This is a genomic window from Salmonella sp. SAL00672 (genome assembly GCF_046552175.1).
Taxonomy (GTDB): Bacteria; Pseudomonadota; Gammaproteobacteria; order Enterobacterales; family Enterobacteriaceae; genus Salmonella; species Salmonella enterica.
The window spans coordinates 115,343-217,057 of sequence record NZ_JBGDUQ010000007.1 but is presented as its reverse complement, the minus strand read 5'-3'; the positions used below and the strand labels follow the sequence as shown (position 1 = coordinate 217,057).

Below are 101,715 nucleotides of genomic sequence, written 5' to 3'. Positions count from 1 at the left end.
GGTCGTTAGCTCAGTTGGTAGAGCAGTTGACTTTTAATCAATTGGTCGCAGGTTCGAATCCTGCACGACCCACCAATGTAAAAAAGCGCCCTAAAGGCGCTTTTTTGCTATCTGCGATATGGAAGATTCGAACCTGTCGCAGGTTCGGGTCTTGCCTGATGCGCTGCGCTTATCAGGCCTACAGACGACACCGCACACGTAGGCCGGATAAGACGTTAATCGCCATCCGGCACAGACGACACCGCACGCGTAGGCCGGATAAGACGTTAGTCGCCATCCGGCACAGACAGCACCGCACACGTAGGCCGGATAAGACGTTAGTCGCCATCCGGCACAGACATCATACCGTCAACGCCGCCACCAGTTTCTCCAGTGCTGGCGTTGCCTGCTGCTGGTCATACACAATATACAAATCCGCCGGAATACGTTCCTCTAACGGACGGAACACCACACCCGGCCAGCTCATTTGCGCATAGCCATCAGCCATCAACGTAATCCCGATCCCCATACTGATCATCGCCAACACCGTTTGCGGCTCAACCACTTCCCGAATAATCATTGGCGAAAAGCCTGCCTGTTGGCATACACGTTGTAAAAATTCCCAATCAGAATGTACGGAAGGCAATGTAACAAAATATTCATTGCGCAACGCCGCCAGCGGCACAGAATCTCTGGATGCCAGATCGTGATCTTCCGGAACTGCAACCATGAATGCAGATTCATGCAAACGTATGCTGGTAAAACCGACTGCTGGTTCGATAGCCATACGCCAGATCCCTGCATCAAGTTCCCGACGCTCTAACAACGCCATTTGCATACCTGGAGACTTTTCGCGAAAAAGTACTTCAACATTGGGATTTACTTTCAAAAAGTGACGCATCGCAGGACGCATTCTTCCCCACAGCGCCGTACCAACCACACCCAGTTCAATGCGCCCCGCTTCACCGCGACCAATCTGCTCCACTCGCGCCAGCGCCTGATTTGCACTGGCTAACAAGCGACGTGACTCCTCCATTAAAACTTTCCCGGCATGGGTTAATGCAACGCTGCGGGAATGACGAATAAACAGCAATGTACCCAGTTGCTGTTCAAGTTCTTTGATATGGATACTCAAGGGAGGTTGTGACATATTTAACCGGGCAGCAGCCCGGCCAAAATGCAATTCTTCTGCAACAGCGAGGAAATAACGTAATAGCTTTAGATCAATACGATGGGCTCGTTCCATCACTATCGCACTCCAGGAATAAGGGATAACGTCTGGAATTTACCATATTACCTAGTAAAAAATAGATTTAACGACAAGATACCCAATATACATAAATACAATAGATAAAACCCCGGGTAAAACATTTGGTGCAGGAATAGGTATACGGCATAAAGTAAAAAATGCGCCAATACCAAATCCAATACCGGAGGAGAGAATAATTTCTTTCATACTGTGTCCTTGTTCATAAAAATGGACTGGCGAACATCCTCTCGCCAGTCAAATAAAATTAATGTGCTAATGATTTGGTCGACAGTTTTTCTGGATGGTGCTGATATTTAAAGAACAATGCAAAAATAACGGCCAATGCCAGAGCGTAGGCGGCAAAGACCAGCCAGATGGTTTGCCAATCTTTTACGCCATCAATAGAAAAATAATCCACGGCCATACCGCTTAAAAGAGACCCAATCCACGCCCCCACGCCGTTAACCATGGTCATAAACAACCCCTGCGCGCTGGCGCGAATACTTGAGTCCACCTCCTGCTCTACAAATACTGACCCTGAGATGTTGAAGAAATCAAATGCGCAGCCATAAACAATCATCGACAGCAGCAGTAGCACAAAGCCAAACGGGGATGGATCGCCAAAGGCAAAGAAGCCGAAACGCAGCGTCCACGCCAGCATACTCATCAGCATTACCGTTTTAATACCAAAGCGTTTAAGGAAGAACGGAATGGTGAGGATAAAGCCCACTTCCGCCATCTGCGAAACTGAAAGCAAGATAGAGGGATACTTCACCACAAAGCTGTCGGCAAACTCAGGATTACGGGCAAAATCATGCAGGAACGGATTACCGAAGACATTGGTAATTTGCAGCACCGCCCCCAACATCATCGCAAACAAAAAGAAGATTGCCATGCGTGGATTTTTAAACAGAACAAAAGCATCCAGTCCGAGCTTACTGGCAAGCGTGGTGTTCGCCTTCTTCTCGGCTACCGGAATTTTCGGTAACGTCAGCGCATACAGGGCCAGCAATAACGATGCGCCAGAAGCGATGTATAATTGCGCACTGCTCAGTTCCAGCCCCATCAGGCTCACCGTCCACATCGCAACAATAAAACCTATTGTGCCGAAAACGCGCACAGGCGGAAATGACGTTACCGGATCCTGACCTGCTTTCGCCAGACAGGAGTACGAAACGCTATTGGATAATGCAATCGTTGGCATATACGCCATCGCATTAACCAACATCACCCAGAACATCGTCTGGGGATCGGTAACGGTGGTGGCGTATAATAACGCCCCCGCGCAAACCAGATGGCAAAGCATATAGGCTCGCTCAGCGCGCAGCCATTTATCAGCAATGATCCCCATAATGCCCGGCATGATAATCGCTGCCAGTCCTTTTGAGCTGTAGACCATACCGACATTCGCGCCGGTAAAATCCAGAGTGTTGATCATGTAAGAGCCCAGGGTAACCAGCCAGCTCCCCCAGATAAAATATTGCAAGAACGACATGACTTTTAAGCGGGACGTAATACCCATTTTTTATTCCTTGCCGTGAGATAAAGCCCCAATACGGGGCCGTAGTCATTGTGTTTAGGCCAGCTTACGTAAAAAGCCGCAAATCAGATTGATAAAGTTCTGCCGGGAAAGTTCAGCCGCCGCCAGCGTTTGCGCATGGGAGAGTTTTACATCGCCCAGCCCTTCCGCCAGATTGGTGATCGCTGAGACGGCAACAACTTTGAGGCCACAATGACGTGCGCTAATCACCTCAGGGACAACGGACATTCCGACCACATCGCCGCCAATAATCTGCATCATGCGGATTTCTGCCGCCGTTTCGAAGTTCGGACCCGGATAAGAAACAAATACGCCTTCAGTGAGGGGGAATCCCTCCTCTGCCGCAACGGACTGAAGCATGGCGCGATAATCTGCGTCATAAGCATTAGCCAGCGAGAAGAAGCGATCGCCATAACGATCATCGTTTGGCCCCACCATCGGCGTACCGGTCATCGTATTAATGTGATCGCTAAGCGCAACCAGGCTACCCGGCCCCACTTCCGGACGCAGAGATCCTGCCGCATTGGTGCAGAACAACACTTCACAGCCCAGTAATTTCAACGTGCGAATGGCATCGGTCATCACCGCCATTCCACGCCCTTCATAAAAATGTCCGCGACCTTTCATACAGGCCACCGGAACACCCGCCAGATGGCCGAGCACCAGTTCACCAGCATGGCCGTGTACGGTGCTGACGGGAAATCCCGGCAATTTCTCGTAAGAAATGGCTACCGCATCTTCGATTTGATCCGCCAGAGCACCCAACCCGGAGCCTAAAATAAACGCGACTCGCGGGGTAAATGCCGGTTTATGTGCATGAATAATATCAATACAATACTCAGGATTATGAGAAAAAAGAGCGTGAGGCATAAGTTTCCTTGTTCTATCGGATTTAATTTGACTCCTTTTTATAACGACCATCGCCCCTTGCTGACCAATACACTTTTCACGTGTCATCAATAGCCATTTAATATCGATAGATTTAGATCGCTTCTGTATTAATACAGAGGGAAAACAGTATTGGTTTTTGCTTGCAATTCATATTAACAATATGCCGCTTTCATATTTATAAATTGCCTCTTTTTAATTAACCCATTAATAATTATCGGCATAGGGAAATATGCTATGAAAAAAATTCTTACTCTGACACTTTCTTCTTTACTCATTATTCCCGCACTCACCCATGCGGAATTTAAAGGCGGGTTCGCCGATATCGGCCTCCATTACCTCGACTGGACATCAGACACCACGGAAAAAACCAGTAAAAAATCCCATAAAGATGATTTTGGGTACCTGGAACTGGAAGGCGGAGCGAATTTTAGCTGGGGAGAAATGTACGGGTTCTTCGACTGGGAAAATTTTTACAATGGCCGCCACGCTAAACCAGGCAGCGAACAGCGTTACACCTTTAAAAATACCAACCGTATTTATCTGGGCGATACAGGATTAAACCTCTATCTCCATGCCTACGGGACGTACGGTTCACCTCATCGCGCTAATTTCCATGATGACATGTTTCTCTATGGTTTAGGCTATAACTTCACAGGTAACGGTTACTGGTTTAAACCCTTCTTTGCCAAACGTTATACCGATCAGACCTACTACACAGGCGATAATGGTTATGTATTAGGTTGGGTGGCCGGCTATAGCTTCTCGTTGGGTAGTGAGAAATTCAGCGTAACGAACTGGAATGAGTATGAGTTTGACCGCGATGCGTCCTACGCTGCGGGCAATGGCGGGAAAGATGGCATTAATGGCGCAGTAGCGCTGTGGTGGAATGCGACTCCTCACCTGACCGCAGGAGTACAATATCGTTACGCTGATAATAAGTTAGGAGAATCCTTCCTGCAGGATGGCATTATTTATTCCATCAAATACCTGTTTTAACACACAGCCCTGTCAAAAATGGCAGGGCAAGACCGCACCTCACACACGGACAGATAGATATTTATAGCTGATACAGCGGATCTTTCGCCCTCGCGGCGGTTAATTCGCTGGCCTGAGTACGCACCACGTCCCACAACGCCTGCGCCGCCGTGGAGAGCGATCGGTTTTTTCGCCGCGCCAGCATGAGCTGCCTTTCAACTACGGGCGTCAGCCGTTTAACCTGTAAGTGGCTGCCCTGCGGGAGCGGTAACGCCAGCGCGGGCAGCACGCTGATGCCGATTCCCGCTTCCACCATTGGAAAAAGCGTGGCCGGGTGACCAATCTCCTGAACAATATTGGCATCAATCGAAAAATGGGCCAGCGCCGCATCAATCAGCGGTCGACTGCCGGAAGCATAATCCTGTAGGACCAGCGACGCCTGTTTAAGATCATGCCAGCTTACCCATTCCTGATGCGCCAGCGGATGATCCTGGCGACACAACAGTAAAAAAGGCTCTGATAAGATGGCTTCACACTGTAAATCCACCGCTGCGCCGGGATCGATAACGATGCCAAAATCCACTTCACCCTGGCGGATGCTCTCCAGCACCCACTGCTGCGGACGATCGTGCAATACAAAATCAATAGCGGGATAAAGTGAATTACTTTGGGCAATGCATTGCGGAATAAGATGCGCAGAAATGGTTTGGCTCGCGGCAACGCGCACGGTGCCGGTTAATTGTGTCCCTACTCTGCCTGCATCGCGCAGTATGCTGTTCAGTTCATCAAGCACCCGCTCCAGACGCGTCGCCAGTTGTTGCCCCGCCTCGGTCAGCACCACCTCACGCGTAGTGCGATCCAGCAGTCTGACGCCGGTTTGCCGCTCCAGCTCTTTTACGCTATGACTGACCGCAGACTGGCTCAGTCCAATCCTGTCCCCTGCCCGACTGAAACTTTTGGCCTGGGCGACGGTAATAAAAATACGCAGTTGACGCAGTGAATAGTTCATCGACTAGATTCATATATAGATGCAATAAATCAATTTTATTTCTCAAAGCGAAAAACGCAAAATAGCTGCACCGACTTTCAGGAGTTTTTATGAAACTTTTTCGTATCCTTGACCCTTTCACGCTGACACTTATCACCGTGGTACTACTGGCCTCTTTTTTCCCGGCGGAAGGTGGCTTTGTGCCTGTCGTTGAAGGCATTACGACAGCGGCTATCGCTCTGCTGTTTTTTATGCATGGCGCGAAGCTTTCGCGTGAAGCGATCATCGCTGGCGGCAGCCACTGGCGGTTGCATCTGTGGGTCATGTGCAGCACTTTTGTGCTCTTTCCTGTCCTCGGCGTACTGTTTGCCTGGTGGGCGCCTGTCAATGTCGACCCTATGCTCTACAGCGGCTTTCTGTATCTGTGTATTTTGCCCGCCACCGTGCAGTCTGCGATTGCGTTTACTTCACTCGCGGGCGGTAACGTCGCGGCCGCGGTGTGCTCAGCGTCTGCGTCCAGCCTGCTGGGCATTTTCCTGTCGCCGCTGCTGGTCGGTCTGGTAATGAATATTCATGGCGCGCAGGGCAGTCTGGAAGAGGTGGGCAAAATTATGCTGCAACTGCTGCTGCCTTTTGTGCTGGGACACCTGTCTCGCCCGTGGATCGGCAATTGGGTCGCGCGCAACAAAAAGTGGATCGCGAAAACGGATCAGACCTCTATTCTGTTGGTGGTCTACTCGGCGTTCAGCGAAGCGGTGGTCAACGGCATCTGGCACAAAGTCGGCTGGGGATCGCTGCTGTTTATCGTCGTGGTCAGCCTCATACTGCTGGCGATCGTCATCGCCATTAACGTCTTTGTCGCCCGTAAATGCGGCTTCAATAAAGCCGACGAAATCACTATTGTCTTCTGCGGTTCGAAAAAAAGCCTGGCCAACGGGATCCCGATGGCCAATATTCTGTTTCCGACGTCAGTGCTGGGTATGATGGTATTACCGCTGATGATCTTCCACCAGATCCAACTGATGGTCTGCGCAGGGCTGGCGCGGCGCTACAAACGCCAGACCGAGAAGTTACAGGCGCAGCAGGAAAGCCGCGCCGCGAAAGCTTAAAGCGGGCGTTTCAGGGGCTGTACCAGTTGCGTCAGCCCCTCGGTTTTAATCAGCAGCGTGATTTGCATCAACTCCCCTAGTTTACCCGCCGGAAATTGATCTTTACGGGCAAACCACAGCAAATACTCTTCCGGAAGGTCGATCAATCGACGTCCCTGATATTTGCCAAAGGGCATCACGGTGTTGGCGATTTCAACCAGCTGCTCTTTTTCCATCTCAGGCACCCAGTAAGCGGATCATTTCCGCTTCATCAATCACGGTAATACCCAGTTCCTGCGCTTTGGCCAGTTTGGAGCCCGCCGCTTCACCGGCAATCACCAGATCGGTTTTCTTCGATACGCTGCCTGCCACTTTCGCGCCCAGCGCCGCTAAACGCGCTTTAGCGTCATCGCGGGACATCTGGCTCAGGCTACCGGTTAGTACCACGGTTTTACCGGCAAACGGGCTATCGATCTCTTGCACATTAATGACTACCGGCGCGGGCCAGTGAACCCCTTCCGCCAGTAGCTGCCCAATCACGTCACGATTGCTCTCTTCGGCAAAAAAGTTAAAGACGTGCGTAGCGACCACAATCCCCACGTCGGGTACTTTCTGCAACTCGTCAATGGTAGCGGTCTGCAGCGCCTCCAGCGTGCCGAAATAAGCCGCCAGCCCCGCCGCCGTCGCTTCACCCACTTCACGGATGCCCAGCGCATAGAGAAAACGCGCAAAAGTCGTCGCTTTGGCTTTTTCCAGCGCGTTTACAACATTTTGCGCGGACTTTGGCCCCATTCGGTCCAGGCCGGTCAGTTTACCCGCCGTCAGACGGAACAGATCCGCTGGCGTATGGACATACTCCCTTTCCACCAGTTGGTCGATGATCTTATCGCCCATCCCGTCTACATCCATCGCCCGGCGCGACACAAAATGTTTCAGCGACTCTTTACGCTGCGCGCCGCAAATCAGCCCGCCGGTACAACGGGTAACGGCTTCGCCTTCAACGCGCTCTACGTCCGATCCGCACACCGGACAGTGCGTTGGAAACACAATCGGACGCGTCTCTTCAGGGCGTTCGGACAGAACCACGTTGACCACCTGAGGGATCACATCTCCTGCCCGACGGATAACCACCTTATCGCCAATGCGCAAGCCAAGTCGCTCAATTTCATCGGCATTATGCAACGTGGCATTGCTGACCAGCACACCAGCCACCTGAACCGGTTCCAGACGCGCCACCGGCGTAATCGCCCCGGTGCGCCCGACCTGAAACTCAACATCGCGCACAAAAGTCATCTGCTCCTGAGCAGGAAATTTAAACGCCACCGCCCAGCGCGGCGCGCGGGCCACAAAGCCCAGCTGTTCCTGCAAAGCCAGCGAGTTGACCTTAATCACCACGCCGTCGATATCAAAACCGAGCGTGGGGCGATCTTTTTCGACGTTGTGATAAAAATCCAGTACCGCCTGGGGAGAATCGCACAGCGTCACGCGATCGCTGACCGGTAACCCCCACGCTTTAAATTGCAGCAAACGTCCCAGATGCGTATCCGGCAACTCGCCGCCTTCCAGAATACCGACGCCGTAGCAGAAAAATGTTAGCGGTCGCTTCGCCGTAATACGCGGATCGAGCTGACGCAGCGAGCCCGCCGCCGCGTTACGCGGGTTAGCAAACACTTTGCCGCCAGTGCGGCGCGCGTCTTCATTGATCTTTTCAAACCCGGCCTGCGGTAAAAATACCTCTCCGCGAACTTCAAGACGCGCCGGAATGTTATCGCCGTGCAGCTTTAACGGAATGGCGCGAATCGTGCGCACGTTTGAAGTGATATCTTCACCGGTGGTGCCGTCGCCACGCGTCGCAGCGCTCACCAGTACGCCGTTTTCATACAGAATGCTGACCGCCAGGCCATCCAGTTTTAGCTCGCAGCACCAGATGACATTTTCCGTGCTTTTTAGACGATCCTGCACTCGCTTGTTAAACGCCAGGAAGCTTTCTTCATCAAATACGTTATCGAGCGACAGCATCGGTACTTCATGGCGAATCTGGTTGAATGCCGTCAGCGGCGCCGCGCCAACGCGCTGCGTGGGCGAATCCGGCGTGATAAGGTCCGGACGTTGCGCCTCCAGCTCTCGCAGTTCCCGCATCAGGCGGTCATATTCGGCGTCGGGAATCTCTGGCGCATCCATCACATGATACAGATATTCATGATGGCGAAGCGTGGTTCGCAGTTCTGTCAGTTGTTGTTCGATTGGTTCCATATCACACCATCAATGATAAAAAACCCCCGACAGGCGGGGGTTACGTTAAAAATGTCACACCTGCGTTAACCTCAGGCGTTAGCGTCCATCACCTCGCGGATGCGGTCCTGATATTCGCGCAGTTTCTGCGGCGTCATCATCCGACGCTGGTCATCCAGCACGACGCCACCGACCTCATCAGCGATATGCTGCGCGGATTGCAGCATCAGCTTGAAGTTCTGCAGCGCATCGCCGTAAGACGGTACCTGCATAAAGATAGTGACGCCAGGCGTAGTGAAGTCCGTCATTTCAGGATCGAACGTTCCCGGATTGACCATATTCGCGAGACTGAACAAGGCCGGGCCGCTGCCGTCCGGGCTCAAATGACGATGGAAAATATTCATATCGCCAAATTTAAAGCCTGACTGCTGAATACTGTTCAGTAACACTTCACCATTAAGCTCGCTGCCATGATGGGCCGCGACGTTCATAATGATGACCGCCTCTTTACGCTGCGGTTTTTCCACAACCGGCGCTTCTTCCACTACCGGTTCCGCCTCAACCACAGGTTCCGCAGGCTGGAAGGTTTGCGCTGATGGCGGCGGCGCGGGCTGCGCAACAGGCTGCGGCGCTTGCGACGGCGGTGCAGGCTGCTGTTGCGGCGGCTGTACCGGCGGCACAGATGGCTGAACCTGCTGAGGCTGCGGCGCAGGTTGGACCGGTTGCTGAACCGGCTGTTGCATCGGCGCTTGCGGCTGCGGCGGCGCCGCTGGACGCGGTTGCGCAGACGCATAAGGCGGCTGGTACTGGTGTTGCGGCGACTGACGAGGGGCATCATGCTCCTGCGACTGGCCGGGGGCATGATTTACGCGGTGAACACGAACTTCACCCACGCCTTCGTCTTCTTCGACATCGTCGTCATACGAGTCGTCGTCGCGTTTCGATTTCATGCGTTTTAGTGGACGATCGCGGAACATAGAAGATCGTTCTTTACGGCTGGTCCAGAAACCATGTACCAGTAAAGCGATTATGGCGATCGCGCCAACAATGATTAATATCAGACGCAAATCCTGCATCATTATATTCTCTGTTGTTCTAACACCTTGCCACCACGGCAAACATTTACTCACTAAGAGTATTTGCCGATTACGTCAAGTGCAAGTGTACTGTTGGCTTTCGCAGCATAAAGATGAAGGAAAATGTGCTTTTTGCTGTTTTTTCGAACATTTCCGAACTATCCACCGTCTGATAACCGGGTAAGATATCCCACGTTTACCCAGGGCTTTAAGAAAAAGGAGTATGTCCTGAATATGGTTTCATCATCCACAACCGTACCACGTAGCGGCGTCTATTATTTCTCGCAAGGATGGAAGTTAGTCACCCTACCGGGAATCCGCCGCTTTGTTATTTTACCTTTGCTGGTCAATATTGTGCTGATGGGCGGCGCATTTTGGTGGCTGTTTACCCAGCTTGACGCCTGGATACCTTCGTTGATGAGTCATGTGCCGGACTGGCTGCAATGGCTGAGCTATCTGCTGTGGCCGATTGCGGTTATCTCTGTTCTACTGGTCTTTGGCTATTTTTTCTCTACTCTCGCCAACTGGATCGCCGCGCCGTTTAACGGCCTTTTAGCCGAACAGCTTGAGGCGCGGTTAACCGGCGCCACGCCGCCAGATACCGGCATACTCGGCATCATGAAAGATGTACCGCGCATTATGAAACGTGAATGGCAAAAGCTGGCGTGGTATCTGCCGCGCGCTATTGTGCTGCTGGTTCTCTATTTTATTCCTGGCATTGGCCAAACCATCGCGCCGGTACTGTGGTTTTTGTTCAGCGCCTGGATGCTGGCGATCCAGTATTGCGACTACCCGTTCGATAACCACAAAGTGCCGTTTAAAACGATGCGCGCCGCGTTGCGCACGCAGAAGGTGGCGAATATGCAATTTGGCGCGCTCACCAGCCTCTTTACGATGATTCCGGTGCTTAACCTTTTCATTATGCCTGTCGCCGTCTGTGGCGCGACGGCAATGTGGGTTGATTGCTGGCGTGCTAAGCACGCGTTATGGAAATAACGTAAAAATGTATAAATAAGAGATGGCTTAGAGCCTATCCCACCAGGCGTTATTGGCGCAGCCAGTTTGGACACGGACAGCGCGCAAAAACCGGAGCGTACACGTAGTACGTGAGGATTTTGAGCACTGCCCAGGTCCAAAATGGCAAGTAAAATAGCCCTAATGGGATAAGCTCTTATGCTGTCTCTTATTCCATACTGATAACCATTATTCCCCATCAGCATATAGATATGCGAAATCCTTACTTCCCCATATCTGGCTGGAAGGTATGCTGGGAAGGTATCCCAATTTCATACAGTTAAGGACAGGCCATGAGTAAGATTTATGAAGATAACTCGCTGACTATCGGTCATACGCCGCTGGTTCGACTGAACCGTATCGGTAATGGACGCATTCTGGCGAAGGTGGAGTCGCGCAACCCGAGCTTCAGCGTCAAGTGCCGTATCGGCGCCAATATGATTTGGGATGCCGAAAAGCGTGGCGTACTGAAACCTGGCGTGGAACTGGTCGAGCCGACCAGCGGCAACACCGGTATTGCGCTGGCGTATGTCGCCGCCGCGCGCGGTTACAAACTCACCCTGACCATGCCGGAAACCATGAGCATTGAACGCCGCAAGCTACTCAAAGCATTAGGCGCGAATCTGGTGCTGACCGAAGGGGCGAAAGGGATGAAAGGCGCTATTCAGAAAGCCGAAGAAATTGTCGCCAGCGATCCGCAAAAATATCTCCTGCTCCAGCAGTTCAGCAACCCTGCCAACCCGGAAATCCATGAAAAAACCACCGGCCCGGAAATCTGGGAAGACACCGATGGTCAGGTGGATGTGTTTATCTCCGGCGTCGGCACTGGCGGTACGTTAACCGGCGTCACGCGTTATATCAAAGGGACGAAGGGTAAAACCGATCTTATCACCGTTGCGGTAGAACCCACTGACTCCCCGGTTATCGCCCAGGCGCTGGCTGGTGAAGAGATCAAACCGGGCCCGCATAAAATTCAGGGTATCGGCGCAGGCTTCATCCCGGGCAACCTGGATCTGAAACTGATTGATAAAGTGGTTGGCATCACCAATGAAGAAGCCATTTCTACCGCGCGCCGTCTGATGGAAGAGGAAGGTATTCTGGCAGGAATTTCTTCCGGCGCCGCGGTTGCTGCAGCGCTTAAGCTGCAGGAAGATGAAAGCTTTACCAATAAGAATATTGTGGTTATCCTACCCTCATCAGGTGAGCGTTATCTGAGCACCGCGTTGTTCGCCGATCTCTTTACTGAGAAAGAACTGCAACAGTGATGCCAGCATGTTAAAAACGCGTAAAAAAGCACCTTTTTGGGTGCTTTTTTGTGGCCTGCTTCAAACTTTCACCTCACCTGGCATTGATTCACCCTGCCGGAACTGGTATTTAACCAGACTAATTATTTTGATGCGCGAAATTAATCGTTACAGGAAAAGCGTTAGCTGAATCGATTTTATGATTTGGTTCAACTCTTCCTTTCGCGGCATAATGTTTAATGACGAGCGAAACGTCAGCGGCCATAAGTTGCCAGCAACGGATTGCGTAGAACACCTTTTGTGTCGCGTCCCGTTTACGCCGGCGCTAACAATACAGGCTAAAGTTGAGCCGCCAGGCTAGACTTTAGTTCCACAACACTAAACCTATAAGTTGGGGAAATACAATGTTCCAGCAAGAAGTTACCATTACCGCTCCGAACGGTCTGCACACCCGCCCTGCTGCTCAGTTTGTTAAAGAAGCAAAAGGCTTCACTTCTGAGATTACTGTGACTTCCAACGGCAAAAGCGCCAGCGCGAAAAGCCTGTTTAAACTGCAGACTCTGGGCCTGACTCAAGGCACCGTCGTCACCATCTCCGCAGAAGGTGAAGATGAGCAGAAAGCGGTTGAACATCTGGTCAAACTGATGGCGGAACTCGAGTAAGTTTTTTTCCGGGTTCTTTTAAAAATCAGTCACAAGTAAGGTAGGGTTATGATTTCAGGCATTTTAGCATCCCCGGGTATCGCTTTCGGCAAAGCACTGCTGCTGAAAGAAGACGAAATCGTCATTGACCGGAAAAAAATTTCTGCCGACAAGGTTGATCAGGAAGTTGAACGTTTTCTGAGCGGTCGTGCCAAGGCATCTGCGCAACTGGAAGCGATCAAGACAAAAGCTGGTGAAACGTTCGGTGAAGAAAAAGAAGCCATCTTTGAAGGGCATATTATGCTGCTCGAAGATGAGGAGCTGGAGCAGGAAATCATAGCCCTGATTAAAGATAAGCACATGACGGCTGACGCAGCCGCGCATGAAGTTATCGAAGGTCAGGCCACTGCCCTGGAAGAACTGGATGACGAATACCTGAAAGAGCGTGCGGCTGACGTACGTGATATTGGTAAGCGCCTGCTGCGCAACATCCTGGGTCTGGCCATTATCGATCTGAGCGCGATTCAGGAAGAAGTTATCCTGGTTGCCGCTGACCTGACGCCGTCAGAAACTGCACAGCTGAACCTGCAGAAAGTGCTGGGCTTCATCACCGACGCGGGCGGACGCACGTCTCATACCTCCATCATGGCGCGTTCTCTGGAACTGCCAGCGATCGTAGGTACCGGTAGCGTCACCGCTCAGGTGAAAAACGGCGACTATCTGATTCTGGATGCCGTAAACAACCAGGTTTACGTCAACCCGACCAACGATGTTATTGAGCAACTGCGCGCCGTCCAGGAGCAGGTTGCGACCGAGAAAGCGGAACTCGCAAAACTGAAAGATCTGCCGGCAATCACGCTGGATGGACATCAGGTCGAAGTTTGCGCCAACATCGGTACCGTTCGTGACGTTGAAGGCGCTGAGCGCAACGGCGCGGAAGGCGTTGGTCTGTATCGTACTGAATTCCTGTTCATGGATCGCGACGCGCTGCCGACGGAAGAAGAGCAGTTTGCCGCCTATAAAGCGGTCGCTGAAGCGTGCGGCTCGCAGGCGGTTATCGTCCGTACCATGGACATTGGCGGCGACAAAGAGCTGCCGTACATGAACTTCCCGAAAGAAGAGAACCCGTTCCTGGGCTGGCGCGCCGTGCGTATCGCCATGGATCGCAAAGAGATCCTGCGTGACCAGGTTCGCGCGATTCTGCGTGCCTCCGCTTTCGGTAAATTGCGCATTATGTTCCCGATGATCATCTCTGTTGAAGAAGTTCGCGCGCTGCGCAAAGAGATTGAAATCTACAAACAGGAACTGCGTGACGAAGGTAAAGCATTTGACGAAAGCATTGAGATTGGCGTGATGGTGGAAACACCGGCTGCGGCGACAATTGCGCGTCATTTAGCCAAAGAAGTTGATTTCTTTAGTATCGGCACCAATGATTTAACGCAGTACACCCTGGCAGTTGACCGTGGTAATGATATGATTTCACACCTTTACCAGCCAATGTCACCGTCCGTACTGAACTTGATCAAGCAAGTTATTGATGCTTCTCATGCAGAAGGTAAATGGACTGGCATGTGTGGTGAGCTTGCAGGCGACGAACGTGCTACACTTCTGTTGCTGGGGATGGGTCTGGACGAATTCTCTATGAGCGCCATTTCTATCCCGCGCATTAAGAAGATTATCCGTAACACGAACTTCGAAGATGCGAAGGTGTTAGCAGAGCAGGCTCTTGCTCAACCGACAACGGACGAGTTAATGACGCTGGTTAACAAGTTCATTGAAGAAAAAACAATCTGCTAATCCACGAGATGCGGCCCAATTTACTGCTTAGGAGAAGATCATGGGTTTGTTCGATAAACTAAAATCTCTGGTTTCTGATGATAAGAAAGACACCGGAACTATTGAGATTGTTGCCCCGCTCTCTGGCGAGATCGTCAACATCGAAGACGTGCCGGATGTAGTTTTTGCTGAAAAAATCGTTGGTGATGGCATCGCTATCAAACCAACCGGTAACAAAATGGTCGCCCCTGTTGACGGCACCATCGGCAAAATCTTTGAAACCAACCATGCGTTCTCTATCGAATCCGATAGCGGCATTGAGCTGTTCGTTCACTTCGGTATCGACACCGTTGAGCTGAAAGGCGAAGGCTTCAAGCGTATTGCTGAAGAAGGTCAGCGCGTGAAAGTTGGCGATCCGGTCATCGAGTTCGATCTGCCGTTGCTGGAAGAAAAAGCCAAGTCTACCCTGACTCCGGTTGTTATCTCCAACATGGATGAAATCAAAGAACTGATCAAACTGTCCGGTAGCGTGACCGTGGGTGAAACTCCGGTTATCCGCATTAAGAAGTAATTCTTGCCGCAGTGAAGAATGGCGCCTTTGGGCGCCATTTTTTTTGCCTGTACTTGCGCCGCCATCCGGCGGTGGTGCGGCGCACTGCCTGATGGCGCTACGCTTATCAGGCCTACAAGGTTGCGAACATTTCAGCGCCAATCCACGGGTTACAACTGCGAGGTCACCGGGCGAAAGCACTTCTCGCGCATCAGGATCTTCATCCCATCCGGGCCACTCTCCAGCATCCTGCGTTCGGAATCGGACACTTGCAACTCGCACTGATAGCCGCCAGTGATGCCAAACATCGCCCGCGCTACGCAAATATCTTCCAGCGCGTCCAGCCCGCTCGTTTCAAAATGCCCCACGATACGTCCCTGCTGGCGAACCACCAGCCGATAACTCTTCATCGCGCCTCCCCTGCCGGCGGCAGAATTAACTCATCACAGCCACACTGCTGTGTCCAGGTCATCACCTCCAGCACGCGCTGCGCCGCATCTTTTGCCGCGGTCGTCAGTTTTTTCCCCTGCACAACACCGCTGACCAGCTCGGCGCAGAAGAGATCTCCCGTCCCTTTTAATTCCGTCGCCACCCGCGGATGGGCAAAGACCTCCACGACCTGCGCAGTAACGACCGCAACCGTTATGGTCTCCAAAGATTCGCCCGGCGCGCTGGTGATAACCACCCATTTCAGCGTATCGGAAAGCAGCGATTGCGCCGCCGCCACCGCCTCTTCCAGCGTGCGGCACGGTTTACCACTCAGCATCTCCAGCTCAAATACGTTCGGCGTTAGCCCCTGCGCCTGCGGCAACAAATATGTGCGATAAGCCTGCGGAATTTCCGCCTGCACATACATTCCACTGTCGGTATCGCCAATGACCGGATCGACAAGAATACACACCTCCGGATGCGAAGCCCGGATCGCCATTAGCCACTTCGACAGCAAGACAATTTGGTCTGCGCTGCCCATGTAACCGGTGGTAATCGCTTTTAATTCACGTAACGCATCGCGCTCATTCAACGCCGTAAGGTAGCCTGCAAACCACTCGGCGGGAATAATGCCGCCATAAAAGGTTTTATAGTGCGGCGTATTGCTGAACAGCACCGTCGGGACCGCCGTCACGCGTAGTCCCTGCGCTTTAATGGCCGGAACAGCGATACTGTTGCCTACGCTGCCGTACACGACCTGTGACTGGACGGCGACGATATCGGTCTGTAACGCCCGATGGTTGTCGTCGAAGAGCACTGACTGAATATCACTCTCTTGTCCCATAAAATTTTCCTCTCGCTGGACAGCAGGCTACCGCCTCATTATCATTGTCATATGCTAAAATTCATTTTGTCATAGGTCAATAATGATCGACGGAAAAACCGCTAACGAAATTTTTGACAGTATCCGTCAACACATTATCGCCGGCACGTTACGGGCGGAGGATTCGCTCCCGCCGGTACGGGAGCTGGCAAGCGAATTAAAGGTGAACCGCAATACCGTCGCAGCGGCGTATAAACGGCTGATAACGGCGGGACTGGCGCAAAGTTTAGGCCGCAATGGGACGGTGATTAAAGGCAGTCCGTCTCCCGTAGCGCTGGAAGGCGGCGATCCGCATACGCCTCTGCACGACCTTTCCGGCGGCAATCCCGATCCGCAGCGTCTGCCTGACCTTAGCCGTTATTTTGCCCGTCTCAGCCGCACGCCGCATCTCTACGGCGATGCGCCCGTTTCCCCTGAACTACACGCCTGGGCGGCGCGCTGGCTACGGGATGCCACCCCCGTCGCAGGCGAAATTGATATCACCAGCGGAGCTATCGACGCCATTGAAAGACTGCTTTGCGCGCATCTGCTGCCGGGCGACAGCGTCGCGGTGGAAGATCCCTGTTTTTTAAGCAGTATCAATATGCTGCGCTATGCCGGTTTTAGCGCCAGCCCGGTCAGTGTGGATAGCGAAGGAATGCAGCCTGAAAAGCTGGAACAGGCGCTAAACCAGGGCGCGCGGGCAGTGATCTTAACGCCGCGCGCACACAACCCTACCGGCTGTAGCCTGAGCGCTCGCCGTGCCGCTGCGCTGCAAAATATACTGGCGCGTTACCCTCAGGTAGTGGTCATTATCGACGATCACTTCGCCCTGCTTTCTTCGTCGCCCTGGCAGCCGGTTATTGCGCAGACAACGCAACACTGGGCGGTGATACGCTCCGTTTCCAAAGCCCTCGGCCCCGATTTACGTCTTGCTATTATCGCCAGCGACAGCGCGACCTCGGCAAAACTTCGGCTGCGGCTAAATGCCGGTAGTCAGTGGGTCAGCCATCTGTTACAGGATCTGGTCTACGCCTGCCTGACCGACCCTGAGTATCAGCACAGGCTGACGCAAACGCGGCTGTTTTACGCCGTCCGGCAACAAAAACTGGCCCGCGCCCTACAGCAATATGGCATCGCCATTTCTCCCGGCGACGGCGTGAATGCCTGGCTCCCACTGGACACCCATAGCCAGGCTACCGCGTTTACGCTGGCAAAATCCGGCTGGCTGGTACGTGAGGGAGAAGCCTTTGGCGTAAGCGCGCCGTCTCACGGTCTACGTATCACGCTGTCGACATTAAATGACAGCGAGATCAACACGCTGGCGGCTGATGTCCATCAGGCGCTAAATCGCTAACAGGAGAAAATAACGTGCGAGTTCATTTTGTTGTCCATGAGTCGTTTGAATCCGCTGGCGCTTATCTGAAATGGGCTGAAGATCGCGGTTATACCATTTCATGGTCGCGCGTCTATGCCGGAGAAGCGCTACCGCCCAATGCCGATGAGTTCGATATGCTCGTGGTATTTGGCGGTCCGCAGTCGCCGCGCACCACCCGCGAAGAGTGCCCGTACTTTGACTCTCGCGCCGAACAGCACTTAATTAATCAGGCGATTACGGCCCGGCGAATGGTTATCGGCATTTGTCTTGGTTCGCAGCTCATTGGCGAGGCGCTGGGCGCCGCGGTGTGCCAAAGTCCGGAAAAAGAGATTGGTCACTACCCTATTACGCTCACTGAAGCCGGTCTGCGGCATCCGCTTATCACCCACTTTGGCTCCCCGTTAACCGTCGGCCACTGGCACAACGATATGCCAGGACTCACCGATCAGGCGACCGTGCTGGCCGAAAGCGAAGGCTGTCCACGTCAGATAGTGCAGTACGGCAATTTTGTCTACGGTTTCCAGTGCCATATGGAATTTACCGTCGAGGCGGTTGAAGGATTAATCCAACATTCGCAGCAGGAGCTGGCCGACGCGCAAGGGAAGCGTTTTATCCGCTCGGTTGCCGAAATGCGCGCATGGAATTACCAGCAAATGAATGAAAAGCTGTGGCGTTTTCTGGATGAATTCACGCTGGCGCACTCACAAAAATAACCCCACCAGGAGTGCAACTTATTACCCGGCTAACGGTCTGAGGTGCAGTGATTATCGCATGAAAAAGGATTTTACCATGAAGAAAATTGTCTGCGCCGTCGTTGCGCTCCTGCTGACCCTACCCGCCTGGGCGAAGCTAAACGCCCACGAAGAAGCGCGCATTAACGCCATGCTGAATGCGCTGGCGCAGAAAAAGGATCTGACATTCGTTCGTAACGGTGATGCGCATAACTGCGAGGAAGCCGTATCGCACCTGCGCTTAAAACTGGGTAACACGCGCAATCGTATCGACACCGCCGAACAGTTTATCGATAAAGTCGCGTCGTCGTCGTCCATCACCGGAAAGCCCTATATCGTTAAAATTCCCGGTAAAAGCGATGAAAACGCGCAGCCTTATTTACATGCGCTTATTGCGGAAACGGATAAGAATGTTGAGTAAGAAAAAATCATAATGCCAGGCGTGTTACTGTGGTTTTTTAAAGGCGTTATCGCGCTTCTGTTAGCGTTTGCTGTAGGGTTAATCGTTTACTATTATCTGGAAATTCGTCCCATAGCCTAGACCGCATTACAGAGCGCCTCTTTCTGGTTGTCCGAATCGCCGCAGACGCGTTTTTTGCGCCGCGCTGCGGCCAAAATACATCCCAAATCTTATACTGCCAGATTGCTCTATACCCAAGCTGGCGTGGATGGGCATTTCAGGACCGCGATCTGGGTGTTCTGGTTGGACAGCCTGTACCGCGACGACGAGCTGTATGCCATGATGCTGGCGCAAGCGTATTATGGCCGGGATTCGCAGGGTAACGCGGTTTACGGTACGAAAAATGCGGCGTTAACGTTATTTCACGTACCAGTGACAGAGATGGCCTGCCAGCAACAAGTACAACTGATTTATATGTTTAAAGCGCCGTCACTTTACCGGCCTGGTTCAGCCAGGCTGGTAGAAAGCAGCAAGCATTACATGACGCTTTGCCAGGAACAAATACAACAATAAGAACAACAGACGAGCTTTTATTATAAAAGGCGGCGGTAATGCGCTGGCGCACATAGAAAATCGGCAGGATATTCCCGCTTGTCAAAGGCGCCGTTGCCTGTGTTTATCCCAATCAGCTGAACCCATTAGTTTAAATCCCTGCTCCCTGGCTGAAATGCTCTTCACCAAACACGCCGGTCGAAAGGTAACGGTCGCCGCGATCGCAGATGATCGCCACCACTATCGCGCCGGGCGTGGCTCGTGCGACGCGTAACGCGCCCGCTACCGCGCCGCCGGAACTCACGCCGCAGAAAATGCCTTCACGAACGGCCAGTTCACGCATGGTGTTTTCGGCATCATTCTGATGAATATCCAGCACCTCATCTACCAGCGAGGCGTTAAAAATGCCCGGCATATATTCCGCAGGCCAGCGTCGAATGCCCGGAATACTGCTGCCCTCTTCCGGCTGTAGGCCAACGATGGTGACCGGTTTTTCCTGCTCGCGCAGAAAACGCGACACGCCGGTAATGGTGCCGGTCGTGCCCATGCTGGAGACAAAATGGGTGATGCGACCTGACGTTTGCCGCCAGATTTCCGGGCCGGTGGTCGTGTAGTGGGCGTAGGGATTATCAGGATTATTAAACTGATCGAGCAGTTTGCCCTCGCCTCGTTCAGACATAGCGAGCGCTAAATCGCGCGCCCCTTCCATTCCCTGCTTTTTAGTGACCAGAATCAGTTCCGCGCCATAGGCCCGCATTGCCGCCCGACGCTCCTGACTCATGTTGTCTGGCATCAACAGCTTCATGCGATAACCTTTCAGCGCGGCGATCATCGCCAGCGCAATGCCAGTGTTGCCGCTGGTCGCTTCAATCAGGACATCGCCCGGTTTAATTTCCCCGCGCTTTTCCGCCTCGACAATCATCGATAGCGCCGCGCGATCTTTCACCGATCCTGCCGGATTATTGCCTTCCAGCTTGACCCAGATTTCACTGCCGTTATCCGGCCCCAGACGTTGTAATTTGACCAGCGGCGTATTGCCGATGGTTTGTTCTAATGTATTCACGTTTTCAGCTCGTAAAAAAGCCCGGTATGCGTAGCGCCACCGGGCGATAACTATACAAATTAACCTATCAGGCCGATTGCGCCAGAGCAAGTTCCTCTTCACGCGTTTCAATACGCTGGTCGCCGTTATACAGACGCGCTTTTTGCAGTCCAACAAACAAACGCTCGCCGCGAACCGGAACATCCTCACCCGCCATCACCACCGTCAGCGGATCGTGATACCACCCCAGCGGCTGTACCACTAACTGTGTATAGTGACCTTTCGGGCTGGCCTCAATGACCTGTACTGGTAGCGGAGAATCCAGGCTGGTGCGGCGGCTAATATCCACCTCCCACGGACGCAGGAACAGATCGACCGGCCCCTGGTACGCGGGCGTATAACCCAGCGGCCAGCGATGCGCGCCAACGTGAAACTGCCCACCGCGGACGGTGCCTGTCAGGCGGTTCACCTCGCCCATAAACTCCAGTACGAAGCGGGTTGCCGGTTCACGCCACACCCGATCCGGCGCATCAGCCTGTTCGATATTGCCCTGACTCATCACCACCACCCGATCCGCCACTTCCGTCGCTTCTTCCTGATCGTGGGTGACAAAGACGCTGGTGAATTTCAGTTCTTCATGTAGCTGGCGCAACCAGCGACGTAACTCTTTACGTACCTGGGCATCCAGCGCGCCAAACGGTTCATCCAGCAGTAGAATTTGCGGTTCCACGGCAAGCGCGCGCGCCAGCGCCACGCGCTGTTTTTGTCCGCCGGAAAGCTGGGCGGGGAAGCGATCCGCGAGGTGCGCCAGTTGCACCATCTCCAGCAATTGCGTCACTTTCGTTTTAATCGCCGCCGCAGTTGGGCGGTCGCGTCGCGGCAGCACCGTCAGGCCAAAAGCGATGTTGTCAAACACCGTCATATGGCGAAACAGCGCATAGTGCTGAAACACAAAACCGACTTTACGCTCACGCGCGTGCAGGCGGCTAACGTCCGTACCGTGGAAACGAATATGCCCGCTGGACTGATGCTCCAGCCCGGCAATAATGCGCAGCAGCGTCGTTTTGCCGGAACCAGACGGCCCCAACAAGGCAACCATCTGGCCGGAAGGAATATCCAGCGAGATATCATTCAGTACCTGAGTGCGACCAAACGATTTCTTAATTCTGGCGATCTCAATGCTCATGATTTTCCTCCTGTTGCGCGCGTTTTTCCTGATTCTCCAGACGCCATTGCAACATGCTCTTCAAAAACAGGGTAATAATCGCCATTAGCGTCAACAATGCGGCGGCGGTAAAGGAGCCGACGGTGTTGTAGTCCTGCTCCAGTAATTCAATCTGTAACGGTAGCGATAACGTTTCGCCGCGAATCGAGCCGGACACCACCGACACCGCGCCAAACTCGCCAATCGCGCGGGCGTTGGTTAACACCACGCCGTAGAGTAGCGCCCAGCGAATATTCGGCAATGTCACGCGGCGAAACATTTGCCAGCCGGATGCGCCCAGTAAAATCGCCGCCTCATCTTCCTGACTGCCCTGGCTGAGCATCACTGGCACCAGTTCGCGCACCACAAACGGACAGGTGACAAAAATAGTGACCAGTACCATCCCCGGCCAGGAGAACATCATTTGCAAATTATGCTCATCCAGCCAGCCGCCCAACGGGCCGTTGGAGCCATAAAACAACAGATAGACCAGACCGGCCACCACCGGCGAGACGGCAAAGGGAATATCCAGCAGGGTCAGCAATAGCTGACGTCCGGGGAAGTTAAAGCGCGTCACCAGCCACGCCAGCAGAATGCCGAACACCAGATTCACCGGCACTGCGATCAAGGCAATCAACACCGTCAGCCAGATGGCGTGCAGCATGTCCGGATCGGCCAGATTTTGCAGTACCGGCATTAACCCTTTGCTGAACGCCTGCACGAAGATGTAAATCATCGGCACCAGCAGGATAAACGCCGAAACCAGCATCCCGACGCCAATCAAAAACCATTTTCCCCAGTTAATGCGGGGGACGTCGTATCGCTTCAATTGAGTCACTTCCGCCATTAATGACCTACCACACGTCGACCAAAGCGACTTTGCAAAGTATTGATAGAGAACAGCAGCAGCAAGGATGCCGCAAGGATCACCGAGGCAATGGCGCTGGCGGCTGGGTAATCAAACTCCTGCAAACGCACAAAAATCATCAGCGAGGTCACTTCTGTTTTCCAGGCAATATTTCCAGCGATAAAAATCACCGCGCCAAACTCGCCCAGGCTACGGGTAAAAGAGAGCGCCACGCCGGCAATCAGCGCAGGCGACAGCTCAGGCAGCACGACTTTGCGAAAACTTTGCAGCCGGGTGGCCCCCAGCGTTTGTGCCGCTTCTTCATATTCCGGCCCCAGCTCTTCCAGTACCGGCTGGACGGTGCGCACCACAAATGGAATGCTGGTAAAGGCCATCGCCACCGCAATACCGAGCCAGGTATAGGTCACTTTGATATCAAACTGCGCAAGAAACTGACCGTAGAAACCGTTCACTGAGAACAGCGAGGCCAGCGTTAACCCCGCTACCGCTGTCGGCAGCGCAAACGGCAGATCCATCAGCGCATCCAGCAACGTGCGCCCTGGAAAACGGTAGCGGGTTAAAATCCACGCCATCAGCAGGCCAAACACTCCATTAAAAATCGACGCTACAAATGCCGCCAGTAGCGTCACTTTATAGGCAGCCACCACCTGTGGGTTGGTCACAACATCCCAGTATTGCGCCCAGCTCATCTGTGAGAGCTGCATCACCAGCGCGCTCAACGGCAACAGCAGGATCAGGCAGACAAACAGCAAACTGGTGCCGAGGCTTAACGTAAAGCCGGGCAGCACGCGTCGGGAAGAAACGGCAAGCATTACTTACGCCCCGCCGCCAACAGTTTGTCCAGCTCGCCGCCGCTGGCAAAGTGCGTTTTCATCACTTCCGGCCAGGAACCAAACTTTTCTTCCACGCGGAACAGTTCGGTCTGCGGGAATTTATCTGCTTGCTTGCCCATGATTTCCGGGTTATTCACGCGGTAGTAGTAATGGGTGATGATGGTCTGCGCCTGCGGGCTATACAGCCAGTTCAGGTAAGCTTTGGCGGCTTTTTCTGTGCCGTTGGCCTGCACGTTTTTATCCACCCAGGCAACCGGGAATTCAGCAAGAATGTTCGTTTTCGGGATCACCACTTCAAATCCCTGGGCTTCATATTGTTTGCGGATATTGTTCACTTCCGACTCAAAACTAATCAGCACATCGCCCAGACCACGCTCGGCAAAGGTAGTCGTAGCGCCGCGACCGCCGGTATCAAACACTTCGACGTTTTTCAGGAACTGGGTCATAAACTGTTCGGTTTTGGCTTTATCGCCGCCGTCCGCGTTATCCGCCGCGCCCCATGCCGCCAGATACGTATAGCGGGCGTTGCCGGAGGTTTTCGGGTTAGGGAAAATCAGCTTCACGTCGGAACGTACAAGATCGCTCCAGTCGTGAATATTTTTCGGGTTCCCCTTGCGCACCAGGAAGCCCATCGTGGAATAGAATGGCGAACTGTTGTTCGGCAGACGGCTTTGCCAGTCGGCAGGGATCAGTTTGCCTTTATCATGAAGAATCTGTACGTCGGTCACCTGATTGTAGGTCACGACGTCTGCCTTCAGTCCCTGCAAAATCGCCAGCGCCTGTTTTGATGACCCGGCATGAGACTGCTTAATCGTCAGCTTATCGCCGCCGTTATCCTTCGCCCATTGTTGCTCAAACGGCGGGTTAAGGGCGGCAAACAGCTCGCGGGAGACATCGTATGAGCTGTTCAGCAGCTCTGTTGCCTGCGCCTGCCCTGCCAGTAACAGCATTGCTGCCAGCGTCAGGGGTCTCTTTTTCAGTAAGTTAACGGCCATTGCGCACCCTTATAAATTTAATGACTTTCTTATGGTCATCATATTTATAACCAGCGCTAAAGGAGTAACGGTTTTATATACCGTTTGATGATTTGAAAGTTGAAAAGGGAATAAGAGAATCCCTCCCCACGCGGCGCGGGGAGGAGACCGGCATCAATCAGACGCCTACGCTTACGCTTTCAGGCAGGGTACTGCCGCCATCAATGACGTTTTGCGTTCCGGTAAGATAGCTGGACTCATCGGAAGCCAGAAATGCCGCCAGTTCCCCTACTTCCAGCGGATCGGCAAGACGGCGTAGCGGAATGGCTTTTGCCATTTCCGTTAATACCGATTCCGGATCGTCAGGGTTAGACTGACGGGCAATGCTTTCCGCCATCGGCGTTCTTACATAACCGGGGCAAATGGCATTCACACGAATACCGGACTGCGCGTACTCTACCGCCAGCGATTTGGTTAAACCGACAATGGCGGCTTTTGACAGCGCATAGGCCGTTTCACCCGGGTCCGCCACCATATCTCCCGTGACGGAAGACATCATCACAATGCGGCCATCTTTACGTTTGATCATCTCCGGCAGGACGGCTTTGGTGACGTTCCAGACACCTTTAATATTAATATCAATGTGGAAATCGCGATCTTCTTCACTCATATCGAGGAAGTTGCCCAGACGGCACACGCCAGCGTTATTCACCAAAATATCAATTCGACCTTCAGTCTCTTTGGCGCGCGCAACCGCCGCCTGCACCGAAGCAAAATCTCTGACGTCAGCCTTAACGGCAGTACAGCGATGCCCGCGTCCGCCCAGCTCATCCGCCAGTTTTTCAATCTCATCGGAGATATCCAGCAAGATTAAGTTCGCGCCGTGGCGTGCGAATACGCGAGCGATCCCTTCGCCAATGCCCTGCGATGCGCCCGTAATCAATGCTGTCTTGCCCGTGAGTTTACCCATTTTCAATGTCTCCTTTTGAATATGGAGTCTTACACTCCATTAACACTGAAAATACAGTAATAACAAATAAGTGCTGAGGAATAGCTCACTAATTCAGGTAAATATTAGGTAAAAAAATCCCCGCGGAGGCGGGGATGGGCATTTTTATGCTGTTCTGCCTGATGGCGCTGCGCTTATCAGGCCTACCAATCGTAGGTCGAATAAAGCGTTTGCGCTGCCATCCGACAGGGTTTTACCTTATAGCGCTAACAGGCGATCCAGCGACGGCGCAAAATAGTAGCCGCCAGTCACCGGTTTGGTGAAGCGCAGCATTGCGTCGCGTTTACCGTCGGTATCGCCGAACATACTCAGAAGCTGCTGTTCGATATTGTGCAGGCGTGCGCAGTAAGCGCAGAAATAGAGACCATGAGTACCGCTGGCGGTGCCGTATGGCAGGCTCTGACGCACAATCTTCAGACCTTTGCCATCTTCTTTGAGATCGACGCGGCTCAGGTGAGATGTTGCCGGACGCGCATCGCCGTCAATCTCTTCATTGGCTTCTTTGGTACGCCCGATCATCATCTCCTGATCGTGAATACTCATCCGGTTAAGTTGCTTGAGATTGTGTTCCCAACGCTGCACGAACACATAACTGCCGCCGGCATCCACGCCATCTTTGATCACCGCCACTTCACGACGCGTCTCTTCGCCCGCCGGGTTCTCTGTCCCGTCGACAAAGCCGCTCAGATCGCGTTCTTCCACCCAACGGAAGCCGTGAACTTCTTCTTTCACGTCGATACAGTCGCCGAAGGCTTCCATCGCCGCCTGAGCAACAGAAAAATTCACATCGTGGCGCAGGGAAAGGATATGGATCAGCACGTCATACTGCGTGGCTGGCGCCAGTCCTTTACCATAAGGAATAAAATCTTTCAGTTCTTCCGCCCCGACGCCGCCACTCAGGGCACGCCAGGTATTGTTGCCAAACGCCACAACGGCCCCAAGATGGGCGTCCGGAAATTTGACTTCGAAGGTCGCCAGTTTATCGGCAAATGTTCTGCTGGCCGCGCGCAGGGCGTCCAGGTCGCCTTTCACATTGGCTTCAATCCAAATTGCCGCACGGCAATGTTCCGGCAAAATGCCACTTTGAACCTGAGACATGATTCCTCCTGAAAATGAGAATGCCACGCAGTCGTGGCATTAATGGAGGCTATTTTACCTTGTTTTTAAGCGAAGCGGTTTGTTCAGGCGCAAATTAACGACGCCAGATAATTTTGCGCACGTCCCAGTTTTTTAAGACGTCATCAGGAGGCATTAAGCCTTCCGGTCCGCTCCACTCGCCGGAGAAAACATAGCTAATATGCTGACTTCCCTCGGCTTTACATTCGACGCTGGTATGGCTATCGCTGGAAACCGGCTCGCAGTGACCAAACGCTTTGCTGTAAAGGTCGCTAAACGGCGTACCGATTTTGCCCCCCGCAGCGGTTGGGATATCGCTGTCCAGCACATCAATACGGCTCACGGTTCCCTGCTCGCCGTTGATCACCATCGCGACGCTGTCGCCCTTCATCGCTTCGAAAAAGCGCACCACGTTGCCGTTATCGGTTTTCATACCGCTACGCAGGCGATAATCGCCATCTAATGCCTCTGCAATAGCCGGCTCCTCCAGCGGCGTGGCGGCGGTCAGCGCTCCCACGCCTTGCTCAGTGACTTCTGTCGAGGAACCAAACCAGTTCCATGGATTTGCGGCAGACCAGTTGACCGAGGAGAGCGTCGAGCAGCCGGTCAGCGCCAGCGGCAGTGCGAGTAAAGTCAAACGCAGCGATTTCATCTCACTTCCTTTCTTTTATTAATTAACGTTGGTTGGAGTGCGGGTTCGCCAAAAAGTGCCGTTATTCTTTCTCAAAGGAAAAACAGGCACGCAAACGTTGATTGGTTAACAGCCAGATCAGCGCGACGATGTCCGCCAGCAGCAGCGCCAGCCCGACGCCGCTGACCGGGTCGCCACCCAGCCACATCACCGGCAGCCAGCACAACGACACCAGTTGAGCAAGAATCAGGAGTCCGCGCAGCCAGCGCCACACACCAGGAAACGCTTCACGCCGCCCGCTGAGCAAAAACGCCACTACCGCCGGAACGCCGGGCAACAGCCCCAGCCAAAAATTGTCATGGTCGGGATAAAAAAAGTTTAACAAAGTATTACCCTGTCCACGGGATGAACCGGCAATGACAAAGAGTACCCAGGCGCGCGCCTGAAGTAGCAGTACGCACCAGAACAGAAACGGCAGGCGTAAACGTCCGTTTACATCATAATCGGCTGGATGAAACTCAGTACTCTTCATCTTCAATCAGGCGTTTACCCAAACTTAGGGCGTCAGAATGCTCATACCCTAGACGTTCATACATGCCCAGCACAACGTCGTTATCATCGCGCACCATAATTTGGATTTTCGGACACCCGCGGGCGATGAGTTTTTTTTCCAGCCGGTTAAGCAACGCATTCGCAATGCCGCGCCCGCGGAACTCCGGGTGAACGCCCAGGTAATACGCCGAGCCACGATGCCCGTCATAACCGCCCATTACCGTACCGACGACTTCGCCGCTAACTTCCGCAACGAGGAACAAGCTGACATCGTGATTCACCTTGCGTTCAATATCCATTTCAGGATCGTTCCATGGACGCAGCAGGTCGCAACGCTCCCAGAGGGTAATCACCTCTTCGAAATCTTCCTGGCGAAAAACGCGTATTTCCATGGTATTCGTTGCCTTTTCGGGTGGAAAAACCAAGATTATGGCGCAAACATCTGATTCAGCCAATATCTGACGCGATGTAGCGGAAAAAATGGCATAATGGCGATGTGTCACGTATTGAAATGAAAAGTAAAACAATTCTCATCACCAACCGTCGTAACGGATTACGCGATACGATATAACATCTTGAACTTAATTTTCACAACTCAGGCCGTATGAGCACTTTTAAACTCCTAAAAACTCTCACATCGCGCCGCCAGGTACTCAAAACAGGTCTGGCGGCCCTGACGCTGTCAGGTATGTCGCACGCAATAGCCAAAGAAGAAACGCTAAAAACCAGTAATGGTCACAGCAAACCCAAAACCAAAAAAACCGGCAGTAAACGGTTGGTGATGCTCGACCCCGGACACGGCGGCATCGATACCGGCGCGATTGGCCGCAACGGTTCTCAGGAAAAACACGTCGTACTGGCAATTGCCAAAAACGTACGCGCTATTTTGCGAAATCACGGAATCGATGCGCGTTTAACCCGGACAGGGGATACCTTTATTCCGCTGTACGATCGGGTGGAAATCGCCCATAAGCACGGCGCGGATCTGTTTATGTCCATTCATGCCGATGGTTTTACCAACCCGAAAGCGGCGGGCGCTTCCGTTTTTGCGCTTTCCAACCGCGGGGCCAGTAGCGCCATGGCGAAGTATCTCTCCGAGCGTGAAAACCGCGCGGACGAAGTGGCGGGTAAAAAAGCCACTGACCGGGATCATCTATTACAACAAGTTTTGTTTGATCTGGTGCAAACCGATACGATTAAAAACAGTCTGACGCTGGGTTCGCATATTCTCAAGAAAATCAAACCTATACATAAATTACACAGCCGCACTACCGAACAAGCGGCTTTCGTGGTGCTAAAATCACCGTCAATTCCGTCGGTACTGGTCGAAACCTCGTTTATTACCAATCCGGAAGAAGAACGCCTGCTGGGCACGACGGCGTTTCGCCAGAAAATCGCTACGGCGATCGCCAACGGCATCATCAGTTATTTTCACTGGTTTGATAATCAGAAAGCACACACGAAGAAACGGTAATCATGAAACCCGATGCACATCACGTAAAACAGTTTCTGCTACGCCTGCAGGATGATATTTGCCAAACGTTATCCGCTGTGGATGGCGCAAACTTTGTCGAAGATAGCTGGCGACGCGAAGCGGGCGGCGGCGGACGCAGCCGGGTATTACGCAACGGCGGGATTTTCGAACAGGCGGGCGTTAATTTCTCTCACGTTCACGGCGATGCAATGCCCGCGTCCGCCACCGCGCATCGGCCAGAACTGGCCGGGCGTAGCTTTGAAGCGATGGGCGTATCGCTGGTGGTGCATCCGCACAATCCGTATATTCCCACCAGCCATGCTAACGTGCGCTTTTTTATTGCCGAAAAACCGGGCGCCGATCCGGTATGGTGGTTTGGCGGCGGGTTCGATTTAACGCCCTACTACGGCTTTGAAGAGGATGCCGTTCACTGGCACCGCACCGCCCGCGACCTGTGCCAGCCGTTTGGCGACGATGTGTATTCGCGCTATAAAAAGTGGTGCGACGACTACTTTTTCCTCAAGCATCGTAACGAGCAGCGCGGTATCGGCGGCCTGTTTTTTGACGATTTGAATACGCCGGATTTCGACCACTGTTTTGCTTTTATGCAGGCGGTCGGTAACGGCTACACCGAGGCGTATTTACCGATTGTCGAACGACGCAAAGCGATGGGCTGGGGAGAGCGGGAGCGTAATTTTCAACTTTATCGCCGCGGTCGCTACGTGGAGTTCAATCTGGTATGGGACAGAGGCACCCTGTTTGGTCTGCAAACCGGCGGGCGCACTGAATCTATCCTGATGTCGATGCCGCCGCTGGTGCGCTGGGAATACGACTGGCAGCCAGAAGCGGGTAGCCCGGAAGCGGCGCTGAGCGAGTTTATTCAGGTACGCGACTGGATTTAAACACATATGACATTAAGGAAGTAGCAATGAACGCCCGCCTCATCTCTGCGCCCTCATTATCCCCTGAAGAGCAAAAAAACAGGTTAGCTGAATTTTTTCGCGAATACTGGGGAACGCAACAAATAAACGATTACCATACAGATACAACGTTCCACGTGAACCATAAAAAACAGTATTGCGATCTACGATGGTCAGAAAAATATATTGATGTCGATTATTGGTGTAGCCGCGAAATACACCATAAAGAGTGGTCTAAGTTCCTGATCGCAATAACCACCGCACTGCATACCCCAATACCACCTTATTACCTTGATTTTAATCTTAAAGGGCACCGAACAACTCTACGAAAAAGACATCGCCGCACAGAGAGTAAAATTGGATGTTTTATCTATCCTTATAAAGAAGATCCGGATGGGGGATGGGATTATAGTGTTGACTGTCTGATGATTTACGAGTCCGATTTTGAGATACTGGCCGCTGGAATTAATAAGCTATACCCACGAAATCATGAGGATAAGTCCTTTGATTACACAAGCTGGAATGAATTTACACTTGCTGAATGCGAGAAAATAATCTCGCACTGGCTGATAATTGCGCGCAGCAACGGAGAGTACGCTTCCTTTATTCAATATGTTATAGAATGGATACAACCGCTTCTGCATCAATATGATAGCATCATGATTGAAGGGAATTTATGATGCTTTACGGGTTTATCTGCCCCTCCAGCCAAACAACGGCAACGTCTTATCAGCAAACATAAACGCTCATCCTCATGACCTGATGACAAAACTGTTTTGCACGTTGTGCGCGCGCTTCCCCGGAGGCGGCGCTGGCGCGCCTTGTCCGGGCTACCAACCACAGACGGCAGCGAATCCGTAGGCCCGGTAAGGCGCCAGCCGCCACCGGGCAATTCCCGACACGCGCACGTTATCAGCAACCGGAGAGCCTACCCATCAATATCAAGCCCATTGCCGCATCCGTTGATGCAGCGTCAACGACGGTTTTTCGGCAAATAATTGCTGATAATCGGTGGCAAATTGCCCCAGATGCCAGAATCCCCACTGCATCGCGGCATCTTTGACCGTGGCGCTCTGCGACCATGGGCTAATCAACTCTCGGCGCACTGCATTGAGCCGAATACGTTTCAGCCACGCATTGGGGCCAATGCCCAAAATGGCGTGAAACGCATTTTGCAGCGTGCGACGGCTTACGTGTAGCTGATTACATAAGTCGAGCACCGTCAGCGGCTCCGACATATTTTCCAGCACATATTCCCGCGCCCGCGACAGTAGCCTACGATATCCCTGATGGCTGATGCTCTCAGCGCTATGAATCGGCTTCGCCTCTTCCAGCATCGTGCCCATCGCCAGCAACAAATTATCACTCAAGACCTTACGCACCGCAGGTTGATGCAGGGTTTCAGGACTCTCGCTGAAGGTGGCCAGCGCCTGCTGCACAAAGCCCCACAGCGCCGCCTTATGCTGCTCTTTTACCTCCAGCGCTAACTGGTTACGTAGCATATGCAGCACCCTTTCCGGGTTATGCAAAAACGTGGCCTGACGGGAAATAACATCTTCCGAGATAACGACGCCCAGAATGGTGTAATCATCCGGCGTGCTCAGTTCAAACTCGGTGCCTCCCGGTCGGGTGGCAATCTCGGCGCTGCCGAGCCCCTGCGCGCCGATAAATCCCTGTTCGCCGCGCGTCGCCGGAATACCAAACCAGAAAGAGTTTGGCCAAACCAGACACGACTGACGCAGCGCCAGGCCGGTGTATTCACGGAACACCTGAATCTCATCAAGCAGGATTTCCGTGAACTCGCCATGAAATTTACCCGGGTGTAACTGATCGTAGATCTGCTGCCAGGCGGTGATAGTCAGAGCATGTTCATAGACATCCGTCGTCCGTCGCTGATGAACATTGTCCACCTCGACTCTGGGCGTAAGTTTAACGTCTTCGGGTAACGCTTCATGATAAAGATGGTGCAAATTCGCTGTACGGGTCTTTTTCATGATCTTCTATGCCGGACGCCCGCCAGGACGCCCGGCCCTCCGACAGATTAATTTTTGATGCGATAGCGACTACTGCGTTTACGCAACGCTCCGTCAGAAAAGAGTTGTTCCAGCACGTTTCTGGCCTGCTCCAGCGGCCAGCCAAAATGCGCGGCCACCTCTCCCGCCGTCATTCCCTGGCGTACTGATGCCAGCAGCGCCAATAACGCCTCAGCGAACTCAGGCGTTGCGGGTACCTGGGGCGCTTTCTCAGTCGGCGTTGTCGCACGCGCAAACCCGCCAACCAGCCACTGGGTGTCCTCTTCCGGACGACCAATTTCTTTGCGACTAATCACACGGCCTGTGCGCTGCGCGGCAGCGCTTCCAGCATCCAGCGCCGCACGACACGCCGCCAGATCGCCCTCCACCACCAGCGTGAGCCTGCCAGGGTCGAGCACTTGATGACTGAGCAAACGCACGTTGGCCGCTTTCAGCATGGCATCCGCCGCATCGACGGCGGCGACCATTCCGTCCACTTCCAGTAATCCCAGGGCATTGATCATTGGCAGCCTCCGTTACGCACGCTGGACAGGGTTACGGGCGATATCCAGCACGGCGTCGGTAAAGGCGTTGCAGGCGGCTTTACACGCGGCCTGGCTTCCCGTTAAGAACGCGGCCGAATAGTTGGTTTCCGACGGCGGCGGCACGTAAGTCACCAGCTGAACGTCAGCGGATTTCATCGCCGCGTCAATGCCGAATGTCGCTTCCAGCGGCGGCGCCACCAGGTAGGCCATTGGATCGCCCAGCGCAATACCTGCGGTAGACGAGAGGTACGAGCCGGTACGCGAAACCACATGCGCCAGGAACGCGGTATTTTCCGCATCGTTCGCCCACTGGAACGCCGCGCCGTTTTCAATGCTGGCGACCATTGCATCCAGACCGGCGCGCACTTCCGCCGGGTTCGGTCCGCCCAGCATAATCAACACCTCACCAGCGGTAGGCGACGGCCCGTGAGCCGCCCCGGCATAGAGGGAGCGGCCATAGACCACTTCCACCATCGCCTGTTTTGTCGCTTCGTCAGCGGCAATATAGGTCACATCATCAGAATCTGCCGTGATGAGTCCGAGACTACGTATATGTGGCGGTAATTTAAGTTCCCGCGCAAAGCCGTCATTCACGGAGGCAATCACGCGCATGGCAGTCACTGAAGGTCGAATTAAATCTAATGCAGGCATGATGTCTCCTTAACGGGTCATGTTGATGCCGGACGCTTTCTGCTCCAGCATCCGTTTGGCCAAATCCACAATCACGGCGGCAGCTTCTACTGGCGGCGTCCCCCCCTGATGAATGTTTGAAATACAGGTTCTGTCGGCCTCGACGGTGGTCGCCACGCGCGGGGAATAGACCGCGTAGCAGGAAAGGCTTTCCGACTGCCCCAGCCCCGGACGTTCGCCTACCAGCAGGATGACGACCTTCGCGCCGAGAATTTCGCCAATCTGATCTTCAATCTTCACGCGGCCATAGCGCACAAAGAACGGCGTGCCGACGTTCAGCCCGGCCTGCTTCAGACCGGCAAGCAACGGCGGCAGGATCTCTTCATAGTTGGCGGTGATCGCATCCGTAGAGAGGCCATCGGAGACCACTACCTGCACATCCGGGTTCATCACGCACTGTGACTTCAGCGCGTCAATGGCTTCCGGGCTCAGGCGACGCCCCATATCCGGGCGCGTCAGGTACAGGTTTTTGTCGCTGATCTCCGAACGCACTTCCAGCAGCCCTTGCGCTTTTACCCACTCTTCCGGCACTTCTTTGAGCACGGTATCTTTCGAACGGGAGTGATCCGCCAGGAAGCGCAACAGCGCCTGGGTGCGCGGACGCGGCCCGGCACGACCCGTACAGACGCGTGCCGCAGTACTGCGACGCAGTTCGGTCAGCACGTCCGCACGATGCGGATTCTCGACGCCAATCCAGGCTTTTGCCTCTGCGGAACCTAAATCCAGCGCGCAGCTTTCGGTCACCGTCGGCGCGGCGCACTGCGGCTTTGCGCCTTCCTGCGTTGACGGCGCGACGGGCTGCGGTACGTCCTGTCCCATTGACGCCATCACGCTACGTACAATTTCTTCAATCTGTTTTTGATCCATGGTGTTATCCCCGCGTCATCAGAAGAACAGTGACGGATCGCCCGCCCGTTTGGTCAGACGACCGTTTGCCATAATGCCCATCGTTTCCAGCCAGCGTTCAAACTCCGGCGACGGCCGTAAATTCAGCAACTGACGGACGGTGGCGGTATCGTGGAAAGCGGTAGTCTGGTAGTTGAGCATGATGTCGTCGCCGAGCGGCATCCCCATGATGTAGTTACAGCCGGCAGTGGCGAGCAGAATCATCAGGTTTTCGTTAAGGTTCTGGTCGGCGTCGGCATGGTTGGTATAGCAGCAGTCGCAGCCCATTGAGATGCCGCTCAGCTTGCCCATAAAGTGATCTTCGAGACCGGCGCGGATAATCTGCCTGTCGTTGTAGAGATACTCCGGCCCGATAAAGCCCACCACGGTGTTCACCAGGAACGGATCGTAGTGGCGAGCCAGCCCGTAGTTACGCGCTTCCATCGTCACCTGGTCGGCACCAAAGTTCGCGCCAGCCGACAGCGCCGAGCCCTGTCCGGTTTCAAAGTACAGGCAGTTTTCCCCGGCGATGCGGTTGAACTCCGCCCCCACAGCCCGCGCTTCGTCGAGCATAGCCAGCTCGACGCCGAACTCTTTTAAGCCCTTCTCGCTGCCGCAAATGCTCTGGAAAATCAGTCCGCCCGGCGCGCCGCGACGAATCGCCTCAATCTGGGTGGTGACGTGCGCCAGCACGCAGCCCTGGGTCGGAATATTGAATTTATCGATAACGCCGTAAACGGTGTCGAGCACGCGGGTCAGGTTCTCCACGTCATCGGTCACCGGGTTAACGCCGATCACCGCATCGCCTGCGCCGAAAGAAAGCCCTTCGTAGATTTGCGCGGCGATACTCTGTACATCGTCACGGGTATCGTTCGGCTGCAAACGGCAGCTAAAGGTGCCCGGAATACCGATGGTGGTATTGGCTTTTTTGATCACCGGCATTTTCTTACCGCCGTAGATCAGGTCGGCGTTGGAGCAGATTTTCGCCACTGCCGCCACCACTTCGGAGGTCAGCCCTTTGCGGGTAAACGCGATGTCGTCCACGGAGGTTTCATCGCTCAGCACGTATTCACGCAGTTCGCTGATGCTCCAGTTTTTAATCCGGTTATAGGCCGTTTCGTTGACGTCATCCTGAATCAGGCGCGTCACGCAGTCCTCTTCATAGGCAATCACCGGATTGTTGCGGATATCCGCCACCGTCATTTCCGACAGTACCTGTTTTGCCGCTACGCGCTCCTGCGAACTTGCCGCGGCAACCCCGGCCAGCACATCCCCCGAACGCAGTTCGTTGGCTTTAGCCAGTACCTCTTTTACATCCTTAAACTGATAAACATTGCCGAACAATGTGGTCTTTAGTTTCATAAGTCGTTCCCTCAGGAAGGAAATGCGAGTGATTTCACCGTCACCGGCACAACCGATCCGCCAAAAAGAGGCGTACCAATGTCGATATAGTCTCCCGCCCGCACGACCACCTCATCGATGACCGCCAGCGGAAGTTGCGGTAACTGTGGGCGCAATAACATGCCCAGCGCTTTACCAAAATCCTGCTCGGCCACCACCAGCAGGGGATGTGAATTGGGATAACGCGCGACAAAAGCCGTCAGCGCGTTGATGACCGTGAGTAATGCGGCGTAACGCACCGGAAGCGTGGCGGGAAGCGCCAGCACGTAAGCGTCGGTTTGCGGGTCGAGATCAAGCTGGAGAAGCGCCTGCCGCCAGGCGTTCACCAGATCGGCGTCATCCTGCGGGATCGCCACCGGCAGGTTGCGCAGCGGCAGTTGGACGTCTTCCAGCCAGATAGTACTGCCGGAAAGCGACAGCGTATGGGCCCCCGCGCCAATCACCGTGGCGCGCACGGTTTGCGCCGGAAACTGCACGTTCATCTCGCGCAGACGCGGGTGCTCATGCAGCGCGGTCGCCAGCAGCGGCCCGATATCAGAAAAGCAGAACGGATCGGCAGGTTGGTTGCGGTAGCATTCACCTACCCCACCGGAAAGGGTGATCACCTCCGGCGTAATATCGGCGGGCAGCAGCCCGGTTTGCATCAGCGATTGCGCCAGCGGCGAGAGCGCGCCAGTGATAACCTCGACGATGAGATCCGCCATCCGCCGCGCCACCTGCCCCAACTGTGCGGCAGCTAAGGCGCGAGCATCAGTACCCGAACCGAACACCTCATCGATAATCATCTGCCCCGGCTGATGGGCATAAACCACGCGCCCCTGAGCGTCGGTTTCCAGCAGGCGACCACCGACGTTAAGGCAAGCGGTACCGCTGACTTTTCCCGCGTCAAACAGCGCGTAGTTAGACGTGCCGCCGCCGATATCAATATTCAGCACCCGGCACATCCGCTGCTCAGACAAGCTTTGCGCTCCGGCGCCGTAACCGGCAATGACCGATTCCAGATGCGGCCCGGCGCTGGCGACCACAAAGTCGCCCAGCGACTGCGAGAGCGTCATGACCGCCGGACGGGCGTTGCGGGTTTTGGCGCTTTCGCCGGTGATAATGATAGCCCCTGAGTCCACCGATTCAGGCGCGATGCCTGCGGCCTGATACTGGGCCAGAATCAGCGCTTTAAGTTCGGCCTCTTTCAGACCGCCCTGCTTATCCACGGGCGTAAAGAAGACCGGGCTTTGCCAGCTAATGTCGCGTTTGATGAATTCGTAGCGCGGCACCTGCGACACCGCCGCACGGTTAACCAACTCCAGGCGCGAGAAGATCACCTGCGTGGTGGTGGTGCCGATATCGATACCGACGCTCAGTAGCTGGCGAGTGTTCACGATTGCGCCTCCGCTTCGGTTTTCACCTGGGCGGCGTCATCTTTCGGCACCAGCATCATCGCCACGCCAATCGCCGTCACGCCGCCGATCAGCTTGCCGACAATCATCGGGAAGATCATGGCGTTCATGTTGGCGGCGGCGAAGCCTAAATGGTCGCCCAGCGCGAACGCCGCAGAGACGGCAAATGCGCAGTTAATCACTTTGCCACGGGTATCCATCTGCTTCATCATGCCGAACATCGGGATATTGTTCGCCAGGGTCGCTACCATGCCTGCCGCCGCAATATTATTTACGTTCAGCAGCTTACCGACATTCATCAACGGTTTTTCAAACCAGCGGGTCAGTAACAGCACCATCGGATACGCGCCGAGCAGCACGCAGGAGATAGAGCCGATCACTTCAATGGCGCGCATCACTTCGCCGGGTTTGTCGCCTGGCGCCATAAAGATCGGGTCGAGCCCCGGAATCAACTCCCAGCCCAACAGGAATTTAATCACCGCAGCCGCCAGACCGATGGTGATCAGCGCCACCAGAAATTTGGCGAAAATCTGGAAACCGTTGATCATTTTTTCCGGGATGAACTTCAACCCCAGCGCTACCAGCACCGCGACAATCAATACCGGGATCATGTTCATCAGGATCAGCGCGAAGGTAAACTCCACTGGCTGACCATTGATCTGCACGCCTGAGTACATGGCGATCAATCCCCCCGCAATGCAGCCAATGGGAATGGTGACGATACCCGCGAGTACGCCAAGCGCCAGGTAGCGGCGGTCAGACGGTTCGATAATGCCGAGCGCCACCGGAATGGAGAACACAATGGTCGGCCCCATCATCGACCCAAGTATTAACCCTGAGTATAGCCACGCCGCGACATCACCGCCGGCCAGCTCTTTGGCGAGGAAGAATCCGCCCATATCACAGGCCAGCAACGTACCCGCGAACATGGATGGGTTCGCGCCCAGCATTTCGTATACCGGGATAATAACCGGCCCCAGTACATGCGCCAGCACCGGCGCCAGCGCGGTCATACCGACCATCGCCAGCCCCAGCGCGCCCATCGCCATAAAGCCCTCTTCAAACTGGCCGCCAGACCCCTCGATACTCTTGCCGAATTTACCGAGGAAGCGCGCCGACCCGCCGAACTGCGACAGGATCCTGTCCACGGCGGCAATCAGCATAAAGAACATCATGATGTACATGATGATTTCGTTAATTCCCATAGCCCCTACTCCCTGTCATTTTTGATTTGTAAGCCGGATAAGACGTTTACGTCACCTCCGGCATTAACGCCGTGTTATTGCCGGATGGCGGTGCGAGCACCTTATCCGGCCTACAGGCATTACCCGGCAGCCGCGTACAGGTCGATAATCTGTGCCTGTGTGGCGGTGCGTGGGTTACTGCGCAGACAAATATCCTCCAGCGCGGCTTGCGCCCACGCGCTGTAGTGTTCGGGTTTGGCGCCAGCATCAGCCAGCCGTTTGCTCTGCCCCACTTCGGCAATCAGCTCGCTCACCGCCGCAATCGCATCGCGATCGTCCGATTTCTTATTGGTTAACGCCCGACCGATTTGACTGAAGCGCTCGCGGCAAACCATCCGGTTAAAGCCCATGACTGTTGGCAGCAGCATGGCGTTGGCCTGGCCGTGCGGAATATGCAGCGCCGCCCCAGGCTGGTGCGCCATCGCATGACACAGCCCCAAACCGGCGCTGGAAAAGGCCATTCCCGCCATACAGGAGGCCAGCAACATATTTTCACGCGCCGCCAGATCGTGGCCGTAACCCACGGCTTTCGGCAGCGATTTGCCAATCATCGCTATCGCGCCAATCGCCAGGCTGTCGGTAAACGGCGTGGCGTTGAGCGCGCTGTAGGCCTCAATCGCATGCGTCAACGCATCGATACCGGTCATCGCCGTCACGTTTGGCGGAACGCCTTCGGTCACGGCAGCATCAAGAATCGCCACGTCCGGCATTAGTGACGCGTGCGCCAGCACCTGCTTGCGCCCGCTGACCGCGTCGATAATCACCGTCACGTTGGTGGTTTCAGAACCGGTTCCGGCGGTGGTCGGCACCGCAATCAGCGGCAGACGCGGGCGTAATGTACTGCGCTCGGTCATGGCGCTCAGCGTCTGATCAGGGTTAGTCACCAGCAGGGCGACCGCTTTCGCCGCGTCCAGCACCGAACCGCCGCCAAAGGCCACTACGCCGTCGCACGCCGCCTCACGCAGTTGCGCCACCGCCGCGCAAACGTCGGTGATGCACGGCTCGCCAGGCGGACACGGCCAGACCGTCATCGCCACGCCTTTCATCGCCAGGCTGCGTACCAGCGGCGCGGTCATTCCCGCCTGATGCAGAAAGCTGTCGACCATCACAAACAAATGGCTTACGCCCCGCGCTTGCGCCTCCTGTCCACAGGCGCCGAGCGCCCCAAGTCCGCACAGCGTGACCGGCGGTACGCTGAACGTTTTCACCCGTTGCAGATTCAGGGTGTCGAATGCCTGAAACAGCGCCGTCTGTAGTTCAGCTTGCATAGAGTCCCTCCGCTTTCGCTCTCCCGCTGTTGGCTATCGCCAGCGGGGTCATAAACAGGCTGTGCTGCGGCAAATGCACCTGTAACTCCGGGAAACGCTGGCGAAATAACGCCTCCACGCCCGGCTGCATACAGGAGCCGCCCGCCAGCCATAAATCAGCAATTCCTTGCCCTTCAATGTGGCGAGCAACGATTTCCGCCATTTTTTCGTACACCGGCTTCACTACCGGCCAAATCTCCTGGGCATTGCTGCGCTTGTACTGTTCCGCCTCTTCCAGGGGAATACGGCGGTTGCCCGCCAGCGTCAGGGAGATATGGTGCCCGCCAGTGGCTTCATCGGCGGAGTAAGTCACCTTGCCCTGTTTGACGATGGCAATGCCGGTAGTGCCGCCGCCAATATCCACCACGCCTGCATTATCAAGTGCCAGCAGATCCGCCACCGCCGTCGGTTCATCCAGTACGTGGCTGACTTCTAACCCAGCAGACTCCAGCACGTTGATCGAAATACGCGGGTCGGTGCCCGGCGGGAACGAGGTCGCCGCGTGGGTAAAGCGGCAGCCAAGCTGCTGTTCAAGGGTGTCGAGATGACGGCGCACGAGGGTGACGGCGCCGAAGAAATCCCAGACGATGCCGTCACGCACAACGTCGGCCCAGTCAAGGCACACCGCCACCGGCTGGGCGTTGCCGTCGACCACCATCGACACCACGTCGCAGGTGCCCAAATCGACGCCCAGCCACAGTGGTGTGTCGCTGGCGGCGGGCGTCTGGTTACACAGGGCCGCCGCTTTTTGCAGTCTTGGGGTGAGCCAGAGTTGTTCGTCGTGCGCCATGAGTCATCCCTTATACAATGCGAAACGCATCCACCAGCACGCATCGACGCAGCCGCACAAAGGTACGCGCGCTGGTCACGCCTTCGCCGGTTGGCGTAGTGATAGTCATGGTGGTCCAGCCTTCTCCGCCCAATCCAAGCCCGGCAATGCACGGCCCGTTTTTGACGAAAATGCTGGTGTCGATGGCGTTCGCCATCTGGTTCATGTTGTCGATATTGCGCGAGTGCATCGCCGCCGTATGGTGGCAACCGCCTTCAAGTTGTACCGCCAGGGCGATGGCTTCTTCGACGTTGGCGACCCGCACCACCGGCAGTACCGGCATCATCATTTCAGTGACGGCAAACGGATGGTTAGCTGGCGTTTCCACAAATAGCAGGCGCGTTTGATCCGGGACGTTCAGGCCAATGGCTGCGGCGATTTTGCCCGCGTCACGACCGACCCAGTCACGGCTGACGGTGCCTTTGCCGCGCTCATCAATATTCTTCAGCAGCACCGGCTGGAGCTGTTCGGCCTGAGCGGCAGTCAGTTTCACCGCGTGCTGACCTTCCATCAGACGCATCAGCTCGTCGGCGACGCTATCCACCACAATCAGCACTTTTTCGTCGGCACAGATGATGTTGTTATCAAACGACGCGCCTTTGACGATGGATTGTGCAGCGCGCGGCAGGTCGGCGGTCTCATCCACCACCACCGGGGGATTACCGGCACCGGCGGCGATCAGGCGTTTATTAGTATGTTTACGCGCCGCGTCCACCACCGCTTCGCCGCCGGTCACCACCAGCAGGCCAATACCGGGATATTTGAACAACCGCTGGGCGGTTTCGATATCCGGGTTCGCCACGGTGACCAGCAAATTTTCCGGGCCACCGGCGGCGACCACCGCCTGATTGAGGAGAGTGATTGCCCGCTGAGAGACCTTTTTCGCCGCCGGATGCGGGGCAAACACGACGCTGTTGCCTGCGGCAATCAGGCTGATGGCGTTATTAATCACCGTCGCCGCCGGATTGGTGGACGGCGTGACCGAGGCCACCACGCCCCACGGCGCATTTTCAATCAGCGTCAGGCCGTGATCGCCGGTCAGCACCTGCGGAGATAAACACTCGACGCCCGGCGTGCCGCGCGCCTGCGCCACGTTTTTGGCAAATTTATCGTCAACGCGTCCCATGCCGGTTTCGCTGACGGCAAGTTCCGCTAATTCTCGGGCGTGTTTTTCGCCCGCTTCGCGAATGGCATGAATGGCAAGCTGGCGCATCGCCACGCTCTTCAGCCCCTGCTGGGCCCGTTTTGCTGCCGCCACTGCGTCATCCAGGGAGGCAAAAACGCCCATCTCATGAACAGTACTGGCCGGCTGGCTGCTGTCTTTCATTTTCAGCAGCACCGCTTTCACCACCTGTTCAATATCCTGTTGATTCATGATGTTCAGTCCTATTTATGGAAAACCACTTTCCCGCCAGCCACCACTTCATCGACGATGCCAATGACGCACAGATCGACCGGTGATAATTCGCTGCGATGCGCCTGGCGCGCGGAACTGCCGCTGACCAGCAGTACCCACTCTCCGGTTCCCGCCCCGATACTGTCGATAGCGACGGCACACTGCCCGTCGGGGTTGCCCTGGGCATCGATCATTTCCACCATCAGCAATTTGTCATGCGCCAGTCCCTGATGGCGGACGGTACATACGATTTGTCCTGTGACGACTGCCAGTTTCATATCCGCCTCCATGGATTGCCCGTTGGGTCGTAGGCCTTGAATCTGCGCACCATCAGGCAATGGCGCGCATTCATGCCGGATGGCGACGCTGCGCGTCTTATCCGGCCTACCATCAAATGTTGCTGTCGCCTTTGAAGCTGATCGGGAACACTTCTTCCAGATCGCCGTGCGGGCGTGGAATCACGTGTACAGAGACCAGCTCGCCAATGCGCTGCGCCGCAGCGGCGCCAGCATCGGTTGCGGCTTTGCACGCCGCCACGTCGCCACGCACCATAGCCGTACACAGGCCACCGCCAATCTGCTTCACGCCGACCAGCTTCACGCGTGCGGCTTTTACCATCGCATCTGAGGCCTCAATCAGCGCAACCAGGCCCCGGGTTTCAATCATTCCTAATGCTTCCATCGTGTTTTCCTCTCATTAAAGGGGTCCAGAACGGGACCGTTCATTCAACCAGTGTGTGTAAGCTGCGTTCGCGGCTCACGTCAGCCTGGCGCGGCACGGCTGCCACCAACGCCAGTTCGATAATTTCCTGCACGCTACATCCTCGGGAGAGGTCGTGAAGCGGCGCGGCAAGCCCCTGAATTAGCGGCCCAACAGCGCGATAGCCTCCCAGACGCTGAGCTATTTTGTAGCCAATATTGCCCGCCTCCAGCGACGGGAAAATCATCACGTTGGCGCGGCCTTGCAGCGGGCTGTCAGGCGCTTTTTGCGCGGCGACCTCCGGGACGAAAGCGGCGTCAAACTGCAATTCACCGTCCACAAGCAGTTGCGGCGCACGTTCGCGAACGAGCTCTGTCGCCTGCTGCACGTTGGCAACATTGGGGTGACGGGCGCTGCCGTTGCTTGAAAATGACAGCATCGCCACGCGCGGCTCTTCGCCGGTAATGGCCCGCCAGGTGTCGGCGCTGGCGAGAGCGATATCCGCCAGCTGCGCCGCCGTCGGCTGCGGCACTACGCTGCAATCGGCGAACCCTAATGCCGGACCGGCATACTGCGGCAGCATCAGGAAAATAGACGACAATGTTTTGCACCCGGGTTGCAGGCCAATCACCCGCAGCCCTGCGCGCAGCACGTTCGCCGTTGACGACAGGTTGCCTGCGATACACACATCAGCCTCACCGGCGCTCACCATGGCGGCAGCGAACATCAGCGGATCGCTAAGCTTTTCCACTGCGTCCGGCGGCGTTTTTTCTCCGGCACGGGCAAGCCAGCGTTGCGCAAAACGCTGGCGCATACTCAGGTTGCTGTGTGGGTCGATGACCTGAATGCCATCCATCGCCATACGATGACTCAGGGCAAACTGACGCAGCGCAAACGGACTGGCGACCAGAACGGGGCGAGCCAGACCGTACTGTTGCAGGTAATGCGCCGCTTTCAGCACGCGTTCGTCCAGCGCATCAGGAAAGACGACTCTGGCGGGGGCGCGTACCGCCAGTTCGCGGGCGCGTTCAATGATCATGGCTTCTCTCCCAACCGTTGTTGAATTTGGGCGACCGTCAGCGGATGTTTCGCCACGCTCAAAATCATCATCACGTAAACCGTACTGGAGAGACGGTTCAGCGCCTGTAAAATGTCCGGGCGCAAGACCTCAAAACTACGGGTAATAAACACTTGTGCGGCGAGGGTTTCTGTTTCGCGGACTTTGGTTCGCAGCAGATTAAGCAGCGCCGCATCGCGACCGTGGCTGGCCTCCGGCACCAGGTGATCGTGGTCGAGGTAGCGCAGCGGCTGGTGGGAAAGGCGATGCAGCTCATCCTCGTTCAGTCCGACGATAGACTGCGCCGCCAGCGGTTCATCTATAGCGTCGGCGCGCATAATGTTGCCCAGCCGCGAGCGGATATCGAAAAGCCACGGCTGCCAGGGTTCCGCCAGTTCGATTTGTAGCCACACGGTCAGCGCGATGGCGCTGTCGAGCGCGGCGCGAAAGCCGAGGCGCGGGTCGCTTTTGGCGACCATTTTGTCCGCCGTCAGATGGGTCAGCGTATCGGGCTTTTTCACCACCGGCTGGCGGCACAGTTCACAGCAGGCCTGTGGGTGCGTATCGCTACTGGTTAAGCCATGTACCGGCTGCGGCTGCTGTTCGTCATCATCGACAAACAGCCGGCCTTGCGGATCCAGAAACTTAATGCGCAGACGGCGACTTTCCAGCAGTTCCCGGGCCGAGGGCGTCAGTCGTGCGTCAGCGGGCAGATGGATCTCCGATCCTTCGCTGAGCGTATGATTCGCTCTGAGCCACGTTTCGGTGATGAAATCGTTCATACGGATTGCCAGTTTGCAGGCCAGGCGACGTACAGAAAGCGCACGGACGTTGGCGTGCCAAATTCAATGCTGGAGCCTTTAGGGATGAACATCACATCTCCGGCTTTGGCAATCATGGTTTCGCCTTCATGGCGTACGTGCAGTTCGCCTTCCAGCACCATGTCGATTTCGTCGTAGTTCAGCGTCCACGGGAAAAAGGCGTTGTCCCACTGCATAAACCCGGCGGCCATGCTGCTACCATCCTGCTCTGTAACCAGATCGGTTAAGCCGACGCAGTGCGGTTCGGCGCCGTCGAAGCGGCCAAATTTCACGCTGCTGCCGTCAATGACTTTCACGCCGCCTTTACCCGTGACGGAGGTAAAGCTCGGCTGCATCGTCCCCAGTTCCAGCGACTGCTTTTCCTTCAGCACTTTTTCCATCAACTGCGCCACCAGGCTTTCAGTAAACTGCCCTTCCGGGAGCTGCGCGATGATGGCTTCCCGAATGCGCTGGCTTTCGCTTTTACACGCCTGCGCCGATGTGGATGCCGGAACGGACTCGTCGCATTCGGTAATCGTGAAGCCCAGTAGTTCCGCCACTTCGCGAGCCTCCGGGGTAATAATGCTGGCGCGCAGCACTACCGACATCGCCTGTTCGCCGCGGGCGTGGGCCGCACGAATATCGTTAGCTGTGATAAGTTTTTTCACCTGCCTCTTCCTCCTGTTCACTGAGAGCCGCCAGATAATCCACCAACTGCCGCACGCTTTGCGGGTCGTGGCCGTTGAGCTCGAAAATCGGCTCCCGGAATCCAATCTCGCAAAGCAACTGCCGCGTAGCGGCGACGTCGGCATCCGGCATGTCCGTTTTGCTGATAACGGCGATATGTCGTTTACGGGTTCCAACATCCAATAACCCGGCAGGTAAGCGACTTTCTTTATCGTTTGCCGCGTGGACATAAATCAGCGTGTCCACATCCTGCAACGTGGTAATTAAGGCGTGATACCAACGGGGATGGCTAAAATATTCACCCGGCGTATCGATATCGCCATGATCATTAAATTCCACGGCCTGCGTTTTTCTGGCGAGGGAATAATTTCCCCGTAACGCGTTAAAAAGCGTTGTTTTTCCGGCACCGACCGCGCCGACAAAAGCAATACGTTTCATTACCGCCACCAATTAACTTTTTGTTAACTCACACAGGGTAAAGTTTAATAATCGCCCCAGCCCGCTGACCGTCTGTAATAGCGCTTCTTCTACTGCGCCGACGGTGCCATAAATCACCAGCGCGCCGCTAAATCTATCGAGAAAACCGATGTGTACATCCGCAGCCTTCATCGCTAAATCGCCAGCGATCATCGCCGTTTCCCCCGGCGTTAAAGTCATAATGCCAATCGCGCCAGCATCGGAAACGCCGATCTTTTTCGCCAGTTCTTCACCAGGGTGCGCAATGAGATGCGCCAGCGTGACCTGTTTGCCCGGCACAAATTCCTGAATAATGCGTTCTTTATTCATTGCTCACCGTCTCCACTGAAACTGCCGTCATCGTGGCAATTTTTTGTCGGAGTAAATAACAAAATTCGGCAAGGTGATGTAAAAGGTGAGGTAGATCACTAAGAGAAATAAAATAAAAGTGACTTCTGTCGAAGGTGTTAACGATAAATATCGTGGTGCATCACATTTTCAGGCGTCATTCTGAATTTAAGCCTGTTCCACAATAAATACCCACCGGCTATTCTTTGTATTATTACCATCGATAAAAATAATGCGTATCACTCGATTTGTGCATCGTACAGATTCAGTGAAATAAGTAGGGGTAACGCAACAGGTTCCAGAATATCCCCACCTGAGCCTTTCATGCCATGGCGAAGCCCAGCGGCGCATAAAAAAGCGCAGGAGAACCTGCGCCAGAAGAGAGTAATGCGTTATTAAAGCGGCGTGGTTTGCGCTTCAACTACCGCTAACGCCACCATATTCACGATACGGCGTACAGAGGCGATCGGCGTTAATACATGTACCGGTTTAGACACGCCCATCAGAACCGGGCCGACCGTGACGCCTTCGGAACTGGAGACGCGGAGTAAGTTGTAACTAATGCGGGCGGCTTCCATATTCGGCATCACCAGAATATTGGCGGCTCCCTTCAGCGGGCTATCCGGCATCCGGTCATTACGAATACTTTCCACCAACGCCGCATCACCGTGCATCTCACCGTCAATCATCAGATCGGGCGCTCGTTTGCGTACCCGCTCAAGGGTTTCGCGCATTTTGCTGGCGGACAGCGAATTTGAGGAACCAAAGTTAGAGTGCGACAACAGCGCGACTTTCGGCTCAATACCAAAGCGGCGAACGGTTTCCGCCGCCATTACGGCGATCTCCGCCAACTGTTCCGGCGTGGGATCTTCGTTAACATAAGTATCGGCGATAAAAGTGTTGCCGCTTGGCAGCAGTAAGGCGTTCATCGCCCCTGCCGTATGCACGCCGTCACGGTAGCCAAAGACGGCTTTCACGACGCTGAAATGCTCATGGTAGTCGCCGATGGTGCCGCAGATCATCGCATCCGCTTCCCCACGCTGCACCATGATCGCGCCAATGGCCGTATGGTTGCCGATCATCGCACGCTGCGCCTGTTCCTGAGTTACCCCGCGACGCTTCATGATCTGGTAATACTCGCTCCAGTACTCTTTGAAGCGCGGATCGGATTCATTATTCACGATCTCGAAATCAACGCCCGCTTTGATCTGTAGCCCCAGTTTCTGGATACGCATTTCGATCACGCTCGGACGTCCGATCAGGATGGGCTTCGCCAGCCCCAGGGTTATCAACTCCTGGGTTGCGTGCAGCACGCGCGCCTCTTCCCCTTCCGGCAGCACTACACGCTTCGGATCTTTGCGTGCCTGCGAGAAGATCGGCTTCATGAACAGGTTGGTTTTGTAGACAAACTCGGTCAGTTTATCGATATAGGCATCAAAGTCAGCAATCGGGCGCGTCGCCACGCCGGAATCCATTGCCGCTTTCGCGACCGCCGGAGCGATTTTGACAATCAGACGCGGGTCAAACGGTTTCGGAATAATGTATTCCGGCCCAAAGCTCAGGTCCTGATCGCCATAGGCCGAGGCCACCACTTCGCTCTGTTCGGCGTGCGCCAGCTCGGCAATCGCACGGACCGCCGCCAGTTTCATCTCTTCGTTGATCGCCGTCGCGCCGACGTCCAGTGCGCCGCGGAAGATAAACGGGAAGCACAATACGTTGTTCACCTGGTTCGGATAGTCGGAACGACCGGTACAGATGATGGCGTCCGGACGCACTTCTTTCGCCAGCGGCGGCAGAATTTCCGGTTCCGGGTTAGCCAGCGCCAGAATCATTGGCGCGCGGGCCATTTTCTTCACCATCTCCTGAGTCAGCACTTTCGGGCCTGAACAGCCGAGGAAAATATCCGCGCCGTCAATGACCTCATCCAGCGTGCGCTTGCCGCTGTCGTCTACCGCATAGGCCGCTTTGGTCTCCGCCATATTCGGCTCACGGCCTTTGTAAATAACGCCCTTAGAGTCGCACACCACGATGTTGTGCTTTTGCATCCCCAACGCGACCAGCAGGTTCATACAAGCGATTGCCGCCGCCCCTGCGCCGGAGACGACCATCCGCACGTCGGAAATATTTTTCTCTACGACTCGCAGGCCATTAAGAATGGCGGCAGTACTGATGATCGCCGTTCCGTGCTGATCGTCATGGAAAACCGGGATGTTCATGCGCTCGCGCAGTTTCTGTTCAATATAGAAACATTCCGGCGCTTTAATGTCTTCGAGGTTAATGCCGCCAAAGGTCGGCTCCAGCGCTGCGACCACATTGATAAATTTGTCCGGATCAAGCTCATCGACTTCAATGTCAAACACATCGATGCCGGCGAATTTTTTAAACAGAACGCCTTTGCCTTCCATGACCGGCTTGCCGGCCAGCGCGCCAATGTTGCCTAACCCCAGCACCGCTGTACCGTTGGAAATGACCGCGACAAGGTTGCCGCGCGCGGTGTATTTGTAGGCTGCCAGCGGATCTTTTTCGATTTCCAGGCAGGGCGCCGCCACGCCTGGCGAGTAAGCCAACGCCAGATCGCGTTGGGTGGCAAGGGGCTTAGTCGGAGAAACCTGAATTTTACCGGGTACCGGAAATTCGTGGAAATCAAGGGCGCTTTGTTTTAACTGCTCATCCATCTTGTTGTTCCTTTCACGTATCGTTCAAAAAGTGACGCGGCCTGGTGCGCCGCACATTATCACCGTACTGCGCAACACAAACTTTGAAGGTCTGCAAACTATCACGACGCAGCGCAAGAGTTTGTTATCAACTTATAACGGCCATGTTACCTGCTTATACCAGCAATACCATGCCTGTCTGCTATGCTTTTTGGTTATGTAGTGTATCAATCTTTCAGAAGTGTGAATCAACACACTCATCTAACACTTTACTTTTCAAGGAGTATTTCCTATGAACCAGCTAGACGGCATCAAACAATTCACTACCGTCGTCGCCGACAGCGGCGACATTGAGTCCATCCGCCACTACCAGCCGCAGGATGCCACGACAAATCCCTCTTTACTGTTAAAAGCCGCCGGACTTGAGCAGTATGGTCATTTGATTGAGGATGCGATTGCCTGGGGGAAAAAACACGGCGGTACGCAGGAACAGCAGGTTGCGGCAGCCAGCGATAAACTGGCGGTCAATTTTGGCGCGGAAATACTGAAAAGTATTCCCGGTCGCGTCTCCACTGAAGTCGACGCGCGGTTATCATTCGATAAAGAAAAAAGTATCGAGAAAGCGCGCCATCTGGTGGGTCTCTACCAGCAGCAGGGTATTGATAAATCGCGCATTCTGATCAAGCTCGCCGCAACCTGGGAAGGTATCCGCGCCGCCGGGCAGCTCGAAAAAGAAGGCATTAATTGCAACCTGACGTTGTTGTTCTCTTTTGCCCAGGCGCGCGCCTGCGCCGAAGCGGGCGTCTATTTGATCTCTCCGTTCGTGGGCCGAATTTACGACTGGTATCAGGCGCGTAGTCCGCTAGAGCCGTATGTCGTGGAGGAAGATCCCGGCGTGAAATCGGTACGCAATATCTACGATTACTTTAAACAGCATCGCTATGAAACCATCGTGATGGGCGCAAGTTTCCGCCGTACTGAGCAAATCCTCGCGCTAACCGGCTGCGATCGACTGACTATCTCCCCTAACCTGCTTAAAGAGCTGAAAGAAAAAAAAGAACCGGTGATCCGTAAACTGGTGCCTTCCTCGCAGATGTTCCACCGTCCTACGCCAATGACGGAAGCGGAGTTCCGCTGGGAACATAATCAGGACGCGATGGCCGTAGAGAAGCTGTCGGAAGGTATCCGTCTTTTTGCCGTTGACCAGCGCAAACTGGAAGACCTGCTTGCCGCCAAACTATAAACCTTGCATGGAGTGATTTATGTCCCGTAAAGACCTTGCCAATGCGATTCGTGCGCTGAGCATGGATGCCGTTCAAAAAGCCAATTCCGGGCACCCCGGCGCGCCGATGGGGATGGCGGATATCGCTGAAGTGCTATGGAACGATTTTCTTAAACATAACCCCACCGATCCGACCTGGTATGACCGTGATCGTTTTATCCTTTCCAACGGTCACGCCTCCATGCTGCTCTATAGTCTGCTGCATTTAACCGGTTATGACCTGCCGCTGGAGGAGCTAAAAAACTTCCGTCAACTGCACTCTAAAACGCCAGGCCACCCGGAGATTGGCTATACGCCCGGCGTTGAAACCACCACCGGGCCGCTGGGCCAGGGGCTGGCGAATGCCGTCGGGCTGGCGATTGCCGAGCGTACGTTAGGCGCACAGTTCAACCGGCCGGACCATGAGATTGTCGACCATTACACCTATGTTTTTATGGGCGACGGCTGTCTGATGGAGGGGATCTCGCATGAGGTGTGTTCGCTGGCTGGTACGCTGGGACTGGGCAAACTGATCGGCTTTTACGATCACAACGGCATCTCCATTGATGGCGAAACCGAAGGCTGGTTTACCGACGATACCGCCAAACGTTTTGAAGCCTACCACTGGCATGTCGTGCATGACATTGACGGGCACGATCCGGAAGCGGTGAAAAAAGCCATTCTGGAAGCCCAGAGCGTAAAAGATAAACCTTCGCTAATTATCTGTCGGACGGTGATAGGTTTTGGCTCGCCGAATAAAGCCGGGAAGGAGGAGTCGCACGGCGCGGCGCTGGGCGAAGAAGAGGTGGCGCTGACCCGCCAGAAGCTGGGATGGCATCATCCGGCGTTTGAGATCCCAAAAGAAATTTACCGCGCGTGGGATGGCCGTGAAAAAGGCGAGAAAGCGCAGCAGCAGTGGCAGGAAAAGTTTGCTGCTTATGAGAAGGCTTATCCTGAGCTGGCCGCAGAGTTTACCCGCCGGATGAGCGGCGGACTGCCGGAGACATGGGAATCCGCCACGCAAAAATTTATTAACGACTTGCAGGCTAATCCGGCCAAAATCGCCACCCGTAAAGCATCGCAAAATACGCTCAATGCCTATGGTCCCCTGTTGCCGGAACTGTTAGGCGGATCGGCGGATCTGGCGCCAAGCAACCTGACTATCTGGAAAGGTTCGACCTCGTTGAAAGAGGATCCGGCAGGTAATTATATCCACTATGGCGTGCGCGAATTCGGCATGACCGCCATTGCCAACGGCATCGCCCATCACGGCGGCTTTGTACCGTATACCGCCACGTTTCTGATGTTTGTCGAATATGCGCGTAACGCGGCGCGTATGGCGGCCTTAATGAAAGCCCGGCAGATTATGGTCTATACCCACGACTCCATCGGTTTGGGCGAAGATGGCCCGACGCACCAGGCCGTGGAACAACTGGCGAGCCTGCGCTTAACGCCAAACTTCAGCACCTGGCGTCCCTGCGATCAGGTTGAGGCGGCGGTCGGCTGGAAGCTGGCAATTGAACGTCAGCACGGGCCGACGGCGCTGATTCTCTCGCGGCAGAATCTGGCGCAGGTGGAACGCACGCCGGAACAGGTGAAAGCAATTGCCCGCGGCGGTTATATTCTGAAAGATAGCGGCGGCAAGCCGGATATCATTCTGATCGCTACCGGATCGGAAATGGAAATTACCCTCCAGGCGGCGGAAAAATTGACTGGCGAGGGGCATAACGTTCGCGTGGTGTCGTTGCCTTCAACGGATATTTTCGATGCGCAGGACGAGGCATATCGCGAATCAGTACTACCGGCGCACGTAACCGCCCGCGTCGCGGTGGAAGCCGGTATAGCCGACTACTGGTATAAATATGTTGGCCTAAAAGGCGCAATTATCGGCATGACGGGATACGGTGAATCCGCCCCGGCTGACAAACTGTTCCCGTATTTTGGCTTTACCGTGGAAAATATTGTAGAAAAAGCCCGCCGGGTGCTAAACATCAAAGGCTAAGGCGAGCGTTAGCAACACAGACGTTGCACAGTCTGCAGACCTGTTCTGTAGGCTGTGCAAAATTACTTCGTAGACTCAGGCGCATCTGACTGCCCGATAACGACCTCATCAATGGATTTATGGCACATCAGGCAAAAGGCCTTTTTTTTATGCGCCTGCAATGTTGAATCCCACGCCGCTGATCCGCCTTCTTTATTCACTTTTTCTCTTATCGCCGCCAGCCGATCTATTTCATAATAAGCGCTCAGGCAGCCACAATGGGGGCATAATACGGGGCCATTATTTATTTTCATACTATTTCCTGCTGTGGTGAGGCTCTCGGGTAAAGTAACAATCCTACCGTAACGTAGCAATCTCTATACCATAAATGAAACCTCAATAGGTGTATCCCTATTCTGAAAAGGGGATAACAACCAGGATTCAACGCGTGATCCACAGCGTAGGCCAGGCATCCGGCCCGTGCCAGTTATCGCAGCTCGGTTCTTCGGCATAACGCACCAGACGAAAACGATCGCCATCATAACGCCAGCGCGTCTGGACACCGCAGTCGGTTAACCCCCGCCCTTTCGCCAACGTCACCAGTTCACGCGTTTTCTCGTCAAAGAAGGCGTTCATCAACTCCATGTCATTACTTTCGACGCCGCGATTAAACGGCAGCCGCAAACGTACGGCGCGCGAGACGAGCGTTTTTTTGCGTGAAACTACCCAGGCGAGATCAATAGTGTTATAGGCGCCGGCTTCGCAGTTAACAATCAGTAACGCTTTATCATCCGTCAACGCGCTGACCTGCGTCTCGCGACGCAGCGGGTCAAGCGAACAACGAATGCCGTTTACCCGCCATGCTGCGTAGTCGAGCAGATCGTCGCGTTCTTCCTCACTCAGCGGTACGGGCGTTGGATTAATAACGGCGATCCCCTTTAATGCCGGTGCCGGGGGCACGCTGAGCGGCGGTTCGTTTCCTTTTTCAATCCAGGCGGTTTCGCTGCCCACACGTTTTTGTTGCGCGTCGATAAACAGTAATGCCGCTTTTAATCCCGCCAGCGAAAGCGTCTGAACGCCGTTTTTTAAGGTGATGGCCTGCGCATCCTGAATCGTCTGTAAAAATGCGGTGATGGTGGCAGGATCGCCGGTCATGAGATGCCAGGGCGACACGCGCCAGTGTGGACTGTTGAACGAAAGCGGTTTGCCATCCAGCAATAAGCGAGGCGCAATTGCGGCTTCTTTAGCGTCGGGCGGCGCCAAACCGCCGCGATCGATACGCAGTACCGCATCGGTACGCGCCCCGGCGCTGCGGCTTAATGTCATCACCAGCCCATGATGTTCGCCAGTATTGCGCGCTACGCAAAAATTTTGGTTATTGCAGGTGACCTGCCAGTCGGAAAAAGTCTGTTGCGCTGGCGCAGCCCACAGTAGCTGGACCGGCAACAGGCCAAACAGACAAAAAAGAATAACGCGGTAGCGCATGAACGGAACAACCCCAGATTCAGAACAACACAGCTCAGGCGGTATCTTCCTTGCGCGCCTCAGGGTTCTCAATCAGATTTATCGGATTGGTCTTTTTTGTGTAAAGAAATATATTTCTTTTTTTTCAGTCCATTAGATGAGACGTCTGTAAATAGTTAAGCAATAACACGGTCTTACCGTCCCGAATCTCGCCTGAGCGCACCATTTCCAGCGCCCGGGAAAACGGCAGTTCAAGCACCTCAATCTCTTCGTCCTCCACGCCGCCGCCGATGCTGGCACGCTCGCTATCATGATATTCGGCAATGAAGAAATGAATCAGCTCCGTGACGCCGCCTGGCGACATATAAAACTCAAATATCTTGCGTACCTCACCAACGTCATACCCTGTCTCTTCAATGGCCTCTTTACGGATACAGACCTCCGGCTCGTCGTTATCAAGCAGGCCAGCGCAGGTTTCAATTAACATACCGTCTTGATTACCATTGACCCATGTCGCCACACGAAACTGGCGAACCAGAACCACGGTTTTTTTAGTTGAGTTGTAAAGCAGAATGGTTGCGCCATTCCCGCGATCGTAAACCTCACGCTTGTGACGGATAACCTCGCCATTACGACGGGTCAGGTCATAGGTAATGTTGCGCAGAGTAAAATAATTATCAGAAAGAATTTTATCCTTAATAAGCGTAATGGTTTGCGACATGCTGGCTCCAGGGTGTAAAAAGAGCATTAATATTACGCCGTGAGGTCGGTTTTGTCTGCTGAAGGGTTAATCCTTAATGCCAACTGAACGGACGTACAGCCATATTTTTCTGTCACTGCCATGACCATATTCTGCTTCTCCGGGCCGCAGAGTCCATGCTCGCGATATGATTTGACGGCCGGAGTGAGACTGAGGGAATCATCATGAAATTTACTCTCGTTGCGACGGTTCTACTGACGTTTTCCCTTTCAGCTTTTGCCGTTGAGTATCCGGTATTGACCATCGCGAGCCCTGATCAGGTGGGGTTTGATAGCCAAAAACTTCACCGACTTGATGGCTGGATTCAAAATCAAATTGATGCCGGATATCCCAGCATCAATCTTCTGGTGATAAAAGATAATCATATTGTTCTACAAAAAGCCTGGGGCTATGCCAAAAAATATGACGGTTCCACGCTGTTAGTCCATCCCATTCGGGCGACCACTAACACGATGTATGACCTGGCTTCAAACACAAAAATGTATGCCACTAACTTTGCATTGCAAAAACTGGTGTATGAAGGAAAAATAGATGTCAATGATTTGGTATCAAAATATATCCCCGGCTTTAAGGATATGCCTGGGGATAAAATAAAAGGCAAAGATAAACTCCGCATTATTGATATTCTTCATCACGTCGCGGGCTTTCCTGCCGACCCACAATATCCCAATAAAAACGTCGCCGGTAAATTATTTTCACAGAGTAAAAGCACTACTCTGGAGATGATTAAAAAGACACCGCTGGAATATCAACCTGGGTCGAAGCATATCTACAGCGACGTGGATTATATGATTCTTGGTTTTATCATTGAATCGATAACGGCAATGCCATTAGATCGCTACGTCGAAACCACCATTTATAAACCGCTCGGATTAAAACATACCGTCTTTAACCCGCTGATGAAAGGCTTCACGCCGCCGCAAATCGCCGCAACGGAACTACACGGCAATACGCGTGACGGCGTGATTCATTTCCCCAATATTCGCACCAATACACTATGGGGCCAGGTGCATGACGAAAAAGCCTGGTACTCAATGGGCGGCGTTTCAGGACACGCCGGACTGTTTTCTGACACCCATGATATGGCTGTGTTAATGCAAGTCATGCTCAATGGGGGCGGCTACGGTAACGTGAAGCTATTCGACAACAAAACGGTTGCGCAGTTTACTCGCCGCTCGCCAGAAGACGCTACCTTTGGTCTGGGGTGGCGCGTTAACGGCAACGCCTCAATGACCCCCACGTTCGGGGTATTAGCCAGTCCGCAAACGTATGGACATACCGGATGGACCGGAACGCTGACGTCTATCGATCCGGTTAATCATATGGCGATTGTGATTTTAGGTAACAGGCCGCACTCGCCGGTAGCAAATCCTAAAGTGAATCCAAATGTTTTTGTCAGTGGATTATTACCTGCGGCGACGTATGGCTGGATTGTTGACCAGATATATGGTTCCTTAAAATAAAAATTAAGAGCCTGTCCCACCAGGCGTTATTGGCGCAGCCAGTTTGGACACGGACAGCGCGCAAAAACCTCACGTACACGTAGTACGTGAGGTTTGACTCGCTACGCTCGCCCTTCGGACCGCCGCAAGCGGCGTTCAAAACGCTAACGCGTTTTGGCGAGCACTGCCCAGGTCCAAAATGGCAAGTAAAATAGCCCTAATGGGATAGGCTCTAAGAAGGGATTCTGATAGCGTCCCTTCCTTCAATTTACACTCTATTTTCAATACTAAGATTGGCCTCATCAGGCCTGTTAAACGTCGACCCGACGGGAAAATGTTTATCGCAGGGCGTTCAGCCCTGCGAGCGTCAACATTTCTGCAAACGGAGTAAGGTTAGCCAATAAGTTTAAGATTTTTTATCACTCAATCATTTAACCGTACCAGGCCTTAACCGGCCTACAAATACGCTTATTTAGCTAACCAGTCGAGTATCCCCTGTGCGGCATGTCGGCCTTCTGCCATCGCCGTCACCACCAGATCGGCGCCACGCACCGCATCGCCGCCGGCGAAGATTTTCGGGTTGGACGTCTGGTAACGAAACTCGCTCTCGACGCTGGCGGCAATACGTCCCCAGTTATCCACCTTCACGCCATGCGATTCCAGCCACGACATACCATGCGGATGAAAACCAAACGCCATAATGACCGCATCCGCCGGCATCACGAACTCGCTGTCCGGTACAGGTACCGGGCGGCGTCGCCCCTGACCATCCGGTTCGCCAAGCCGCGTACGCAAAAAGCGAATACCGCTGGCGCGCCCGTGCGTATCCAGCACCAACTCAACCGGCTGAACGTTAAATTCAAAGTTCGCGCCCTCTTCCCGCGCGTTTTTCACCTCTTTTTTCGACCCTGGCATATTGGCCTCATCGCGGCGATAGGCGCAGGTGACGTTGGCAGCGCCATGACGCAGCGCCGTACGTACGCAGTCCATTGCGGTGTCACCGCCGCCCAGCACAACCACGTTAAGGCCCGCAGTATCAATAAACGGCTCGTCAGGCAACGCCGGAAGCCCCATCACCTGTTTGGTATTGGCGATGAGGAATGGCAACGCATCATATACCCCCGGCGCGTCTTCATTCGGTAAATCAGCCTTCATGGAACGATAGGTTCCTACCCCGACAAAGACGGCGTCATAACTCTCCAGCAGCGTCTCCAGAGAAATATCTTTCCCTACTTCGCAGTTAAGCTCGAAACGAATCCCCATCGCGCTGAAGATTTCCCGACGGCGCGCCAGCAGAGATTTATCCAGTTTGAAAGCCGGAATACCAAAGGTGAGCAAACCGCCGATTTCCGGATGGCGATCGTAGACGGTGGCGCTTACGCCATGGCGCGCCAGCACGTCAGCGCAGGCAAGACCTGCCGGCCCCGCGCCGATAATCGCCACGCGCTTATCGCTCTTCTGTACGTCCGACAGGTCGGGACGCCAGCCTTTGCTCAGAGCGCGATCGGAGATATAGCGCTCAATGTTGCCGATGGTAACCGCGCCATACTCATCGCGGAGTGTACACGCGCCTTCGCATAGCCGATCCTGCGGACAGACGCGCCCGGTAATTTCCGGCAGACAGTTGGTCTGGTGAGAAAGCTCTACCGCCGCATCAATATCGCCGGCTTTCACCAGTTCGATCCACTGGGGAATATGGTTATGCAGCGGACAGGTCCATTCGCAGATACTGTGTTCCCCGCATGTGAGGCAGCGGGCCGCTTCACGCTCCGCCTGCGCGGCGCGAAACGGCAGATAAATTTCCTCAAAGGTGGTTTTACGCGCTTCAATCGCCAGTTTATCCGGTTCGCCGCGCGGCGGCGTCGCCTGCATACGCTCGACTTTACTGCTTGCTGTCCCACTGTGTTGTGTATCCACGGTATGCCAGGGGCGAATCTCCTGCCGGGCGGTACGCAGCCGTCGCGTTTTAGCCAGACGGGTCAACGAGTCTTCGGTGACCAGTTGCAGCGCATCCGCCGGGCAATTTTCCACACAGGCCGGACCCTGTTCACGTCCCTGACACAGATCGCATTTATGCGCGCTGGCTTTGAACTGGTTTGGCGCGACGGGCGTCAATACCATCTGCATGGTGCCGAATGGGCAGGCGACGACGCAGGATTTACAGCCGATACACTTCTGCGCATTGACCTGCACGCTGTCGTTAATATGCGCGATCGCGCCGTTCGGACAGCTACGGGCGCAGGGCGCATCTTCGCAATGGTGACATGTAACCGCGCTGCGCTGGCGCTGATGTTTGATGACAGTAATTCGGGGCTGATAGCGCTGTGGCGTCAGGACATGTCGCTCATCATTGTGAGCCATTACGCAGGCGACCTCGCAGGCATGGCATCCCAGACACTGCTGGCTATTGGCCATAATAAAACGATTCATGGCGTCCTTCTGTTTTGGTTGCAAAAACCTTATTCTTTATATGAGCATTGTTATTAACTGACGAAGGCGGGGTCGGCAATGTTCATCTGCCCAGGAAGCACAACTATCTGTCCAGAACCTGTGGCAGATCAATTTATTTCAAAGCAAATGAAATTGCGGTTCAGCTAAATGCGGGGAGTACCAGTGTGACGGTTAAACGCCCGGTCTCAGCCAGTCTGGCTAAGGCTTTTTTCTATATTGTGCTGTTGTCTATTCTGTCCACCGGCAGCGCATTACTGACGCTGACCAGCAGTTTACGGGATGCCGAAGCGATCAATATCGCCGGTTCGCTACGAATGCAGAGCTATCGGCTGGGTTACGATCTGCAAAGCCGTAGCCCGCAGATTAATGCGCATCGTCAACTTTTCCAGCACGCGCTCAACTCGCCGGTACTGCAAAATCTCAACGCCTGGTATGTGCCGCAGGCGGTGAAAACTCGCTACGCGCGCCTGCACGCCAACTGGCTGGAGATGAATAGCCGCCTACAGGACGGCGACATTGCCTGGTATCAGACCAATATCAACAATTACGTCAATCAAATTGATCTCTTCGTTCTGGCGTTACAGCATTACGCCGAGCGTAAAGTCATGCTGGTCGTCGCCATATCGCTGGCGGGCGGTATCGGCATCTTTACGCTGGTCTTTTTTACCCTACGACGTATCCGCCAGCAGGTCGTTCGCCCGCTAAATCAACTGGTCACCGCCAGTCAGCGTATTGAGCATGGTCAGTTCGCCCCGCTGCCGCTGGATACCAGCTTACCCAATGAGCTGGGATTGTTGGCGAAAACGTTTAGTCAGATGTCGAGCGAGCTGCATAAACTTTACCGTTCGCTGGAAGCCTCGGTGGAAGAAAAAACGCACGATCTGCACGAAGCGCATCGCCGCCTGGAGGTGTTATACCAATGCTCCCAGGCGCTGAATACCAGCCAAATCGATGTCCACTGTTTTCGCCATATTTTGCAAATTGTCCGTGAACATGACGCCGCCTGGTATCTGGAGTTAACCGTGGGCGATAACTGGCGGATTAGCGAAGGCACGCAAAGCCCCGACCTGCCGATGCAAATGCTGCCAGTGACGATGCAGGACACGGTCTATGGCGAACTCCACTGGCAAAGCCCCAACGTTAATGCCTCTACGCCGTTGCTGAACAGCGTCTCCACGATGCTGGGGCGTGGTTTGTACTTTAATCAGGCGCAAAAACACTTCCAGCAACTTTTGTTAATGGAAGAACGCGCGACAATTGCCCGTGAGCTACACGATTCGCTGGCGCAGGTACTTTCTTATTTACGTATTCAGTTAACGCTTTTGAAGCGCGCCATTCCAGAAGATAACGCCGGCGCGCAAAGCATCATGGCGGATTTTTCCAGAGCGCTGAACGACGCCTACCGTCAGCTTCGCGAGCTACTCACCACGTTCCGTCTGACGTTACAGCAGGCCGATTTACCCTCCGCATTGCATGAGATGCTGGAAGATTTACAGAGTCAGACTCCGGCCAAACTCACGTTGGATTGCCGTTTACCCACGCTGGCGCTGGATGCGCAAATGCAGGTGCATTTATTGCAAATTGTGCGTGAAGCGGTCCTGAACGCCATTAAACACGCCAACGCGAGCGAAATCGCCGTGAGCTGCGTCACCGCGCCTGACGGCGATCATACCGTTTATATTCGCGATAATGGCATTGGTATCGGCGAACCGCATGAGCCTGCCGGACACTATGGTCTGAATATAATGCGTGAGCGCGCGGAGCGGCTTGGCGGCACGCTGAATTTTTCGCAACCCTCCGGCGGCGGCACGCTGGTCAGTATCAGTTTTCGCTCCTCCAATAAGGAAGAGAGTCAGTTAACGTAAAGAACGGCAAATCGCCGGAAGGCCAGATGTCAGGCTTTCCGGCGTTGGCACAAAAAGTATGCTGTAAAAGCGCATGATAATTTACATTATCTCCTTTATTTCTCCACGTTTGGCTCGTAGCTTGCCGCTACAGTGAAGCAGTTCAAATCTATAACGATATGTAGAAACACGAGGTTCCCCTTTAATGGCGAATTTTTTTATCGATCGCCCCATTTTTGCCTGGGTGCTGGCTATCCTGTTGTGTCTGACAGGGGCGTTAGCCATTTTTTCTTTACCTGTTGAACAATATCCCGATCTGGCGCCGCCCAACGTACGTATTACCGCGAATTATCCGGGAGCGTCAGCGCAAACGCTGGAAAATACCGTAACCCAGGTTATTGAGCAGAATATGACGGGCCTCGATAATCTGATGTACATGTCATCACAAAGCAGCGGAACCGGACAGGCGACCATCACCCTGAGCTTTATTGCGGGAACCGATCCTGATGAGGCGGTTCAGCAGGTGCAAAACCAGTTACAGTCCGCGATGCGTAAACTGCCGCAGGCGGTACAGGATCAAGGCGTCACGGTACGCAAAACGGGCGATACCAATATTTTGACCATCGCTTTCGTCTCTACCGACGGTTCTATGGACAAGCAGGATATCGCCGACTACGTCGCCAGTAATATTCAGGACCCGCTCAGCCGCGTCAACGGCGTGGGCGATATTGACGCTTATGGTTCACAGTACTCTATGCGTATCTGGCTCGATCCGGCCAAATTGAATAGTTTTCAGATGACCGCGAAAGACGTGACCGATGCAATTGAGTCGCAGAATGCGCAAATCGCCGTCGGGCAGCTTGGCGGTACGCCTTCGGTCGACAAGCAGGCGCTGAACGCCACCATTAATGCGCAGTCACTGCTGCAAACGCCGCAACAATTTCGCGATATCACCCTGCGCGTTAATCAGGACGGTTCCGAGGTCAAACTGGGCGATGTCGCCACCGTGGAGCTGGGGGCGGAAAAATATGACTACCTCAGCCGTTTTAACGGCAATCCGGCTTCCGGTCTTGGCGTTAAGCTGGCTTCCGGCGCGAACGAAATGGCGACCGCGAAGCTGGTACTGGATCGCCTCAACGAGCTGGCGCAGTACTTCCCTCACGGCCTGGAATACAAGATCGCGTATGAAACCACCTCCTTTGTCAAAGCCTCGATTATCGATGTGGTCAAAACGTTGCTGGAGGCTATCGCTCTGGTTTTCCTGGTGATGTACCTGTTCCTGCAAAACTTTCGCGCCACGCTGATTCCGACGATCGCCGTGCCGGTAGTATTAATGGGCACCTTCTCCGTGCTTTACGCGTTTGGCTACAGTATTAACACATTAACCATGTTCGCGATGGTGCTGGCAATCGGGCTCCTGGTCGACGATGCCATCGTGGTGGTGGAAAACGTCGAACGTATCATGAGCGAAGAAGGACTCACGCCGCGTGAAGCGACGCGCAAATCCATGGGGCAAATCCAGGGGGCGCTGGTCGGTATCGCGATGGTGCTGTCTGCGGTATTCGTGCCGATGGCGTTCTTTGGCGGTACCACCGGGGCGATTTATCGTCAGTTTTCTATCACCATTGTCTCGGCAATGGTGCTGTCGGTGCTGGTCGCCATGATCCTGACGCCAGCGTTGTGCGCAACGTTATTAAAACCGCTGCACAAAGGCGAGCAGCACGGGCAACGCGGATTTTTCGGCTGGTTTAACCGTACCTTCAATCGTAATGCCGAACGTTATGAGAAAGGCGTAGCGAAAATTTTGCATCGCAGCCTGCGCTGGATTCTGATTTATGTTCTGTTGCTTGGCGGCATGGTGTTCCTGTTTTTGCGTCTCCCCACCTCCTTTCTACCGCAAGAAGATCGGGGCATGTTCACTACGTCTATCCAGCTACCGAGCGGTTCTACGCAACAGCAGACCCTGAAAGTCGTTGAAAAGGTTGAAAACTATTACTTCACCCATGAGAAAGACAACATTATGTCGGTCTTCTCGACGGTCGGTTCCGGCCCTGGCGGGAACGGGCAAAACGTCGCGCGCATGTTTGTTCGCTTGAAAGACTGGGACGCGCGCGATCCCACCACCGGCTCCTCGTTCGCCATTATTGAGCGGGCGACAAAAGCATTTAACCAGATTAAAGAAGCTCGCGTCTTCGCCAGCAGCCCGCCGGCAATTAGCGGTCTGGGCAGCTCCGCCGGTTTTGATATGGAATTACAGGATCACGCCGGAGCAGGCCATGACGCGCTGATGGCCGCACGAGATCAACTCATTGAGCTGGCCGGGAAAAACAGTTCCTTGACCCGCGTGCGCCACAACGGCCTGGACGACAGCCCGCAACTGCAAATTGATATTGACCAACGGAAAGCGCAGGCGCTGGGCGTATCGATTGACGATATCAACGACACCCTGCAAACAGCCTGGGGGTCGAGCTACGTCAACGACTTTATGGACCGGGGTCGCGTGAAGAAGGTCTATGTTCAGGCCGCAGCGAAATATCGTATGTTGCCGGATGATATTAATCTTTGGTATGTCCGTAACAAAGACGGCGGCATGGTCCCCTTCTCCGCCTTCGCCACCTCGCGCTGGGAAACCGGATCGCCGCGTCTGGAACGCTATAACGGCTATTCGGCGGTAGAAATTGTCGGAGAGGCCGCGCCGGGGGTCAGTACCGGGACGGCAATGGATGTCATGGAGTCGTTGGTGCATCAGCTACCGGGCGGTTTTGGCCTGGAATGGACAGCCATGTCTTACCAGGAACGGCTCTCCGGCGCGCAGGCGCCCGCGCTGTACGCTATTTCGCTATTAGTCGTCTTCCTGTGTCTGGCGGCATTGTATGAAAGCTGGTCGGTGCCCTTCTCGGTGATGCTGGTTGTGCCGCTCGGCGTCATTGGCGCGCTACTCGCTACCTGGATGCGCGGGCTGGAAAACGATGTTTACTTCCAGGTGGGGCTGTTGACCGTTATCGGCCTCTCGGCGAAAAACGCGATTCTGATTGTGGAATTCGCCAACGAAATGAATCAGAAGGGACACGCGCTGTTAGACGCCACGCTGTACGCCAGCCGCCAACGCCTGCGACCGATACTGATGACTTCGCTGGCGTTTATCTTTGGCGTATTGCCGATGGCCACCAGCACCGGGGCAGGCTCGGGTAGCCAACATGCTGTCGGAACCGGCGTGATGGGGGGAATGATCTCAGCAACCGTTCTGGCTATCTTCTTTGTACCCCTGTTTTTCGTGCTGATACGTCGCCGCTTCCCGCTGAAGCCGCGCCCGAAATAAGATCCCGGCCAGCCTGATACGAGGTGTCGGGCACAAAAAAGGCGACTTTCGTTGAGTCGCCTTTTCTTATCCCCTATGGGAGCGCGGTGCCTTCCAGGCATTTATTTACGAAGCATGACTTCGATAAAATCTTTCCAGTTCCCCAGTTCACGTTCAATCATAATAGCCTCTCTTATTATTATGGGTATTCTACGTAGTTAGCGGTATAGAGAGAAGTTCATTTAACCGATTGTTGCGATATCCTCTGGTTATGCTGTCTATGATATTACTATGGCGCTGTAGCCATAAATTTTATGTGACTTACTGCAATATTTAGCAACATTAATACCTTTTCTACTACTTTATCAAATTGGGTTAAAAAACAAACAATTGCATATGCACAAAATAGGATTTATACCGCGAAGTATAAACAAGCCACATCTGGAACGTTTTGGAATCATTATTCACATTCACTCAACAATGTTATATTGATTGCCGATCAGCGCTGGATAAATAACCATAAACGGCCACACTTATTATCCCGCAGACGATACTATTGATTATTTATTCGAATTTCGCGTTAAAGGATTCAATATGATTACCCTCTATGGCATTAAGAATTGCGACACGATCAAAAAAGCGCGCCGTTGGCTGGAGGAGCATGGCATTGATTATCGTTTTCACGATTACCGTGTGGATGGCATAGACCTCCCTCTTCTTAATACCTTTATTGCCGAACTCGGCTGGCAGCCGTTACTGAATACGCGCGGCACAACATGGCGCAAACTGGATGAAGGCGACCGCAGCGGGATTACCGATGCCGACTCCGCCGCTGCTCTCATGGTTGAACAGCCGGCAATCATCAAACGCCCATTGCTCTGCGCGCCCGGGAAGCCTATGCTGCTTGGTTTCAGTGAATCCCGTTATCAGCAGTTTTTTGATGAGGTGTAGTCTATGTCGTGCCCGGTTATTGAGCTGACACAGCAACTTATTCGTCGCCCCTCCCTGAGTCCGGATGACGCAGGCTGTCAGGCATTAATGATTGAACGCCTGCGTAAAATCGGTTTTACCATTGAGCATATGGATTTTGGCGACACGCAAAATTTTTGGGCATGGCGTGGGCGTGGCGAAACGCTGGCGTTCGCCGGGCATACTGACGTCGTACCGGCTGGCGATGTCGATCGCTGGATCAATCCGCCGTTTGAACCTACGATTCGCGACGGAATGTTGTTCGGTCGCGGCGCGGCGGATATGAAAGGTTCACTGGCGGCCATGGTGGTGGCTGCTGAACGTTTTGTTGCGCAGCATCCTCATCACCGGGGCCGTCTCGCATTTTTGATTACCTCTGATGAAGAAGCCAGCGCAAAAAATGGCACCGTAAAGGTGGTTGAAGCGCTGATGGCCCGTAACGAGCGGCTGGATTACTGTCTGGTCGGCGAACCCTCCAGTACCGAAATTGTGGGCGATGTCGTCAAAAACGGACGTCGCGGTTCTCTCACCTGTAACCTCACTATTCATGGCGTTCAGGGGCACGTCGCCTATCCGCATCTGGCGGATAACCCTGTTCATCGCGCCGCGCCTTTTCTTAATGAACTGGTCGCTATCGAGTGGGATCGGGGCAATGACTTTTTCCCGGCCACCAGCATGCAGGTAGCCAATATCCAGGCAGGCACCGGCAGCAATAATGTCATTCCCGGCGAACTGTTCGTGCAGTTTAACTTCCGTTTCAGCACGGAACTGACCGATGAGATGATCAAAGAGCGGGTACATGCGCTGCTTGAGAAGCATCAGCTACGTTATACCGTAGACTGGTGGCTTTCCGGTCAGCCGTTCCTGACCGCACGCGGAAAGCTGGTGGACGCGGTGGTAAACGCCATTGAGCACTATAATGAAATTAAACCGCAATTACTGACGACGGGCGGTACGTCCGACGGACGTTTTATCGCCCGTATGGGAGCGCAGGTGGTAGAACTGGGGCCGGTGAACGCCACCATTCATAAAATTAATGAATGTGTGAATGCCGCCGATCTCCAGCTACTGGCCCGTATGTATCAACGTATTATGGAACAGCTCGTCGCCTGATGAGCGTTCCGGTAAGAGGAAATAAGCATGGACTGGCTGGCAAAATATTGGTGGATTCTGGTATTGGTGTTTCTGGTAGGCGTACTGCTGAATGTGATCAAAGATCTCAAACGCATCGACCATAAGAAATTCCTTGCCAACAAACCTGAGCTGCCCCCGCATCGCGATTTTAACGATAAGTGGGACGATGAAGACGACTGGCCGAAGAAAGATCAGCCGAAAAAGTAACTGGATAACATGCCGGACAGGTATCGCTATCCGGTATGGTTCCCACCGCCGGGCATTACGCCGCGCAAACGCTGCGTTCGTCCGGCATCCAACGCAATTAGCGCCTGCGCCGCCTGCGCACGCTGCAACGCCAGCAGAGCTTTACGGCCTGAAATACGTAGCCGGGCGCACAGTTCGGCATCGCTGGCTTTTTCTTCCAGTCGCCCTCTCAGCGCCGGTAATGGCAATGCGCTGTATTGCAGTAAACGATGCAGGCAACCTAACGATGTCAGTAGCGGGCGGTGCGCGAAAGCAAAACCGACCAGCTCACGCCAGTCTTCATCATTAAGCGCCTGTTCATCTAACGCCGCCAGCGGTATCGCCTCGCCGTTCCACTGCGTCAGGATATCCGCATCGCGGCGCAAACGCCGGTGTTCCTGTTGCGCCAGCCGTTTTCCCGCGTCGCTCAGCGGCAATAACGCCATCGCCGTATAGCAACCGCTGCTCGCCTCCCGATGGTTGCCCATCCGTACCAGTACAAAGCCGCAGCGTTGCCAGAAACGCCACAGCTCCGGCGTATAGCCGAAGCTGACGGAAAGATAATCACACTGCGCCGCCTGCATGCACGCGCAGGCAATCAACTGCTGACCGATGCCTTCACGCTGGCGAGCGGGGTGCACTGCGATACGGCTTACGCGACGCCCAACCAGCGTCGCGGCTAAAGGGTCGCTACCGTGCGCCGCCAGCGACTGCGCCACCAGATTCCCACGCGGCCGCCGGAAACCGCACCATACAGCCTGACTGAGTTCTGCGGATAACCCGCCCTCTTCGACCAGCCAGAGGGCGCCCGCCACACGGTTATTCGCCGTGGCCTGCAAGAAATGCTGTCCTGGCGCATCCATCATTCGGCGCAGATCCAGCGGCGAAGTACGATAGTGCGCCCCCGACAGTAACTGATACACAGCCCTCGGCAACGCGGGCGTCTTCCCCCAGGCCTGTTGGTAAAACGCCGAGATTGCTATCGCGCCATGCGGCGCCTGCGCAAACGCTTCATCGTCGAATATCAGCGCCTCGCTGACGATATTTTCCAGCGGGCATTCTGGCGCCCAGCGGACAGGCTGACGAAGCGTGAAACGGTGAAGCTGCGGAAAACGGGCGCAAAATTTAAGTAAAAAACCGCGTCCGGTGCCTTCGTAGCCCTGAACGGTGGTGGTGAGTAGTATGCGGGGAAAGCGCGAAACCAGTTGCAGCAGCAGCGGCGTGGGGATTGCCGCCGCCTCGTCAACCACCAGCCAGTCGGCTCTTGCCCCGCTCGCCAGCAACGCATCCGGCGCCATAAAGCAGAACCGCTCACCGGCAAACGCTGCCAGGATATCCGTTGCCGTTTTCGCCGGTGCGGTCACGATAGCCGTGCCCGCCATCCGGGAGATGAATTGCCCGGCCAGCGCCGATTTGCCGCGCCCACGGGGGGCAATCACCGTCGCCACGCCGGGCGGCATTTCACGTAAACGCGATAAGATAGCCGCCTGCTCCGGCTGCGGCTCGCCGGTGGCGGGTCGCCAGCGTCCACGGAAAGGATAAGATGGCCAGCAAAACGGCTGGCGCTGTCGCCAAAGCAGCGTTTGCGGATCGCGGGAAAGAGTCCGTTTAAGATGCTGTGCAAACTGCGGTGTAGGAATAGGCTGCGCGCAGTCGCTCCAGCGCAGTGAATCGGTATCAGGCCTGCTTTCCCACGTCTCATACGGCGGCATCAGCAGAAGCAGCCAGCTTCCGGCCTGCAAGGTCCCGCTCAGGGCGGCAAACGCTGCGGCGTCAAAGCCCTGCCAGGCATCAAATATCGCATGACGGAATTCACGGCCCAGCAGCGTTTGTAACGCCTGTGGCGTACAGCCCGGCTGGGCGTGCGCGTCAGGCGCGACCCACAGCCAGTCACCGGGCAATGCAGCGCGTATCGCCTCGGCCCGCTCCCGGCACCACGCCGCATCGCCGCTGATGACCAGTAAACGGCGAATGCCTTCCTGTGTCATTTGCGACGTTAACGCCTGTAGCGCATCGATATCAGACATCCCTGCCCCGGTTTATCAAAAGTTTTTGCCAAACGTATTACATTGCGCCGGGTCACCGCTGTCAAATCCACGCTTAAACCAGCTGTAGCGCTGTTCTGAGGTGCCGTGGGTAAAACTATCCGGCACGACGCGCCCCTGCCCCTGTTGCTGTAAGCGATCGTCGCCGATAGCCTGTGCGGCATTGAGCGCCTCTTCCAGATCGCCCGCCTCCAGTACGCCTTGCTGCTGCATACTGTGTCCCCACACGCCGGCAAAGCAATCCGCCTGTAGCTCCATGCGCACCGAAAGGCGATTCACCTCCGTTTGCGACGCGTTTTGCTGTAACTGGCGTACTTTCGGCTCGATACCTAACAGTTTTTGTACGTGGTGGCCGACTTCGTGGGCGATGACATAACCCTGGGCAAAATCACCGTCCGCGCCCAGCTTATTTTTCATATCATCGTAAAATGAGAGATCGATATAAACGGTGCCGTCCGCCGGGCAGTAAAACGGCCCCATCACGGACTGACCCGCACCACAGCCGGTGCGCGTCATACCACGGTACATCACCAGTTTTGGCTGCTGATAGCCGCGCCCCATTTTTTGAAAGAGTTGCCCCCAGGTATCTTCGGTCGTCGCCAGAATCACCGAGGTAAATTTTGCCGCTTCATCATCATTGGGGCTTATCGAACGCGTCGACTGCTGCTGCGAAATCGGCTGACCGGTCAACAGACCGGTTAAATCCACCCCATAGTACCCTGCGACCAACACCACCACCAACAGAATGATGCCGCCTTTCCCGCGCGGAAGACGAAAGCCAGGGCCACCCAGCGAGGGGCCGCCTGGCCGATTACGTCTGTCCTCTACATTGTTACTTTCACGACGCCCTTGCCAGCGCATAATCACCTCATTCTCTCTTTGTTATACAGATGATCGTAGGCGGTCAGGCGCAGGATTACCACAGGTAAACGCTATCAGAATGAGGAAAGGATGATACCGGAGAGCGGTTGCCCCCCGGTCAGAAGCGGAATTAATCTAATTTCACGCCCAGGCGATGCGCAACGGCTTCATAGGCTTCAATCAGACCGCCCAGGCTCTGGCGGAAGCGGTCTTTGTCCATTTTGTCCAGCGTCTCTTTATCCCACAGGCGGCTACCGTCCGGTGAAAACTCATCGCCCAGCACCACTTCGCCTTTATACAGGCCAAACTCCAGTTTGAAATCCACCAGGATAAGACCCGCCTCATCAAACAGTTTTTTCAGTACGTCGTTGGCTTTGTAGGTTAACTCTTTCATACGCGCCAGATTTTCCTGACTTACCCAACCGAACGTTTCACAGTAGGAACTATTCACCATCGGGTCGTGCAGCGCGTCGTTTTTCAGGAACAGATCGAATATCGGCGGGTTAAGCTCCATGCCTTCTTCCACGCCCAGACGCTTGACCAACGACCCAGCCGCACGGTTGCGCACCACACATTCAACCGGCACCATCTCCAGCTTCTTCACCAGACACTCGGTATCAGACAGCAAACGTTCCATCTGGGTCGGGATGCCCGCCTCGGCCAGTTTGGTCATAATGAAATGGTTGAATTTGTTATTTACCATGCCTTTGCGATCAAACTGTTCAATGCGCGCGCCATCCCCTGCTGACGTATCATTGCGGAATTCGAGCACCAACAGGTCCGGGTTTTCCGTGCTGTATACGGTTTTCGCTTTACCACGATACAACTCAGCTTGCTTTTGCATCTTTAACACTCCTGGGTGTGAATTAACGATAAGTATTCATTTCCTGCTACGCCTGCCGGAGACGTCGGCCTGTAATTGTGGTGCGAAATAGCGGTTAAATCGCGTTTTTGTACCGACGCACACGTTTGCGTATCTTATCAGAAAAAAGGGCCGGATTACTCCAGCCCTGTTAAATTACTTGTTGAACGCTGCCTGGAAGACGGCAACCAGCGCGTCGTTCTGGCTTTGCGTCAGAGTATGCCCCTTAGGATCGATAAACTGCAAGCTGCTGCGGTTATCTAAATCGCCGACCTGCAATTTATAGTCTCCGGATGCCAGTCCCGGGTCGCTAGCGCCCAGATCCCGCCAGTCGCTGTCAGACAATGGTTTGTACGTTACCGCCATGCTGCCCTGAGAGCGAGTGCTGTCGGTGACTTTCATGCCCACTTTTTCCAGCGCGGCCGGGAGGCGCTGCCACACGAGGTTGAACGGGCCGCGAACGACCAGCATAGGTAAACCGGTATCATCAGCGGCGCTCTGCACATCCATCGTTGCGGCGGAACGGTTCTGCGCGGCATTTGCCGCATCCGTAGCGGTCTTATCCAGACCGGCGGAAATGACGTTCATCATTTCCGTGCTATAGCGCTGCAGCGACGCCGCATCAGCGACCGGCTTGCCAGCCTGTTCCAGATTAACCAGTTTTACCGTTACCGCCTGTTGATAGCCCTGCGGCTTCACCGAGATTTGATAACGTCCACGATACTGTTCGTCTTCATCCAGGCGGTTCCAGTTCACCCAATCGGTCGTCAGGGTCTGGCTGGCATCATCACGTTTTTCAATCGGATAATTTTTCGCCTGAATCACGCTGACGACTTGCGGCCACAGCGTGCTGCTACGACCATTTTCCACCAATAGCGTAGCGGTATCGCCAGAGAACTGGGTACGCGCGCCGCTCACTAACGCTAACGGCTGCGCTGGCGGACGGATATCCAACGCCTTACCAACCGCGCCGCTCCCCTTCGTGACCGGAATAACGTAGTCGCCGGTCGTTATCGGCAGGATCATTCCTGCCGGGGCGTGAAGTTCAGCAAGCGGCGCAGCATCCAGATAGGATTCATCGCCGCTTACCTGGCGCTTGTAGCGCGAATCGGAACTACAGGCAGCGAGCAGCAAAACAAGCGAAACACCCGCAACCTTCGCCAGGCGCGACTTTTGTACTGAGTAAGCCATCAAATCTCCCTAAACTTTACAGCAGGCCAGCATGCTGAAGCGCTGCTTTGACGATGTCACGACCATGGTCTGTGATAGGCGTCATTGGCAGGCGCAGCGTGTTGGTCGCCACAAGACCCAATGCCTTACATGCCCATTTCACCGGGATAGGATTGGGTTCGACAAATAGTTTGTTGTGTAACGGCATCAGACGCTGGTTGATAGCGCGCGCCTCGGCAAATTGCCCTTCCGCCGCCAGTTTGCACATGTCAGCCATATCGCGCGCCGCTACGTTAGCCGTAACGGAAATCACGCCATGACCACCCAGTTGCATAAAGTCCAGCGCAGACGCGTCATCACCGCTAAGCAGAATAAAATCGTCTGAAACCAGCTCTTTGATCTGGTGAACGCGGGTTAAGTTCCCTGTCGCCTCTTTGATAGCGATAATATTTTTTATTTCCGCCAGACGACCCACGGTTTCCGGCAACATGTCGCAACCGGTACGGGACGGCACATTATACAGAATTTGCGGCAAGTCAGTGTGTTCCGCGATGGCTTTGAAATGCTGGAACAAACCTTCCTGCGTGGGGCGATTGTAGTACGGCGTTACCGTCAGGCAGCCAACAATGCCGCTATCGTTAAAACGCTGCGTCAGGCTAATCGCTTCCGCGGTCGCGTTTGCGCCCGTGCCGGCGATAACCGGAATACGTCCGTCAGCCAGTTCCAGCGTCATCATCACGACATCGCCATGTTCATCATGGCTTAGCGTGGCAGACTCGCCGGTAGTGCCAACCGAAACAATCGCCGAGGTACCGTTGACGACATGATAATCAATGAGTTTTTTCAGGCAAGACCTACTGACGTTACCTTTCTCATCCATCGGCGTAACAAGCGCGACAATACTTCCCGTGAACATGGGCCATCCTCTGTGCAAACAAGTCCCTCAATGGTACGTTTGGTATGGCAATAAAAGCAAGCGACCAAAGCCGTTCTGATTGTTGTATGCAGGTTTTTTTTATGGTTTCCTTAAGATTACCTCACCGCTCAAAGGAATAACTGGTTTGACACCGTCATCACAACACTATTTGGTTATCACTGCGCTGGGCGCCGACAGGCCCGGTATTGTGAATACCATTACTCGCCATGTCAGCAGTTGCGGCTGTAATATCGAAGACAGCCGACTGGCGATGCTGGGCGATGAATTCACGTTTATTATGCTGTTGTCCGGCACGTGGAACGCGATTACCTTGATTGAATCGACATTGCCGTTAAAAGGCGCGGAGCTGGATCTGCTAATTGTGATGAAACGGACGTCCGACCGCCCCCGCCCGGCAATGCCCGCGACGGTATGGGTTCAGGTTGAGGTCGCCGACTCCCCGCATTTAATTGAGCGATTCACCGCGCTGTTTAATAGTCATGAAATGAATATTGCGGAGCTGGTCTCCCGCACACAGCCGGCTGAAGGTGATAAAGCTGCGCAATTATTTATTCAAATCACCGCACATAGCCCGGCGTCGCAAAATTCCGCAAATATTGAGCAAGCCTTTAAAGCACTATGTACAGAACTCAATGCGCAAGGCAGTATAAACGTCGTCAATTACTCACAACATGATGAACAGGATGGAGTTAAGTAATGAATCCACTGAAAGCCGGTGATATCGCACCGAAATTTAGCTTGCCGGATCAAGACGGGGAACAAGTAAATTTGACCGACTTCCAGGGACAGCGCGTTCTGGTTTATTTCTACCCAAAAGCCATGACACCCGGCTGTACCGTGCAGGCCTGCGGCTTACGCGATAACATGGACGAGCTCAAAAAAGCAGGCGTGGACGTGCTGGGCATCAGCACCGATAAACCTGAAAAACTCTCCCGTTTCGCTGAAAAAGAGCTGCTGAACTTTACCCTTTTGTCCGATGAAAACCATCAGGTGTGTGAACAGTTCGGCGTCTGGGGCGAAAAGTCGTTTATGGGCAAAACGTATGACGGCATTCACCGCATCAGCTTTTTGATTGACGCTGATGGTAAGATTGAACACGTCTTTAATGATTTTAAAACCAGCAATCACCATGATGTGGTGCTGAACTGGCTGAAAGAAAACGCGTAAAAGCCTCAGGCCGCGCTGATGTGCGGCCTGGAAAGGGAATGCGCCGTCAGGCTTGCCGCGCCAGACGCCATATCGCCGCCACATTGCGCGCCGACAGGCTCAGGTTATATTCCGCCTCGTGTAAGGCTTCCGGCAGCGTAACGATATGCGACAAAATCGACAACGCCGCATCGATACCCTGCTGATACACAACGTGATGATCGTGCTGCAGCCCACCGGCGAGCGCGATAACCGGTTTATGATACCGCTTCGCCACTCTGGCGACGCCAATCGGCGTCTTGCCGCAAATACTTTGGCTGTCCAGCCGCCCTTCTCCGGTAATCACCAGATCGGCATCTTTAACCGCCTGCTCAAGCTGTAGCGTTTCCACGACAATCTCTACGCCGGCGCGTAATTCCGCATTGAGCAATCCTAAAAGCGCGGCGCCCATTCCACCTGCCGCGCCCGCGCCGGGAGCATTAATCACCTCACGCCCCGTAGCCTGATAAATATGTCGGCCCCAGTTTTCCAGCGCCGCGTCCAGGGTGTTCACCATTTCCGCTGTCGCCCCTTTTTGTGGGCCAAAGATGGCCGATGCGCCCTGGGGACCACACAACGGATTGTTGACATCACACGCCACGGTTATCGATACCTTACGCAGCAATGGGTGACAACCGGACAAATCGATAGACGCCAGCGCCGCCAGCGCCTCGCCGCCCGGAGAAAGCGAGCGCCCCTGTTTATCGCGCAATATAACGCCAAGCGCCTGCATCATCCCCGCGCCGCCGTCATTCGTCGCACTGCCGCCAATTCCCAGAATAATACGCTTTACGCCACGCTCCAGCGCCGCGACGATTAACTCGCCGGTGCCGTAGCTGGTGGTATTAAGCGGGTTGCGCAATTCAGGCGAAACGTGATGCAGTCCGGATGCCGCCGCCATTTCAATCACGGCGGTATCGCTATCGCCCAGCATTCCCCAGCGCGCGGCCACCGGTTGCCCAAGCGGGCCTTGTACCCACTGGTCAACATAACGCCCGCCGCTGGCCTCCACCATTGATTGTACGGTTCCTTCCCCGCCATCCGCCATGGGCACTTTAATGTAGTCGGCGTCAGGATAAATTTCGCGGAACCCCTTTTCTATCGCCTCAGCGACCGCCATTGCGGACAAACTTTCTTTAAATGAATCAGGAGCAATAACAATTTTCATAGGGATTATCCTGCAAAACCAAAGAAACCGAACATCAGAGTAGAAATAAAGGTAATGGCTAACCCCACCAGCGTTTCATACGGCATTAGCTTTAAACGTTCATGAATTTGCATATTGACGCTGCCGCCCGTCGCGTGGAAAAAGCTGCCGTGCGGCAGATGGTCCAGCACCGTGGCGCCCGCATGGATCATAGCGGCTCCCGCCAGGGCGGAAACGCCAAGTTCAAGTAACGTGGGAGAGAAAACGCCGGACGCCACCGCCGTTCCCGCCGTGGTTGAGGCCGTCGCCATTGACATCATGGCGCCAGACACGGGCGCCAACAGCCAGGACGGCAATCCCGAAGCGGTGAGGCCATGAATCAGGACATCTTTAAGTTCGGAATTAGCGATAATGCCGGCCAGCGTACCGGTTCCCAGCAACATAATAGCGACAGGCGCCATACGCATCAGACCGGCGACCATGTACTGGTTACAGTGGCGCGCGCGTCCCATCAACAGCAGACCGACCAATCCCCCTACGGGCAGGGCAATTAACGGGTCAATGGAAATGCCGGCAAACGGACGGAGAGAAAGCAGGAAAATAGCGACCAGCGGCGCGCTAATCGCCACCAGAAAGCCGGGTCTGGCGACGGAGTCATCATGGTGAGTCACTTCATGATCGGCGACGCCCGCGCCTTTATTATTCAGCCGTTTCGCTAACAGATAGGCGATAATAAGCCCAACGATGCCCGGAACCACGCCCGCCAGCATAATAGAGGTAAGAGGAACATGAAACGCATCAGAGGCGGCAATAGCGTTCGGGTTGGGTGACATCACGTTACCCGCTTTGCCGCCGCCAACCATCGCCAGCAGAATAGCGCTTTTTGACAGGCCTGCATTACGCGCAATCGACAGCGCAATCGGCGCGACGGTAATCACCGCCACATCAATAAATACGCCGACGGCGGTCAAACATAGTGTGGCAATGGCTAATGCCAATAATGCCCGGGTTTCCCCCACTTTGCGGACAATCGTCTCAGCAATCGTATTCGCCGCCCCGGACTCAATTAATACGCCCGCCAGTACGCCTGCGGCCAGAATACGCAATACGGCATTAACGATGCCCTGCGCGCCTGACACCATCAGCGACACGGTTTGCAGAAGATCGGCGCCGCCAATCAAACCGCCGACCAGCGCGCCCGCCATCATGCCGTAGGCTGGCGACACTTTTCTTAAAATTAATACGATGGCCACAACCAATGCGGCAATAGCTCCCAGGGTGGATATCGACGTCATATACTGCGCCTCCTTTAACATGGAGCGCGCAGTATGGAAAAACCCGCCTAAAAATCCGCTGGAGCTTTCAACAAATTTCGATTCGACCTGGCAGCGGTAACTTGTCGGACGGTACAGATTCGGCCTGGAGCTCCATACCGATATAAAGCCAAAGCGTACTTTTTAACTCGTTGATTTTTATGTGCGTAATATCCTCACAGCGCTGTAAGCGATAGCGCAATGTATTCACATGAATATGCAATGCTTTGGCCGTTTGCGTCAGGTCACAATTATGTTCAAACCAAGTCCGCAGCGTCTGTTGCAATACGCCTTTCGCGTCATGTTGCGCCAGTTGCAGCCACAGACGCGATAACTCCTGCACTTGCCAACTTTCAGACAGCCCGCTTAGCAGCGCGGGAAGCGCGTGGTCATGATAAAAAATGTACTGGCTGCGCAGCTTTTGTCTTTTCGCCATCGCCTGCGTGGCTCTCGCTGTGAGCAAAGATCGGTGCAATCCCGTCTCGCCGGCAAAATAGCCCCCAACCAAAATACGGCTAAAGCCCGATGATGCAGCCCATGATTTAAAAATCTGCAATTCGCCCATTTCCTGGCGGGTATTCCACTTTCCCTCTTTTAACGTGATAGGCTTAATAATGATTAATTCATTAAATTCGGTAAACGTCACCAAATGGTTACGCGCGTGATTCTCGAAATAATCCATTACATTGCGCAGCGCTTCGCGATCCGGCTGGGAAAGTTCAATAATCAGCACCACTCTGGGAACCGCCAGATCAATACCCAGATAGGCCGCCATGGAGCGCAACGACTCTGTTGAATTTTCTCGCAAAATCAATTGGTTGATCAGCTCTTCGCGATAGCGTTTATCCCATTGTCGCTGTTCGATCAGCACCATATGCTCGATCACCAGCTCCGCCGCCATTTTAACCAGCTCGGCATACGCGCGAACCTCCTCCGGCTCGCCGGTAATGCCGACCACGCCGATAAGCTGTTCATGAAAAGAGATGGGAAGATTAATGCCGGATCGCACGCCTTTAAGCTGATTGGCGGTAGCGGAATCAATTTCTACAATACGGTTTTCCTTCAGCGCCAGAATGGCCCCTTCGTGACGCTGGCGAAGCCGCGAAGGTTCGCCAGACGCGATAATGACGCCATGCTCATCCATGACGTTTACCGAGTAAGGAATAATTTTCATGGCTCGCTGTACAATTTGCCGCGCGGTATACCCTTTCAAGTAATGTTTTCTCAACACACTCATTCCCTGTTTCGTTATCGCTTCACATTAAAAAAACAATCTCGCATCAATGATGTCACTTATTAACGAATTTCTCAGAAGAATGCTTAGGCTAAGTCACCAAATTTTGGCGGCTTTACAGCGAGAATTTTGTAGGTTCCGACAATAAAAATGCCGCAACACGGTGCGGCATTAAAAAAAAGAGCGGCTTTCTAAGCGCTTGTCCCTCATCAGGCGTGCGCAAAATGGCGGCAGGGCACTATGATGTCGTTCACGCTTTACAACTTTTGTACAGACCGCTCAGGATGAGGCATCCGTCACCTGACCATCCGGCCAGGCATGGACAACGGCTTTAATCAGCGTCGCCAATGGAATGGCGAAAAACACTCCCCAGAAACCCCATAGACCGCCGAAAATCACCACTGACAGAATAATCACCAGCGGATGCAAATTCACCGCTTCGGAGAAAAGTACCGGTACCAGCAAATTGCCATCCAGCGCCTGAATAATCAGATAAACGGCAAAACAGCTCCAGAATTCCGTCCCCAGGCCAAACTGAAACAGCGCGACGCCCACCACCGGAATTGTCACCACAAAGGCGCCGATATAGGGGATCAGGACCGAAAAGCCCACCAGTACCGCCAGCAGTAGCGAATAATTGAGGCCAAACAGCAAAAAGCCCAGCCAGGTCGCTACGCCCACCACCACCATCTCCAGCACTTTTCCGCGGATATAGTTGGTGATCTGCTGATTCATCTCATTCCACACCTGCCCCGCCAGCCCGCGATTACGCGGCAGCACGCGGCGCACGGCATTCAGCATCTGCTCTTTATCTTTTACCAGGAAAAAGACCATCAGCGGCACCAGCACCAGATATACCGCCAGCGTCAGTAGCCCGACTAACGAAGCCAGCGAATACTTCACCACCGAATCGCCCATGTTAAGCATCCGGGTACGCATGTTTTCCGCCATCGCATCAATAATGCCCGCATCCATCAGCGCCGGATAGCGTCGCGGCAAGGTCGCGGCGAAATCGGACAGTTTATTCAGCATACCGGGCATATCACGAATCAGGTAAATACCCTGCTGCCAGGCAATCGGCATCACCACAAACGCCATTAATAACAGAATGCCGACAAAAAGGATAAGGACAATGGAGGCTGCCCAGCGCCGGGAACAGCCAATCGCCTGCAGGCGCGCCGTCGGCCACTCCAGCAGGTAGGCCAGTACGATAGCGACCAGCAGCGGCGCTAACAGGCCGCTAAAGAAAAAGAGGATGCTAAAACCAGCCACCAGAATGACCAGCAAGGCAATCGCCTCCGGGTCGCTGAAGCGACGGCGATACCATTGCATTAACATTTCGAGCATAAAACCCTTCCCAGAACTCAACTGCGGGATTGTGATGCCGAATTGTATCGAAATGTCACAAAAAAGACTTCGCTTTTTATCGTTGATTCAGGAAACTAAAATAGTGAGTCTGTGCTCATCACAGTTACACTTATGAAGTGTCGGAGCGTGGAACGATATTTCACGACGTTGGTCAAAGGGCTATCTCAAAACAACAGGATAGAGGTTATGTTCAGGCAGTTGAAAAAAAACCTGGTGGCAACCCTCATTGCAGCATTGGCTCTCGGTCAGGTCGCGCCCGCATTTGCCGACCCTGCCGACACGCTGCCCGATATGGGAACCTCGGCAGGAAGCACGCTTTCTATTGGACAAGAGATGCAAATGGGCGACTTTTATGTGCGCCAGCTACGCGGCAGCGCGCCGTTAATCAACGATCCGCTGCTGGTGCAATACATTAACGCGCTGGGTATGCGTCTGGTCTCGCACGCCGACTCCGTCAAAACGCCCTTCCATTTTTTCTTGATCAATAATGACGAAATCAACGCCTTCGCGTTCTTTGGCGGCAATGTGGTGCTGCACTCGGCGCTTTTTCGCTACGCGGATAACGAAAGCCAGCTAGCTTCAGTCATGGCGCATGAAATCTCCCACGTGACGCAGCGCCACCTGGCGCGCGCGATGGAAGATCAAAAGCGCAGCGCGCCGCTTACCTGGGTGGGCGCGCTGGGTTCCATTTTGCTGGCCATGGCCAGCCCACAGGCCGGTATGGCGGCGCTAACCGGTACTCTGGCGGGAACGCGCCAGGGAATGATAAGTTTCACCCAGCAAAATGAGCAAGAAGCCGACCGTATTGGTATTCAGGTACTGCAACGCGCCGGATTTGACCCACAGGCGATGCCCTCTTTCCTCGAAAAACTGCTCGACCAGGCGCGTTACTCCACGCGCCCGCCTGAAATTTTGCTCACTCACCCCTTACCGGAAAGCCGCCTTGCAGATGCCCGCAACCGTGCCAACCAGATGCGCCCGGTCGTGGTGCAATCTTCCGCCGACTTTTATTTCGCCAAAGCGCGCGCCCTGGGAATGTACAATTCCGGACGTAACCAGCTCACCAGCGACCTGCTGGATCAGTGGTCTAAAGGCAACGTGCGTCAGCAACATGCGGCGCAATATGGCCGGGCGTTGCAGGCGATGGAAGCGAGCAAGTACGATGAAGCGCGCAAAACGTTGCAGCCGCTATTAAGCGCGGAACCGAATAATGCCTGGTATCTTGACCTCGCCACCGATATTGACCTCGGGCAGAAAAGAGCCAACGACGCGATTAATCGCCTGAAAAATGCCCGCGATCTGCGCGTTAATCCTGTGCTGCAGTTAAACCTCGCCAATGCGTACCTCCAGGGAGGCCAGCCGAAAGCGGCGGAAACCATTCTGAATCGCTACACCTTTAGCCATAAAGATGACGGTAACGGCTGGGATCTGCTTGCTCAGGCCGAAGCCGCGCTGAACAACCGCGATCAGGAGCTGGCGGCGCGCGCTGAAAGTTATGCGCTGGCGGGACGACTGGATCAGGCAATTTCACTGCTCAGTAGCGCCAGCGCCCAGGCAAAACTGGGTAGCCAGCAACAGGCGCGTTACGATGCGCGTATCGACCAGTTGCGCCAGTTACAGGAACGCTTCAAGCCATACACGAAAATGTAATCGCCGTTTATTAGCCGGATGGCGTCACAAGGAGAACTCATGACCGACATGATTAAAATCTACCATAACCCGCGCTGCTCGAAGAGCCGCGACACGCTGAACCTGCTGAAATCTAACGGCGTGGAACCGGAAGTGGTGCTTTATCTGGATACGCCCGCCGATGCCGCCACCGTGCGGGAACTGCTGCGTATGTTGGGCATGTCCAGCGCGCGCGAACTGATGCGCCAGAAAGAAGATCTCTATAAAACGCTTCACCTGGCGGATAGCCAGCTGAGTGAAGAGGCGTTAATCCAGGCGCTGGTTGAACACCCTAAACTGATGGAGCGCCCCATTGTGGTGGCAAATGGTCAGGCGCGCATTGGCCGACCGCCTGAGCAGGTGTTGGACATCCTCGGTTAACCGTTGAACGCCGCCGTCGCGGCGTATTACAGTTTCAGAATCTCTTTGACAAACGGGATCGTCAGTTTTCGCTGGGCAGTGATCGACGCATGATCGAGCTGATCCAGCGTCATAAACAGCGTGCGCATTTCGCGATCAAGACGTTTGAGTAAAAACCGCCCGACATCTTCCGGCAGTTCAAACCCCCGTAACCGGGCGCGCAACTGTAGCGCCTGAAGTTTGTCTTCATCGGAAAGAGGCTGGAGTTTATAGATTTGCCCCCAGTCCAGACGGGAAGCGAGATCGGGCAAGCCCAGATTTAACTGTCTTGGCGGACGATCGCCGGTGATCAATAACCGCGTCTTACCGGACTCCAGAATGCGGTTATAGAGATCAAAGATCGCCATCTCCCACAGTTCATCGCCAGCGACACACTCAATGTTATCAATACACACCAGCGAGAGGTGTTCCATACCGTCGAGCACTTCCGGCACAAACCAGGTGCGTTTATCGAGCGGGACGTAGCCTACCGCATCTCCACGCTGCGACAGTTCAGCACAGGCGGCGTGCAGTAAATGGCTGCGGCCCGCGCCTTCACGCGCCCAAAGGTAGATATATCCACTATGTTCCTGGCGCAACACGTTTTGTAACGCGGCCAGTAGAGAGGCGTTATCCCCCGGCCAGAAACTTGCGAAAGTTTCGTCGTCAGGAAGATAAAGTGGCAAAGAGAGCTGTGCCGGTGTGTTCAGAGATACCTCAACCCAGGATGACATAAAATCGCGCTGAGTTTACCACATAATTCCCGTGAGATAGAACCGGGCAGCATCGCTGCCCGGCAACCCGTTACTGATGCGGGGGCTCCGCATCATTTGCCTCCAGTACCACTTCTTCCGGACGCAACAGGCTAATCAGTTTAAAAATCAGGCTCAGGCAAATCCCGACGATGGTCGCCAGCGCCATCCCTTTCAATTCTGCCGCGCCGATATGCACTTTCGCGCCGCTCACGCCGATGATCAAAATCACCGAGGTGAGGATCAGGTTTTGCGCTTTATTGTAGTCGACTTTCGATTCGATCAAGACGCGAATCCCCGACGCGCCGATGACGCCGTACAACAGCAGCGAGACGCCGCCCATCACGGGTAACGGGATAATCTGAATCGCCGCCGCCAGTTTGCCGACGCAGGAAAGCAGAATGGCGAAAATCGCCGCGCCGCCGATAACCCAGGTACTGTAAACGCGGGTGATCGCCATGACGCCAATATTTTCCCCATAGGTGGTATTCGGCGTGGAGCCGAAGAAACCGGAAATGATCGTCGACAGTCCGTTAGCGAACATCGAGCGGTGCAAACCGGGATCGCGCACTAAATCTTTTTTGACGATATTCGCCGTCACCACCAGATGACCGACATGCTCGGCGATCACGACCAACGCCGCGGGCAGAATCGTCAGGATCGCGAACCATTCAAAACGCGGCGTATAGAAGGTCGGCAGCGCAAACCAGTGTGCCTGGGCAATCGGCGTGGTATCGACCACCCCCAGCGCGAATGACAGCGCATAGCCCGCCAGCACGCCGATCAAAATCGGAATGATCGCCAGGAAACCGCGAAACAGTACGGAGCCGAACACCGTCACCGCCAGCGTGACCATGGAGATAATAATTGTTTTCGTGTCCGGCGACTGCCCTTGCGCAGGCAGTAATCCGGCCATCCCCGCCGCGACGCCAGCCAGCTCCAGACCGATGACGGCAACGATTGCGCCCATTGCCGCAGGCGGGAACATCACATCCAGCCAGCCGGTGCCCGCTTTTTTAACGATGAAAGAGACCAGACAGAACAACACGCCGCACATAATAAAACCGCCCAGCGCCACTTCATAACCCAGCGGCAACAACAGTAATACCGGGGAAATAAAGGCAAAGCTCGATCCAAGGTAGGCAGGAATTTTACCTTTGCAGATAAAGAGATACAGCAACGTTCCGATACCGTTAAACAGCAGCACCGTCGCGGGATTGATATGAAACAGAACTGGCACCAGCACGGTCGCGCCAAACATGGCGAAAAGGTGCTGTAAACTAAGCGGGATTGTCTGTAAAAGCGGCGGTCTTTCACTCACCCCGATAGCACGGCGCGTCATAGTGTTTTCCTCTAAGTGTGTTTGTTATGAGTGGTTTTATTCAAAAAAAAGCCGACTCTTAAAGTCGGCTTTTAATTATTTATTCACTTATTTGGTACCAAAAATCTTATCGCCGGCATCGCCAAGCCCCGGAATAATGTATCCGTGCTCGTTAAGCCCCTGATCGATAGAGGCGGTGTACAGTTCAACGTCCGGGTGCGCTTTTTCCAGCGCCGCAATGCCTTCCGGCGCGGCGACCAGCACCAGCACCTTAATGCTGCTACAGCCTGCTTTTTTCAGCAGGTCGATGGTCGCGATGACAGAACCGCCGGTCGCCAGCATCGGGTCGACGATCAGCGCCATGCGCTCATCAATGTTCGATACCAGTTTCTGGAAATAAGGTACTGGCTCAAGCGTCTCTTCGTTACGGTACATCCCGACTACGCTGATACGCGCGCTCGGTACATTTTCCAGAACGCCTTCCATCATGCCCAGACCCGCGCGCAGAATCGGCACAACGGTAATTTTTTTACCTTTGATCTGGTCGATTTCCACCGGGCCATTCCAGCCTTCGATGGTGACTTTTTCCGTTTCCAGGTCGGCTGTCGCTTCATACGTCAGCAGGCTGCCTACTTCTGAGGCGAGTTCACGAAAGCGTTTAGTGCTAATGTCGTTTTCACGCATCAGACCCAGCTTGTGTTTGACGAGTGGGTGTTTGACTTCCACGATCTTCATACTCTTCTCCTATCCTCAGATGACTGGCAACCACAAAAAAATCGCCGGATTATACCGCTTTTCCTCTCTGACGCAACACAATGTATGCTTGACCTGGATCAACCAAAAGCGCTGATAGCGGAAAAGTGAGTATAAATCACTCACGTTGAAACAGGCGATAAAGGCTAACAACCGTTTGAATATTAGCAATTTTAAGGGTGAATGACCTGTCCCGACCACCTGTCGTAAACCAAGTGCTGGATATCCTTTTCTTTTTTACCAACAGGGAAATTTTCAAGCAGCGACCGAAACCATGCCAAAAAAATCGTCCGGATATCCAGGGCGCAGACCACGCTCGCAAACGTTTGCTTTCCCTGTTAGAATTGCGCCGAATTTAACTTTTACCGCAAGAAAAAACGTGGGGAACCAGGCAGTGACCGATAAGACCTCTCTTAGCTATAAAGATGCCGGCGTCGATATTGATGCGGGTAACGCTCTGGTTGATCGAATCAAAGGCGTAGTGAAGAAAACTCGCCGCCCGGAGGTTATGGGCGGTCTGGGCGGTTTCGGTGCGCTGTGCGCGTTGCCGCAAAAATATCGTGAACCGGTACTGGTTTCCGGCACTGACGGCGTAGGCACCAAACTTCGCCTGGCGATGGACTTAAAGCGCCACGACGCTATCGGTATTGATCTGGTGGCAATGTGCGTAAACGATCTGGTCGTTCAGGGCGCGGAACCGCTGTTTTTCCTCGATTACTATGCCACGGGTAAACTGGATGTCGATACCGCCGCCAGCGTGATCAACGGTATTGCCGAAGGCTGCCTGCAATCCGGCTGCGCGCTGGTCGGCGGCGAGACGGCGGAAATGCCGGGCATGTATCACGGCGAAGATTACGATGTGGCGGGTTTCTGCGTCGGCGTAGTCGAAAAATCAGAAATCATCGACGGCTCCCGGGTTGCCGAAGGCGACGTGCTGATTGCGCTCGGCTCCAGCGGCCCACATTCGAATGGATATTCGCTGGTGCGGAAAATTATTGACGTTAGCGGCTGCGACCCACAAACCACTCTGCTGGAAGGGAAGCCGCTGGCCGATCATCTGCTTGAACCGACCCGTATCTACGTAAAATCGGTTCTGGAACTGATTGAAAACATCGATGTACACGCTATCGCCCACCTCACCGGCGGCGGCTTTTGGGAAAATATTCCGCGCGTTCTGCCGGAGAATACCCAGGCGGTAATTAATGAGTCGTCCTGGCAGTGGCCCGCCATCTTTACCTGGCTGCAAACCGCCGGTAATGTCAGCCGACATGAAATGTACCGTACCTTTAACTGCGGCGTCGGCATGGTGATTGCGCTCTCCGCTCCGGAAGCGGACAAAGCGCTTGCTCTGCTAAACGAGAAAGGTGAAAACGCATGGAAAATCGGTATCATCAAAGCCTCTGATTCCGAACAGCGTGTGGTTATTGAATAATGAATATTGTGGTGCTGATTTCCGGCAATGGAAGCAATTTACAGGCGATTATCGATGCCTGCGAAGCGAAGAAAATTAAAGGCACCCTCAGGGCAGTATTCAGCAATAAGGCCGACGCGTTCGGCCTTGAACGCGCCAGAGAAGCCGGTATTCCGGCGCAAGCGCTGACTGCCGATCGGTTTGACAGCCGCGACGCCTTCGATCGCGAGTTGATTCGCAAGATAGACGCGTATGCGCCTGATGTGGTCGTGCTGGCCGGTTTTATGCGTATTCTGAGTCCGATGTTTGTCGCGCATTACTACGGGCGTCTGCTGAACATTCACCCTTCCCTGCTGCCAAAATATCCGGGGTTGCATACCCATCGCCAGGCGCTGGAAAACGGCGATGAGGAGCACGGTACTTCGGTACATTTCGTGACAGACGAACTCGACGGCGGCCCGGTCATTCTCCAGGCGAAGGTGCCGGTTTTTGCCGACGACAGCGAAGATGATATCACCGCACGCGTACAGACTCAGGAACATGCGATTTATCCGCTGGTGATTAGCTGGTTTGCGCAGGGGCGTCTAAAGATGCGCGATAACGCCGCCTGGCTGGACGGGCGTCGTCTGCCGCCGCAAGGTTATGCGTCTGACGAATAATATGTCATCGGACAGGACTGCGTCTGCTTGCCGGATGGCGGCATAAATGCCTATCCGGCCTACTCTTTTCCCTTCCTTTATGCTATCAGTTTATTGTCATATTTTTCTGGCGCAGTTGGACATTAACGCGTAATGCTCGCCATAATTATCAGGCAGTGTCCCGTGAATAAAACGGAGTATAGGTAGTAATGGGTCAGGAAAAGCTATATATCGAGAAAGAGCTGAGCTGGTTAGCATTTAACGAACGCGTGTTACAGGAAGCGGCGGATAAATCCAACCCGTTGATTGAGCGGATGCGGTTCCTGGGAATCTATTCTAATAACCTCGACGAGTTCTACAAAGTGCGTTTCGCCGAACTGAAACGACGCATTATTATCAGCGAAGAGCAGGGTTCAAATTCTCATTCACGCCATTTGTTAGGCAAAATTCAGTCCCGCGTGTTGAAAGCAGACCAGGAGTTCGACGGCCTGTACAACGAATTACTGCTGGAAATGGCGCGTAATCAAATCTTTCTGATCAACGAGCGTCAGCTCTCGGTGAACCAACAAAGCTGGTTGCGCCACTATTTTAAGCACTATTTGCGCCAGCATATTACCCCGATTCTTATTAACCGGGAGACGGATCTTGTTCAGTTTTTAAAAGATGATTACACCTATCTGGCGGTGGAGATTATCCGCGGCGACACCATCAACTATGCGCTGCTGGAGATACCGTCCGACAAAGTCCCACGCTTCGTTAATCTGCCGCCGGAGACACCGCGCAGACGCAAGCCGATGATCCTGCTGGATAATATTCTGCGCTACTGCCTGGATGACATTTTTAAAGGGTTCTTCGACTATGACGCGCTTAATGCCTATTCGATGAAAATGACCCGCGATGCCGAATATGACCTGGTGCATGAGATGGAATCCAGTCTGATGGAGCTGATGTCTTCCAGCCTGAAGCAGCGCCTGACCGCTGAGCCTGTGCGCTTTGTCTATCAACGCGATATGCCCGCCGCGCTGGTCGACGTACTGCGGGAAAAACTGACGATCTCCCGGTATGACTCAATCGTACCCGGCGGGCGCTACCACAATTTTAAAGACTTTATTAATTTTCCGAATGTCGGTAAAGCCAACCTGGTCAATAAACCGTTACCGCGGTTACGCCATCTTTGGTTTGATAAAGAGAAGTTTCGTAACGGTTTCGACGCGATTCGTGAACGTGATGTGCTGCTCTATTATCCTTATCACACCTTTGAACATGTGCTGGAACTGCTGCGTCAGGCGTCGTTTGACCCAAGCGTGCTGGCGATCAAAATCAATATTTATCGCGTAGCGAAAGACTCGCGCATTATTGACTCGATGATCCATGCCGCCCATAACGGCAAAAAAGTCACCGTGGTGGTGGAGTTGCAGGCGCGCTTCGATGAAGAGGCAAATATTCACTGGGCCAAGCGGTTAACCGAAGCGGGCGTCCATGTTATTTTCTCTGCGCCCGGGCTAAAAATTCACGCCAAACTCTTCCTCATCTCACGAAAAGAGGGCGATGACGTGGTGCGTTATGCGCATATCGGCACCGGTAACTTCAACGAAAAAACAGCGCGGCTGTATACCGATTATTCGCTGCTGACCGCCGATGCGCGCATTACCAATGAAGTGCGTCGGGTCTTTAATTTTATTGAAAACCCCTATCGCCCGGTCACTTTCGATTATTTGATGGTTTCTCCACAAAACTCACGGCGTCTGCTGTATGAGATGATCGATCGTGAAATCGCCAATGCCCAACAAGGCTTACCGTCAGGGATTACCTTAAAGCTTAACAACCTGGTCGATAAAGGGTTGGTCGACAGGCTATACGCCGCGTCGGGTTCGGGCGTCCAGGTCAATCTGCTGGTGCGCGGTATGTGTTCTCTTATTCCGCAACTGGAAGGCATTAGCGATAATATTCGTGCGATTAGCATTGTGGATCGCTATCTGGAACACGATCGGGTTTATATTTTCGAAAACGGCGGTGATAAGCAAGTTTGGCTCTCTTCAGCTGACTGGATGACGCGTAATATTGACTACCGTATCGAAGTCGCTACGCCTATCCTCGACCCGCGGCTTAAACAGCGCGTCCTGGATATCATTGACATTCTGTTTAGCGACACGGTAAAAGCGCGTTTTATCGATAAAGAACTCAGCAACCGCTACGTACCGCGCGGCAATCGCCGTAAAGTCCAGGCGCAGCTGGCAATTTATGACTACATCAAATCACTCGAGCAACCAGACTAACGCTATGCCAATTTACGATAAATCCCCTCGTCCGCAGGAGTTCGCTGCGGTCGATCTCGGCTCAAACAGCTTTCATATGGTCATTGCCCGCGTGGTTGACGGCGCAATGCAGATTATCGGGCGTTTAAAACAGCGCGTCCATCTGGCGGACGGGCTGGGCGCAGATAATAAACTCAGCGAAGAAGCCATGGAACGGGGGCTTAGCTGTCTGTCGCTGTTTGCTGAACGCTTACAAGGTTTCTCCCCTTCCAGCGTCTGTATCGTAGGCACCCATACGTTACGTCAGGCGCAAAATGCCGCTGATTTTCTCAAACGCGCGGAAAAGGTTATTCCCTACCCGATAGAGATTATTTCCGGTAACGAAGAAGCGCGCCTGATTTTTATGGGCGTAGAACATACGCAGCCGGAAAAAGGCCGCAAGCTGGTGATCGATATCGGCGGCGGGTCAACAGAGCTGGTCATTGGCGAAAACTTCGAACCCAGGCTGGTTGAAAGCCGTCGTATGGGCTGCGTGAGCTTCGCGCAGCTCTACTTTCCCGGCGGCGTTATCAATAAAGAAAACTTCCAGCGCGCCCGAATGGCGGCGGCGCAAAAACTGGAAACCTTAACCTGGCAGTATCGTATTCAGGGTTGGAACGTAGCGATGGGCGCTTCCGGTACGATTAAGGCCGCTCATGAAGTTCTCCTGGCGCTGGGTGAGAAAGATGGCTTCATTACGCCGGAGCGCCTCGATAAACTGAAGTCAGAAGTGTTGAAGCACCGCTCCTTTAATGCGCTCAGCCTGCCGGGTCTGTCTGAAGAACGAAAAGCGGTCTTTGTGCCGGGCCTGGCGATTCTGTGCGGCGTTTTTGATGCTCTGGCTATCCGCGAGCTTCGCCTTTCCGACGGCGCATTGCGCGAAGGCGTACTGTATGAAATGGAAGGCCGCTTCCGCCATCAGGATGTTCGCAGCCGTACCGCAAAAAGTCTGGCCAATCAATACAACATTGACAGAGAACAGGCCAGACGCGTGCTGGAAACCACCATGCAGATGTACGAGCAGTGGCAGGCCCAGCAGCCAAAACTGGCGCATCCGCAGCTTGAAGCGTTGCTTCGCTGGGCGGCAATGCTGCATGAGGTTGGACTGAATATTAATCACAGCGGTTTACATCGCCATTCGGCTTATATTCTGCAACACAGCGATTTGCCCGGCTTTAATCAGGAGCAGCAAATGATGATGGCGACGCTGGTGCGTTACCATCGTAAAGCCATAAAACTGGATGATATGCCCCGCTTTACGCTGTTTAAGAAAAAACAGTATCTGCCGTTAATTCAGCTACTTCGGCTGGGCGTATTACTGAACAACCAGCGGCAGGCGACCACTACGCCGCCAACGCTGCGACTAACGACCGATGACAGCCACTGGACGTTATGTTTTCCGCATGACTGGTTCAGCCAGAATGCGCTGGTACTGCTTGATCTGGAAAAAGAACAGCAGTACTGGGAAGCTGTAACTGGCTGGCGTCTCAATATTGAGGAAGAAAGCTCGCCGGAGATCGCCGCGTAAATTGTGAGCCAGACGCCGCGCCGCGGCGTCTGTCTTTACTGAATCTCAGATAATAGCTGCGGCTCGCCAATTAAATATCCCTGAAGATAGTCGATCCCCAACGAGAGCACGACGCTTCGTATTTCTTCGCTCTCGACATACTCCGCGACGACCTGCATATTTTTCATTCGCGCTAAATGACAAATAGAAGCCACAATCTGATAATCGAGACTGTTTGACACTATATTGCGAATAAAACTGCCATCAATTTTAAGAATATCGGCGTCAACGTTTTTCAGCCGCGCATAGCTGGCGTAGCCAGTACCGAAATCATCAATCGCTATCTGACAGCCAAACTGCTGTAGCTGTCCCAGCGTCAACTGCGCCTGCTCAGCATTGGTGAGAGAGTTGCTTTCCGTTACCTCAAAAACCAGTTGCCAGGGTTCAACCTGATATTGCGTAAGCAACTGCTTAACTTCTGCAGGGAAACGAGCGCGGCATACCGATGTTGGCGACAGATTAATGGCAAAACGATGCGCGGGCATATATTCCCGGCTGGCCGCCATAAACCGCAGCGTGTTTTCAATCACCCAGAGATCGATAGCGGAAGACAAACCAAACTCATGCGCCACGGGTAAAAAATTGTCCGGGTTGATAACGTCGCCGTTGTCATCCCTGAGTCGCAGTAAAATTTCATGGTAAACGTCCCCACGAACGCCGAAAATAGGCTGCGCCATCAGGAAAAAATGATCGTGCTCCAACGCCTGTTGCAGCCGATTCATCATCGCAATTCTGCCCTTCAAATCGCGCTGCAGGTGCATTGCGCCGCGCCGCTGTAAATCCTCCGGCGCGTTAGTCGTCAACGAAAGATCGGAACTGGTGCTTAATTCGCCCAACAGCAGATAAAGGTGGCTAACCGGAGAACGCACGCAGCAGTAGCTCACGCCGACAGGCGGCTGTAGCGGCAGTCCGTCCCAGATAAACCGAAACTGCTTAATATGTTTATCCAGCGCTTCAATACGCTGCTGATGCGACTCTGTATTAAGACGCAGCACCAGGTCGTGCCCTGACATCTGGTAGACGCACTCATTTGAGGCCAGCATCGGCGTAATCCAGTGAGAGAGCTTTTGCTTATACTGGATGCGTAACATGACGCCATAATTTTTACCCAATAGCTCCAGGCCCGGCACGTGTAAAAAACAGATCGTAGACCAGGGCGCATTTTGGAGCGCGCGGTTTAACGCACGTAAATTGGGAAGATGTACAACCGGGTCAAGATAGGCCAGCCGCCGTGCGCGACCACTCACTACGCGCTGACGCGTGGCCAGTACAGACATATAATTAACAATAAAAGAAAAAACCAGATAGCTCGAAGAGGTAATCGCTAATTGCGTATCATAACCTGAATACCAGGGCATATAACGCTGATAATAATGAATCGACGTAATTAACACGACGGCCCAGATAATTGAAATAAACTTATAGCCATAGCGCATCGCGCCCCACAGCATGACCGGCAATAATAACGAAAGTGTATAGTTAGTACTAAATATTGAGCTATTATCAGTCAATGGCATACACAGTATAAACATTAGTGTAGTCAATACGGCCAGCCAAATAACGATCTCTTTTTTAGTGGCCTTACTATCAATCTGTAGCTTTAATTGCTGATAATACCCCCGCAGGTGCAGCGGATTGCGGAGAGTACGAATAATAAAATAGCACAATGGCACGCCGACAAGGTTACCGACCAGTAACGCCTGGTAATTAATCAGCGTGTTGATATTAAAGGGCATTACCCCCATCAGGCTGGCTTTGCTTTCGTACATGCCAACAAAAGCGGCAAACTGGTAGATGACAAGAAATAATGTTGCAGAACAAAATACCTGCCAGAATATTCGTTGAAACAGCAGGTGGGCGTCGCCGTGGGAAACATTGTTTCGCCGGGGGGAAAAGACACGATAGCCGCCCCAGCTTAGCACGATAGTAATGATAAAGTGCATCGTCACGGAAAGGGTTTCATACAGCCCTGTCTGCGGGTATCTGCGCCAGAAGATAGCAAGCACAATGCCCGGCAGTGCTGCCCAGCCGAAAAAGAGCATCAGGCTAAGCATAAAAGCTAACGGCAGGTAAAAAAGAACCACATTTCCAGTGCTGGTAAGCGCATAAGTATTTGCGCTACTTAAAACAGGCAGTAAAATCGAAGGGAGAATGAGCGGTAGTCCCCACCATTTATCTCTGATATTTATATAAGTTTTATTTAGTTTCATAGATGCTCAGCAGAACCCCCCAATCCCAAAGGGGCGTTAACAGACAGGCATCCCACCTGACTTTAAATTGATGATGCGATATACATCACACGATAGTCATCGATTGTAATTATTAAACAAAAGTAACATTTGATTTAAGTCAATTATTACCTTTCTCCTGCAGCCTTTATTCGCCTTTTTATTCTTTGTTATCATTAATTTATTATTAATGTAAATACTAAAATTATCTTCCATAACAATATAAGATAAATCAACTGACGCAATTTTACATTAAGAGGAATTGACCATCGGTTCGCAGTATGCCTTAATGTAGAGTGAACGCAGGCTTGTTACGTTCTTCGCCTTGATAATACCCTTGAAGAACCCAGCCTGATCCCGCCCATACCGCTGGGCCAACGTTAAGGAACCCTTTGTGAGTCAGGCCAACAGTATGCGAAAACGACATCGATTTAACACTCGCATGACCCGTATCGTACTGCTTATCAGTTTTCTCTTCTTCTTTGGACGTTTCGTCTACTCTTCTATCGGCGCCTGGCAGCACCATCAGGATAAAAAAGAAGCGCAACAGTCATCGCTTTCTGTCACCACACCGGGACAACGTTAAGCTGTTATCCGTTAAAAAGCCCGCGCAAGAAAAAGAAGCTTTAGCGTTAACGCAAAAAGACAATCCCACTCAATGGGTTCAGGCCATGATCAGACGCTTAAAGAGCAACCGCGGGATATCCAGCCTGGGTGATAAGATCACATGCGCGGTTACTAAGATTCCCTCGACCGAATACAAAACCCGATAGCCTTCAGCGTGGTTAAACTCCCGGTAGCTGGCACAGCCAATTTTCAGCAGTTCAGGGCAACCAGTTCTACCTACGAGGGGTAAACCTCGTGGGACAACTCCAGTAACATTAATTGCTTCTAAGTACATCAGTAATTGGTTGAACTATAAACTGCCACCTGGGATCAGATTACCAACGTTGACAGGCAAAACTATCAACTCATTACAGCTAAGCTCAACGAATAATTTAGGTCGTTTCGTTGGTCGTAATGTACCCTGGCTCGGTTGGGTTATGACATTCACTACGATTTATGATATCCAGCGTAATATTAAAGATACATTTAATCGTGTGGCGGTTCCTAAAGATCGCATTCAGTGGACGTACTTCTAATGAGAGATATTGAGAAAGAAATTATCGATTTTATCGATCAGGAATATAACACTAAAAAGTACTTTCTCTGTGGGCCAAAGCGAACCATCACGCTTGATATCAGTATTAGGGATGATCTAAAACTCGTTTTTGAAGATAGTGAAGAACTTCTACAAGAGTACTTCAAGCGTTGGAATGTAGATTCAGAAGGATTTGACATACTCAACTATCTGAATCCAGAGTACTTTGGAAGTAAAGAGCCTGATCCGCGTAAGCCACTAACAGTTGGTATGCTCGTTGAAAGTGCTAAAACTGGACGTTGGTTATATAGTTGAAGAATAAAGTTATTATATTTTAAATACCCCTTATTTGGGCTGAATCGCCACGGATAACCTGGACACTTCTGAGTCGTTGGTAGATCTTTTTCTTTATCCGCTCACGCTTCAGTAGCTGGAAAAAGCTTTCTGCAACCGCATTATGACAGTTGCCACGACGGCTCATACTGCCCTCCAGTCCGTGCGATTTCAGCCATTCATAGCGGGTGTACTGACTACCCTGATCAGACTGAACCAGCACCTGTTTTTGGGGATGACGTCGCCACACGGCCATCAGAAGCGCATTCAGAACAATGTCTTTTGTCATTCGTGGTTGCATTGACCAACCGATAACTTTGCACGAGAACAAATCAACGACCACGGCAAGATACAACCAACCTTCGTGGGTTCGTAATTACGTCAAATTTGCCGCCAGGAGCTGTGCGCTACACAGAAAACTCATCTATGCACATAAATAAAAACCCTCTGCAAAAACAGAGGGTTAAATTCACTTTTACCTGTTCATGAAAACACAGGAAGGATTATCGGCTTATTCCCACTCAATGGTAGCCGGTGGTTTACCGCTGATGTCATACACCACACGGGAAATCCCGTTGACTTCATTGATGATGCGGTTGGAAACACGACCCAGGAAATCATACGGCAGATGCGCCCAGTGCGCGGTCATAAAGTCGATGGTTTCGACGGCACGCAGGGAGACCACCCAATCGTACTTACGACCATCGCCCATGACGCCAACGGAGCGTACTGGCAGGAAGACGGTGAACGCCTGGCTGACTTTGTCGTACAGATCCGCCTTACGCAGCTCTTCAATGAAGATAGCGTCCGCGCGACGCAGCAGGTCGCAGTACTCTTTCTTCACTTCGCCCAGTACGCGTACGCCGAGGCCCGGCCCCGGGAACGGGTGACGGTACAGCATGTCGTACGGCAGGCCCAGCTCCAGACCAATCTTACGCACTTCGTCTTTGAACAGCTCTTTCAGCGGTTCAACCAGCCCCATCTTCATCTCTTTCGGCAGGCCGCCGACATTGTGGTGAGATTTGATGACGTGCGCTTTACCGGTTGCAGACGCCGCAGATTCGATAACGTCAGGGTAGATGGTGCCCTGCGCCAGCCATTTCACGTCTTCCAGTTTCAGCGCTTCTTCGTCGAACACTTCCACAAAAACACGGCCAATGATCTTACGCTTGGCTTCTGGATCGTTTTCGCCAGCCAACGCGGACAGGAAGCGCTCTTCCGCCGGAACGTGAACGATATTCAGGCCAAAATGGTCGCCAAACATGTCCATCACCTGCTCGGCTTCGTTGAGACGCAGCAGGCCGTTGTCGACGAATACACAGGTCAGATTTTTACCGATGGCGCGGTGCAGCAGCATGGCGGTGACGGAAGAATCCACGCCGCCGGAGAGACCGAGGATCACTTTGTCGTCGCCCACCTGCTCGCGAATGCGCGCCACGGCGTCGTCGATGATCTTCGCCGGCGTCCACAGGGCTTCACACTGGCAGATATCACGCACAAAACGCTCCAGCATGCGCATACCCTGGCGGGTGTGGGTCACTTCCGGGTGGAACTGTACGCCGTAGAAGCGTTTTTCTTCGTTGGCCATAATGGCGAACGGACAGCTCTCGGTGCTGGCGACGGTCACGAAGTCGGACGGAATCGCCGTCACTTTATCGCCGTGGCTCATCCACACGTCCAGCAGCGGTTTGCCGTCTGCGGTCAGGGAATCTTCAATACCGCGAACCAGCGCGCTGTCGGTCAGCACTTCGACCTGCGCGTAACCAAATTCACGCTCATTAGAACCTTCTACATGACCGCCAAGCTGCATCGCCATGGTCTGCATCCCGTAGCAGACGCCAAATACCGGCACGCCTGCTTCAAAGACATACTGCGGCGCGCGCGGGCTGTTTTCTTCGGTGGTGCTTTCCGGGCCGCCGGAAAGAATAATGCCGCTTGGGTTGAAGTCACGAATTTGTGCTTCTGTCACATCCCACGCCCACAGTTCGCAGTAAACACCCAGCTCACGCACGCGGCGTGCAACCAGTTGAGTGTACTGAGAACCGAAGTCCAGAATGAGGATGCGATGCTTATGAATGTTTTCCGTCATTGACGCTTATTCCGAGGCAAGTGAAACAGATTAAATAAATCGCCCGACGCGAAGGTCGGGCGAAGAAAATCAGGAGCCCAGACGGTAGTTCGGGGACTCTTTGGTGATGGTCACGTCGTGAACGTGGCTTTCCTGGATACCCGCACCGCTGATACGCACAAACTCCGCTTTAGTACGCAGTTCGTCGATGGTAGCACAACCGGTCAGCCCCATACAGGAGCGCAGGCCGCCCATCTGCTGGTGAATGATCTCTTTCAGGCGGCCTTTATAGGCTACGCGGCCTTCGATACCTTCCGGCACCAGTTTGTCGGCGGCGTTGTCGCTCTGGAAGTAACGGTCGGAGGAACCTTTGGACATCGCGCCCAGCGAGCCCATGCCGCGGTAAGATTTGTACGAACGGCCCTGGTAGAGTTCGATTTCGCCCGGGGATTCTTCCGTACCGGCCAGCATAGAGCCCACCATTACCGCGCTCGCGCCTGCGGCGATGGCTTTGGCGATATCGCCGGAGAAGCGAATACCGCCGTCAGCGATAACCGGAATTCCGGTGCCTTCCAGCGCTTCAACTGCGTCGGAAACAGCGGTGATCTGCGGAACGCCCACACCAGTCACGATACGAGTCGTACAGATGGAACCCGGGCCGATACCCACTTTCACCGCGCTGCAACCGGCTTCCGCCAGTGCGCGAGCGCCTGCGCCCGTCGCAACGTTGCCGCCGATGATTTGCAGGTCAGGATATTTAGCGCGCGTCTCACGGATACGTTGCAACACGCCTTCTGAATGACCGTGAGAAGAGTCGATCAGCAGGACGTCAACGCCTGCCGCCACCAGCGCGTCAACGCGCTCTTCGTTGCCCGCGCCTGCGCCGACCGCCGCGCCGACACGTAAACGGCCCTGCTCATCTTTACAGGAGTTTGGTTTACGTTCCGCTTTCTGGAAATCTTTTACGGTAATCATGCCAAGCAGATGGAAGTTATCATCAACGACCAGCGCTTTTTCTACGCGTTTTTCGTGCATTTTTGCCAGCACGACTTCACGGGCTTCGCCTTCACGAACGGTCACCAGACGCTCTTTCGGCGTCATGTAAACACTCACCGGCTGGTTCAGGTCAGTCACAAAACGCACGTCACGACCGGTGATGATACCCACCAGCTCGTTATCTTCAGTCACCACCGGATAGCCCGCAAAACCGTTACGCTCGGTCAGGGCTTTCACTTCATGCAACGTGGTGGTTGGCAGGACGGTCTGCGGGTCGGTCACTACGCCGGACTCGTGTTTCTTCACGCGGCGAACTTCTTCCGCCTGGCGCTCAATAGACATGTTTTTGTGGATAAAACCAATGCCGCCTTCCTGGGCCAGGGCAATTGCCAGGCGCGCTTCCGTCACGGTGTCCATCGCCGCAGAAAGCATAGGAATATTCAGACGAATAGTTTTCGTCAACTGCGTGCTGAGATCGGCAGTATTCGGCAAAACGGTGGAGTGAGCGGGAACAAGGAGGACGTCGTCAAACGTCAGGGCTTCTTTAGCGATACGTAGCATGGGCAATATCTCACCTGGGAGGTTAATAAATATTGCCGCGGCATTATACAGAACGTAATCGGTTGCATCTACATTTTTTTGCAAATAGTGCTTGCGATCCCCCGTGAGCAGGTTACTATCGATTGAATAACCTGCTGATTTAGAATTTGATCCCGCTCACATGTTATCCTCTCAAACTTCCTCAATTTTTACCGTAAGCCGCCTTAACCAGACGGTTCGTCTGCTGTTAGAACAGGAGATGGGACAGGTATGGATCAGCGGCGAGATTTCTAATTTCACGCAGCCTGCGTCGGGCCACTGGTACTTTACGCTCAAAGACGATACCGCTCAGGTGCGCTGTGCGATGTTCCGTAACAGCAACCGCCGGGTGACGTTCCGTCCGCAGCACGGGCAGCAGGTGCTGGTACGCGCCAATATCACGCTGTACGAGCCGCGCGGCGATTATCAAGTCATCGCCGAAAGTATGCAGCCCGCGGGCGAAGGCTTGTTGCAGCAGAAATATGAGCAGCTAAAAGCCAAACTCCAGGCCGAAGGCTTGTTCGATCAGCAGCATAAACAGCCGTTGCCCTCCCCGGCCCACTGCGTGGGGGTGATCACTTCGAAAACCGGCGCGGCGCTGCACGATATTCTCCATGTGCTGAAGCGTCGTGACCCATCCCTACCCGTTATTATCTATCCGACGGCGGTCCAGGGCGACGACGCGCCGGGGCAGATCGTTCGTGCTATCGAACTGGCAAACGCGCGCGGCGAGTGCGACGTGCTGATCGTCGGGCGCGGCGGCGGTTCGCTGGAAGATTTGTGGAGTTTTAACGACGAACGCGTGGCGCGGGCTATTTTTGCCAGCCGTATTCCGGTGGTCAGCGCCGTCGGTCACGAAACCGACGTCACTATCGCCGATTTTGTCGCCGACCTGCGCGCGCCGACGCCATCAGCAGCGGCAGAAATTGTCAGCCGCAACCAGCAGGAGTTGTTGCGTCAGATCCAGTCCGCCCAGCAGCGTCTGGGCATGGCGATGGACTACTACCTCGCCAACCGCAGCCGTCGTTTCACGCAGATTTTTCACCGTCTGCAACAACAACATCCGCAACTGCGTCTGGCCCGTCAGCAAACCGCGCTGGAACGTCTACGCCAACGGATGGGATTTGCGCTTGAGGCCAGGATTAAGCAGGCCACTCAGCGTCAGCAACGCGTAAGTCAACGCCTGAGCCAGCAAAATCCGCAGCCGCGCATTCACCGCGCGCAGTCGCGCATCCAACAGCTGGAATATCGTCTGACGGAGAATATCCGCTCACGGTTAAGCGAACAGCGCGAACGTTTCGGCAACGCGGTCACGCATCTGGAAGCGGTCAGCCCGTTGGCCACGCTGGCGCGCGGCTATACGGTTTCGACGACAACGGACGGCAAGGTGCTGAAAAAGATCAAACAGGTCAACGCAGGCGATATCATGACCACGCGGCTGGAGGACGGTTGGCTTGAAAGTGAAGTCAAATCCGTCACGCCGGGCACGTAATCCAACACTCCCTCACTCTTTGCAGCGCGATGTTGGGTTTCGACTTCGCCTCAGCCAACCTACGCGCCACGTCGGATAAGGTGTAGCCGCAATCCGACGATCAACCGGTTTGTCATTCGCCTCAAAACCGGGCGGGGAACACCCGCCCGGTTTTGTCTAACTTACCAGTTATAGCGCAGATTGAGGCTACCGTTCAGATCGCCAAAATCGTTGCTGCCAGTCTGCCCGGCAACCTGAGCGCGAACGCTCCACTGCTTATCGATATCTGCCTGCAGACCTACTTTCAGCTCCGCACGGTTAGCCGGAAGATCCTGTTTCACCGTGGCATCATCAAACGATACCGACACATCATCGCTGGTGTGCAGCCAGTTAGCTTCAGCAAACGGCTGGATAACCGTACGGCTGCCTTTGTACAGCTTGCCGTCAACACGCAGACCCAGACGCGTTGTCCAACTGTCGCCATCCTGACCATCGATCCGGGTGCCGTAGTTATCCTTCACGCTATCCGCTGAGTAATTCTGCCAGACAACCTGCGCCTGCGGCGTCAGACTGACAGTATTACCGTTGCTAAGCGCAATATCGTAGCGATAACCAGTTTCCAGCGAGACGGCGTTAGCGGTTGAATCATAAGATTCAGATCCCGCATCACCGCTCTCTACGCTGTTGTTGTAGAAACCATATTGGTACCAGCTGTCGACATACGCGCCGCTATGCGTTTGGGCATCGGCAAACCAGGTGGCATAGACGCCAAGGTTATAGCCGTCTACGTTGCCGCTACTGGTGAACTGGCTACCGTCCGCGCCACGGTTACCGGTGCTGTCGGTATCGGCGTTGATGTAGCTCGCCATGACGCCAACGGTAACGCTCTGCTGGCCGTTGCCCCAGGCCAGAATGTCGCCGCCTAACTGGAACTGGGAGTAGTTGCTGTCCATATCGATATTGCCGCTGACAGCCTCGGATTCCGCTTTACCCGCTTTGAAGCGCGCCCATACGCTGCCATCTGCGTTACGATACTGGCTGCCCTCGCGGTCATAGAGGGTCTGCATTTGCAGGTTGCGCGCCATCCACTGGTTGCCCATGTACGCGCCGATATCCGCACGGTACTGCGGTGCGACATCGCCGCCATCGTCCGGAGGCGTGACATTACCGCCATCGCCGCCATCGTCCGGAGGCGTGACATTACCGCCATCGTCACCGCCATCCGAAGGCGTGACATCACTGTCATCACCACCGCTGTCGTCATCATCAGACTGTGCTTTTGACGCCAGATACCAGTCGTTGTCACTTTCATTCCAGTACAGACGGTAGGTATACAGACTGGCGTTAACTTCATTTTTTAACACAAACGCATCGCTGGTCGATACGCCGCCAACATCCACCACTTCAATACCGTTAGTGGTCTGTGCTCCATCGCCGATGCCGTTGATGTACAGATCGGTGGTGCCGGAGGCATCGCCGGTAATGACTAACTTATCGGTCGCCGAATCATCGTCGCCCAGGACGGTATTCAGGTAAAGCGAGCCGCCGTTGCCAGTGTAATTGCCATCGACATAAAGCGTATTGCCCGGCGTGCTGGCACTGCTACCGCTGGTTATTGTCCCCATGTTGATCAGATCGCCATTGAGGGTGAAGATGGCGCCTGTTTCCTCGCTGTCGCCAAAGACCAGCGTCCCTTCGTTGGTCACCTTACCGTTAACGGTCGTACCATTGCTGCCGCCGAAGGTCGCCCCGGAAGCGACGTTCACCGCCTGCTGGCTGCCCATTTCGCCAATCGAGCCGTCTCCGGACAGCCACAGCGTGCCTTCCTGTACGTTAGTATCGCCGGTGTAAGTGTTCACGCCGCTCAGCGTCAGTTTACCCGCGCCCAGTTTGGTCAGCGATTTACCGTCCCAGTCGCCGTTGCCGGTTTTATCGCCCAGTACGCTGGTGACTTCAAAACTGTCGCCTGCGCCCAGGGTAAACGTGCCGTGTGCTGGCGTCGCTGACGTGGCGGTCGCATTCCAGCTCAGCCCTTCGGTAAGCAGATATTCTGACGCATCTTCAGGATTGATTGTTCCGGTTACGGTCAGATAGTCCGGCTTGTCGGTGAGGTTCATCGTCAGGCTGGTAAAGTCGCCGCTGATATCGCTGTCCATATCGATCAGTTTAAAGGACTGGAACTCCGCGTCGGAGGCGCGCGCTTGCAGGCTGGCGTCGCTGACGACCAAATCACCGCCAAGCGTGGCGCTGCCACCGGTAATCAGCGGTTGCACTGAGTCACTATTCAGCTCAACGTTCAGCGTACTGCCATCTTCCTGAATTAACGCGCTGTCGCCGAGATCCAACGAGGTGCCGAGCGCCAGTTGGGTCGTCGCGCCGCTATGAGTGGTGATGCCGCCCGCCGCGCTGACTTCACCGTCTGCGTCCAGCACCAGCGTGGCGTTATTGTCCACCAGACCGGTGCCCAGCGCCGTCGTGCTGGCGGCGACCAGCGTACCTTCATTGATTGTAGTGCCGCCGCTGTAGTCGTTGTCGCCGGAGAGGATCAGCGTGCCTGCGCCTTCTTTGGTCAGCGACTTACCGTCCCATGTGCTACCCGGATCCAGCGTATCGTCAACGTCTGTCAGTGTAGCCGCAACGTTAAAGCTGCCGTCAGGGTCACTTAGCGTAAAGGTGCCGTGGGCGTCGGTAGAAGCGTTGTCTCTGTCCGCATACCAGGAGAGGGAGGCCGTCAGATCATAGTTTGTGCTGTCTGCTTCGTCGACTTTTCCGTCGATGGTCAGGAAGTCAACATCTTCGCTATTCATTCCCGCGACGGTCAGATCATTGAAATCGGTCGTAATGGCGCTGTCGCTGTCAATCAGCGTGTAGGTGTATGCCTCAGGCGTCCAGCTGTCTGTGACGTTGCCGATCCCCGTAATGTTGAGCGCACCAGCCAACGAGACGCTGTCGGCGGTAATGGCGCTTTCACCATTAGTCTTACTGAGGTCAATATTCAGCGTACTATCGGCTTGCTGAGTCAGCGAGTCGACGTTGAGCGTCGTACCTTTGGACAGCTCAGTCGTTGCTCCAGACTGGGTCGTGACATTCGCAAGGTTGAATTCGCCCTCCGCGTCCAGCTTCAGCGTACCCGCGTTATCGACATCACCGCCGCCCAGCGCGTTAACGTTGGCGGCAATCAGCGTACCGCCGGAAATAGTGGTGCCGCCGGAGTAATCGTTGTCGCCGCTTAACGTCAGCTCGCCCGTGCCGGTTTTCACCAGCGAACCGGTGCCGGAAAGCGTATTTTTCAGCTTGCCCTCGCCGACCTGAAGCACGCCGCTGTTAGCAACAGCGCCAGTGCCCAGCGAATCTGCATGGTCAGCCGTCAGCGTACCGCCGGAAATAGTGGTGCCGCCGGAGTAATCGTTGTCGCCGCTTAACGTCAGCTCGCCCGTACCGGTTTTCACCAGCGAACCACTGCCGGAAAGGGTGTTTTCCAGCTCGCCTTCGCCGACCTGAAGCACGCCGCTGTTGGCAACAGCCCCGGTACCCAGCGAATCTGCATGGTCAGCAATCAGCGTGCCGTCGGAAATAGTGGTACCGCCGCTGTAGTTGTTATCGCCGGTCACGATCAGCTCATCGCTACCGCTTTTGACAATTTGGCCCTCGCCGGTCACGTTGTTATCCAGCGTGCCCTGGCTCAGCGCAAGCGTTGCGTTTTCTGCAATGGCCACGTCGCCGCTGCCGAGCGCGGCGGCATCATTCGCAGACAGCGTACCGCCGTTAATGACGGTGTCGCCGTAGTCGTTCGCCGTGTTGCTGAGGATGAGCGTGCCATCGCCTTCTTTGGTCAGCGTTTCGCCGTCCCAGCCGCCAGGTACGGGGGAAACCTTACTCAGCTCGCTGGTAACTTCAAACGTTTCATTATCGCCGAGGGTGAAGGTGCCGCTCGCTTCGCTAATGGAAGTCGCGTTAGCATTCCAACTGAGCTGCTGCTCCAGAACGAAGTTGGTGTTATCGTTAGCGTCAACGTCGACGCCGAAGGTCAGGTAATCTGGCAGTGAGTCGGTGTCGATATTCGTTGTCAGACTGTCAACATTGGTGCTTATTGCATTATCAGAATCAATCAGGGTAATTGACTTGAACTGTTGATCCGATGTCGGGTCTCCAAAAGCCGCTGTTGAATCGAGATTTAAGGTCAGTGAACCATCAAGCGTGGCGCTACCGGTGGTGATAACCGGGGAGTCAGTGGCAGATAGCGTGATGTTCAGTTGGCTATCGTTTTGTAGCGTGAGCGCGTTGGTGATTTGTAATGTTTTTGCCGAAGCGCTACCGTCTCCGAGGGTAATTTCGCCATAGCTGGTCAGGCTTCCGAGCGCCGAACTGCCGGTCATGGTCCACTGGCTGTCGGCGTCGAGTGTTAATGAGCTATGAACGCCGTTGACGCTCCCTTGCAGTGAAGAATTGGTCAGTGACAAGGACGATGCGGTGATTCCCGCGTCAACGTTGCCATCAAGCGTTGTACTGTTAGTAGCCTTTAC

The 101,715-nt window shown here is 54.1% G+C and carries 93 protein-coding genes and 3 pseudogenes (1 of these 96 running past the window's edge); 34 read left to right on the top strand and 62 right to left on the bottom strand.

Features of this window, described 5'->3' with window-relative positions; all coding sequences use genetic code 11:
• Positions 1 to 340: 340 nt before the first annotated feature.
• The 4 genes from ACLJTG_RS17585 to xapA are packed head-to-tail and all read right to left on the bottom strand — an operon-like array spanning position 341 to position 3,638.
• Entirely contained in the window at positions 341 to 1,225 is an 885-nt protein-coding gene (locus ACLJTG_RS17585; protein WP_079951370.1) for a LysR family transcriptional regulator, read from the bottom strand.
• 51 nt (positions 1,226 to 1,276) lie between these two features.
• Positions 1,277 to 1,435, bottom strand: a complete 159-nt coding sequence (locus ACLJTG_RS17580) for a XapX domain-containing protein (protein ID WP_000658727.1) — start codon at positions 1,433 to 1,435, stop codon at positions 1,277 to 1,279.
• A 58-nt stretch (positions 1,436 to 1,493) separates the two neighbouring features.
• A complete protein-coding gene (locus tag ACLJTG_RS17575) occupies positions 1,494 to 2,750 on the bottom strand; it encodes a nucleoside permease (RefSeq protein ID WP_000513241.1) in 1,257 nt (418 codons plus the stop codon).
• Between the two features lie 54 nt (positions 2,751 to 2,804).
• Positions 2,805 to 3,638 carry a xanthosine phosphorylase gene (gene xapA, locus ACLJTG_RS17570; RefSeq protein ID WP_410959036.1) on the bottom strand — a complete coding sequence of 278 codons (834 nt, stop codon included), beginning with the start codon at positions 3,636 to 3,638 and terminating at the stop codon, positions 2,805 to 2,807.
• 255 nt (positions 3,639 to 3,893) lie between these two features.
• On the opposite strand from xapA, the gene ACLJTG_RS17565 reads away from it, so the two are divergent.
• Positions 3,894 to 4,655 carry an outer membrane protein gene (locus ACLJTG_RS17565; protein WP_000722926.1) on the top strand — a complete coding sequence of 254 codons (762 nt, stop codon included), beginning with the start codon at positions 3,894 to 3,896 and terminating at the stop codon, positions 4,653 to 4,655.
• 61 nt (positions 4,656 to 4,716) lie between these two features.
• Here the strand turns inward: ACLJTG_RS17565 and ACLJTG_RS17560 are convergent, their stop codons facing one another.
• Entirely contained in the window at positions 4,717 to 5,643 is a 927-nt protein-coding gene (locus ACLJTG_RS17560) for a LysR family transcriptional regulator (RefSeq protein WP_079951371.1), read from the bottom strand.
• 89 nt (positions 5,644 to 5,732) lie between these two features.
• Between ACLJTG_RS17560 and ACLJTG_RS17555 the strand changes: the two genes are divergently transcribed.
• On the top strand, positions 5,733 to 6,731 hold the full coding sequence (locus ACLJTG_RS17555) for a bile acid:sodium symporter family protein (RefSeq protein WP_000765569.1): 999 nt from the start codon (positions 5,733 to 5,735) through the stop codon (positions 6,729 to 6,731).
• Here the strand turns inward: ACLJTG_RS17555 and ACLJTG_RS17550 are convergent.
• The 3 genes from ACLJTG_RS17550 to zipA form a co-directional block, all read right to left on the bottom strand.
• Positions 6,728 to 6,946: a DUF3820 family protein gene (locus ACLJTG_RS17550; protein WP_001519708.1), complete on the bottom strand. Its 219-nt coding sequence runs from the start codon at positions 6,944 to 6,946 to the stop codon at positions 6,728 to 6,730. The two genes, ACLJTG_RS17555 and ACLJTG_RS17550, sit on opposite strands and share 4 nt — an antisense overlap.
• 1 nt (position 6,947) lies before the next feature.
• Positions 6,948 to 8,963 (bottom strand): NAD-dependent DNA ligase LigA, encoded by a 2,016-nt coding sequence (gene ligA / locus ACLJTG_RS17545; RefSeq protein WP_000433273.1) that lies wholly within the window; start codon positions 8,961 to 8,963, stop codon positions 6,948 to 6,950.
• A gap of 71 nt (positions 8,964 to 9,034) precedes the next feature.
• Complete coding sequence (gene zipA, locus ACLJTG_RS17540) at positions 9,035 to 10,021, bottom strand: cell division protein ZipA (protein ID WP_000983132.1); 987 nt, start codon at positions 10,019 to 10,021, stop codon at positions 9,035 to 9,037.
• Positions 10,022 to 10,252: 231 nt separating this feature from the next.
• Between zipA and cysZ the strand changes: the two genes are divergently transcribed.
• From cysZ to crr, 5 genes are all read left to right on the top strand, one after another.
• Positions 10,253 to 11,014: a sulfate transporter CysZ gene (gene cysZ / locus ACLJTG_RS17535; protein WP_000255008.1), complete on the top strand. Its 762-nt coding sequence runs from the start codon at positions 10,253 to 10,255 to the stop codon at positions 11,012 to 11,014.
• 311 nt (positions 11,015 to 11,325) lie between these two features.
• Entirely contained in the window at positions 11,326 to 12,297 is a 972-nt protein-coding gene (gene cysK, locus ACLJTG_RS17530; RefSeq protein WP_000036904.1) for a cysteine synthase A, read from the top strand.
• Between the two features lie 383 nt (positions 12,298 to 12,680).
• Positions 12,681 to 12,938: a phosphocarrier protein Hpr gene (ptsH, locus tag ACLJTG_RS17525; protein WP_000487600.1), complete on the top strand. Its 258-nt coding sequence runs from the start codon at positions 12,681 to 12,683 to the stop codon at positions 12,936 to 12,938.
• Between the two features lie 48 nt (positions 12,939 to 12,986).
• On the top strand, positions 12,987 to 14,714 hold the full coding sequence (ptsI, locus tag ACLJTG_RS17520) for a phosphoenolpyruvate-protein phosphotransferase PtsI (RefSeq protein WP_000623114.1): 1,728 nt from the start codon (positions 12,987 to 12,989) through the stop codon (positions 14,712 to 14,714).
• Positions 14,715 to 14,754: 40 nt separating this feature from the next.
• Positions 14,755 to 15,264: a PTS glucose transporter subunit IIA gene (crr, locus tag ACLJTG_RS17515; RefSeq protein WP_000522253.1), complete on the top strand. Its 510-nt coding sequence runs from the start codon at positions 14,755 to 14,757 to the stop codon at positions 15,262 to 15,264.
• Positions 15,265 to 15,413: 149 nt separating this feature from the next.
• Here the strand turns inward: crr and ACLJTG_RS17510 are convergent, their stop codons facing one another.
• Both ACLJTG_RS17510 and pdxK read right to left on the bottom strand, forming a co-directional pair.
• Positions 15,414 to 15,653: a hypothetical protein gene (locus ACLJTG_RS17510; RefSeq protein WP_000844541.1), complete on the bottom strand. Its 240-nt coding sequence runs from the start codon at positions 15,651 to 15,653 to the stop codon at positions 15,414 to 15,416.
• Complete coding sequence (gene pdxK, locus ACLJTG_RS17505) at positions 15,650 to 16,516, bottom strand: pyridoxine/pyridoxal/pyridoxamine kinase (protein WP_021000575.1); 867 nt, start codon at positions 16,514 to 16,516, stop codon at positions 15,650 to 15,652. The genes ACLJTG_RS17510 and pdxK overlap by 4 nt, the downstream gene beginning before the upstream one ends.
• A gap of 82 nt (positions 16,517 to 16,598) precedes the next feature.
• Here pdxK and ptsJ point away from each other — a divergent pair, with 82 nt between their 5' ends.
• From ptsJ to ACLJTG_RS17485, 4 genes and pseudogenes are all read left to right on the top strand, one after another.
• Positions 16,599 to 17,891: a transcriptional regulator PtsJ gene (gene ptsJ / locus ACLJTG_RS17500; protein WP_021000576.1), complete on the top strand. Its 1,293-nt coding sequence runs from the start codon at positions 16,599 to 16,601 to the stop codon at positions 17,889 to 17,891.
• 14 nt (positions 17,892 to 17,905) lie between these two features.
• Entirely contained in the window at positions 17,906 to 18,625 is a 720-nt protein-coding gene (locus ACLJTG_RS17495; protein ID WP_024792728.1) for a type 1 glutamine amidotransferase, read from the top strand.
• Positions 18,626 to 18,683: 58 nt separating this feature from the next.
• Positions 18,684 to 19,064: a YfeK family protein gene (locus tag ACLJTG_RS17490; RefSeq protein ID WP_000710730.1), complete on the top strand. Its 381-nt coding sequence runs from the start codon at positions 18,684 to 18,686 to the stop codon at positions 19,062 to 19,064.
• Positions 19,065 to 19,076: 12 nt separating this feature from the next.
• A pseudogene (locus tag ACLJTG_RS17485) lies at positions 19,077 to 19,616 on the top strand (transglycosylase domain-containing protein).
• A gap of 130 nt (positions 19,617 to 19,746) precedes the next feature.
• Here ACLJTG_RS17485 and cysM read toward each other — a convergent pair.
• From cysM to ACLJTG_RS17435, 10 genes are all read right to left on the bottom strand, one after another.
• The gene (gene cysM, locus ACLJTG_RS17480; RefSeq protein ID WP_079951372.1) at positions 19,747 to 20,658 is read right to left on the bottom strand and encodes a cysteine synthase CysM; all 912 of its coding nucleotides are present in this window, start codon (positions 20,656 to 20,658) and stop codon (positions 19,747 to 19,749) included.
• A 67-nt stretch (positions 20,659 to 20,725) separates the two neighbouring features.
• Positions 20,726 to 21,823 (bottom strand): sulfate/thiosulfate ABC transporter ATP-binding protein CysA, encoded by a 1,098-nt coding sequence (cysA, locus tag ACLJTG_RS17475; protein ID WP_000021076.1) that lies wholly within the window; start codon positions 21,821 to 21,823, stop codon positions 20,726 to 20,728.
• Positions 21,813 to 22,688, bottom strand: coding sequence for a sulfate/thiosulfate ABC transporter permease CysW (cysW, locus tag ACLJTG_RS17470; protein WP_000852705.1), 876 nt, complete (start codon positions 22,686 to 22,688; stop codon positions 21,813 to 21,815). The genes cysA and cysW overlap by 11 nt, the downstream gene beginning before the upstream one ends.
• Positions 22,688 to 23,521, bottom strand: coding sequence for a sulfate/thiosulfate ABC transporter permease CysT (gene cysT, locus ACLJTG_RS17465; RefSeq protein WP_000881745.1), 834 nt, complete (start codon positions 23,519 to 23,521; stop codon positions 22,688 to 22,690). The genes cysW and cysT overlap by 1 nt, the downstream gene beginning before the upstream one ends.
• Positions 23,521 to 24,537, bottom strand: a complete 1,017-nt coding sequence (cysP, locus tag ACLJTG_RS17460) for a thiosulfate/sulfate ABC transporter substrate-binding protein CysP (protein ID WP_000290275.1) — start codon at positions 24,535 to 24,537, stop codon at positions 23,521 to 23,523. Before cysP ends, cysT begins: the two co-directional genes overlap by 1 nt.
• A 157-nt stretch (positions 24,538 to 24,694) precedes the next feature.
• On the bottom strand, positions 24,695 to 25,486 hold the full coding sequence (gene ucpA, locus ACLJTG_RS17455; RefSeq protein ID WP_000517460.1) for an SDR family oxidoreductase UcpA: 792 nt from the start codon (positions 25,484 to 25,486) through the stop codon (positions 24,695 to 24,697).
• A 237-nt stretch (positions 25,487 to 25,723) separates the two neighbouring features.
• A complete protein-coding gene (gene yfeX / locus ACLJTG_RS17450; protein WP_000084583.1) occupies positions 25,724 to 26,623 on the bottom strand; it encodes a porphyrinogen peroxidase in 900 nt (299 codons plus the stop codon).
• 94 nt (positions 26,624 to 26,717) lie between these two features.
• Positions 26,718 to 27,293 (bottom strand): RpoE-regulated lipoprotein, encoded by a 576-nt coding sequence (locus ACLJTG_RS17445; RefSeq protein WP_000838971.1) that lies wholly within the window; start codon positions 27,291 to 27,293, stop codon positions 26,718 to 26,720.
• Positions 27,294 to 27,354: 61 nt separating this feature from the next.
• Positions 27,355 to 27,804, bottom strand: a complete 450-nt coding sequence (locus ACLJTG_RS17440; RefSeq protein WP_079951374.1) for a DUF2919 domain-containing protein — start codon at positions 27,802 to 27,804, stop codon at positions 27,355 to 27,357.
• Positions 27,791 to 28,216, bottom strand: a complete 426-nt coding sequence (locus tag ACLJTG_RS17435; RefSeq protein WP_000406008.1) for a GNAT family acetyltransferase — start codon at positions 28,214 to 28,216, stop codon at positions 27,791 to 27,793. The genes ACLJTG_RS17440 and ACLJTG_RS17435 overlap by 14 nt, the downstream gene beginning before the upstream one ends.
• Before the next feature lie 212 nt (positions 28,217 to 28,428).
• On the opposite strand from ACLJTG_RS17435, the gene amiA reads away from it, so the two are divergent.
• From amiA to ACLJTG_RS17420, 3 genes are read left to right on the top strand one after another with little or no spacing between them, the layout of a single operon-like run.
• The gene (gene amiA / locus ACLJTG_RS17430; protein ID WP_000102880.1) at positions 28,429 to 29,298 is read left to right on the top strand and encodes an N-acetylmuramoyl-L-alanine amidase AmiA; all 870 of its coding nucleotides are present in this window, start codon (positions 28,429 to 28,431) and stop codon (positions 29,296 to 29,298) included.
• 2 nt (positions 29,299 to 29,300) lie between these two features.
• The gene (gene hemF, locus ACLJTG_RS17425; protein ID WP_198898330.1) at positions 29,301 to 30,200 is read left to right on the top strand and encodes an oxygen-dependent coproporphyrinogen oxidase; all 900 of its coding nucleotides are present in this window, start codon (positions 29,301 to 29,303) and stop codon (positions 30,198 to 30,200) included.
• A 26-nt stretch (positions 30,201 to 30,226) separates the two neighbouring features.
• Positions 30,227 to 30,898, top strand: coding sequence for a hypothetical protein (locus ACLJTG_RS17420; RefSeq protein ID WP_000994057.1), 672 nt, complete (start codon positions 30,227 to 30,229; stop codon positions 30,896 to 30,898).
• A 261-nt stretch (positions 30,899 to 31,159) separates the two neighbouring features.
• Here the strand turns inward: ACLJTG_RS17420 and eutR are convergent, their stop codons facing one another.
• The 18 genes from eutR to maeB all read right to left on the bottom strand — a co-directional run bounded on the left by eutR (position 31,160) and on the right by maeB (position 48,643).
• Positions 31,160 to 32,212: an HTH-type transcriptional regulator EutR gene (gene eutR, locus ACLJTG_RS17415; RefSeq protein WP_000753665.1), complete on the bottom strand. Its 1,053-nt coding sequence runs from the start codon at positions 32,210 to 32,212 to the stop codon at positions 31,160 to 31,162.
• A gap of 47 nt (positions 32,213 to 32,259) precedes the next feature.
• Positions 32,260 to 32,754 carry an ethanolamine utilization microcompartment protein EutK gene (eutK, locus tag ACLJTG_RS17410; protein ID WP_000606271.1) on the bottom strand — a complete coding sequence of 165 codons (495 nt, stop codon included), beginning with the start codon at positions 32,752 to 32,754 and terminating at the stop codon, positions 32,260 to 32,262.
• A gap of 12 nt (positions 32,755 to 32,766) precedes the next feature.
• Positions 32,767 to 33,426, bottom strand: coding sequence for an ethanolamine utilization microcompartment protein EutL (gene eutL / locus ACLJTG_RS17405; RefSeq protein ID WP_001111056.1), 660 nt, complete (start codon positions 33,424 to 33,426; stop codon positions 32,767 to 32,769).
• 9 nt (positions 33,427 to 33,435) lie between these two features.
• Positions 33,436 to 34,332: an ethanolamine ammonia-lyase subunit EutC gene (gene eutC, locus ACLJTG_RS17400; RefSeq protein ID WP_000372354.1), complete on the bottom strand. Its 897-nt coding sequence runs from the start codon at positions 34,330 to 34,332 to the stop codon at positions 33,436 to 33,438.
• Positions 34,333 to 34,350: 18 nt separating this feature from the next.
• The gene (gene eutB, locus ACLJTG_RS17395; protein WP_000769990.1) at positions 34,351 to 35,712 is read right to left on the bottom strand and encodes an ethanolamine ammonia-lyase subunit alpha; all 1,362 of its coding nucleotides are present in this window, start codon (positions 35,710 to 35,712) and stop codon (positions 34,351 to 34,353) included.
• A gap of 11 nt (positions 35,713 to 35,723) precedes the next feature.
• Positions 35,724 to 37,127 (bottom strand): ethanolamine ammonia-lyase reactivating factor EutA, encoded by a 1,404-nt coding sequence (gene eutA, locus ACLJTG_RS17390; RefSeq protein WP_079951375.1) that lies wholly within the window; start codon positions 37,125 to 37,127, stop codon positions 35,724 to 35,726.
• On the bottom strand, positions 37,124 to 38,350 hold the full coding sequence (gene eutH / locus ACLJTG_RS17385; protein WP_000512357.1) for an ethanolamine utilization protein EutH: 1,227 nt from the start codon (positions 38,348 to 38,350) through the stop codon (positions 37,124 to 37,126). Before eutH ends, eutA begins: the two co-directional genes overlap by 4 nt.
• 119 nt (positions 38,351 to 38,469) lie before the next feature.
• Positions 38,470 to 39,657, bottom strand: coding sequence for an ethanolamine utilization ethanol dehydrogenase EutG (gene eutG / locus ACLJTG_RS17380; protein WP_001147514.1), 1,188 nt, complete (start codon positions 39,655 to 39,657; stop codon positions 38,470 to 38,472).
• Entirely contained in the window at positions 39,647 to 40,486 is an 840-nt protein-coding gene (gene eutJ / locus ACLJTG_RS17375) for an ethanolamine utilization protein EutJ (protein WP_000929675.1), read from the bottom strand. The genes eutG and eutJ overlap by 11 nt, the downstream gene beginning before the upstream one ends.
• Positions 40,487 to 40,496: 10 nt before the next feature.
• Complete coding sequence (locus ACLJTG_RS17370; RefSeq protein ID WP_079951376.1) at positions 40,497 to 41,900, bottom strand: aldehyde dehydrogenase family protein; 1,404 nt, start codon at positions 41,898 to 41,900, stop codon at positions 40,497 to 40,499.
• 11 nt (positions 41,901 to 41,911) lie between these two features.
• A complete protein-coding gene (gene eutN, locus ACLJTG_RS17365) occupies positions 41,912 to 42,199 on the bottom strand; it encodes an ethanolamine utilization microcompartment protein EutN (RefSeq protein ID WP_001522340.1) in 288 nt (95 codons plus the stop codon).
• 112 nt (positions 42,200 to 42,311) lie between these two features.
• On the bottom strand, positions 42,312 to 42,602 hold the full coding sequence (gene eutM, locus ACLJTG_RS17360) for an ethanolamine utilization microcompartment protein EutM (RefSeq protein WP_000387716.1): 291 nt from the start codon (positions 42,600 to 42,602) through the stop codon (positions 42,312 to 42,314).
• 40 nt (positions 42,603 to 42,642) lie between these two features.
• Positions 42,643 to 43,659, bottom strand: coding sequence for a phosphate acetyltransferase (pta, locus tag ACLJTG_RS17355; protein WP_000582929.1), 1,017 nt, complete (start codon positions 43,657 to 43,659; stop codon positions 42,643 to 42,645).
• Complete coding sequence (gene eutT / locus ACLJTG_RS17350; protein WP_000997656.1) at positions 43,656 to 44,459, bottom strand: ethanolamine utilization cob(I)yrinic acid a,c-diamide adenosyltransferase EutT; 804 nt, start codon at positions 44,457 to 44,459, stop codon at positions 43,656 to 43,658. The genes pta and eutT overlap by 4 nt, the downstream gene beginning before the upstream one ends.
• Positions 44,456 to 45,145 (bottom strand): ethanolamine utilization acetate kinase EutQ, encoded by a 690-nt coding sequence (gene eutQ, locus ACLJTG_RS17345; protein WP_000733867.1) that lies wholly within the window; start codon positions 45,143 to 45,145, stop codon positions 44,456 to 44,458. The genes eutT and eutQ overlap by 4 nt, the downstream gene beginning before the upstream one ends.
• Positions 45,123 to 45,602 carry an ethanolamine utilization acetate kinase EutP gene (gene eutP / locus ACLJTG_RS17340; protein WP_000820751.1) on the bottom strand — a complete coding sequence of 160 codons (480 nt, stop codon included), beginning with the start codon at positions 45,600 to 45,602 and terminating at the stop codon, positions 45,123 to 45,125. The genes eutQ and eutP overlap by 23 nt, the downstream gene beginning before the upstream one ends.
• A gap of 12 nt (positions 45,603 to 45,614) precedes the next feature.
• Positions 45,615 to 45,950: an ethanolamine utilization microcompartment protein EutS gene (gene eutS, locus ACLJTG_RS17335; protein WP_079951377.1), complete on the bottom strand. Its 336-nt coding sequence runs from the start codon at positions 45,948 to 45,950 to the stop codon at positions 45,615 to 45,617.
• Positions 45,951 to 46,363: 413 nt separating this feature from the next.
• Positions 46,364 to 48,643 (bottom strand): NADP-dependent oxaloacetate-decarboxylating malate dehydrogenase, encoded by a 2,280-nt coding sequence (maeB, locus tag ACLJTG_RS17330; RefSeq protein ID WP_079951378.1) that lies wholly within the window; start codon positions 48,641 to 48,643, stop codon positions 46,364 to 46,366.
• A gap of 271 nt (positions 48,644 to 48,914) precedes the next feature.
• Between maeB and tal the strand changes: the two genes are divergently transcribed.
• Both tal and tkt read left to right on the top strand, forming a co-directional pair.
• Positions 48,915 to 49,865: a transaldolase gene (gene tal / locus ACLJTG_RS17325; protein WP_079951379.1), complete on the top strand. Its 951-nt coding sequence runs from the start codon at positions 48,915 to 48,917 to the stop codon at positions 49,863 to 49,865.
• A gap of 19 nt (positions 49,866 to 49,884) precedes the next feature.
• Positions 49,885 to 51,885 (top strand): transketolase, encoded by a 2,001-nt coding sequence (tkt, locus tag ACLJTG_RS17320; protein WP_000087331.1) that lies wholly within the window; start codon positions 49,885 to 49,887, stop codon positions 51,883 to 51,885.
• Between the two features lie 62 nt (positions 51,886 to 51,947).
• On the opposite strand, the gene ACLJTG_RS17315 is transcribed toward tkt, so the two are convergent.
• From ACLJTG_RS17315 to nudK, 3 genes are all read right to left on the bottom strand, one after another.
• Positions 51,948 to 52,178, bottom strand: a complete 231-nt coding sequence (locus ACLJTG_RS17315; protein WP_000700635.1) for a hypothetical protein — start codon at positions 52,176 to 52,178, stop codon at positions 51,948 to 51,950.
• 127 nt (positions 52,179 to 52,305) lie between these two features.
• Complete coding sequence (locus ACLJTG_RS17310) at positions 52,306 to 53,349, bottom strand: DUF1176 domain-containing protein (RefSeq protein ID WP_079951380.1); 1,044 nt, start codon at positions 53,347 to 53,349, stop codon at positions 52,306 to 52,308.
• A gap of 124 nt (positions 53,350 to 53,473) precedes the next feature.
• Complete coding sequence (gene nudK, locus ACLJTG_RS17305) at positions 53,474 to 54,049, bottom strand: GDP-mannose pyrophosphatase NudK (RefSeq protein ID WP_079951381.1); 576 nt, start codon at positions 54,047 to 54,049, stop codon at positions 53,474 to 53,476.
• Between the two features lie 203 nt (positions 54,050 to 54,252).
• Between nudK and pbp4b the strand changes: the two genes are divergently transcribed.
• On the top strand, positions 54,253 to 55,551 hold the full coding sequence (pbp4b, locus tag ACLJTG_RS17300; protein WP_023259161.1) for a penicillin binding protein PBP4B: 1,299 nt from the start codon (positions 54,253 to 54,255) through the stop codon (positions 55,549 to 55,551).
• A 447-nt stretch (positions 55,552 to 55,998) separates the two neighbouring features.
• On the opposite strand, the gene aegA is transcribed toward pbp4b, so the two are convergent.
• Positions 55,999 to 57,960, bottom strand: a complete 1,962-nt coding sequence (gene aegA, locus ACLJTG_RS17295; RefSeq protein ID WP_001078928.1) for a formate-dependent uric acid utilization protein AegA — start codon at positions 57,958 to 57,960, stop codon at positions 55,999 to 56,001.
• 185 nt (positions 57,961 to 58,145) lie between these two features.
• On the opposite strand from aegA, the gene narQ reads away from it, so the two are divergent.
• Both narQ and acrD read left to right on the top strand, forming a co-directional pair.
• A complete protein-coding gene (narQ, locus tag ACLJTG_RS17290; RefSeq protein ID WP_000216817.1) occupies positions 58,146 to 59,846 on the top strand; it encodes a nitrate/nitrite two-component system sensor histidine kinase NarQ in 1,701 nt (566 codons plus the stop codon).
• A gap of 184 nt (positions 59,847 to 60,030) precedes the next feature.
• On the top strand, positions 60,031 to 63,144 hold the full coding sequence (acrD, locus tag ACLJTG_RS17285; RefSeq protein WP_079951458.1) for a multidrug efflux RND transporter permease AcrD: 3,114 nt from the start codon (positions 60,031 to 60,033) through the stop codon (positions 63,142 to 63,144).
• A gap of 101 nt (positions 63,145 to 63,245) precedes the next feature.
• Here acrD and ypfM read toward each other — a convergent pair whose 3' ends face one another.
• Positions 63,246 to 63,305, bottom strand: a complete 60-nt coding sequence (gene ypfM, locus ACLJTG_RS17280; protein ID WP_001386977.1) for a protein YpfM — start codon at positions 63,303 to 63,305, stop codon at positions 63,246 to 63,248.
• 412 nt (positions 63,306 to 63,717) lie between these two features.
• Here ypfM and ACLJTG_RS17275 point away from each other — a divergent pair, with 412 nt between their 5' ends.
• The 3 genes from ACLJTG_RS17275 to ACLJTG_RS17265 are packed head-to-tail and all read left to right on the top strand — an operon-like array spanning position 63,718 to position 65,433.
• Positions 63,718 to 64,074, top strand: a complete 357-nt coding sequence (locus ACLJTG_RS17275) for an ArsC family reductase (protein WP_000631923.1) — start codon at positions 63,718 to 63,720, stop codon at positions 64,072 to 64,074.
• A gap of 3 nt (positions 64,075 to 64,077) precedes the next feature.
• The gene (gene dapE, locus ACLJTG_RS17270; RefSeq protein WP_001277825.1) at positions 64,078 to 65,205 is read left to right on the top strand and encodes a succinyl-diaminopimelate desuccinylase; all 1,128 of its coding nucleotides are present in this window, start codon (positions 64,078 to 64,080) and stop codon (positions 65,203 to 65,205) included.
• 27 nt (positions 65,206 to 65,232) lie between these two features.
• Positions 65,233 to 65,433, top strand: coding sequence for a YpfN family protein (locus ACLJTG_RS17265; RefSeq protein ID WP_000383839.1), 201 nt, complete (start codon positions 65,233 to 65,235; stop codon positions 65,431 to 65,433).
• A gap of 26 nt (positions 65,434 to 65,459) precedes the next feature.
• Here ACLJTG_RS17265 and tmcA read toward each other — a convergent pair whose 3' ends face one another.
• From tmcA to dapA, 5 genes are all read right to left on the bottom strand, one after another.
• Positions 65,460 to 67,478, bottom strand: coding sequence for a tRNA cytosine(34) acetyltransferase TmcA (gene tmcA / locus ACLJTG_RS17260; protein ID WP_079951457.1), 2,019 nt, complete (start codon positions 67,476 to 67,478; stop codon positions 65,460 to 65,462).
• A gap of 15 nt (positions 67,479 to 67,493) precedes the next feature.
• Entirely contained in the window at positions 67,494 to 68,357 is an 864-nt protein-coding gene (locus tag ACLJTG_RS17255) for a neutral zinc metallopeptidase (protein ID WP_001267519.1), read from the bottom strand.
• Between the two features lie 130 nt (positions 68,358 to 68,487).
• Positions 68,488 to 69,201 (bottom strand): phosphoribosylaminoimidazolesuccinocarboxamide synthase, encoded by a 714-nt coding sequence (gene purC / locus ACLJTG_RS17250; RefSeq protein WP_079951456.1) that lies wholly within the window; start codon positions 69,199 to 69,201, stop codon positions 68,488 to 68,490.
• 174 nt (positions 69,202 to 69,375) lie between these two features.
• The gene (gene bamC / locus ACLJTG_RS17245) at positions 69,376 to 70,410 is read right to left on the bottom strand and encodes an outer membrane protein assembly factor BamC (RefSeq protein WP_000331877.1); all 1,035 of its coding nucleotides are present in this window, start codon (positions 70,408 to 70,410) and stop codon (positions 69,376 to 69,378) included.
• A 16-nt stretch (positions 70,411 to 70,426) separates the two neighbouring features.
• Positions 70,427 to 71,305, bottom strand: coding sequence for a 4-hydroxy-tetrahydrodipicolinate synthase (gene dapA / locus ACLJTG_RS17240; RefSeq protein WP_198898331.1), 879 nt, complete (start codon positions 71,303 to 71,305; stop codon positions 70,427 to 70,429).
• Between the two features lie 145 nt (positions 71,306 to 71,450).
• Here dapA and ACLJTG_RS17235 point away from each other — a divergent pair, with 145 nt between their 5' ends.
• Together ACLJTG_RS17235 and bcp are read left to right on the top strand one after the other, a co-directional pair.
• Complete coding sequence (locus ACLJTG_RS17235) at positions 71,451 to 72,023, top strand: glycine cleavage system transcriptional repressor (RefSeq protein WP_000189061.1); 573 nt, start codon at positions 71,451 to 71,453, stop codon at positions 72,021 to 72,023.
• Positions 72,023 to 72,493: a thioredoxin-dependent thiol peroxidase gene (gene bcp, locus ACLJTG_RS17230; RefSeq protein WP_001068686.1), complete on the top strand. Its 471-nt coding sequence runs from the start codon at positions 72,023 to 72,025 to the stop codon at positions 72,491 to 72,493. The genes ACLJTG_RS17235 and bcp overlap by 1 nt, the downstream gene beginning before the upstream one ends.
• Before the next feature lie 46 nt (positions 72,494 to 72,539).
• Here bcp and ACLJTG_RS17225 read toward each other — a convergent pair whose 3' ends face one another.
• The 4 genes from ACLJTG_RS17225 to ACLJTG_RS17210 all read right to left on the bottom strand — a co-directional run bounded on the left by ACLJTG_RS17225 (position 72,540) and on the right by ACLJTG_RS17210 (position 77,552).
• Positions 72,540 to 73,679 (bottom strand): glycerate kinase, encoded by a 1,140-nt coding sequence (locus ACLJTG_RS17225; RefSeq protein ID WP_000706368.1) that lies wholly within the window; start codon positions 73,677 to 73,679, stop codon positions 72,540 to 72,542.
• A gap of 5 nt (positions 73,680 to 73,684) precedes the next feature.
• Positions 73,685 to 74,953: a GntP family permease gene (locus ACLJTG_RS17220; RefSeq protein WP_000200859.1), complete on the bottom strand. Its 1,269-nt coding sequence runs from the start codon at positions 74,951 to 74,953 to the stop codon at positions 73,685 to 73,687.
• 67 nt (positions 74,954 to 75,020) lie between these two features.
• Positions 75,021 to 76,208, bottom strand: coding sequence for a sugar diacid recognition domain-containing protein (locus ACLJTG_RS17215; RefSeq protein ID WP_001533732.1), 1,188 nt, complete (start codon positions 76,206 to 76,208; stop codon positions 75,021 to 75,023).
• A gap of 276 nt (positions 76,209 to 76,484) precedes the next feature.
• Positions 76,485 to 77,552 carry an AI-2E family transporter gene (locus ACLJTG_RS17210; RefSeq protein WP_000892056.1) on the bottom strand — a complete coding sequence of 356 codons (1,068 nt, stop codon included), beginning with the start codon at positions 77,550 to 77,552 and terminating at the stop codon, positions 76,485 to 76,487.
• A gap of 207 nt (positions 77,553 to 77,759) precedes the next feature.
• Here ACLJTG_RS17210 and bepA point away from each other — a divergent pair, with 207 nt between their 5' ends.
• Positions 77,760 to 79,223 carry a beta-barrel assembly-enhancing protease gene (bepA, locus tag ACLJTG_RS17205; protein ID WP_000489630.1) on the top strand — a complete coding sequence of 488 codons (1,464 nt, stop codon included), beginning with the start codon at positions 77,760 to 77,762 and terminating at the stop codon, positions 79,221 to 79,223.
• Between the two features lie 39 nt (positions 79,224 to 79,262).
• Positions 79,263 to 79,622: an arsenate reductase (glutaredoxin) gene (gene arsC / locus ACLJTG_RS17200; protein ID WP_262958435.1), complete on the top strand. Its 360-nt coding sequence runs from the start codon at positions 79,263 to 79,265 to the stop codon at positions 79,620 to 79,622.
• 26 nt (positions 79,623 to 79,648) lie between these two features.
• Here arsC and ACLJTG_RS17195 read toward each other — a convergent pair whose 3' ends face one another.
• The 3 genes from ACLJTG_RS17195 to upp form a co-directional block, all read right to left on the bottom strand.
• A complete protein-coding gene (locus ACLJTG_RS17195; protein WP_061835882.1) occupies positions 79,649 to 80,350 on the bottom strand; it encodes a DnaA inactivator Hda in 702 nt (233 codons plus the stop codon).
• 94 nt (positions 80,351 to 80,444) lie between these two features.
• A complete protein-coding gene (uraA, locus tag ACLJTG_RS17190) occupies positions 80,445 to 81,734 on the bottom strand; it encodes a uracil permease (RefSeq protein WP_000198335.1) in 1,290 nt (429 codons plus the stop codon).
• An 87-nt stretch (positions 81,735 to 81,821) separates the two neighbouring features.
• Positions 81,822 to 82,448, bottom strand: coding sequence for a uracil phosphoribosyltransferase (gene upp / locus ACLJTG_RS17185; protein ID WP_000706208.1), 627 nt, complete (start codon positions 82,446 to 82,448; stop codon positions 81,822 to 81,824).
• A gap of 412 nt (positions 82,449 to 82,860) precedes the next feature.
• Between upp and purM the strand changes: the two genes are divergently transcribed.
• The 4 genes from purM (at position 82,861) to ppx (ending at position 88,337) form a co-directional block, all read left to right on the top strand.
• Complete coding sequence (purM, locus tag ACLJTG_RS17180) at positions 82,861 to 83,898, top strand: phosphoribosylformylglycinamidine cyclo-ligase (protein ID WP_000130475.1); 1,038 nt, start codon at positions 82,861 to 82,863, stop codon at positions 83,896 to 83,898.
• Complete coding sequence (purN, locus tag ACLJTG_RS17175; RefSeq protein ID WP_001028589.1) at positions 83,898 to 84,536, top strand: phosphoribosylglycinamide formyltransferase; 639 nt, start codon at positions 83,898 to 83,900, stop codon at positions 84,534 to 84,536. Before purM ends, purN begins: the two co-directional genes overlap by 1 nt.
• A gap of 188 nt (positions 84,537 to 84,724) precedes the next feature.
• Positions 84,725 to 86,791: a polyphosphate kinase 1 gene (gene ppk1 / locus ACLJTG_RS17170; protein ID WP_000529555.1), complete on the top strand. Its 2,067-nt coding sequence runs from the start codon at positions 84,725 to 84,727 to the stop codon at positions 86,789 to 86,791.
• A 4-nt stretch (positions 86,792 to 86,795) separates the two neighbouring features.
• Complete coding sequence (ppx, locus tag ACLJTG_RS17165) at positions 86,796 to 88,337, top strand: exopolyphosphatase (protein WP_001123330.1); 1,542 nt, start codon at positions 86,796 to 86,798, stop codon at positions 88,335 to 88,337.
• Between the two features lie 35 nt (positions 88,338 to 88,372).
• Here the strand turns inward: ppx and ACLJTG_RS17160 are convergent, their stop codons facing one another.
• The gene (locus tag ACLJTG_RS17160) at positions 88,373 to 90,586 is read right to left on the bottom strand and encodes a sensor domain-containing phosphodiesterase (protein ID WP_000773648.1); all 2,214 of its coding nucleotides are present in this window, start codon (positions 90,584 to 90,586) and stop codon (positions 88,373 to 88,375) included.
• Positions 90,587 to 90,682: 96 nt separating this feature from the next.
• Positions 90,683 to 90,820, bottom strand: a complete 138-nt coding sequence (locus ACLJTG_RS17155; RefSeq protein ID WP_001540598.1) for a hypothetical protein — start codon at positions 90,818 to 90,820, stop codon at positions 90,683 to 90,685.
• A gap of 178 nt (positions 90,821 to 90,998) precedes the next feature.
• Between ACLJTG_RS17155 and ACLJTG_RS17150 the strand changes: the two genes are divergently transcribed.
• Positions 90,999 to 91,190 (top strand): YfgG family protein, encoded by a 192-nt coding sequence (locus tag ACLJTG_RS17150; RefSeq protein ID WP_000075924.1) that lies wholly within the window; start codon positions 90,999 to 91,001, stop codon positions 91,188 to 91,190.
• Positions 91,191 to 91,268: 78 nt separating this feature from the next.
• Here ACLJTG_RS17150 and ACLJTG_RS17145 read toward each other — a convergent pair whose 3' ends face one another.
• Positions 91,269 to 91,505, bottom strand: coding sequence for a hypothetical protein (locus tag ACLJTG_RS17145; RefSeq protein ID WP_024131631.1), 237 nt, complete (start codon positions 91,503 to 91,505; stop codon positions 91,269 to 91,271).
• On the opposite strand from ACLJTG_RS17145, the pseudogene ACLJTG_RS17140 reads away from it, so the two are divergent.
• Together ACLJTG_RS17140 and ACLJTG_RS17135 are read left to right on the top strand one after the other, a co-directional pair.
• Positions 91,429 to 91,746 (top strand): annotated as a pseudogene (locus ACLJTG_RS17140) (STM2901 family protein); the annotation flags it as partial. The gene ACLJTG_RS17145 and the pseudogene ACLJTG_RS17140 overlap by 77 nt on opposite strands.
• Entirely contained in the window at positions 91,731 to 92,060 is a 330-nt protein-coding gene (locus ACLJTG_RS17135) for a DUF1493 family protein (RefSeq protein WP_001576299.1), read from the top strand. The pseudogene ACLJTG_RS17140 and the gene ACLJTG_RS17135, both read left to right, overlap by 16 nt.
• A gap of 79 nt (positions 92,061 to 92,139) precedes the next feature.
• On the opposite strand, the pseudogene ACLJTG_RS17130 reads toward ACLJTG_RS17135, so the two are convergent.
• The 3 genes and pseudogenes from ACLJTG_RS17130 to guaB form a co-directional block, all read right to left on the bottom strand.
• A pseudogene (locus ACLJTG_RS17130) lies at positions 92,140 to 92,454 on the bottom strand (DDE-type integrase/transposase/recombinase); the annotation flags it as partial.
• A 135-nt stretch (positions 92,455 to 92,589) separates the two neighbouring features.
• Positions 92,590 to 94,167: a glutamine-hydrolyzing GMP synthase gene (gene guaA / locus ACLJTG_RS17125; protein WP_000138296.1), complete on the bottom strand. Its 1,578-nt coding sequence runs from the start codon at positions 94,165 to 94,167 to the stop codon at positions 92,590 to 92,592.
• 69 nt (positions 94,168 to 94,236) lie between these two features.
• On the bottom strand, positions 94,237 to 95,703 hold the full coding sequence (guaB, locus tag ACLJTG_RS17120) for an IMP dehydrogenase (RefSeq protein ID WP_000944174.1): 1,467 nt from the start codon (positions 95,701 to 95,703) through the stop codon (positions 94,237 to 94,239).
• Between the two features lie 160 nt (positions 95,704 to 95,863).
• Between guaB and xseA the strand changes: the two genes are divergently transcribed.
• A complete protein-coding gene (gene xseA, locus ACLJTG_RS17115) occupies positions 95,864 to 97,213 on the top strand; it encodes an exodeoxyribonuclease VII large subunit (protein WP_000953179.1) in 1,350 nt (449 codons plus the stop codon).
• Between the two features lie 161 nt (positions 97,214 to 97,374).
• On the opposite strand, the gene shdA is transcribed toward xseA, so the two are convergent.
• Positions 97,375 to 101,715 carry the 3' portion of a fibronectin-binding autotransporter adhesin ShdA gene (gene shdA, locus ACLJTG_RS17110; RefSeq protein WP_198898332.1) on the bottom strand. Its footprint extends 1,230 nt past the window's final position, so only the last 4,341 of its 5,571 coding nucleotides appear in the window; its start codon lies beyond the right edge, outside the window — the gene reads right to left on this strand; its stop codon occupies positions 97,375 to 97,377.

Bases quoted from the DNA above. Each gene is read 5' to 3' on its own strand.
- nudK (WP_079951381.1), bottom strand. From the start codon at position 54,049: ATGTCGCAAACCATTACGCTTATTAAGGATAAAATTCTTTCTGATAAT.
- amiA (WP_000102880.1), top strand. From the start codon at position 28,429: ATGAGCACTTTTAAACTCCTAAAAACTCTCACATCGCGCCGCCAGGTA.
- ACLJTG_RS17555 (WP_000765569.1), top strand. From the start codon at position 5,733: ATGAAACTTTTTCGTATCCTTGACCCTTTCACGCTGACACTTATCACC.
- bcp (WP_001068686.1), top strand. From the start codon at position 72,023: ATGAATCCACTGAAAGCCGGTGATATCGCACCGAAATTTAGCTTGCCG.
- eutG (WP_001147514.1), bottom strand. From the start codon at position 39,657: ATGCAAGCTGAACTACAGACGGCGCTGTTTCAGGCATTCGACACCCTG.
- cysT (WP_000881745.1), bottom strand. From the start codon at position 23,521: ATGCTTGCCGTTTCTTCCCGACGCGTGCTGCCCGGCTTTACGTTAAGC.
- hemF (WP_198898330.1), top strand. From the start codon at position 29,301: ATGAAACCCGATGCACATCACGTAAAACAGTTTCTGCTACGCCTGCAG.
- ACLJTG_RS17310 (WP_079951380.1), bottom strand. From the start codon at position 53,349: ATGCGCTACCGCGTTATTCTTTTTTGTCTGTTTGGCCTGTTGCCGGTC.
- ACLJTG_RS17580 (WP_000658727.1), bottom strand. From the start codon at position 1,435: ATGAAAGAAATTATTCTCTCCTCCGGTATTGGATTTGGTATTGGCGCA.
- ACLJTG_RS17550 (WP_001519708.1), bottom strand. From the start codon at position 6,946: ATGGAAAAAGAGCAGCTGGTTGAAATCGCCAACACCGTGATGCCCTTT.
- ACLJTG_RS17445 (WP_000838971.1), bottom strand. From the start codon at position 27,293: ATGAAATCGCTGCGTTTGACTTTACTCGCACTGCCGCTGGCGCTGACC.
- uraA (WP_000198335.1), bottom strand. From the start codon at position 81,734: ATGACGCGCCGTGCTATCGGGGTGAGTGAAAGACCGCCGCTTTTACAG.
- zipA (WP_000983132.1), bottom strand. From the start codon at position 10,021: ATGATGCAGGATTTGCGTCTGATATTAATCATTGTTGGCGCGATCGCC.
- tkt (WP_000087331.1), top strand. From the start codon at position 49,885: ATGTCCCGTAAAGACCTTGCCAATGCGATTCGTGCGCTGAGCATGGAT.
- bepA (WP_000489630.1), top strand. From the start codon at position 77,760: ATGTTCAGGCAGTTGAAAAAAAACCTGGTGGCAACCCTCATTGCAGCA.
- ACLJTG_RS17145 (WP_024131631.1), bottom strand. From the start codon at position 91,505: ATGTACTTAGAAGCAATTAATGTTACTGGAGTTGTCCCACGAGGTTTA.
- ACLJTG_RS17255 (WP_001267519.1), bottom strand. From the start codon at position 68,357: ATGCGCTGGCAAGGGCGTCGTGAAAGTAACAATGTAGAGGACAGACGT.
- aegA (WP_001078928.1), bottom strand. From the start codon at position 57,960: ATGAATCGTTTTATTATGGCCAATAGCCAGCAGTGTCTGGGATGCCAT.
- dapA (WP_198898331.1), bottom strand. From the start codon at position 71,305: ATGTTCACGGGAAGTATTGTCGCGCTTGTTACGCCGATGGATGAGAAA.
- eutS (WP_079951377.1), bottom strand. From the start codon at position 45,950: ATGAATAAAGAACGCATTATTCAGGAATTTGTGCCGGGCAAACAGGTC.
- ACLJTG_RS17160 (WP_000773648.1), bottom strand. From the start codon at position 90,586: ATGAAACTAAATAAAACTTATATAAATATCAGAGATAAATGGTGGGGA.
- ACLJTG_RS17315 (WP_000700635.1), bottom strand. From the start codon at position 52,178: ATGAAAATAAATAATGGCCCCGTATTATGCCCCCATTGTGGCTGCCTG.
- eutP (WP_000820751.1), bottom strand. From the start codon at position 45,602: ATGAAACGTATTGCTTTTGTCGGCGCGGTCGGTGCCGGAAAAACAACG.
- purN (WP_001028589.1), top strand. From the start codon at position 83,898: ATGAATATTGTGGTGCTGATTTCCGGCAATGGAAGCAATTTACAGGCG.
- ACLJTG_RS17265 (WP_000383839.1), top strand. From the start codon at position 65,233: ATGGACTGGCTGGCAAAATATTGGTGGATTCTGGTATTGGTGTTTCTG.
- ACLJTG_RS17510 (WP_000844541.1), bottom strand. From the start codon at position 15,653: ATGAAGAGTTATCGGCTGGTGGTTCGCCAGCAGGGACGTATCGTGGGG.
- ligA (WP_000433273.1), bottom strand. From the start codon at position 8,963: ATGGAACCAATCGAACAACAACTGACAGAACTGCGAACCACGCTTCGC.
- ACLJTG_RS17275 (WP_000631923.1), top strand. From the start codon at position 63,718: ATGATTACCCTCTATGGCATTAAGAATTGCGACACGATCAAAAAAGCG.
- acrD (WP_079951458.1), top strand. From the start codon at position 60,031: ATGGCGAATTTTTTTATCGATCGCCCCATTTTTGCCTGGGTGCTGGCT.
- eutR (WP_000753665.1), bottom strand. From the start codon at position 32,212: ATGAAAAAGACCCGTACAGCGAATTTGCACCATCTTTATCATGAAGCG.
- ACLJTG_RS17585 (WP_079951370.1), bottom strand. From the start codon at position 1,225: ATGGAACGAGCCCATCGTATTGATCTAAAGCTATTACGTTATTTCCTC.
- cysZ (WP_000255008.1), top strand. From the start codon at position 10,253: ATGGTTTCATCATCCACAACCGTACCACGTAGCGGCGTCTATTATTTC.
- pdxK (WP_021000575.1), bottom strand. From the start codon at position 16,516: ATGGGACAAGAGAGTGATATTCAGTCAGTGCTCTTCGACGACAACCAT.
- ACLJTG_RS17565 (WP_000722926.1), top strand. From the start codon at position 3,894: ATGAAAAAAATTCTTACTCTGACACTTTCTTCTTTACTCATTATTCCC.
- eutJ (WP_000929675.1), bottom strand. From the start codon at position 40,486: ATGGCGCACGACGAACAACTCTGGCTCACCCCAAGACTGCAAAAAGCG.
- eutN (WP_001522340.1), bottom strand. From the start codon at position 42,199: ATGAAACTGGCAGTCGTCACAGGACAAATCGTATGTACCGTCCGCCAT.
- eutC (WP_000372354.1), bottom strand. From the start codon at position 34,332: ATGGATCAAAAACAGATTGAAGAAATTGTACGTAGCGTGATGGCGTCA.
- ACLJTG_RS17490 (WP_000710730.1), top strand. From the start codon at position 18,684: ATGAAAAAGGATTTTACCATGAAGAAAATTGTCTGCGCCGTCGTTGCG.
- ACLJTG_RS17215 (WP_001533732.1), bottom strand. From the start codon at position 76,208: ATGAGTGTGTTGAGAAAACATTACTTGAAAGGGTATACCGCGCGGCAA.
- dapE (WP_001277825.1), top strand. From the start codon at position 64,078: ATGTCGTGCCCGGTTATTGAGCTGACACAGCAACTTATTCGTCGCCCC.
- ACLJTG_RS17440 (WP_079951374.1), bottom strand. From the start codon at position 27,804: ATGAAGAGTACTGAGTTTCATCCAGCCGATTATGATGTAAACGGACGT.
- xseA (WP_000953179.1), top strand. From the start codon at position 95,864: ATGTTATCCTCTCAAACTTCCTCAATTTTTACCGTAAGCCGCCTTAAC.
- ACLJTG_RS17560 (WP_079951371.1), bottom strand. From the start codon at position 5,643: ATGAACTATTCACTGCGTCAACTGCGTATTTTTATTACCGTCGCCCAG.
- ppx (WP_001123330.1), top strand. From the start codon at position 86,796: ATGCCAATTTACGATAAATCCCCTCGTCCGCAGGAGTTCGCTGCGGTC.
- ACLJTG_RS17155 (WP_001540598.1), bottom strand. From the start codon at position 90,820: ATGGAAGATAATTTTAGTATTTACATTAATAATAAATTAATGATAACA.
- eutM (WP_000387716.1), bottom strand. From the start codon at position 42,602: ATGGAAGCATTAGGAATGATTGAAACCCGGGGCCTGGTTGCGCTGATT.
- pbp4b (WP_023259161.1), top strand. From the start codon at position 54,253: ATGAAATTTACTCTCGTTGCGACGGTTCTACTGACGTTTTCCCTTTCA.
- eutL (WP_001111056.1), bottom strand. From the start codon at position 33,426: ATGCCTGCATTAGATTTAATTCGACCTTCAGTGACTGCCATGCGCGTG.
- eutB (WP_000769990.1), bottom strand. From the start codon at position 35,712: ATGAAACTAAAGACCACATTGTTCGGCAATGTTTATCAGTTTAAGGAT.
- ACLJTG_RS17370 (WP_079951376.1), bottom strand. From the start codon at position 41,900: ATGAATCAACAGGATATTGAACAGGTGGTGAAAGCGGTGCTGCTGAAA.
- cysA (WP_000021076.1), bottom strand. From the start codon at position 21,823: ATGAGCATTGAGATCGCCAGAATTAAGAAATCGTTTGGTCGCACTCAG.
- ucpA (WP_000517460.1), bottom strand. From the start codon at position 25,486: ATGGGTAAACTCACGGGCAAGACAGCATTGATTACGGGCGCATCGCAG.
- ppk1 (WP_000529555.1), top strand. From the start codon at position 84,725: ATGGGTCAGGAAAAGCTATATATCGAGAAAGAGCTGAGCTGGTTAGCA.
- tmcA (WP_079951457.1), bottom strand. From the start codon at position 67,478: ATGTCTGATATCGATGCGCTACAGGCGTTAACGTCGCAAATGACACAG.
- crr (WP_000522253.1), top strand. From the start codon at position 14,755: ATGGGTTTGTTCGATAAACTAAAATCTCTGGTTTCTGATGATAAGAAA.
- upp (WP_000706208.1), bottom strand. From the start codon at position 82,448: ATGAAGATCGTGGAAGTCAAACACCCACTCGTCAAACACAAGCTGGGT.
- ptsI (WP_000623114.1), top strand. From the start codon at position 12,987: ATGATTTCAGGCATTTTAGCATCCCCGGGTATCGCTTTCGGCAAAGCA.
- ptsH (WP_000487600.1), top strand. From the start codon at position 12,681: ATGTTCCAGCAAGAAGTTACCATTACCGCTCCGAACGGTCTGCACACC.
- eutH (WP_000512357.1), bottom strand. From the start codon at position 38,350: ATGGGAATTAACGAAATCATCATGTACATCATGATGTTCTTTATGCTG.
- guaB (WP_000944174.1), bottom strand. From the start codon at position 95,703: ATGCTACGTATCGCTAAAGAAGCCCTGACGTTTGACGACGTCCTCCTT.
- purC (WP_079951456.1), bottom strand. From the start codon at position 69,201: ATGCAAAAGCAAGCTGAGTTGTATCGTGGTAAAGCGAAAACCGTATAC.
- pta (WP_000582929.1), bottom strand. From the start codon at position 43,659: ATGATCATTGAACGCGCCCGCGAACTGGCGGTACGCGCCCCCGCCAGA.
- cysP (WP_000290275.1), bottom strand. From the start codon at position 24,537: ATGGCCGTTAACTTACTGAAAAAGAGACCCCTGACGCTGGCAGCAATG.
- tal (WP_079951379.1), top strand. From the start codon at position 48,915: ATGAACCAGCTAGACGGCATCAAACAATTCACTACCGTCGTCGCCGAC.
- ptsJ (WP_021000576.1), top strand. From the start codon at position 16,599: ATGATCGACGGAAAAACCGCTAACGAAATTTTTGACAGTATCCGTCAA.
- maeB (WP_079951378.1), bottom strand. From the start codon at position 48,643: ATGGATGAGCAGTTAAAACAAAGCGCCCTTGATTTCCACGAATTTCCG.
- arsC (WP_262958435.1), top strand. From the start codon at position 79,263: ATGACCGACATGATTAAAATCTACCATAACCCGCGCTGCTCGAAGAGC.
- ACLJTG_RS17420 (WP_000994057.1), top strand. From the start codon at position 30,227: ATGAACGCCCGCCTCATCTCTGCGCCCTCATTATCCCCTGAAGAGCAA.
- eutT (WP_000997656.1), bottom strand. From the start codon at position 44,459: ATGAACGATTTCATCACCGAAACGTGGCTCAGAGCGAATCATACGCTC.
- ACLJTG_RS17435 (WP_000406008.1), bottom strand. From the start codon at position 28,216: ATGGAAATACGCGTTTTTCGCCAGGAAGATTTCGAAGAGGTGATTACC.
- cysW (WP_000852705.1), bottom strand. From the start codon at position 22,688: ATGGCGGAAGTGACTCAATTGAAGCGATACGACGTCCCCCGCATTAAC.
- ACLJTG_RS17225 (WP_000706368.1), bottom strand. From the start codon at position 73,679: ATGAAAATTGTTATTGCTCCTGATTCATTTAAAGAAAGTTTGTCCGCA.
- ACLJTG_RS17575 (WP_000513241.1), bottom strand. From the start codon at position 2,750: ATGGGTATTACGTCCCGCTTAAAAGTCATGTCGTTCTTGCAATATTTT.
- bamC (WP_000331877.1), bottom strand. From the start codon at position 70,410: ATGGCTTACTCAGTACAAAAGTCGCGCCTGGCGAAGGTTGCGGGTGTT.
- guaA (WP_000138296.1), bottom strand. From the start codon at position 94,167: ATGACGGAAAACATTCATAAGCATCGCATCCTCATTCTGGACTTCGGT.
- cysK (WP_000036904.1), top strand. From the start codon at position 11,326: ATGAGTAAGATTTATGAAGATAACTCGCTGACTATCGGTCATACGCCG.
- yfeX (WP_000084583.1), bottom strand. From the start codon at position 26,623: ATGTCTCAGGTTCAAAGTGGCATTTTGCCGGAACATTGCCGTGCGGCA.
- ACLJTG_RS17220 (WP_000200859.1), bottom strand. From the start codon at position 74,953: ATGACGTCGATATCCACCCTGGGAGCTATTGCCGCATTGGTTGTGGCC.
- ACLJTG_RS17210 (WP_000892056.1), bottom strand. From the start codon at position 77,552: ATGCTCGAAATGTTAATGCAATGGTATCGCCGTCGCTTCAGCGACCCG.
- xapA (WP_410959036.1), bottom strand. From the start codon at position 3,638: ATGCCTCACGCTCTTTTTTCTCATAATCCTGAGTATTGTATTGATATT.
- eutK (WP_000606271.1), bottom strand. From the start codon at position 32,754: ATGATCAATGCCCTGGGATTACTGGAAGTGGACGGAATGGTCGCCGCC.